Annotated in this window: 110 protein-coding genes and 2 tRNA genes (2 of these 112 running past the window's edge); 66 read left to right on the top strand and 46 right to left on the bottom strand. The window is 38.5% G+C overall.

Annotation, left to right across the window (positions count from 1 at the left end):
- From rsmH to ASG01_RS04695, 16 genes are all read left to right on the top strand, one after another.
- Window positions 1-406, top strand: partial view of a 16S rRNA (cytosine(1402)-N(4))-methyltransferase RsmH gene (gene rsmH, locus ASG01_RS04770; protein WP_055860637.1) — the 3' end only. Its footprint begins 488 nt before the window's first position; only the last 406 of its 894 coding nucleotides appear in the window; its start codon lies off the left edge, out of view; its stop codon occupies window positions 404-406.
- Between the two features lie 101 nt (window positions 407-507).
- Window positions 508-873: an FtsL-like putative cell division protein gene (locus ASG01_RS04765; protein WP_055860634.1), complete on the top strand. Its 366-nt coding sequence runs from the start codon at window positions 508-510 to the stop codon at window positions 871-873.
- Window positions 857-2848 carry a penicillin-binding transpeptidase domain-containing protein gene (locus ASG01_RS04760; protein ID WP_055860631.1) on the top strand — a complete coding sequence of 664 codons (1992 nt, stop codon included), beginning with the start codon at window positions 857-859 and terminating at the stop codon, window positions 2846-2848. Before ASG01_RS04765 ends, ASG01_RS04760 begins: the two co-directional genes overlap by 17 nt.
- Before the next feature lie 18 nt (window positions 2849-2866).
- On the top strand, window positions 2867-4327 hold the full coding sequence (locus ASG01_RS04755; RefSeq protein ID WP_055860628.1) for a UDP-N-acetylmuramoyl-L-alanyl-D-glutamate--2,6-diaminopimelate ligase: 1461 nt from the start codon (window positions 2867-2869) through the stop codon (window positions 4325-4327).
- A gap of 78 nt (window positions 4328-4405) precedes the next feature.
- On the top strand, window positions 4406-5647 hold the full coding sequence (mraY, locus tag ASG01_RS04750) for a phospho-N-acetylmuramoyl-pentapeptide-transferase (protein WP_055860624.1): 1242 nt from the start codon (window positions 4406-4408) through the stop codon (window positions 5645-5647).
- A gap of 55 nt (window positions 5648-5702) precedes the next feature.
- Window positions 5703-7043: a UDP-N-acetylmuramoyl-L-alanine--D-glutamate ligase gene (gene murD, locus ASG01_RS04745; RefSeq protein ID WP_082498287.1), complete on the top strand. Its 1341-nt coding sequence runs from the start codon at window positions 5703-5705 to the stop codon at window positions 7041-7043.
- Window positions 7044-7061: 18 nt separating this feature from the next.
- Window positions 7062-8300, top strand: a complete 1239-nt coding sequence (locus tag ASG01_RS04740) for an FtsW/RodA/SpoVE family cell cycle protein (RefSeq protein WP_055860618.1) — start codon at window positions 7062-7064, stop codon at window positions 8298-8300.
- Window positions 8301-8306: 6 nt separating this feature from the next.
- Entirely contained in the window at window positions 8307-8537 is a 231-nt protein-coding gene (locus ASG01_RS04735; protein WP_055860616.1) for a hypothetical protein, read from the top strand.
- 10 nt (window positions 8538-8547) lie between these two features.
- On the top strand, window positions 8548-9651 hold the full coding sequence (murG, locus tag ASG01_RS04730) for an undecaprenyldiphospho-muramoylpentapeptide beta-N-acetylglucosaminyltransferase (protein WP_055862193.1): 1104 nt from the start codon (window positions 8548-8550) through the stop codon (window positions 9649-9651).
- Window positions 9652-9749: 98 nt separating this feature from the next.
- Window positions 9750-11108, top strand: coding sequence for a UDP-N-acetylmuramate--L-alanine ligase (murC, locus tag ASG01_RS04725; protein WP_055860613.1), 1359 nt, complete (start codon window positions 9750-9752; stop codon window positions 11106-11108).
- Between the two features lie 68 nt (window positions 11109-11176).
- Window positions 11177-12118, top strand: coding sequence for a cell division protein FtsQ/DivIB (locus tag ASG01_RS04720; protein WP_055860610.1), 942 nt, complete (start codon window positions 11177-11179; stop codon window positions 12116-12118).
- A gap of 65 nt (window positions 12119-12183) precedes the next feature.
- The gene (gene ftsA / locus ASG01_RS04715; RefSeq protein WP_055860608.1) at window positions 12184-13563 is read left to right on the top strand and encodes a cell division protein FtsA; all 1380 of its coding nucleotides are present in this window, start codon (window positions 12184-12186) and stop codon (window positions 13561-13563) included.
- A gap of 66 nt (window positions 13564-13629) precedes the next feature.
- Window positions 13630-15522: a cell division protein FtsZ gene (gene ftsZ, locus ASG01_RS04710; protein WP_055860602.1), complete on the top strand. Its 1893-nt coding sequence runs from the start codon at window positions 13630-13632 to the stop codon at window positions 15520-15522.
- A 15-nt stretch (window positions 15523-15537) separates the two neighbouring features.
- Window positions 15538-15984, top strand: a complete 447-nt coding sequence (locus ASG01_RS04705) for a GatB/YqeY domain-containing protein (protein WP_055860599.1) — start codon at window positions 15538-15540, stop codon at window positions 15982-15984.
- Window positions 15985-16387: 403 nt separating this feature from the next.
- Entirely contained in the window at window positions 16388-16801 is a 414-nt protein-coding gene (locus ASG01_RS04700) for a BrxA/BrxB family bacilliredoxin (protein WP_055860596.1), read from the top strand.
- 101 nt (window positions 16802-16902) lie between these two features.
- Complete coding sequence (locus ASG01_RS04695) at window positions 16903-18420, top strand: GH3 auxin-responsive promoter family protein (RefSeq protein ID WP_055860593.1); 1518 nt, start codon at window positions 16903-16905, stop codon at window positions 18418-18420.
- 28 nt (window positions 18421-18448) lie between these two features.
- Here the strand turns inward: ASG01_RS04695 and ASG01_RS04690 are convergent, their stop codons facing one another.
- The 18 genes from ASG01_RS04690 to ASG01_RS04605 all read right to left on the bottom strand — a co-directional run bounded on the left by ASG01_RS04690 (window position 18449) and on the right by ASG01_RS04605 (window position 38104).
- Window positions 18449-18823 carry a hypothetical protein gene (locus ASG01_RS04690; RefSeq protein WP_055860590.1) on the bottom strand — a complete coding sequence of 125 codons (375 nt, stop codon included), beginning with the start codon at window positions 18821-18823 and terminating at the stop codon, window positions 18449-18451.
- Window positions 18824-18854: 31 nt separating this feature from the next.
- A complete protein-coding gene (locus tag ASG01_RS04685; protein WP_055860587.1) occupies window positions 18855-19178 on the bottom strand; it encodes a hypothetical protein in 324 nt (107 codons plus the stop codon).
- A gap of 4 nt (window positions 19179-19182) precedes the next feature.
- On the bottom strand, window positions 19183-20169 hold the full coding sequence (locus ASG01_RS04680; RefSeq protein WP_055860584.1) for an endonuclease/exonuclease/phosphatase family protein: 987 nt from the start codon (window positions 20167-20169) through the stop codon (window positions 19183-19185).
- A gap of 59 nt (window positions 20170-20228) precedes the next feature.
- Window positions 20229-21221, bottom strand: a complete 993-nt coding sequence (locus ASG01_RS04675; protein WP_055860581.1) for an endonuclease/exonuclease/phosphatase family protein — start codon at window positions 21219-21221, stop codon at window positions 20229-20231.
- Window positions 21222-21227: 6 nt separating this feature from the next.
- A complete protein-coding gene (locus ASG01_RS04670) occupies window positions 21228-21977 on the bottom strand; it encodes a rhomboid family intramembrane serine protease (RefSeq protein ID WP_055860578.1) in 750 nt (249 codons plus the stop codon).
- Window positions 21978-21982: 5 nt separating this feature from the next.
- Window positions 21983-23761: a DNA mismatch repair endonuclease MutL gene (gene mutL, locus ASG01_RS04665; protein ID WP_055860575.1), complete on the bottom strand. Its 1779-nt coding sequence runs from the start codon at window positions 23759-23761 to the stop codon at window positions 21983-21985.
- Window positions 23762-23902: 141 nt separating this feature from the next.
- On the bottom strand, window positions 23903-24766 hold the full coding sequence (locus tag ASG01_RS04660; protein WP_082498286.1) for a YoaK family protein: 864 nt from the start codon (window positions 24764-24766) through the stop codon (window positions 23903-23905).
- A gap of 28 nt (window positions 24767-24794) precedes the next feature.
- Window positions 24795-25289: a hypothetical protein gene (locus ASG01_RS04655; protein ID WP_055860572.1), complete on the bottom strand. Its 495-nt coding sequence runs from the start codon at window positions 25287-25289 to the stop codon at window positions 24795-24797.
- Between the two features lie 131 nt (window positions 25290-25420).
- Window positions 25421-26827 (bottom strand): sensor histidine kinase, encoded by a 1407-nt coding sequence (locus tag ASG01_RS04650; protein ID WP_055860569.1) that lies wholly within the window; start codon window positions 26825-26827, stop codon window positions 25421-25423.
- Entirely contained in the window at window positions 26828-27535 is a 708-nt protein-coding gene (locus ASG01_RS04645) for a response regulator transcription factor (RefSeq protein WP_055860566.1), read from the bottom strand.
- A 59-nt stretch (window positions 27536-27594) separates the two neighbouring features.
- On the bottom strand, window positions 27595-27951 hold the full coding sequence (locus tag ASG01_RS04640) for a DUF1508 domain-containing protein (RefSeq protein WP_055860564.1): 357 nt from the start codon (window positions 27949-27951) through the stop codon (window positions 27595-27597).
- A gap of 285 nt (window positions 27952-28236) precedes the next feature.
- Window positions 28237-28797, bottom strand: a complete 561-nt coding sequence (gene msrA / locus ASG01_RS04635) for a peptide-methionine (S)-S-oxide reductase MsrA (RefSeq protein ID WP_082498285.1) — start codon at window positions 28795-28797, stop codon at window positions 28237-28239.
- A gap of 77 nt (window positions 28798-28874) precedes the next feature.
- Complete coding sequence (locus tag ASG01_RS04630) at window positions 28875-29846, bottom strand: ROK family protein (protein WP_055860556.1); 972 nt, start codon at window positions 29844-29846, stop codon at window positions 28875-28877.
- Between the two features lie 73 nt (window positions 29847-29919).
- Complete coding sequence (locus tag ASG01_RS04625; RefSeq protein WP_410492801.1) at window positions 29920-31149, bottom strand: PepSY-associated TM helix domain-containing protein; 1230 nt, start codon at window positions 31147-31149, stop codon at window positions 29920-29922.
- 45 nt (window positions 31150-31194) lie between these two features.
- Window positions 31195-33405 (bottom strand): TonB-dependent siderophore receptor, encoded by a 2211-nt coding sequence (locus tag ASG01_RS04620; RefSeq protein ID WP_055860550.1) that lies wholly within the window; start codon window positions 33403-33405, stop codon window positions 31195-31197.
- 138 nt (window positions 33406-33543) lie between these two features.
- On the bottom strand, window positions 33544-36618 hold the full coding sequence (gene secA, locus ASG01_RS04615) for a preprotein translocase subunit SecA (protein WP_055860547.1): 3075 nt from the start codon (window positions 36616-36618) through the stop codon (window positions 33544-33546).
- Between the two features lie 115 nt (window positions 36619-36733).
- Window positions 36734-36955 carry a DUF2795 domain-containing protein gene (locus ASG01_RS04610; RefSeq protein WP_034709134.1) on the bottom strand — a complete coding sequence of 74 codons (222 nt, stop codon included), beginning with the start codon at window positions 36953-36955 and terminating at the stop codon, window positions 36734-36736.
- A gap of 126 nt (window positions 36956-37081) precedes the next feature.
- Window positions 37082-38104 carry a GDP-mannose 4,6-dehydratase gene (locus tag ASG01_RS04605; RefSeq protein ID WP_055860544.1) on the bottom strand — a complete coding sequence of 341 codons (1023 nt, stop codon included), beginning with the start codon at window positions 38102-38104 and terminating at the stop codon, window positions 37082-37084.
- A gap of 89 nt (window positions 38105-38193) precedes the next feature.
- Between ASG01_RS04605 and ASG01_RS04600 the strand changes: the two genes are divergently transcribed.
- Genes ASG01_RS04600 through ASG01_RS04590 form a run of 3 tightly spaced genes read left to right on the top strand, consistent with a single transcriptional unit; the run spans window position 38194 to window position 43378 of the window.
- Window positions 38194-38988 (top strand): DUF2797 domain-containing protein, encoded by a 795-nt coding sequence (locus tag ASG01_RS04600; RefSeq protein WP_055860541.1) that lies wholly within the window; start codon window positions 38194-38196, stop codon window positions 38986-38988.
- A 1-nt stretch (window position 38989) separates the two neighbouring features.
- Entirely contained in the window at window positions 38990-40834 is a 1845-nt protein-coding gene (locus ASG01_RS04595; protein ID WP_131725318.1) for a WG repeat-containing protein, read from the top strand.
- 12 nt (window positions 40835-40846) lie between these two features.
- Window positions 40847-43378: a hypothetical protein gene (locus tag ASG01_RS04590; RefSeq protein ID WP_055860534.1), complete on the top strand. Its 2532-nt coding sequence runs from the start codon at window positions 40847-40849 to the stop codon at window positions 43376-43378.
- Window positions 43379-43433: 55 nt separating this feature from the next.
- On the opposite strand, the gene ASG01_RS04585 is transcribed toward ASG01_RS04590, so the two are convergent.
- Window positions 43434-43784: a hypothetical protein gene (locus tag ASG01_RS04585; RefSeq protein WP_055860531.1), complete on the bottom strand. Its 351-nt coding sequence runs from the start codon at window positions 43782-43784 to the stop codon at window positions 43434-43436.
- 166 nt (window positions 43785-43950) lie between these two features.
- On the opposite strand from ASG01_RS04585, the gene ASG01_RS04580 reads away from it, so the two are divergent.
- From ASG01_RS04580 to ASG01_RS15665, 3 genes are all read left to right on the top strand, one after another.
- Complete coding sequence (locus tag ASG01_RS04580; RefSeq protein ID WP_055860528.1) at window positions 43951-44142, top strand: hypothetical protein; 192 nt, start codon at window positions 43951-43953, stop codon at window positions 44140-44142.
- Between the two features lie 116 nt (window positions 44143-44258).
- Window positions 44259-45305, top strand: coding sequence for a PA0069 family radical SAM protein (locus ASG01_RS04575; protein ID WP_117613385.1), 1047 nt, complete (start codon window positions 44259-44261; stop codon window positions 45303-45305).
- Between the two features lie 27 nt (window positions 45306-45332).
- Window positions 45333-46136: a GLPGLI family protein gene (locus ASG01_RS15665; RefSeq protein WP_082498284.1), complete on the top strand. Its 804-nt coding sequence runs from the start codon at window positions 45333-45335 to the stop codon at window positions 46134-46136.
- Between the two features lie 44 nt (window positions 46137-46180).
- Here the strand turns inward: ASG01_RS15665 and ASG01_RS04565 are convergent, their stop codons facing one another.
- The 3 genes from ASG01_RS04565 to ASG01_RS04555 all read right to left on the bottom strand — a co-directional run bounded on the left by ASG01_RS04565 (window position 46181) and on the right by ASG01_RS04555 (window position 48323).
- On the bottom strand, window positions 46181-47131 hold the full coding sequence (locus tag ASG01_RS04565; protein ID WP_055860522.1) for an isopenicillin N synthase family dioxygenase: 951 nt from the start codon (window positions 47129-47131) through the stop codon (window positions 46181-46183).
- Window positions 47132-47180: 49 nt separating this feature from the next.
- Window positions 47181-47684 (bottom strand): hypothetical protein, encoded by a 504-nt coding sequence (locus ASG01_RS04560; RefSeq protein ID WP_055860520.1) that lies wholly within the window; start codon window positions 47682-47684, stop codon window positions 47181-47183.
- 177 nt (window positions 47685-47861) lie between these two features.
- Window positions 47862-48323, bottom strand: a complete 462-nt coding sequence (locus ASG01_RS04555) for a hypothetical protein (RefSeq protein ID WP_055860517.1) — start codon at window positions 48321-48323, stop codon at window positions 47862-47864.
- Between the two features lie 667 nt (window positions 48324-48990).
- Here ASG01_RS04555 and menD point away from each other — a divergent pair.
- Window positions 48991-50664: a 2-succinyl-5-enolpyruvyl-6-hydroxy-3-cyclohexene-1-carboxylic-acid synthase gene (menD, locus tag ASG01_RS04545; protein ID WP_055860511.1), complete on the top strand. Its 1674-nt coding sequence runs from the start codon at window positions 48991-48993 to the stop codon at window positions 50662-50664.
- On the opposite strand, the gene ASG01_RS04540 is transcribed toward menD, so the two are convergent.
- Window positions 50659-51285, bottom strand: a complete 627-nt coding sequence (locus tag ASG01_RS04540; RefSeq protein ID WP_055860508.1) for an aminotransferase class IV — start codon at window positions 51283-51285, stop codon at window positions 50659-50661. The two genes, menD and ASG01_RS04540, sit on opposite strands and share 6 nt — an antisense overlap.
- On the bottom strand, window positions 51269-52246 hold the full coding sequence (locus ASG01_RS04535; RefSeq protein ID WP_055860505.1) for an aminodeoxychorismate synthase component I: 978 nt from the start codon (window positions 52244-52246) through the stop codon (window positions 51269-51271). The genes ASG01_RS04540 and ASG01_RS04535 overlap by 17 nt, the downstream gene beginning before the upstream one ends.
- A 47-nt stretch (window positions 52247-52293) precedes the next feature.
- Between ASG01_RS04535 and ASG01_RS04530 the strand changes: the two genes are divergently transcribed.
- From ASG01_RS04530 to ASG01_RS04520, 3 genes are all read left to right on the top strand, one after another.
- Window positions 52294-53070, top strand: coding sequence for a hypothetical protein (locus ASG01_RS04530; RefSeq protein WP_055860502.1), 777 nt, complete (start codon window positions 52294-52296; stop codon window positions 53068-53070).
- A 109-nt stretch (window positions 53071-53179) separates the two neighbouring features.
- Complete coding sequence (locus ASG01_RS04525; protein WP_055860499.1) at window positions 53180-54271, top strand: AI-2E family transporter; 1092 nt, start codon at window positions 53180-53182, stop codon at window positions 54269-54271.
- Window positions 54272-54286: 15 nt separating this feature from the next.
- Window positions 54287-54505, top strand: coding sequence for a DUF3820 family protein (locus tag ASG01_RS04520; RefSeq protein ID WP_055862186.1), 219 nt, complete (start codon window positions 54287-54289; stop codon window positions 54503-54505).
- A gap of 59 nt (window positions 54506-54564) precedes the next feature.
- Here ASG01_RS04520 and uvrB read toward each other — a convergent pair whose 3' ends face one another.
- Complete coding sequence (gene uvrB, locus ASG01_RS04515; protein ID WP_055860496.1) at window positions 54565-56556, bottom strand: excinuclease ABC subunit UvrB; 1992 nt, start codon at window positions 56554-56556, stop codon at window positions 54565-54567.
- Between the two features lie 144 nt (window positions 56557-56700).
- Between uvrB and ASG01_RS04510 the strand changes: the two genes are divergently transcribed.
- Entirely contained in the window at window positions 56701-57900 is a 1200-nt protein-coding gene (locus ASG01_RS04510) for a PQQ-dependent sugar dehydrogenase (protein WP_055860493.1), read from the top strand.
- 178 nt (window positions 57901-58078) lie between these two features.
- Window positions 58079-59323 (top strand): pyridoxal-dependent decarboxylase, encoded by a 1245-nt coding sequence (locus tag ASG01_RS04505; protein WP_055860490.1) that lies wholly within the window; start codon window positions 58079-58081, stop codon window positions 59321-59323.
- A 9-nt stretch (window positions 59324-59332) separates the two neighbouring features.
- Here the strand turns inward: ASG01_RS04505 and ASG01_RS04500 are convergent, their stop codons facing one another.
- The 3 genes from ASG01_RS04500 to ASG01_RS04490 all read right to left on the bottom strand — a co-directional run bounded on the left by ASG01_RS04500 (window position 59333) and on the right by ASG01_RS04490 (window position 61699).
- Entirely contained in the window at window positions 59333-59947 is a 615-nt protein-coding gene (locus ASG01_RS04500) for a DUF502 domain-containing protein (protein WP_055862184.1), read from the bottom strand.
- A gap of 4 nt (window positions 59948-59951) precedes the next feature.
- The gene (locus ASG01_RS04495) at window positions 59952-60533 is read right to left on the bottom strand and encodes a tRNA-(ms[2]io[6]A)-hydroxylase (protein ID WP_055860487.1); all 582 of its coding nucleotides are present in this window, start codon (window positions 60531-60533) and stop codon (window positions 59952-59954) included.
- Window positions 60534-60610: 77 nt separating this feature from the next.
- Complete coding sequence (locus tag ASG01_RS04490) at window positions 60611-61699, bottom strand: acyltransferase family protein (protein ID WP_055860484.1); 1089 nt, start codon at window positions 61697-61699, stop codon at window positions 60611-60613.
- 63 nt (window positions 61700-61762) lie between these two features.
- Between ASG01_RS04490 and ASG01_RS04485 the strand changes: the two genes are divergently transcribed.
- The 3 genes from ASG01_RS04485 to rpmA are packed head-to-tail and all read left to right on the top strand — an operon-like array spanning window position 61763 to window position 62794.
- A complete protein-coding gene (locus ASG01_RS04485; protein ID WP_055860481.1) occupies window positions 61763-62074 on the top strand; it encodes a hypothetical protein in 312 nt (103 codons plus the stop codon).
- Between the two features lie 59 nt (window positions 62075-62133).
- Window positions 62134-62508 (top strand): 50S ribosomal protein L21, encoded by a 375-nt coding sequence (gene rplU / locus ASG01_RS04480; RefSeq protein ID WP_055860478.1) that lies wholly within the window; start codon window positions 62134-62136, stop codon window positions 62506-62508.
- A 28-nt stretch (window positions 62509-62536) separates the two neighbouring features.
- The gene (gene rpmA / locus ASG01_RS04475; RefSeq protein WP_055860475.1) at window positions 62537-62794 is read left to right on the top strand and encodes a 50S ribosomal protein L27; all 258 of its coding nucleotides are present in this window, start codon (window positions 62537-62539) and stop codon (window positions 62792-62794) included.
- Window positions 62795-62955: 161 nt separating this feature from the next.
- Here the strand turns inward: rpmA and ASG01_RS04470 are convergent, their stop codons facing one another.
- The 5 genes from ASG01_RS04470 to ASG01_RS04450 all read right to left on the bottom strand — a co-directional run bounded on the left by ASG01_RS04470 (window position 62956) and on the right by ASG01_RS04450 (window position 67978).
- The gene (locus ASG01_RS04470; protein WP_238584502.1) at window positions 62956-65484 is read right to left on the bottom strand and encodes a DUF5686 family protein; all 2529 of its coding nucleotides are present in this window, start codon (window positions 65482-65484) and stop codon (window positions 62956-62958) included.
- 206 nt (window positions 65485-65690) lie between these two features.
- A tRNA-Asn gene (locus tag ASG01_RS04465) sits at window positions 65691-65764 on the bottom strand.
- Window positions 65765-65932: 168 nt separating this feature from the next.
- Window positions 65933-66009: transfer RNA gene (locus ASG01_RS04460), tRNA-Asn, on the bottom strand.
- An 80-nt stretch (window positions 66010-66089) separates the two neighbouring features.
- Window positions 66090-67436, bottom strand: a complete 1347-nt coding sequence (gene rseP / locus ASG01_RS04455) for an RIP metalloprotease RseP (RefSeq protein WP_055860469.1) — start codon at window positions 67434-67436, stop codon at window positions 66090-66092.
- Between the two features lie 104 nt (window positions 67437-67540).
- Window positions 67541-67978 (bottom strand): DUF6646 family protein, encoded by a 438-nt coding sequence (locus ASG01_RS04450; RefSeq protein WP_055860465.1) that lies wholly within the window; start codon window positions 67976-67978, stop codon window positions 67541-67543.
- Window positions 67979-68075: 97 nt separating this feature from the next.
- Here ASG01_RS04450 and ASG01_RS04445 point away from each other — a divergent pair, with 97 nt between their 5' ends.
- Window positions 68076-68828, top strand: coding sequence for a nitrilase-related carbon-nitrogen hydrolase (locus ASG01_RS04445; RefSeq protein WP_055860462.1), 753 nt, complete (start codon window positions 68076-68078; stop codon window positions 68826-68828).
- Window positions 68829-68838: 10 nt separating this feature from the next.
- Here ASG01_RS04445 and ASG01_RS04440 read toward each other — a convergent pair whose 3' ends face one another.
- The 4 genes from ASG01_RS04440 to ASG01_RS04425 all read right to left on the bottom strand — a co-directional run bounded on the left by ASG01_RS04440 (window position 68839) and on the right by ASG01_RS04425 (window position 72089).
- A complete protein-coding gene (locus ASG01_RS04440; protein WP_055860458.1) occupies window positions 68839-69138 on the bottom strand; it encodes a thioredoxin family protein in 300 nt (99 codons plus the stop codon).
- Between the two features lie 11 nt (window positions 69139-69149).
- Window positions 69150-69509, bottom strand: coding sequence for a rhodanese-like domain-containing protein (locus ASG01_RS04435; RefSeq protein ID WP_055860455.1), 360 nt, complete (start codon window positions 69507-69509; stop codon window positions 69150-69152).
- Window position 69510: 1 nt separating this feature from the next.
- On the bottom strand, window positions 69511-70920 hold the full coding sequence (locus tag ASG01_RS04430; protein WP_055862178.1) for an MBL fold metallo-hydrolase: 1410 nt from the start codon (window positions 70918-70920) through the stop codon (window positions 69511-69513).
- Between the two features lie 113 nt (window positions 70921-71033).
- Window positions 71034-72089 carry a hypothetical protein gene (locus ASG01_RS04425; RefSeq protein ID WP_055860452.1) on the bottom strand — a complete coding sequence of 352 codons (1056 nt, stop codon included), beginning with the start codon at window positions 72087-72089 and terminating at the stop codon, window positions 71034-71036.
- 159 nt (window positions 72090-72248) lie between these two features.
- Here ASG01_RS04425 and ASG01_RS04420 point away from each other — a divergent pair, with 159 nt between their 5' ends.
- The 10 genes from ASG01_RS04420 (at window position 72249) to ASG01_RS04375 (ending at window position 84200) form a co-directional block, all read left to right on the top strand.
- Entirely contained in the window at window positions 72249-73778 is a 1530-nt protein-coding gene (locus ASG01_RS04420) for a helicase HerA-like domain-containing protein (protein WP_055860449.1), read from the top strand.
- 79 nt (window positions 73779-73857) lie between these two features.
- Entirely contained in the window at window positions 73858-75081 is a 1224-nt protein-coding gene (locus ASG01_RS04415) for a PolC-type DNA polymerase III (protein WP_055860447.1), read from the top strand.
- A gap of 225 nt (window positions 75082-75306) precedes the next feature.
- A complete protein-coding gene (lysA, locus tag ASG01_RS04410; protein WP_055862176.1) occupies window positions 75307-76506 on the top strand; it encodes a diaminopimelate decarboxylase in 1200 nt (399 codons plus the stop codon).
- Between the two features lie 92 nt (window positions 76507-76598).
- On the top strand, window positions 76599-77324 hold the full coding sequence (locus tag ASG01_RS04405; protein ID WP_055860445.1) for an energy transducer TonB: 726 nt from the start codon (window positions 76599-76601) through the stop codon (window positions 77322-77324).
- A gap of 128 nt (window positions 77325-77452) precedes the next feature.
- Window positions 77453-78889, top strand: a complete 1437-nt coding sequence (miaB, locus tag ASG01_RS04400; protein WP_055860442.1) for a tRNA (N6-isopentenyl adenosine(37)-C2)-methylthiotransferase MiaB — start codon at window positions 77453-77455, stop codon at window positions 78887-78889.
- A gap of 38 nt (window positions 78890-78927) precedes the next feature.
- On the top strand, window positions 78928-79332 hold the full coding sequence (locus ASG01_RS04395) for a hypothetical protein (RefSeq protein WP_055860437.1): 405 nt from the start codon (window positions 78928-78930) through the stop codon (window positions 79330-79332).
- A gap of 54 nt (window positions 79333-79386) precedes the next feature.
- Window positions 79387-80676 (top strand): sigma-54 interaction domain-containing protein, encoded by a 1290-nt coding sequence (locus ASG01_RS04390; RefSeq protein WP_055860434.1) that lies wholly within the window; start codon window positions 79387-79389, stop codon window positions 80674-80676.
- 4 nt (window positions 80677-80680) lie between these two features.
- Window positions 80681-81385, top strand: coding sequence for a hypothetical protein (locus tag ASG01_RS04385; protein WP_055860432.1), 705 nt, complete (start codon window positions 80681-80683; stop codon window positions 81383-81385).
- Window positions 81386-81391: 6 nt separating this feature from the next.
- Entirely contained in the window at window positions 81392-81913 is a 522-nt protein-coding gene (locus ASG01_RS04380; protein ID WP_055860429.1) for an LptE family protein, read from the top strand.
- Window position 81914: 1 nt separating this feature from the next.
- Window positions 81915-84200, top strand: a complete 2286-nt coding sequence (locus ASG01_RS04375) for a hypothetical protein (protein ID WP_055860426.1) — start codon at window positions 81915-81917, stop codon at window positions 84198-84200.
- Window positions 84201-84223: 23 nt separating this feature from the next.
- Here the strand turns inward: ASG01_RS04375 and rnpA are convergent, their stop codons facing one another.
- The 3 genes from rnpA to ASG01_RS04360 are packed head-to-tail and all read right to left on the bottom strand — an operon-like array spanning window position 84224 to window position 85962.
- On the bottom strand, window positions 84224-84616 hold the full coding sequence (rnpA, locus tag ASG01_RS04370) for a ribonuclease P protein component (protein ID WP_055860423.1): 393 nt from the start codon (window positions 84614-84616) through the stop codon (window positions 84224-84226).
- On the bottom strand, window positions 84603-85340 hold the full coding sequence (locus tag ASG01_RS04365) for a ThiF family adenylyltransferase (protein WP_055860420.1): 738 nt from the start codon (window positions 85338-85340) through the stop codon (window positions 84603-84605). The genes rnpA and ASG01_RS04365 overlap by 14 nt, the downstream gene beginning before the upstream one ends.
- Complete coding sequence (locus ASG01_RS04360) at window positions 85333-85962, bottom strand: TatD family hydrolase (protein ID WP_055860417.1); 630 nt, start codon at window positions 85960-85962, stop codon at window positions 85333-85335. Before ASG01_RS04360 ends, ASG01_RS04365 begins: the two co-directional genes overlap by 8 nt.
- 90 nt (window positions 85963-86052) lie before the next feature.
- On the opposite strand from ASG01_RS04360, the gene ASG01_RS04355 reads away from it, so the two are divergent.
- The 11 genes from ASG01_RS04355 (at window position 86053) to ASG01_RS04305 (ending at window position 97020) form a co-directional block, all read left to right on the top strand.
- A complete protein-coding gene (locus tag ASG01_RS04355) occupies window positions 86053-86682 on the top strand; it encodes a TetR/AcrR family transcriptional regulator (protein WP_055860414.1) in 630 nt (209 codons plus the stop codon).
- Window positions 86683-86784: 102 nt separating this feature from the next.
- Entirely contained in the window at window positions 86785-87780 is a 996-nt protein-coding gene (locus ASG01_RS04350; RefSeq protein ID WP_055860411.1) for an outer membrane protein assembly factor BamD, read from the top strand.
- 42 nt (window positions 87781-87822) lie between these two features.
- Entirely contained in the window at window positions 87823-88146 is a 324-nt protein-coding gene (locus ASG01_RS04345; protein WP_055860408.1) for a DNA-directed RNA polymerase subunit omega, read from the top strand.
- Window positions 88147-88263: 117 nt separating this feature from the next.
- Window positions 88264-89463 carry a bifunctional phosphopantothenoylcysteine decarboxylase/phosphopantothenate--cysteine ligase CoaBC gene (coaBC, locus tag ASG01_RS04340; protein ID WP_055860405.1) on the top strand — a complete coding sequence of 400 codons (1200 nt, stop codon included), beginning with the start codon at window positions 88264-88266 and terminating at the stop codon, window positions 89461-89463.
- A 36-nt stretch (window positions 89464-89499) separates the two neighbouring features.
- Window positions 89500-90402: a DUF4835 family protein gene (locus tag ASG01_RS04335; protein WP_055860402.1), complete on the top strand. Its 903-nt coding sequence runs from the start codon at window positions 89500-89502 to the stop codon at window positions 90400-90402.
- A gap of 56 nt (window positions 90403-90458) precedes the next feature.
- Entirely contained in the window at window positions 90459-92108 is a 1650-nt protein-coding gene (locus ASG01_RS04330) for a DNA repair protein RecN (RefSeq protein ID WP_055860399.1), read from the top strand.
- A 134-nt stretch (window positions 92109-92242) separates the two neighbouring features.
- Window positions 92243-93706, top strand: coding sequence for a DUF5687 family protein (locus tag ASG01_RS04325; RefSeq protein WP_055860396.1), 1464 nt, complete (start codon window positions 92243-92245; stop codon window positions 93704-93706).
- A 24-nt stretch (window positions 93707-93730) separates the two neighbouring features.
- Complete coding sequence (locus tag ASG01_RS04320) at window positions 93731-94456, top strand: ABC transporter ATP-binding protein (RefSeq protein WP_055860393.1); 726 nt, start codon at window positions 93731-93733, stop codon at window positions 94454-94456.
- 33 nt (window positions 94457-94489) lie between these two features.
- Window positions 94490-95248 carry a type III pantothenate kinase gene (locus ASG01_RS04315; RefSeq protein WP_055860389.1) on the top strand — a complete coding sequence of 253 codons (759 nt, stop codon included), beginning with the start codon at window positions 94490-94492 and terminating at the stop codon, window positions 95246-95248.
- A gap of 43 nt (window positions 95249-95291) precedes the next feature.
- The gene (locus tag ASG01_RS04310; RefSeq protein ID WP_055860387.1) at window positions 95292-95882 is read left to right on the top strand and encodes a hypothetical protein; all 591 of its coding nucleotides are present in this window, start codon (window positions 95292-95294) and stop codon (window positions 95880-95882) included.
- Window positions 95872-97020: a hypothetical protein gene (locus ASG01_RS04305; protein ID WP_055860384.1), complete on the top strand. Its 1149-nt coding sequence runs from the start codon at window positions 95872-95874 to the stop codon at window positions 97018-97020. Before ASG01_RS04310 ends, ASG01_RS04305 begins: the two co-directional genes overlap by 11 nt.
- A 1-nt stretch (window position 97021) precedes the next feature.
- On the opposite strand, the gene ASG01_RS04300 is transcribed toward ASG01_RS04305, so the two are convergent.
- The 6 genes from ASG01_RS04300 to ASG01_RS04275 form a co-directional block, all read right to left on the bottom strand.
- Window positions 97022-97453: a nucleoside deaminase gene (locus ASG01_RS04300; RefSeq protein WP_055860382.1), complete on the bottom strand. Its 432-nt coding sequence runs from the start codon at window positions 97451-97453 to the stop codon at window positions 97022-97024.
- Between the two features lie 49 nt (window positions 97454-97502).
- On the bottom strand, window positions 97503-98054 hold the full coding sequence (locus ASG01_RS04295; RefSeq protein WP_055860379.1) for a DUF3575 domain-containing protein: 552 nt from the start codon (window positions 98052-98054) through the stop codon (window positions 97503-97505).
- Between the two features lie 57 nt (window positions 98055-98111).
- Window positions 98112-98741, bottom strand: coding sequence for an energy transducer TonB (locus tag ASG01_RS04290; protein WP_238584501.1), 630 nt, complete (start codon window positions 98739-98741; stop codon window positions 98112-98114).
- A 51-nt stretch (window positions 98742-98792) separates the two neighbouring features.
- Complete coding sequence (locus ASG01_RS04285; RefSeq protein WP_055860376.1) at window positions 98793-99713, bottom strand: helix-turn-helix transcriptional regulator; 921 nt, start codon at window positions 99711-99713, stop codon at window positions 98793-98795.
- Between the two features lie 172 nt (window positions 99714-99885).
- A complete protein-coding gene (locus ASG01_RS04280) occupies window positions 99886-100923 on the bottom strand; it encodes a patatin-like phospholipase family protein (RefSeq protein ID WP_055860374.1) in 1038 nt (345 codons plus the stop codon).
- Between the two features lie 189 nt (window positions 100924-101112).
- The gene (locus tag ASG01_RS04275; protein ID WP_055860371.1) at window positions 101113-101880 is read right to left on the bottom strand and encodes a helix-turn-helix domain-containing protein; all 768 of its coding nucleotides are present in this window, start codon (window positions 101878-101880) and stop codon (window positions 101113-101115) included.
- Window positions 101881-101941: 61 nt separating this feature from the next.
- On the opposite strand from ASG01_RS04275, the gene dinB reads away from it, so the two are divergent.
- From dinB to ASG01_RS04210, 13 genes are all read left to right on the top strand, one after another.
- On the top strand, window positions 101942-103090 hold the full coding sequence (gene dinB, locus ASG01_RS04270) for a DNA polymerase IV (RefSeq protein ID WP_117613383.1): 1149 nt from the start codon (window positions 101942-101944) through the stop codon (window positions 103088-103090).
- An 18-nt stretch (window positions 103091-103108) separates the two neighbouring features.
- Entirely contained in the window at window positions 103109-106177 is a 3069-nt protein-coding gene (locus ASG01_RS04265; RefSeq protein ID WP_055860365.1) for a DNA polymerase III subunit alpha, read from the top strand.
- A 47-nt stretch (window positions 106178-106224) separates the two neighbouring features.
- Window positions 106225-107058 (top strand): hypothetical protein, encoded by an 834-nt coding sequence (locus tag ASG01_RS04260; RefSeq protein ID WP_131725317.1) that lies wholly within the window; start codon window positions 106225-106227, stop codon window positions 107056-107058.
- Between the two features lie 114 nt (window positions 107059-107172).
- Complete coding sequence (gene pgi, locus ASG01_RS04255; RefSeq protein WP_055860359.1) at window positions 107173-108813, top strand: glucose-6-phosphate isomerase; 1641 nt, start codon at window positions 107173-107175, stop codon at window positions 108811-108813.
- 36 nt (window positions 108814-108849) lie between these two features.
- Entirely contained in the window at window positions 108850-109068 is a 219-nt protein-coding gene (locus ASG01_RS04250) for a hypothetical protein (RefSeq protein WP_055860356.1), read from the top strand.
- Window positions 109058-109261, top strand: a complete 204-nt coding sequence (locus ASG01_RS04245) for a type II toxin-antitoxin system RelE/ParE family toxin (protein WP_055860354.1) — start codon at window positions 109058-109060, stop codon at window positions 109259-109261. The genes ASG01_RS04250 and ASG01_RS04245 overlap by 11 nt, the downstream gene beginning before the upstream one ends.
- Before the next feature lie 112 nt (window positions 109262-109373).
- Window positions 109374-110258, top strand: a complete 885-nt coding sequence (locus tag ASG01_RS04240; protein ID WP_055860350.1) for a bifunctional 5,10-methylenetetrahydrofolate dehydrogenase/5,10-methenyltetrahydrofolate cyclohydrolase — start codon at window positions 109374-109376, stop codon at window positions 110256-110258.
- Window positions 110259-110264: 6 nt separating this feature from the next.
- Window positions 110265-110894, top strand: coding sequence for a 7-carboxy-7-deazaguanine synthase QueE (locus ASG01_RS04235; protein WP_055860347.1), 630 nt, complete (start codon window positions 110265-110267; stop codon window positions 110892-110894).
- Between the two features lie 36 nt (window positions 110895-110930).
- Window positions 110931-112295, top strand: a complete 1365-nt coding sequence (locus ASG01_RS04230) for an exopolysaccharide biosynthesis polyprenyl glycosylphosphotransferase (RefSeq protein WP_055860344.1) — start codon at window positions 110931-110933, stop codon at window positions 112293-112295.
- A gap of 36 nt (window positions 112296-112331) precedes the next feature.
- Entirely contained in the window at window positions 112332-113084 is a 753-nt protein-coding gene (locus ASG01_RS04225; RefSeq protein WP_055860342.1) for an MlaE family ABC transporter permease, read from the top strand.
- Complete coding sequence (locus ASG01_RS04220) at window positions 113084-113899, top strand: ABC transporter ATP-binding protein (protein ID WP_055860340.1); 816 nt, start codon at window positions 113084-113086, stop codon at window positions 113897-113899. Before ASG01_RS04225 ends, ASG01_RS04220 begins: the two co-directional genes overlap by 1 nt.
- On the top strand, window positions 113883-114521 hold the full coding sequence (locus ASG01_RS04215; protein ID WP_055860337.1) for an outer membrane beta-barrel protein: 639 nt from the start codon (window positions 113883-113885) through the stop codon (window positions 114519-114521). Before ASG01_RS04220 ends, ASG01_RS04215 begins: the two co-directional genes overlap by 17 nt.
- A 161-nt stretch (window positions 114522-114682) precedes the next feature.
- A protein-coding gene (locus ASG01_RS04210) for a hypothetical protein (protein WP_055860334.1) crosses the window boundary here: on the top strand, window positions 114683-115343 show its 5' end (the start). It continues 869 nt past the right edge of the window; the window shows 661 of its 1530 coding nt (coding positions 1-661); it begins with the start codon at window positions 114683-114685; the stop codon falls past the right edge of the window.

Genomic DNA, 115343 nt, shown 5'->3' with positions numbered 1-115343 from the left:
TCACAGGAAAATAAAAGTCATCCGCACGACTGAAGATCTTAAAAAACTGTTTGCTTTTTTACCGCCAAATAAGGTGAATAAATTTTATGCGCAGCTTTTTCAGGCGATCCGTATTGAGGTGAATCAGGAACTTGAAGTTTTAAAGGAAATGCTCGTGCAGGCTTACAATGTTTTAAAACCTGGCGGCAGACTCGTGGTGATTTCTTATCATTCTCTGGAAGACCGTTTGGTAAAACGTTTCCTGAAAAACGGAATGTTTGAAGGCGAACCCGAGCGCGACGTCTATGGAAATTACGCGAAAACATTTGAACTCGTAAAAAGCAAAGCCACCATTCCCGATGATGAAGAAATTGAAGGAAATTCCCGAGCGAGAAGTGCTAAAATGAGAACAGGAATAAAATTGTAAAGGTGAATGAGTGAATTGTGAATAATCAATCTTTAAAATATTGAAAAATTCACAATGGAAAGCAAAGTAAATATACTGCTTAGCAAATTGACAATAAAAACGTGGCAAAAAGAACGGCATATAAACCTCAGAAGAAACTCACTTTTATAGATATTATAAAAGGAAATTTTCTGAACCGTGATGAAGTGAAACTTTATTACAAATACTTTCTGCTGCTTTTTGTTTTGATGATGGGAATTATCTACAGCAACCATCTTGTCAATAAAAAAATAAAAATTGTAAATGCTTTAAAGGAAGAAACCGAAGAGTACAAATCACGGAACGCCTACGCACAAAGTAAACTTATAAAAGTAAAAATGGAATCTCAGCTGGGAAAAGAAATGCTGAAAGATTCCCTGATGACCCTCGAAAGTCATCCACACAAACTCCTGATAAAACTCGACCGCGACGATGCAAAATCAAAATGACTACGACAACAAACGGAAAAAAACACTGCGCTGGGGCTACCTTTTCGCGGTTATGGCTCTGTGCGTATTCGGGATGTTTCTCGTGAGAATCGTGGTGCTGCAGAATACCAATGTGCAGGAAATCAAGGATGATTACATCAACAACAATTACCGAACAGCGACTTTAAAAGCGGCGCGCGGAAATCTTTTCGCTTCCGATGGGTCGATTCTTGCAACGACGGTGATGCGCTACGACATTTTTATCGATTTTAAAACGATGAAAGACAGCGTTTATACCAATAATATCGGCGCTTTGACAGATTCTTTAAGTCAGATGTTTGGAAAATCGAGAGCAGAATTCAGAAAAAGATTAGACGAACAGCGGAAAAAGAAAAACCAGTATTTTTCTTTGGTAAAAGGCTTAGATTTTGACCAGTACGACAGAATCCGCAAATTTCCAATCTTTAAAAAAGGAAAAAACAAAGGTGGTTTCATTGTAGATAGAAATTATAAACGTGAACTGGCAACTTCTGAAATTGGCGCCGGAACCATCGGGATAGACAACGGCGTAGCAAAATCTGGTCTTGAAGGTGCTTTTTCTAAATTTTTAAAGGGTTCAGATGGGAAAAGACTCGAGCAGCGAATCAATTCTTCGCAGTGGAAACCGATCGACTACTGGAAAGTGCAGGAACCAACTGATGGTCAGGATGTTTACACGACTTTGGATCTGCGTATTCAGGATATCGCGCATTCAGCTTTAGAAAAACAGCTTATTAATTTTGAGGCAAAACACGGCACTGTAATCGTAATGGAAGTTGCGACCGGAAAAGTTCGCGCTTTGGTAAATCTTCGCGAAATTGAGCCTGGAGTATATGAAGATGCATACAATTATGCTTTAAAAGATAATATTGAGCCGGGTTCGACTTTTAAAACAATCTCTCTGCTGGCCGCTATGGACGACGGTTTTATTGATGAAAACACAACGGTAAATGTAGGAAATGGAAACTGGGTGTATGCAAAACAGAGAATTTCTGATGGTCACGGCGGCGGAACATATGACATCAGTGATGTTTTGGCAAAATCAAGCAACGTAGGAACGGCAAAACTGATCACAAAATATTATGCGGATAAGCCGGAGATTTTTCTTGATCATTTAAGAAGATGGAAACTTTTTGACAAAATGCAGATAGAGTTGCCGGGAATTGCCAAACCAAAAATTCTTACGCCAAAAAATAAACGTTGGAATGCAGCGACCTTAGCGTCAATTGCTTACGGATATTCTTCAAACATAAACCTGTTGCAGCTGACCACTTTTTATAATGGAGTGGCGAACAAAGGGAAAATGTTGAAACCGATTTTCATTGATAAAATCATGAAAGACGGGCAGACTGTTTTTGAAGCGAAGGAAGAAATTCTGGTAAAAAAAATGGCATCTGATAAAGCTATTCAAATGATGACGAGTGCGCTGACTAAAGCAGTGGAAAAAGGGACGGCGAAAAGTATTTTCACTCCCAATTTAAGAATGGCAGGAAAGACAGGAACCGCGAGATTTGAATACTGGCTGCCTGGTCCGATGAAATACAGAGCGTCGTTTGCAGGATTTTATCCGGCAGACAATCCCAAATATACTTGCTATGTGATGATTTCTGAGCCGAATACCTCTAAAGGATTTTATGGAGGAACCGTTTCTGCGCCGGTTTTTAAAGAAATCGCCGGAAAAACATTCCTGAAAACACCACAGAACATAGAAAAAGAAATGTTGGTTGACCGCAAAGTTGATTTAAATAAAATGGTGGAGCCGAATGTAAAAGTTCGTGTACAAAACAAACAGATGCCAAGCGTTGTCGGGCTTATCGGTAAAAATGTGATTCCACAACTGGAGAATCTTGGATACCGTGTCGACTACAAAGGTGTTGGAAAAATAAAGGAGCAGTTTCCGTTGGAAGGGACGGCGATCAGTAAAAATCAGAGAATTTATCTCTCTCTTCAAAATTAAAAAGCACGTTTTAGCATGATGCAACTGGCTGAGTTATTAAAAGGAATTTCGGTGATAGAGATTCAGGGCGACGATCGCCGTGAGGTTTCTTCGTTGGTTTTCGACAGCAGAAAAGTTACCGAAAAGTCACTTTACATCGCCGTTATAGGAACGGTGACAGACGGTCATTCTTATATTGATTCTTCAGTTGACAAAGGTGCAGCGGTAATTGTTTGCGAAATTTTTCCTGAAAATCTAAGTGCTGATGTCACTTATGTAAAAGTAAAAGAATCGTCAAAAGTAGTTGGGAAACTGGCTTCTAATTTTTACGGAAATCCTTCAGAAAAATTAAAACTTATCGGCGTTACCGGAACCAACGGAAAAACGTCTGTTACGACATTGCTTTTTGATGTTTTTAAAAATTTAGGCTACAGATCGGCACTGCTTTCAACGGTAGAAATCAGAATCGGCGATAAAATAATTCCGGCCACGCACACGACTCCAGATATTATTACCATTAATGAAATTTTAGCGAAAGCTGTAGAAGAAGGTTGTGATTTTGCCTTTATGGAAGTGAGTTCGCACGGAATTTCTCAAAACAGAATTGAAGGTTTACATTTTAAAATTGCCGGTTTTACAAACCTTACGCATGATCATCTGGATTATCATAAAACGTTTGATGAATATTTAAAAGCGAAAAAAAGATTTTTTGACGAACTGCATTCAGACGCGATTGCCATCACCAATGTTGATGATAAAAACGGAACTGTGATGCTGCAGAATACCAAAGCGGAAAAGAAAACCTACGCTTTGAAGACGATGGCAGAGTATCACGGGAGACTTCTGGAAGTGGATTTCAACGGAATGCTTCTCAATTTTAACGGCAAAGAATTCTGGACGACGCTTACCGGAAAATTCAATGTCTATAATTTGCTTTTGGTTTTCGGCATTGCTTCCGAATTAGGTTTTGAGCAGGAAGAAATTCTTCAGGCGATCAGCATTTTAAAACGAGTTTCAGGAAGATTTGAAACCATCAAATCTGACGGCGGCATTTTCTTTATCGTTGATTATGCGCACACGCCGGACGCTTTGGAAAATGTTTTAGACAGCATCAACGATATCCGGACAAAAAACGAAAGATTAATTACCGTTTTCGGTTGTGGCGGCGACCGAGATCATGCAAAAAGACCCGAAATGGGAAAAATTGCGAGCAGAAAATCGACATTGGCAATTATTACATCAGATAATCCCCGCACGGAAGATCCGGCAGCTATTATTAAAGAAATTGAATCGGGTATAGAACCGCAGAATTTCAGCAAATATACCTCGATTCCGGACCGGAGAGAAGCGATAAAAATGGCGATCAAATTTGCTGAGCCGAAAGATATTATTCTCGTTGCCGGAAAAGGCCACGAAAATTATCAGGACATCAATGGTGTAAAACATCATTTTGATGATAAAGAAGTGATTGATGAGCTTTGGAAGTTGATGAGTAAGTAAAATTAAATGAAACAATTTCGAAATGTAGAAACTGTTAATCTCTGAATATCGAAATTCATTAATCTTTAAAAAAATAGAATGCTATATTATCTATACGAATATTTAACGAGTCACGGCATCCACATTCCCGGTTTGGGAATGCTGCGCTACATTTCGTTTCGTGCAGGAATGGCGGTTTTGCTATCGCTTACCATCGCGTTGATTTTTGGTAAAAATATCATCAATTATCTGCGGTCGAAGCAAATGGGCGAGTTGGTACGCGACCTTGGTCTTGACGGGCAAAAGCAGAAGGAAGGAACACCTACAATGGGTGGTTTGATTATCATTTTTGCTACGCTTATTCCGGTTTTGCTGTTTACGAAAATCACGAATGTCTATATCGTTTTATTGATTGTTTCAGTGATTTGGATGGGCGCTATCGGATTTATTGATGATTATCTGAAGAAAATTAAGAAGAATAAAGACGGTCTCAGCGGAAAATTTAAGATCGTCGGTCAGGTTGGTTTAGGATTGATTGTTGGCGTGACAATGTATTTTCATCCCGAAATTACAGTGAAAAGAAAGTACGCCGATGCAAAAGTGGTCAACCGCAACAATGTGGAGCAAAACTTCATGCCCGAAGAAAAAATCACCGTTTCCACCGTACCGTTTGCTAAAAATAATGAGTTCGACTACAGCGGAATTTTATTCTGGATGAGCGACGAAGATGCGCACGAATGGGCTTGGGTTGTTTTTATTCCGATTGTGATTTTTATTATTACAGCAGTTTCCAATGGTGCCAATATCACTGACGGAATCGACGGTCTCGCTCCCGGTACCAGCACGATTATTCTTCTGGCGCTCGCTTTTTTCGCGTACGTTTCAGGGAATATCATTTTCGCCGATTATCTCAACATTATGTTCCTGCCGAATATGGGAGAAACGACAATTTTTGTCGTCGCGATTGTAGGAGCAGTCATCGGGTTTTTCTGGTATAATACATATCCCGCGCAGGTTTTTATGGGCGATACGGGAAGTTTAATGCTGGGCGGCGTGATCGGTGTTTTGGCGATTATTTTAAGAAAAGAACTGATGATTCCTGTGCTTTGCGGAATATTTCTGATTGAAAACCTTTCGGTAATGCTTCAGGTAATTGTTTTTAAATACAGAAAAAGAAAATTTGGTTTGGAGTACGCGCAGAACAATAGACTGTTCAAAATGTCGCCGCTTCATCACCATTATCAGAAAGAAGGATTTCACGAAAGTAAAATCGTTAACAGAATGATAATCATTGGAGTTATGCTTGCGATTGTTTGCCTGATTACTTTGAAAATGAGATAAATACGCGGTAAGTGAGAATTATAAAGCTTACAGCGAAATGCATAAAGCAAATTGTATGAAAATAGTTGTACTCGGAGGAGGTGAAAGTGGTTGCGGAGCAGCTTATCTGGCTAAAAAACAAGGTCTGGAGGTTTTTCTTTCAGACAAAAGCGCGATTAAGGATCACTATAAAAACTTTCTTACCGAAAATGCTATCGAATTTGAAGAAGGTCAGCACGATGAAAATCGGATTTTAAATGCCGACTGGATCATCAAGAGCCCTGGGATTCCGAAAAAAGCAGATCTTATTCAAAAAATTCAGAATAAAAATATCAGGGTTTCTTCGGAGATAGAATTTGCATCTGAATTTACCGATGCGAAAATTATCGCGATTACCGGAAGCAACGGAAAAACGACAACGACTTCGCTCATCTATCACATCCTGAAAAATGACGGAATGAATGTCGGTTTGGGAGGAAACATCGGCTACAGTTTTGCAAAGCAGGTTGCCGACGAGAATTTTGAGTTTTATGTTTTGGAAGTGAGCTCGTTTCAGCTGGATGATATTCAGAATTTCAGACCGTACATTTCGCTTCTGCTGAATCTTTCGCAAGATCACCTCGATCAGTACAATTACGATTATGAAGAGTATGCGATGGCGAAATTCAGAATCACCGAAAACCAGGAGAATGATAATTTTTTCATCTATAATAAAGACGATGAAATGAGTAAAAATATTCTCGAAAAATTTGAGGTAAAGGCTAAAATGATTCCTTTTTCTACCAAAGAGAAACTTACAGAAGGCGGATTCATAAATGATGATCAGATTATGGTAAAACTGCAGGAAGAATTTTCTATGAAAATTGAAGAGCTTTCTCTTATTGGAAATCATAATGTGGCAAATAGTTTAGCGGCTTCTATTGCCGGTAAAATATTGGAAATTAGTAATGAAAGTATCAGAAATTCTCTGATGACTTTTCAGGCTGTAGAACACAGGTTAGAATTTGTAACTGAAATAAACGGCGTAAAATATATCAACGACAGCAAAGCGACCAATGTAAATGCCGCGTATTATGCTTTAGAAAGCATGAAAAACCCGACAATCTGGATCGTTGGTGGTGTTGATAAAGGGAATGATTATACCGAAATTGAAGATTTGGTTAAAAGAAAAGTAAAAGCGATTGTCTGTCTCGGCCTTGATAATCAGAAAATAATCGATTTTTTTAAAGATAAAAAAGAATACATCTACAGCACTTCGAGCATGGAAGAAGCGGTGAAAACGGCAAAATCTCTGGCTACGAAAAATGATGCAGTTCTGCTGTCGCCTTGCTGCGCAAGTTTTGATCTTTTCAAAAATTATGAAGACCGCGGAAAACAGTTTAAAGAGCAGGTTTTAAAGAAAAAAGTGATCAGCTAAAAGCGATTTAAAAAAGTAATGAGCGAACAGTATACAGAGAATAAATTTGAGTTTCTGAAGGGCGATAAAGTCCTTTGGATGGTCATTCTTGTGATCTCGATTTTCTCAATTTTCCCGGTATATTCTGCGAGTTCAAATCTGGAATATATCGTCAACAACGGAACGACAACCGGCCACGTGATTAAACATATGTTTTTTGTGGTTTTAGGTCTTGCAATCATGCGTGTCGTAGGAACGGTAAAGTACGAGTATATGGGGAAACTCAGCAGTATCATGCTGATGCTTACGGTTATTTTGTTGGTTTTGACGATGTTTACCGGTCAAACGATCGATGGAGCGAGTGCTTCAAGATGGCTTAAAATTCCGGGAACGCCGATCTCTTTTCAGCCTTCGTCTTTCGCGTTTCTCATGTTGATTATTTATCTCTGCAGATATTTAACAAAGAAAATAGCGCGCGAGAGAACGGTTTGGGAAAATGTAGGTTTTATTTTCGGGCCGATATTGCTGGTTTTTGTTTTGGTGGCAAAAGACAACGGGTCTACCGCTTTGATGATTTTAATGGTTTCTGTGATTGTTCTTATTATCGGGCAACTTCACTGGAAGTACATTGCCGGTTTTATTTCCACATCAGTTGTGGCAATTATTCTCTTTCTTTTGGTGGCTTTAAATACAAACATGATAGGCGGAAACCGTGTTCATACATGGATGAGCCGTATCGAAACATTTACCTCAAGCAAAGCAAAATCTGCAGATGTAGATGATGAAAGTGTAAAAGCCAAAAATTACCAGGTAATGCAGGCGAAAGCCGCAATCGTTCATGGTGGAATTACCGGAATGGGACCTGGAAAATCTGCTTTAAAACAAATGCTACCGCAGTCGGCTTCTGATTTTATTTTTGCGGTGATTGTGGAAGAATACGGTTTAATCGGTGCCGGATTTCTTATCAGCATGTATTTAATAATGATTGTCAGGATTGTGATGATCGCCAGTAAAATGCCTGCATTTTTTGGGTCATTACTCGTACTGAGTCTGGGCGTGATGATTTTTACGCAGTTGGCAGTAAATATTGCCGTTGCGATAAATCTGATTCCCGTGACCGGACAGCCTTTACCTTTAATCAGTTACGGAGGAACTTCAATGCTTGTGACCTATATTCAGCTGGGGATTATTTTAAATATCAGCTCCAGAATTCAGATTTATGATGAAGAAGGTTTAGGCAAAAAACAAAGCCTTGCAGAAATTAACGATATCGCATAAAATTATATGGAAACACAAAAAATTATTTTTAAAGATGAAAAATCTTCAGAAAACGTGATGACTTTCGAAAACGCGGAAGAAATCAGCAATTTTCTGGAAACATTTAAACTCGAAAACGGCGAAGTAATCGAGCTTGGCGACGCGATGTACACCGTGAAAAATGTTTCGAAAAACGAAAATGAAACTTCTGTGGAAGTGGAATATATGGATTTGATTGAAAATAAGCCTACAGCTTAAAACAGTAATGATGAACAAAAAACTAAAAGTATTGCTAAGTGGTGGCGGCACGGGAGGACACATTTTCCCGGCGATTGCCATTGCAGACGAGATCAGAAAGAGATTTCCGGATACTGAGTTTTTGTTCATCGGTGCCAACGGAAAAATGGAAATGGAAAAAGTTCCGCAGGCTGGCTACAGAATCGAAGGAATTGATATTGCAGGAATCGACAGAGGAAATATTCTTTCGAATCTGGGATTGCCTTTTAAGATTTTAAAAAGTTTATCTAAATCAAAGAGAATCATCAGAAATTTCGCTCCGGATTTTGCGGTCGGGACTGGTGGTTTTGCAAGCGGACCGGCCTTATATGAAGCAAGTAAAGCAGGAATTCCAATTTTCATCCAGGAGCAGAATGCACATGCAGGAGTGACGAATAAAATTTTAAGTAAAAAAGCAAAGGCCGTTTTTACAGCCTATCCGAAAGTGGAAGGTTTTCCGGCTGAAAAAATAAAGTTCTTGGGAAATCCGATTCGTGAGAATATCATTTCAGGAATGCAGGAAATCTCTCAGGCAAAAGAGAAATTAGGTTTGGATCAAAATAAGCTGACCATTCTTTCTGTTGGTGGTTCTTTAGGTTCAAAAACATTAAACAACGGCTGGAAAGAGAATTTAGATCAATTAAAAGACAAAGGGCATCAGTTAATCTGGCAAACCGGAAAACTGGATTACAGTGAGTTAAGCAATGAACTTCAAATCTCAAATCTCAAATCTCAAATCCAGTTGAAGGAATTCATCAAAGATATGGAAACTGCTTATTCAGCAGCGGATGTCATTGTTTCCAGAGCGGGTGCAATTGCCATTTCAGAGTTGGCTGTTGCGCAGAAGCCGGTTTTGTTGGTTCCGTTTCCGTTTGCAGCGGAAGATCATCAGACTAAAAATGCGATGACTTTGGTTGAAAAAAACGCAGCCAGAATGGTAAAAGATTCTGAAATGCAGGATAAATTCTGGAGTACATTATCAGAAATCTGTGAAAGTGAAAGTGTAAGAAAAGAAATGTCTGACAATCTGAAATATTTTGCCAAACCCAATGCGGCGAAGGAGATTGTGGATGAGATATTTAAGATAATAATTTAAGAAATGGACATCGACAGGCTCAGCCTGACACTGCAAATTAAAAGCAGTTAGTACATAATATTAATAAGATTGCTATAAAAGAAGAGAGGATAATTATAATGAACAATTTAGAAACATATCAAAATTTTTACTTCGTCGGAATCGGAGGTATCGGAATGAGTGCTTTAGCGCGTTATTTCCACGCTTCGGGCAAGAATGTTTTGGGCTATGATAAAACGAATACCAAATTAACGACTGCTTTGATGAGCGAAGGAATTGATATTGTTTTTGAAGATGTTATTGATGATAAAATTACTTCGCTTCAGAAAGAAAATACATTGGTTATCTACACTCCGGCAATCAAAAAGCTGGGGATTTTAGATTATTTTAATGAAAATCAGTTTGAAGTAAAAAAGCGTGCAAAAGTTTTAGGCTTAATTACCGAAAACACAGACTGCATTGCAGTTGCAGGGACTCATGGGAAGACTACAACCTCTACTTTGGTTTCACATTTGTGCAAAGAAGCAAATTTGCCTTTCTCCTGTTTTTTAGGTGGAATTTCTGAGAATTTTAAATCAAATTTTCTGTTTAACGGAACAAAATATTCTGTGGTGGAAGCGGATGAATATGACAGAAGTTTTCTTACACTTTCACCAGATTGGGCGGTGATTACTTCAACAGATGCAGATCATTTGGATATTTATGGAGATAAAAACACCATTGAAGAAGGCTTTAGACAATTTGCAGCATTAGTTCCTGAAGATCAGCAACTTTTTGTGAGAAAAGGAATTGAAATCGGAAGAGCGCATAAGACATACGCTGTTAACGAAAAAGCTGATTATTACTCGGACAATCTTCGTATGGATTATGATAAAATCTATTTCGATTTTCATACGCCAACAGAAACTGTAAAAGATTTTGTCTGGGATGTTCCGGGAATTCACAATGTTGAAAATGCAACGGTTTCACTGGCTATTCTTCATAATTTGGGAGTTGATTTTGAAACCTTAAAAAAAGCAATTGCCAATTTTAAAGGGATCAAAAGAAGATATACAAAACACATTTATCCTGGCGGTAAAATATATATTGACGATTACGCGCATCATCCAACAGAGATTAATGCTGTCGTAGGTTCAATTAAAACGTTTTATCCCGATAGAAAACTGTTGGTGGTTTTTCAGCCACATTTATTCAGCAGAACGAGAGATTTTGCGGATGGATTTGCTGAAAGTTTAAGTAATTCTGAAGAGTTGATTTTGCTTGATATTTATCCTGCCAGAGAGCTTCAGGAGAATTTTGAAGGAATAACTTCAGATTGGTTATTAGAAAAAGTGACTTTAAATAAAAAAGAAATTTCAGGTTTGTCAGAAGCCTTTAATAAAATAAAAGAAAAAGAATTTGACATTTTGTTAACGGTTGGAGCAGGAAATATAGATACGCTGTATGACCCGATTTGTGAATGGTTAGGAAACAATTAAAAATAAATAAATTTAAAACAGTTTTAAATGTCTGAAATCTGACGTCTAAAATCTGTCATCTTAAAATAATGAAAAACAAATACAGAATATTAAAAATTGTCTTCACAGTGATCATTCTTGGTTTCCTGCTGAGTTTCTCTTTGAAGAAATTCAGTGGTCAGAAGATTGCCGACAGCAAAATTTCTGTAAAAATGAATGAAAAAACGCCGGTGTATTTTATCGACGAAAAAGATATTAGAACGATTGTAAACACAGAAAATCCGTCGAGAAAAGTGGGCGATCTGAATATTCCGGAGCTTGAAAAAAAGATCAACGCACTTCCTGCGGTCGACAGCGCGAATGTTTATTTGAATCTGAATGGTAATCTGAATCTCGATATCAAACAGCGTGTTCCGGTTTTCAGGCTGAATAAAGAAGGAAGAGATTTTTATGTGGACGAAAAAGGAACAGAATTTCCGATTTCTAAAACCTATTCTCACCCGTGTATGTTGGTCACGGGAAATGTTCCGGCCTCAGATTATGAAAAACTCGCGGAGCTTGTTGAGAAAATTGATAAAGACGATTTCAGTAAAAAATATTTTATCGGCATCTCAAAATACCGCGGCAGTTATCATTTGCTTACCAGCGAAGGAAATTATAAAGTGGAAATCGGTGATTTGGAAAATATCGATGTGAAAGTAAAAGGTTTTAAAACTTTTGTTGAAAAATATCTTGTATATCAGGATCCGCAAAAATACAGCATGATTTCGGTGAAGTATCAAAATCAGATAGTGACGACGCTGAACCCAAATTTTGAAGAGAATGACAGCATTCTTGCTGCCGGAAATAAGGAGATTGCAAAAATATCAGTTCAAAACGCAGTCAGGAAAAGTGAATCTTTGGTTAAACCTGCTAAAGTTTCACCTAAAAAAGTCGTCAGAAAAGAAAAAACGGTTGCAGCGGCGAAAAAACCTGCAAAAAAAGTGGAAAAGAAACCTGAGAAGAAGAAGGCAAAAGTGAAGATCGAATAAATGATCTGGAAAAATGAAGAAGGGAAAATTTAAATTAATTAAGTAAAAAATCAAATCGGTATAAAATGGAAAATCAAGAGTATTCAGTAGGTCTCGATATTGGTACGACGAAAATCGTCGCCATTGTGGGCCGCAGGAATGCACACGGAAAAATCGAGGTTCTCGGCGTGGGAAAAGCCAAAAGTCTCGGTGTGCATAAAGGTATTGTGAATAACATTTCGCAGACAATCAATTCGATAAAAGCAGCGATTTCTGAAGCACAGTTGAGTGCAGGCGTTCCCATTCATAAAGTCACGGTGGGTATCGCTGGCAAGCACATCCGCTCGCTGCAGCATTCAGATTACATCATGCGGGAACATCCGGATAAATTTATTACCGAAGACGATATTGATGCATTAAAAGATCAGGTAAAGAAACTGGTGATGCTTCCTGGCGAAGAAATCATTCACGTCTTACCGCAAGAATATAAAGTTGATTCTGAAGGAGAAATTCAGGAGCCTGTTGGCATGCACGGAAAGCGTCTTGAGGCAAATTTTCACGTGGTTGTCGGGCAGATGGGAAGTATCAGAAACATTGCCAGATGCGTGCGGGAAGCCGGTCTCGAAATGGAAGCGCTGACGCTTGAGCCTTTGGCATCTTCCGAAGCTGTTTTAACCAAAGAAGAAAAAGAAGCTGGAGTTGCAATTGTTGATATCGGTGGTGGAACGACGGATATTGCGATTTTCAAAGATAATATCATCCGTCATACCTGCGTGATTCCTTACGGTGGTGGGATTATTACGGAAGATATTAAGGAAGGCTGTTCGATTATTGAAAAACATGCAGATCAGCTTAAAGTAAAATTTGGATCGGCTGTTCCTGAGCTTGAAAAAGACAGTACTTTTGTGACGATTCCGGGATTGCACGGCAGACCCGACAAAGAAATTTCGCTTAAGACATTGGCTCAAATTATCAATGCGCGCGTTGAGGAGATTTTAGAAATGGTTAATACTGAGCTAAAAGCGTACGGCGCATTTGAGCAGAAGAAAAAATTGATCGCAGGAATTGTACTCACTGGCGGTGGTTCTAATCTGAAACACCTTCGTCAGCTCGCCAATTATACCACAGGATTTGATAGCCGTATTGGTTTCGCAAATGAGTATATTGCAAACGATAAAAATCAGTATCTTAAAGGTCCGGAATATGCAACTTCGATCGGTTTGCTGATGGAAAGTTTGAAAATCCGAGACAGAAAACCCGTTTCTCAGCTTGAGGAAACTATTGAGATTGATGAAAAGCCTGTTGCAGCAGTTTCGCCGGAAGCGGCTCGGGAAGAAGCCGAGCTGGCGGCAAAACTTCCGGTAATGGAAGAAGAAACGGAAACCAAACAGCAGAAAAAAGTAAGGCTTACATTCGGGCAGTCTCTGATGGAAAAGGTGAAAAAATTCTTTGAAGAAGTAGAATAATAATAATTGATGTGCGATAAGTGATGTAAAAATCATTAAGCTACATCGACCATAAAAAATAAAAGCATGCAAAACACAGATACACACGGATTTTCGTTTGACCTGCCAAAAGGAAATTCATCCATTATTAAAGTAATTGGAGTCGGCGGCGGCGGAAACAACGCGCTGAAGCACATGTACGAAAAAGGAATTCACGGGGTAGATTTCGTGATCTGCAATACCGATGCGCAGACGCTGGATAATAATCCGGTTTCTAATAAAGTACAGCTTGGCGTAACTATTACCGAAGGTTTAGGCGCTGGTGCAGATCCTGAAGTGGGAGAAAAAGCCGCTATCGAAAGCATTGAGGAAATCAAAGCTGCGATGGGGCAGAATACCAAAATGGTGTTCATCACTGCTGGAATGGGCGGTGGAACCGGAACTGGAGCCGCGCCGGTAATTGCTAAAGTAGCGAAAGATATGGGGATTCTGACTGTGGGAATCGTCACCGTACCTTTTAGTTTTGAAGGAAAAAGAAGATTGGATCAGGCAGAATTGGGTCTTGAGAAACTGAGAAATAATGTCGATTCATTGATCGTTATTAATAATGATAAACTGAGACAGCAGTTCGGAAATCTCGGTTTTAAGCAAGGATTTTCAAAAGCAGATGAGGTTTTAACGAATGCTGCAAAAGGTATGGCAGAAGTTATTACCGGTTATTTTGACGTGAATATTGACTTCCGCGATGCGAAATCTGTTCTTCAGAATTCGGGAACAGCATTGATGTCTACCGGAATGGCTTCAGGTGAAAATAAAGCAGAGGAAGCGGTGAGAAAAGCGCTTGATTCTCCACTGTTAAATGATAATAAAATTACCGGAGCACGAAACGTCTTATTGCTCATCAGAAGTGGTGTGGAAGAAGCGACGATGGACGAAATCGGAATCATCATGGATTACATTCAGAAAGAAGCAGGTCACACTGCAGATATTATTTTTGGAGTGGGTGCAGATGAAGAATTGGGCGATGCAGTGAGCGTTTTGGTGATTGCTACGGGTTTTTCAAATGATAATAAAAAGTTTTCCGGGCCGACTGAGAAAATCAGAATTGGTTTGAATGACCGTTTAGATTCTTCTAAAAATTCTCCTTTTAAAACTAAAGAAGAAAGAGAAATCACGCCGGAGCATAATTACGATTTTGGAAGCAAAAATCTTTTCAGACTTGATGATGATGAGCAGGATTCAACACAGTTCCGTGCTTCATCAGATGAAAAAAAAATGACTTTAGAAGATAATACTTCTCAAAACGGTTTTTTAGAATCTGAAAATGAACACTATAGCGACAATGCGCGCTGGAACGATGATGAGGATAACGATCATCAGAATTTTTTGGTGGATGATGAAGCAAATGATCTCGAAACAGAATCTTTCTCTTTTGATTTCGAAAGAAAAAAAGAAAACACACCTGACAATAATGCGGAAGTTTCATTCAAAAATGAACCTTCTTCAGACTTCAGTTTCTTTATTAAAGAAAATAAAACAGACGGAGCGGACGGAAATCTTCCAAAAGCAGCGCTAGATCAGTTCACGGCTGATGTCGCAAATCTGACTGAGGAAACCGACAAAAAAGTGGAGTATTTCTTCGAGCCGGTGAAACAGCAGGTTGTTGAAGAAGCATCAGCATATGATACTTCGGTAGACACTCAGATTCCTGTGGGGACGCAGACCGAATTCACTTTCGTTAATAAAACTGCCGATCAGGAACGTGTTTCTGAACGACGAAATAAACTGAAAGAATTCAACTCGAGATACCAGAATTTTGATCAGGCCAATGAGTTTGAAACGGTGCCTGCCTTCAAGAGAAAAAACATCAACATCGACGGAAGTAACGCGTCAGATCAGAATATTCACAGTTATTTGTCTGAAGATAACGGTGAAATGAGAGTCCGTGAAAACCGGTTTTTAAATAAAGATGTAGATTAACTCAAATTAGAAACTATGAGTTTAGAAGAAATAATCAGCGAAGCGGTAAAAACAGCGATGCGTGCAAAAGATAAAACGGCTTTAGACGCGCTGCGTGCCGTAAAAGCTCAGATTTTATTATTAAAAACAGAAGCTCGTGGCGCAGAAGTTTCGCCGGAGCAGGAGATTGCTATTCTTCAGCGAATGATCAAGCAGAGAAAAGATTCTTCTGAGCAGTTTTCTGCACAGGGAAGAAATGATCTCGCTGAGGTGGAAGATGCGCAGGTGAAAGTGATTGAAAAATTTCTTCCGCAGCAGCTGACGGATGAAGAATTGGAAGCTGAGATGAAAACCATCATTGATGAAACCGGAGCACAATCTATGAAAGATCTTGGAAAAGTGATGGGAATTGCTTCTAAGAATCTTGCCGGAAAATCTGACGGGAAAAGCATTTCAGCCATGGCTAAAAAGCTTCTTTCATAGTTTTAAAGTCTTTTATTTTTAGGATATAGTACCATTACATATCGATTTGATTAGAAAAGCCCGAAACATTGTTTCGGGCTTTTCGTTGAAAAAATAATTTTTAAATAATTGCTTCCTGTCTTCATGGTTTTAAAAAGCAACTCTCTAAAAATTAGGAGGGGAAATCCTGTAAACAGGATCAATTAATAAATTTTTATCATACTTCATTATTAGAATCGATTCAAATATATGAAAAATTTTAACAACAATTAACAAAAATTGCATAACATATCTGATAGTTTATAATGGTTCTAAAAATTAAAATATGATTTTAATGCCTTAGCTCTTCATTTCCTAATAGTTATTTTGAATTGAATTTTGTTTTTAATATTTGTAAATTTGTATCTAATTTAAAATTCAACATATGTATCCACAAGATTTGGTAATGCCGATGAAGGCAGAGCTTACAGATAAAGGTTTTCAGGATTTGGCGACACCATCAGCAGTGACAGAAGCTTTGGCAAAACCGGGAACCACACTTTTAGTGATAAACTCAGTATGCGGATGTGCAGCAGGAGCGGCAAGACCAGGCGTTGTATATTCTCTTACAGGAGACAAAAAACCGGATAATTTAACGACTGTTTTTGCAGGTTTTGATACTGAAGCAGTCTCTGAAGCCAGAAAACATTTGGCTCCTTTTCCTCCAAGTTCACCTTGTGTAGCGCTCTTCAAAGATGGCGAATTGGTTCACATGCTGGAAAGACATCACATTGAAGGAAATCCTGCAGGTGCGATTGCGGCCAATCTTCAGGCGGCGTATGATGAGTACTGTGCTTAAAACCCGATAAAATTTTTTAGATATAAAACCATTGCAAACTTTGTGATGGTTTTTTATTTAAATCATTTTCTGGAGATTGAAATAGTGTTATATTTGTTACAATGGCAACAAAAGTACTTTTCAACACGGTCGTCAATTGGTTTATTCGTCAGCGGATTGATCAGATTCAGAATTTTATGGATCGACCATTGGAAACGCAGAAAGGAATTCTGTTCTCTCAGCTTTTTAATGCCGAAGATACCGAGTACGGTAAAAAATACGGTTTTAACTCGATTTCAAGCTATCAGGATTTTAAAAATAAAGTGCCTGTTGTGACGTATGAAGAGTTTGAGCCATACATTGAACGAGCAAGACAGGGTTATAAGGATGTAAGCTGGCCGGGAACAATCCGTCACTTCGCAAAATCTTCAGGAACCACAAATGCAAAAAGCAAGTTTATTCCAATTTCTGCTGAAAGTCTTCAGGACTGCCATTTAAAGGCAGGAAAAGACATGGTTTCTATCTATGCCAACAATCATCCAGAAAATCAGCTTTTCACCAATAAAAATTTACGTCTGGGCGGAAGTTCCGAACTATATGCAGATTTCAATACAAAATTTGGAGATCTTTCTGCCATCATTATTGATAATCTTCCTTTTTGGGTTGAAATTACCACGACACCGAGCAAGAAAGTTTCGCTGATGTCTGAGTGGGAAAGTAAGTTAAATGCCATCGTTTCTGAGGTTAAAAATGAAGATGTAGGAAGTATCCTGGGAGTTCCAAGCTGGATGATGGTTCTTCTGCAGCGTGTTTTAAGAGAAACAGATGTTAAGAATATTTCAGAACTCTGGCCAAATCTGGAAGTTTTCTTTCACGGTGGAATTAGTTTTAAACCTTACCGAGATCAATACCGAAGTCTGATAGGAAAAAATATCAATTATTACGAAATCTATAACGCATCTGAAGGATTTTTCGGAATTCAAGACCGATCAAACAGCGATGAGATGCTGCTGATGCTTGATTACGGGATTTTTTACGAATTTATTCCGATGGAAGAATTTCACAAAGAAAACCGAAAAGTAGTTTGCCTGGAAGATGTTGAGATCGGGAAAAATTACGCGATGGTGATTTCTACCAACGGTGGATTGTGGCGGTATCTCATCGGCGACACGGTAATGTTTACTTCTGTAGATCCTTTCAGAATCAAAATCACGGGACGAACGAAACATTATATCAATGCTTTTGGTGAAGAACTGATGATTACCAATGTAGAATCTGCTTTGTCTAAAGCCTGCGAGCTCACCAATGCTGCGGTGAAAGATTTCACTGGCGCTCCTGTTTTTATGCAGGAAAATGAAAGTGGCGCCCATGAATGGATTTTTGAATTTTCGCAAAACCCGGAATCATTGGATGCTTTTATTGACGTTTTTGATGATCATTTAAAAGCCATTAATTCGGATTATGAAGCCAAGAGATATAATAATATTACGCTGAAACGACCGCTTGTTCACGTTGCACGTCCAAATCTTTTCTATTGCTGGCTGGAGTCTAAAGGAAAGTTAGGAGGACAGAATAAAGTCCCGCGACTCAGTAACGACCGCGAATATATCGATCCGCTTTTGCAGCTAAACAAAATATAAAAACCGCAATTTTTCTGCGGTTTTCTTTTTATTTTTTCAGATCTTCTTTTAATTTTCTGGCGCCTTCTTCCACTTTTGCTGCGCCTTTTGCGGTCGCTTCTTTTATATCCTGCCCGATTTCTTTCGTGCCTTGTTTGATGTCTTTTCCGGCTTCTTTCATATCTGATGAAACTTCTTTGCTGGCCGTAGTCACTTTGTTTCCTGCTGCATCAAGTTTTGTATTGATCGATTCTTTAGTACGGTCGATTCCTACAGTGTCTGTTCCAGTTTTGCTCGTCGTTGTGGTCACTGTAGTCGACGTTACACCTGTTTCATCTTGTGTTGTTTCAGTTTTTGTCGTTGATTTTGTACAGGACAAAACCATTGTTGAGACAGCCAAAGCTGCAAAAATTTGTTTTTTCATTGTGATATTTTTAAAATTTGTTTTAATAAAATTATTGCGAAGATTTTTCGGCTTCTGCTGTTTTTTTCTTTTTATCGTCTTCCGCTTTTTTCTCCTTCAATAGTGCTTCCTCAATCTTTTTTGTTTCCTTTTCTATCCGTAAAGCTTCTCTTACAGAATCCTGGTATTTCTGCGAAGACATTCTGATTTCCCTAGCAACATCTACAGAAACCGCTCCTGGCGAGAAAGAATCTATTGCAGTCGTGTCGTACTGCAGTTTAAGTTCATTCACTTCAGTCGCGGCTGCTGATTTACGCTTCGAGCATGAGATCAAGTTTAAAGCCAAAAATGCTGTCAAGCAAATGCTGTTTTTCATAAAACTAATTTAGCTCAAATTCTGCAATTACCGGAAAATGATCAGATAATTTTACCTCACGGTGTACTTTATAATTAACTGCTTTTAATTGTGATGACGTAAAAATATAATCCAGCCGCAGCGGGATTTTATAATCGTGAAAGCTTGTCGCGCTGCCATTCCCGGCAGTGAGAAATGCATCTTTGAGATCTTTGCTTAAATGATAATATTCCCAGGAATTGGGTGCCGCATTGAAATCGCCCGCCATAATCACAGGATATGGCGAATTTTCCACTGCCCTGCGGATTTTTTCCACCTGCACCTGATGAATCCTGAAAGTTGGAACCAAGCGGTCAAAAATGCCAAAAAAGGTCTGGCTTTTGTCTTTTGCTTCAAGATTATCTTTTACTTTCAGCATCGATTTATTCAGCCTAAACGGTTCAAGATATACATTGACAATCCGGATGATTTTCCCATGAATCTGCACATCTGCGTAAAACGAATTGCCGTTGCAGTAATCATTCATCAGCTCCTGCTGTCGTAAAATTTTATGTTTGGTTTTAAGAATTACCGACGGATATTTTACCAGATCCCGGCGCACTTCATGATTCGTATCTTTTTCCTGCACGAAAATAAAATCAGCGTCCTGACTGCGGATATAATCCCGTATTTTCGGCCAGCCTTTGCTTCCGTATTTTACGTTATATGAAAGAACTTTGATCTGAAGTTTATTCTTCTGTGGCTGATTTTCGGCAAAGGATAACCGAACCCAACGTTTTGCAGGCATATAAAACAGTATAGCAGAAACTATCGCAAGCCACGCAATTTTTCTTTTTTTTAAAATTAAAATCAGCGTCAATATAATGTGGATGCAAAGCAGATACGGAAAGACAATCGAAAGGAAATTAAAATAGGGAAAGCTCTGCAGCGAAATGTAGGCGTTGAGCAGCGTACAGACGAGTAAAACGAAAATGGAAAAATGTATAAATAGGAAAATGTGCGCGCGCCTCATGTATATCACTATAATGCCGGTCTACAACAAAACCTCTGCCACATACCCTTCATCGAATGTTAATCAATCTTAAAAGTCGCCACTACAGGAAAATGATCTGAAAGTTTCTGCGAACGGTCAACTTTATATGATAGAGCTTTGATCGATGGTGAAGTGAAAATATAATCAATCCTTATAGGGAATTTGTATTCGTGGAAACTTGTTGCGCTGCCATTTCCAGCTTCCATAAAAGCATCTTTCAAACCGTTTCCGAGATGGTAATATTCGTATGAATTTGGCGCCGAATTAAAATCTCCTGCAACAATTACAGGATACGGTGATTCATCAATAGCATTCCTGATTATATTTACCTGTTCCTGATGTGCTTTAAATGTCGGAATGAGTCTTTTTACGATATTTTTTACCTTTTGTTCATCTTCTTTTGAATTGCCGTTGAGCTTTACCATTTGCTTTTCAAATTTGAAAGGCTGCAGATAAAGATTGATAATTCTGTAGGTTTTATCACGAATCTGAAGATCTGTATAATCGGCATATGCATTAAAATCTTCGCTGTACAAGCCTTCAAATAGTTCTTTGTGGGCAACCACTTCGTAACGGGAATAAAGAGAAACCACGTATATTTTGCTGTTTCTTTTTAAGTCGGAAAAATCATATACGATATCGCCGTCTTCCTGCAGAAAAACCAAATCGGGATGCTGTTCATTTACAAATTTTTCAATTTTATCTGCTCCAAATTTGCCGCCCTTTGTGTTTAAGGTAACAATCTTCAGATTCGCAATCTCCTTTTTTTCGAGTGAAAAATTAATCCATCTTCTTACCGGATTTATAAATAGTAAACCCAATAAAATAAAGAAAACCGCCCGCTTTTTTTTCAGGAAGATCCACACAAGTGTAAGCAGAGAATATAAAATAATGATGACCGGAAACCCCAGCGAAAGCAGATTAAACCACGCAAATCGTCTTGGCGGCACATACGCATTCAACAAAACACCGAGCAACATCAACAAAAGCAGAAGATGCAGTATGAGAAAAAAAAATCTAAAGATCTTCACGGATAATTAATTGAAACGGTAAAGATGTTTTCGCCAGATCATCGCCAGAATAAAACCGACAATTGCGCCTCCAACATGCGCCAGGTGAGCGACATTTCCACCGCTTCCTGTTATTCCCAGATAAATAGAACCAACAATAATGATAGGAAGTAAGATTTTCACCTTTACCGGAACCGGAATAAACATAATACCGATCTTAGATTCAGGATAGAGAGTGGCAAAAGCAGCAATAACGCCGAAAATAGCTCCGGAAGCACCAACCATAGTACCAGCTTTTAAAACAAATAATTTACCAACATTATCTGCCATTTCCTGAGTTGTGATCTTATTCGGAGAGATAATATACTGATCAGAATTTCTCATATACTGAACCACATCTAATCCCAAATTTTCAAATAGAGTATATAACTGCTGATATTCAAAATAATTCCAGAGATTAAAAAGTGTGTATGCGCCTAGTCCGCAGACGAAATAGAGAATTAAAAATTTCTTTTCTCCTAATGAATGCTCCAATATGGGTCCAAAACTATATAGAGTAAACATATTAAACAGAATATGAGCAATCCCAATCCCATTTCCCAATTCAGCATGCATAAACATATGAGTTATAATCTGGAAAGATTTAAAGTATGGTGATAAAGGAAAATATCCTGAAAGTAAAGAGTAGAGATCTTTGAAAATAAAATTTGAAATAATATAAACCACCACATTAATGATAATTAAATTTCGGGTGATTGGTGGGATAGAGTTGAACATGCTTGCTAAAATTTATTTTTAAAATCGTTGAAAGGAACTTCATAAAAACACCTTTTTCCGTTCGGCAGATATTCAGGGAAGCCTAAAGCGGTAAACTCCTTGATGAGCTGCTCGGCATCGTTTTTATAAATAAAATCAAAACGCGATTTGCTCTGCAGTTTATTCCATTGGTTTTGGTAAAAATGCATAAAATCGTCTTCCGTTTTGTATTCTAAAATATCAAAAAGATTCTCAAGAAAATTCATCACCTGCGTTTCTTTCAGACCTTCAGGCACAGCATCGATGCGAAGTACATTCCCATGTGCAATTTTCATGTCAAAGCCAAGCTCAGGCAGAAATTTCTTGATCGAACGGTATTTGTTGCGCTCAATTTCATTCATATGATACTCCAGCGAAAAAAGAAGGGCATGACTGAGATTCTGTTTCTGTGCCGATTTATCTTTTTCAGAAACCAGCAGTCGGTGCATTCGTCCCAAATCGAGCATCAAGGTGCGGTCTCCTTTGTTAAAAAGCCAGTAGCCGTTTGGCAGCCGCATCAGATCTTCGTCGAAATCTTCATCTTCAAACAGATTAATTTTCGAAGGCGCTGCCGATATATTTTGGTGATACATCTCTGCGAGATTCTGAATTTCCGCTTTTCCTGGAGATTTCTCTTCCAAAAAAGGATTGTAATCGCGGTCGACAGAAACTTCCGGCATTTTGAAACTCTGTTCGCCATTGCTCCGGCTCGGAAAACTTTTCTGCATCATCTCATCGAGCTGCGGATCGCGTTCAAAATCGAGGCTTGGTGCAACATTATAAATTCCGAGTGAGCGTTTGATGGTCGATCTGATGAGCGCAAAAATAAGGTGCTCATCTTCAAATTTTACCTCCGTTTTTTGCGGATGAATATTAACGTCGATTTTCTCCGGATCAAGTTCAAGAAAAAGGAAAAAAGAAGGTGTATAACCGGGCAGAAGCAATCCTTCGAAAGCATCCTGCACCGCTTTATTAAAATAATTACTTTTAAAAAACCGGCCGTTTACAAAAATAAACTGTTCGCCACGCGTTTTCTTCGCTCCTTCGGGTTTTGCCACAAAGCCATGAAGTTGGCACCAGAGAATATCCTCACGAATCGGGATCAGCAGCGGCTGCAGTTTTCGGCCGAAAATATCAACAATGCGCTGCATCTGTGTGCCTTTTCTCAGTCTGAAAATAGGTTCGTCATCATGAAACATGGTAAACTCGGTATTCTCATGAGCCAATGCCACGCGCTGAAATTCGTCGATCACATGACGGAATTCTACATTATTGTTTTTTAGAAATTTTCGGCGTGCCGGAACGTTGTAAAAAAGATTTTTAACAGAAAAACTTGAGCCTTCGGAGGTCTGTACAGGTTCCTGAAAATGAAAAGTTCCGCCTTCAATATATATATTTGTGCCGAGATGAGCATCGTGAAGTTTCGTTTTAAGCTCCACCTGAGCTACAGCCGCGATGGAAGCCAAAGCCTCACCGCGAAAACCTTTAGTGGAAATTTTAAAAATATCTTCAGTACCGCGAATTTTAGAAGTGGCATGTCGCTCAAAAGCCATTCGTGCATCGGTTTCAGACATTCCTTTGCCGTCATCCACAACCTGAATCAGATTTTTGCCGGCATCGCGCACGATGAGTTCAATCTTGGTGGCGCCAGCATCAATCGCGTTTTCCAGCAGTTCTTTTACAATCGAAGCCGGCCGCTGTACCACTTCGCCTGCGGCAATCTGGTTGGCAACATGATCGGGTAAAAGCTGAATGATGTCTGACATATCTTCTTATAAACATACAAAAATAGGCAAAGCAAACAAGAATTGAGGTAAACGGCTGAGTACTTTTAAAATAAAACTCCCGGCGCAGAAGCGACTCGGGAGCTGACTAAAAACTAAATATAAAGAATTTACAAAAAAGTGTCAGATCATTTTTTCGTCCAGTACAAGTTTAGAGTTTCCGTTTCTTTTCTGAGTCGCAGAAATTGTCGGCACTTCTGGTATACCGTGAATTTTGTCATATAAATAAGCCATCATATTCGGCTTTTTATAAATTTTTGCGTATCGGTAATTGGTTTTAAAATGCCTGATATTGATCTTATAAAAATCATAGCCGATAACAACGAGAAGACAGAGACTGATGATGTAAAATACCCTGAACTCGAGCGAATAATAAACCAAACCTGAGAAAACAGCTCCCAAAACATATGCAAACATAATGCTTGAAAGAAGTTTCGCCCGTGCAATGAGTTCAGGGTTTTTTCTGTATTTTTTGTGGGTAAACATCGACATCAGAATGCCCAGATCGGTTGTCGTACCTGTAAGATGTGTCGTTTTAACCAGGAAATTAGATATACTCGCCGTAAGACCGTTCTGCAAACCGGTCGCAAAAAGCATTACCGCTACCAAAACCTGCGCTTCCTCCATGGTTTTCTGGTAAAAATACTGTCCGTACAAACCAACGCTTAAGAGGCAGAGAATTTCTAAAACCAAAGGCACGGCGTGTGCAAAATATTTACTTTTTTTATTTAAATTGATCACAGATGCATTTGCCGTAAAACTTCCGAGGAAGAAAAGCGCAATCCAACAACCGACCACAGCTACCTGAGACCAGTTGCCTTTGCTTATTTCTGCTGCAAAAACAGCATAGTGACCTGTGACGTTTGACGTAAAAGACAGGAAAATCAGCAGCGACGCAATATTAATCGTGCCCGCTGTGAAAGCCGTAAGCGTTCCGAGTTTGATGTTGTCTCCCAATGTGCGGCTGTTACTGTAATTCCTTAGCATGATTTCTGATTTTTAATGATGAGAGATTTCAAACTTCTACAAAGACTTCAGCGATTTTGCCTTTTTCAGGTAAAAATGCCGGCGATGTAATGATTATTTCTTCTTTTTTAATATTTTGTGCCTTTTTAATGAAAGGCACGAGATCAAATCTGCCATTTTTATTTTTTCCGTTAAGCGATGTGGCGTAGTACACTTCATCTACATTTTCAGCTTTCAGATAGTTTTCAAAAACACGCGTAAAACTTCCTGAAAAAATATCGCAGCGGATTTTATGAATGAGATGTGGATATTTATTACGGATGATGCTGCAGGCTTCAGTAAATTCTTTATTGCAGATTTTATCCATTATATGCGCTTTGTTCCCAAAAAGAAGATCGCGAATCGAGTCGCCCATATCGTAGCCGGAAACCAGCAGAATTTCGTATTGAGAATTATCCTGCTGCTCATTTTTTTCCTTTAAAACCTTTTTCAGAATATTCAAAGATTCCAGCGAAAAGTCTGTGGCAATTAAAATAGTCTTCATATCTCTTGATTTTGTGTTGTTATCTTTTTTGATACTACAAAACTATAATCACAAGATTAGAGACCTTTTAAAATGAAATTAAAATGTAATGAGAGAGATTAAAATGAGATTAGAATTTCCAAAAAAGTATTCTAAGATTTAATTCTGTTTTCCTGAGCGTAAATTGTCGGGAAACGCATCTGCACTGTCGTGCCTTCATTTTCGCTGGAAGAGACGATCAGTTCACCGTTGTGCATGCGCACAATATTTCTCGCGAGCGGAAGCCCGATGCCATAACCTTCGTAGTTTCTGGTATTTGAGGCACGGAAAAAGGGATCGTAGATTTTGTTCATCTCAGATTCTGGGATGCCAATGCCTTTATCTTTTATGATGATGTAAAGATCGGTGTCGGTCGCGCCAAGCGAAACTTTTACCTGCTGAAAATTTGAGTATTTACAGCCGTTATTGATGATATTCGCTACGGCGAGATGCATCAGCTGCTCATTTCCCTGCACTTTCAGCTTTTTCGGATTATCGGGAAGCATGCTGATGTCGAGATAAATATTGTTACGTGAATCAATTTTTCTGGAAGTTTCTATCACATCCCAAAGAAGCTGATCGACGCGGATTTTATCCATTTTCTGAATCTTACCGTCAAAACCGGTTTGTGCAATCATCAGAAGTGCTTTTATTTTCTTGTCGAGTTTCTCAGCTTCATCTAAAATAATTTCCAAAGTATCTCTGTATTCATCCGCACTGCGGCTTATTGACAGCGCAACATCAGCTTCACCCATAATCGACGTAAGCGGCGTACGAAGTTCATGCGAAACATTTCCGATAAGGTGATTTTGTGTTTCAAAGGAGGTTTCAATCCTCGTCAGCATGGTATTAAAAGTATCCACAAGCTCGTTGAGTTCGCGGTTTCCTGGTTGAGGCTCAAGGCGAAGATGGAGATTTTCACTGCTGATTTCCTTTACTTTTCCGGTGATTTTTAAAATCGGTTTAAATAAAGATTTAGAAAGATAAAATGAAAAAACAGCACTGAAAAAAACTGATAAAATAATACATGTAACCAGTGTCCGTTCCAAAAAACCGAGATAATCTACGACATAACGGTTTTTTGCTGATGCGATGGCAATGTATTCCTTACCGCCGGTTTTGAATGCCTGACCAATGTAGTAATACTCTTCATCATTAAAATTCTCTTCGCCTTTCTTCAGCACATTTTTAAAGAAAGAAACCGGCAGTTTTATTTTTTGTGAAATTTCTTTAAAATTCTGATTTGCAGGAACAGCAAAAACATAATCTCTTTCCATCGGAAGTTCTTCGCCGTTGAGACCGTTCAGTATATAATTTTCCGGAAGATCCAGAATTTCTTTGCTTTTCTCAATCTGTACAATCGTCGTTGTCCGGATTTTTAATAATTCATAAAACCGCTGATGAGAAAAATTGACAATGGAAAAATAAACCAACGCACCAAAAATCAGAATCACCGTGGTAAAGACCACCATGAGAAGCACCATCGTTTTGGTCTGATTCGTTATGACGTTTTTGATCATTTATTGTGGATTTTTCAGCACATAACCCATTCCGATCACCGTGTGGAGAAGCTTCTTATCTTCCTGTGTGTCCACTTTTTTCCGGAGATAATTAACGTAAACATCCACGACATTAGTTCCAAGATCGTAATTGACACCCCAAACCGCATCGAGAATTTCTGCACGGGAAACGACACGTTCAGGATTATTTAAAAAGTACATGAGGAGTTTGTATTCGGTAGACGTGAGCGAAACTTCTTCGCCTCCTCGCCGCACTGTTTTGGTATAATCGTTGACCGAAAGATCTGCAAAGCGAATGACGTCGTGATCGTCGTTCTGCTCTGGGCTAGTTTCTTTTTCTGCCGTATTGCTCCTTCTCAGCAGAGATTTTATCCTAGCGACAAGCTCAATAAATTTAAAAGGTTTTACCAGATAATCGTCGCCACCACTTTCAAGTCCCAAAACGATATTTTCGGATGTTCCAAGTGCTGTGAGAAACAAAATAGGGACGTTTTTGTTGGTTTTTCTGATTTCTTTACATACATCAAGACCGTTCATCTCCGGGAGCATAATGTCGAGAATTACAAGATCGAAGTCATTTTGCTGCACAAGCGAAATCCCGGTAAGACCGTCAAAAGCCACCGAAATTTCATATCCTTTTTCCTGAAGGCCTTTTTTAATGAAAGAAACAACGCTGGTTTCGTCTTCGATCAGAACAATTTTATTCATAAAAACATCCACTTTCACAAAAATAGGAAAAAGAAAGCAAACGTTTTTTGATTGTGTATCTATACTGTAAGATCGATAATTTCTGCTATGGGTGCGACAGATTGTACAAGGTGAATGCCTTCATTGAGGTATTCTTCGGTGCTGTACTGCTGACTACGGCACAGATCGCCGCTTTTTGCCGTTTTTAAAATAAAGAAATTGCGTTGGCTTTCAGAAATTTTTTTCTCAAAATTCATTTCAGACTCTGCATTTTTCCTTACGATATCGATGCAGTGAAGGCATTCTGTTTTTTCGGGAAAACCTGAGCTCATCAGGATCAGTTCGCCTTCGGGCGTTTTAAGATTAAACTGAAATTCTCGGGTTGCCCGTTGGGTAATGATGAATTTTCCGTTTTTCGGAAGAATTTTTTTAGACATGGTTTATTTTTTTTCAAAAGTGTGTTTTCCTGTGTTTGAAATTCTAAGTGGCAGATTAAAATCAGCTCATTACATTATTAAAAACAGAGTGGTAAAGATAAAAATTTTCAGGTATTCACAGATATTTAAGAAAATATTTAACAGAATTAATAAAAAATTAAATTAAATTAATTTTATTCATAATTAAGTGAAGAGACAATACCCATTGAAGGGAGGCTTTCATTACTTTCTAAATCTCACGCAAAAGACAAACCCTAAACATCTGTTTAGGGTTTATTTTAAAAACTATATTTTAGCATGATCCAGCATGCCGAGTTCCTCATAGTGCTTTTTAAATTTCTGAATTTTCGGTCCGACTACAGCGCTGCAGTATGGCTGATTTGGATTGACATTATAATATCCCTGATGATATTGTTCTGCCGGCCAGAATTTTTCAAACTGAGTCAGTTCAGTTACATATTTACCAGACCATCTTCCTGATTCTTCAGATTTTTTTATGGCTGCTTCAGCATCTGCTTTTTCAGCATCATCTTTATAAAAAATCACCGATCGGTACTGCGTCCCGACGTCATTTCCCTGTCTGTTCAGTTGGGTAGGATCGTGCAGAAAGAAAAAGACATCCATCAATTGCTCATAACTGATAATTTTTGGATCGTAAGTGATCTGAACGACTTCTGCGTGACCGGTATTTCCATTGCAGACTTCTTCGTATGTAGGATTGTCTTTATGTCCGCCAGAATATCCTGAGATGGCAGATTCGACCCCATTCAGCATATTAAAACAGCTTTCTACGCACCAAAAACAACCACCACCGAATGTGATTTGTGCTAAATTATTATTGTCCATTTTATTGATTGTTATTTTACAGACATATTTACACAAAAAGTACACCGCGAGACGATAGGCTGAAAAAAAAGTCTGATTTACTTATTTTCCCAGACCAATGCACTCGCTCCCAAAATGGCAGCATCGGCTTCATCGAGCTCACTGAATACCAATTTTACCTTATTTCTGAAAATAGGAAGAAGGTTTCTTTCCATGTGAAGTTTGGCAGGTTTAAAAATAAAATCGCCCGCTTTGATAACACCACCGAAAAGCAAAATCGCTTCCGGTGACGAAAACATAACGAAATTGGCCAGAGCGGCACCCAAAATCTGCCCGGTATATCGGAAAACTTCAATGGCAACAGCATCACCCTTTTCAGCGCATTCGTACACGGTTTTGCTGTCAATTTTATCTTCAGGATAGGTATTCAGCATAGAATCCGGAAACTCGGCGCGCATTTTTTTTGCGGTAATGGTGATTCCTGTTGCTGATGCATAGGCTTCTAAACTTCCTTCAGAGCCCGTGCTCCAGTGTTTTCTTCCGCCGGGCTTTACAATAGTGTGACCAAGTTCGCCGGCAAAACCGTCGTGTCCGTAGATGATACTTCCGGATGAAACGATACCGCTTCCAACGCCTGTTCCCAAAGTGATCATAATGAAATCTCTCATCCCGCGTGCAGCGCCGTAAAGCATTTCACCAAGTGCCGCTGCATTGGCATCGTTCGTCATTTTACATGGGAAACCAAACTTTTCGGTGACCAGTTTTGCAAATGGAATTACGCCTTTAAATGGAAGATTGGGAGCCTGCTCAATGGTTCCTGTATAATAGTTTGCGTTGGGTGCGCCGATACCGATTCCCTGAATTTTATCTTCCACGCCCTGCTCCTTCATCATCGGCCCGATCTGCTCATGAAGCGCATCAATCAAGGCTTCCGGTGTATTATAATCTTCTGTAGAAATCGTTCCTTTAGCCAAAATCTGACCTCTGTGATTTACAATACCGAATTTTGTGTTTGTGCCTCCGATATCGATTCCTAAAGCCACCTGTTTTGACAAATCTATTATTGACATTCGTGTTTAAAATTTTAGAGTCAATAAAATTAATAAAAAGATTAGACTAAAAAAGGTTTATTAATCTGAAATATCATGCCTGCGCAGGCTTCTTCTTTTTATTTCGGCCATACCAGATCATGAAACCGGTCACCGGAAGTGAGGCAAGCATCATACTGACGATAAAGGCGATGATTTTTGTAGGCAGACCAAGAATGGATCCTACATGTACATCGTAATTTGCAGCAACTGCTTTCTCGCCCAGATTTTTGTCTGCATGATCGTGTGTATGAAGAAGTTCACCAGAGTTTTCATCAAAAATCAAACTGCTGCTTTTATGATAAGAATAGGAGAGATGCTTCACATACACCTCAAAATTTGGGTGCTCGTGATCATCAAGATGCGGATGTCCGAGGTCGACTGAAAAACCATACGACCCAGGATATTTCGCCTGAACTGTACTGATAACTTTATCTAAAGTGCTCTCATTTCTCGCTTCAACCGGAGCTTTGGTAGTGATTTTTGAAAAATCCGGGAAAGCAGTTTCGCCACCCGAAAACGCGAAATAAATCATGCCCTGTACAATAAAGAACGCATAAAAAAGCCCGGTAATCGCGAAAATCAATCCGAAAACTGAAGAATAAAAGCCGAGAATGCTGTGAAGATCATAGTTTTTTCTTTTCCAGCTGGTGATGTTTTTCCATTTAAATGACAACCGCTGCTTGCGCGCCGCTTTATTTTTTGGCCACCACAGCACGATGCCGGAAATCATCATTATTAAGAAAATAATCACAGGAATTCCCACTACATATTTCCCCCAATCCTGTTTTAGAAGAAAACTCCAGTGGATGGATTTTACGATACTGAAAAAACCGTTTTTCTCGTCATAAACGCCCAAAACTTTTCCAGTATACGGATTTACGTAGGCTGATTTGTAAATCGGAAATTCATCAAAATAATTCCATGTATCCTTCGTATCGTGTTCGTACCAATAAAAGATATACGACATTTTTTTGTCGATCGGCACGTTTACCCAATGAATTTTATAGGGCTCGGGAACCTGTTTTTCTACCGCTTTTTCTAAAACGCGAATGGGCAAAACATTTTTTGACTGAATGTTTTCTTCCTGATGAAACATCACTTCTTTCCGGCTGAAATTTTCAATTTCATCTTTAAAAACGAACAGAGTTCCTGTTATAGAAATGATGAAGATAAGCAGCCCTACGCCCATCCCAAGCCAGAGGTGAAGCTTCCCGGTCCATTTTTTAAACGGACTTATTTTCTTTTTATGATGATGTTTTTTTCGCATACATACAAAAGCCATCCCTGAAAATTTTATCAGGAACGGCGCATTATTTAATGATTAAATCTAAAATTTGTAGGTAACCGTTCCCAGCGCATTGATGAGTTTTTGAGGATTGGCTGTAGAATATCCGATCCAGTAATGCTCATTGGTAAAATTGTCAACCTTCACACCGATTCTGAATTTTTTAGCATCATAAAATGCGTTCGCATTCAGGACAAAAAATTTAGGCAGGGTGAATGTTGTAACAGAACCTGTAGCCTTATCAAGGTTGTTTAAAATCTTATTTTCGCCGGCATAATTTCCGCCAATACCAAAACCTAAACCTTTGAGACTGCCATCCAGAAACTGATAGCTCGCATTAAAGTTTCCAAGCCAACGGGAACCCGCTGTGGAGGGTCTGAGACCAGATGTCAAATCGGTTGTATCATTGTAGGCAAGGCCTCCGATCAGAGAAAATCCTTTCACGAGATACGCATTTACTTCAAGCTCAAATCCTTTGCTGTGAGTTTCTCCGCTTGCGTTTTGTATGGGCTTATTAAAATCCGGAGTCGGCACACCTGCAATATCAGTTGTGACATAGCCGGTTTGTACAAGATAGTTTCTGGCTTTGATATCGTAATAACTTACGGTAGCATTTATCTTTCCATTAATAATATTTGTTTTGAAACCACCCTCAAACTGATTGGCTCTTTCAGGCTCTGACAGTGCGAGATTGGCATCATTATCAACAAAATAAAATCCGTTGCTTTTAAAACTGTTCTGGTAATTGCCGAATACAGAAAATTTGTCTTTTACGATTTCATAGACCAAACCAGCTTTCGGTGAAAATGCCGACTGATTGTAAGCATCGGTAGGTTTTGTACCGATTTTGCCCGCCTGTGCATCATTATTTTCATAACGGAGACCAACAACCAAATTTAATCCTGCAACTGGCGTAAACACGTTGGATATATAGCCGCTGTAAGTATTAAGATCTGCATTGATATCATACGACCCGATATTTGAAGGATTGCCGTAAAGATCGCCCATAACGGTTCCGTTAAAACCGGAATAGTCGCCTCCAACTGCAGGAACGGGATTAAAACCACCATCTACATTCAGGTAAATGAAACGCGATCTGTCTTTCGTTTTTAAATAATCAAAACCGGCAACAGTTCTGTTTCTCATGCCATTCTCGAACGTATAATCAAAGTTAAAATTCTGCTGAATCTGAAACCAGTTTTTTTTACTGTCTCGTGTACCCTGATCAAATCTTGAAACAGTTAATGAATTGGCAGCATCTAAACCGGCAGAGAAATACGGACCGAAACCGTCTGAATAACTGTGCGAGTTATTGATATTGGTAGACGATTTTATCTGGTTGTTTATTTTGTAATTTATCTGACCGAATACATTGTTTACTCTTGCGGTAGTGTAAAGATCGTCGCCTAAATAAGACTGTTTATAATCAAGACCTTTATTTTCAAGATCTTTCATGTTGTCGATTCCACCGAGAACGTCTGGCGAGAGGTAAAAAAACAGCTGTTCGCCTACCGCTCTGGTATTGAACATTTCGTATTCTACATTAAACTGCAGTCTGTCAGAAGCATTATACGTTAATGAAGGTGTAAATGCAAAAAATGAATTTTTTTGATCTGTCTTTTGAAAACTTCCTTCATTGGTATATGCGGTATTGACTCTTAAGAGCAGTTTTTTATCTTTTGTAAGCGGAGTATTAAGATCTGCCTGAGCTCTGTAGGTATTGTAGCTACCGCCCATTAAAGATACATTTCCTCCAAAAACTTCATTCGGTTTTTTTGTAACCCTGTTGATAAGTCCGCCATAAGACGCTACATTACTTCCATAAAGCGTACCTGAAGGACCTTTCAATACTTCAAGTTTTTCTAAGTTGATGGCATCAATACTTGTAGTGACAGGAGACACCAAACCATTTCTCATGGAGCTGCTTGCCACAAAACCACGTAAAACGACAAATGCACCACCATCACCGGCTCTGCTGGTGGCATTCCACATTTTCTGTAAACCGGTAACATTTCTGTACGCATCATCAACTGTGAAAATGTTCTGGTTTTCTAGAATCGTTCTGCTTACAGACGAAAGTACCTGCGGATCTTCAATTGCTTTTAACGGCATTTTATTAGAATACTCACTGTCTTTTTTAGAGATCGTATTAATGATGACTTCTTCAATATTCTTCATTTTTGCAGAATCTTGCTCCTGCGCCAACGCAGAGAAAGAAAACAAAAGACCTGCAGCAACTACATATTTTTTCATTGGAATAATTTTGTGCAAATATATTGTTTTTAATTATTCTAAATAAAATACTGAAATGATAATTGTCATTTTGTTAATATGAGACAATAAAAAACCACCTCTGGAAAGAGGTGGTTTATAAGTTTATAAAAAATTTTGCTATGCAGGAATTTCTCCTCTGAAAAGGAAAGATATAATTTCCTTATTCATTTTGTCTACCATTTCACTGAAAAGGTGAAAAGATTCCTGTTTGTAGATCACCAATGGATCTTTCTGCTCATAAACGGCACCCTGAGAAGATCTTCTCAAATCATCCATTTCACGTAGATGAAGTTTCCAGTTTTCATCGATAATAGAAAGCGTGATATTCTTTTCAAAATCATTGATGAGGTTTTCACACTTCGTTTCAAAAGCTTCTTTAAGATCAGTAACAATCGTTAAAGTTTTGATTCCGTCTGTGAAAGGTACCTGAATCATTTTAAACATCGAACCTTGGTTTTGGTAAACATTTTCGATAATCGGGAAAGATTTTTCTTTAAGCAGATTCAGCTTCATATCGTAATCAGCCTGCGCAGCTTTGAAAAGAAGATCTGTAAGTTCAGGAACCTGTTTGTTTTTAAAATCATTTTCAGAAACCGGAGATTCCATCGTGAAGTTTTTAATCACTTCAAACTCAAAATCTTTGAAATTTCCGTTGGCTTTTCCTTTCGCTACGATTGAGTTAGCCACATCGAAAATCATGTTGGCGATATCGTATTTGAGGTGATCTCCAAACAATGCGTTCTTTCTTCTTTTGTAGATTACATCACGCTGCTTATTCATTACATCATCGTACTCAAGAAGTCTTTTTCTTGTTCCGAAGTTGTTTTCTTCCACTTTTTTCTGTGCTCTTTCGATCGATTTTGAGATCATGGAATGCTGAATGACTTCACCTTCCTTATGACCCATTCTGTCCATCATCTTAGCAATTCTTTCAGATCCGAATAGACGCATCAAGTTGTCTTCCAAAGAAACGTAGAATTGTGAGCTTCCAGGATCTCCCTGACGTCCCGCTCTACCTCTCAACTGTCTGTCAACACGTCTTGAATCGTGTCTTTCTGTTCCGATGATTGCTAAACCTCCGGCTTCTTTCACATCTTTTGAAAGCTTGATATCGGTACCACGACCTGCCATGTTAGTTGCAATCGTTACTACTCCGGGCTGACCTGCTCCGGCAACGATTTCTGCTTCTTTTTTGTGAAGTTTCGCATTCAAAACCTGGTGCTGAATCTTTCTTAGCTGAAGCGCTTTCGACAGTAACTGAGAAATTTCTACCGAAGTTGTTCCCACCAAAACAGGTCTTCCCTGCGCGGTAAGATTTTCAATCTCTTCAATTACAGCGTTATATTTTTCACGGTTGGTTTTGTACACCAGATCCTGCTTGTCATCTCTCTGAATCGGTCTGTTGGTAGGGATTACCACAACATCCAGTTTATAAATCTGCCAAAGTTCGCCTGCTTCCGTTTCTGCCGTACCAGTCATCCCCGCAAGTTTGTTGTACATACGGAAATAGTTCTGAAGCGTTACCGTCGCAAAAGTCTGCGTTGCAGCTTCGATTTTTACACTTTCTTTAGCTTCAATCGCCTGGTGAAGACCGTCAGAATAACGTCTTCCTTCCATGATACGACCGGTTTGCTCGTCGACGATTTTAACTTCACCGTCTATTACTACATATTCATCATCTTTTTCGAAAAGCGTGTAGGCTTTCAAAAGCTGACTCATTGTATGAACACGCTCAGATTTTTCAGCAAAATCGGAGAACAGTTTTTCTTTAGCTTCAAATTCTTCCTCTTTAGATAAATTTTTAGCTTCAAGCTCAGCGATTTCAGTTCCAATATCCGGAAGAACGAAGAAATTGTTGTCAGAATTCCCCTGAGACATATATTCTACACCTTTGTCTGTAAGGTCTACCTGATTGTTTTTTTCTTCAATTACGAAATAAAGATCTTTATCTACAATCGGCATATCGCGGTTGTTGTCCTGCATATACTGCGCTTCAACTTTCTGAAGCAACGCGCGGTTTCCGCTTTCCGATAAAAATTTAATTAGCTGTCTGTTTTTTGGCAAACCTCTGTATGCCTGAAGCAATTTGAATCCGCCTTCTTTTGTATTTCCGGCAGCGATTAATTTTTTAGCTTCATTAAAAATCCCAGAAACGGTTTTTTTCTGAACTTCAACAATTCTGTCGATAGAAGGTTTTAAAACATCAAATTCCTGTCTGTCGCCCTGCGGAACCGGACCTGAAATAATCAAAGGCGTTCTCGCATCATCCACTAAAACTGAGTCAACCTCATCTACAATGGCAAAGTTTAATTCTCTCTGCACAAGTTCCGAAGGCGACGCCACCATGTTGTCTCTCAGGTAATCAAAACCAAATTCGTTGTTGGTTCCGTACGTAATATCTGAATTGTATGCTTTTCTTCTTCCGTCTGAGTTGGGCTGGTGATTATCAATACAGTCAATAGACATTCCGTGGAATTGGTACAATGGTCCCATCCACGCTGAGTCACGTTTTGCCAGATAATCATTTACCGTTACCACGTGTACACCTCTTGCAGGAAGTGCATTTAAATAGATAGGAAGAGTTCCCACCAATGTCTTACCTTCACCTGTCGCCATCTCTGCGATTTTTCCGCTGTGAAGAATCACACCACCGATAAACTGCGTGTCATAATGCACCATGTCCCAAACTACAGGTGTTCCTGCAGCGTTCCATGAGCTTTTCCAAACGGCTTCGTTACCCTGGATTTCGATGAAATCTTTTCCGGCATTGGCCAGTTCTCTGTCCCAGTCGGTAGCTGTCACACGAATTTCTCCGTTCTCTGCCCAGCGTCGCGAAGTTTCTTTAATCAAAGCAAAAGCTTCCGGCAAAACCTGAAGAAGAACTTTCTCTTCTATTTCGTAAGATTCTTTTTTTAAAGTTTCGATTTTAGCAAACAGCGCTTCTTTTTCGTCTACGTTACCAGAGTTTTTGATCTGCTCCTGCGTCTGCTCAATCTGCGAAGTGATCGAAGAAGTAGCTTCTTTGATTTTTTCTTTAAACTGCAGTGTTTTACTTCTCAGCTCATCATCAGACAGTTTCTGGATCTCGGGCTCTACAGATTTTATTTTGGTAACAACTTTTTTTACTTCTTTAAGGTCTTGTGCTTTTTTGTCTCCCAAAAATCCTTTTAGAACTTTATTTAAAAAACTCATAAATTTTTTGCTTTATGCCGGCAGCGGAAAGCTGCAGGCGTTTTTAGTAACACGCTGTTCTGCGTAAAATGATATTTAAAAAAAGCTTCAAGCGTTGTGCTTAAAGCCTGTTGCTTTAATATTCGTCTTCGTTCCAGAGATAATCTTCATCCGTAGGATAATCACTCCAGATCTCATCGATAGCATCATACACCTCACCTTCGTCTTCAATTGCCTGAAGATTTTCTACCACTTCCATCGGTGCGCCTGTGCGGATGGCATAGTCGATCAATTCTGCCTTTGTCATCGGCCATGGTGCGTCACTCAGATACGATGCTAATTCTAATGTCCAGTACATATAATATATTTTTTGCAAAAGTATAAAAATAGCTTATATTATAAACTTTTTTACCACTTGATTTTCAATTCTTTTTATGAAATTTCAGCTGCCTTAGCGCTGTAAGCATAATCTCGGTAGCTGGCCTCATTTTCCCAAAAACCATTCCACAAAAATTTTTATGCCATTTTGGAAGTTTGTGGCCGGCTGATACGCCAAAAGGTGTTTTGCTTTAGCAATATCGGCATACGTTTTTGTGACATCGCCGGGCTGCATCGCCATTTTTTTCAGCTTTGCGGTTTTTCCTAAATTCTTTTCTAAAACTGCCAGCATTTCATTTAAAGTAATCACTTCACTTTCTCCCAGATTAATGATCTCGTAAACACGGTCGTGATTTTCAAGATATTCTATTGATTTTAAAATACCTTCAACGGTATCATCAATAAATGTATAATCGCGTGCTGTAGTACCATCGCCGTAAAACGGAATTTCTTCTCCTGCAGCCATGAGTCTGGCAAATTTATGAATAGCCAGATCGGGTCTCTGCCGCGGCCCGTAAACCGTGAAAAAACGCAGATGAATCATATCAATTTTATATAAATGATGATACACATGGCCCAGAACTTCCATACTGCGTTTGGTCGCGGCATAAGGCGAGATAGGCTTATCCACATTATCTTTTTCTGAAAAAGGAACGTAATCTGAATTGCCGTACACACTTGAGGACGATGCGCAAACCACTTTTTTTATTCCAAATTCATTCGCCAGTTCCCAGAGATTCATCGTTCCGCGGATGTTCACTTCTTCATATTCCAACGGTCGCTCAATCGATGGCCGAACGCCCGCAAGCGCCGCCAGATGAATGATGCTGTCAAAAGTATGCTGCTCAAAAATTTGCTTTAAACCTTCTTTGTCGCGGATATCCTGTATATATAAGGTATAGTTTGTTGACTGCGTTTCTTCTGACAGTTTTTTTAAATCTGAAGATTTTTCAGAAAAAGAAAACTCGGGTTTTTGCTGAAGAGATTCCAGTGTGTTGATGATTTTGATGCGGTAATCGTAGAAGTCATCAAAATTGTCAATATTTATGACAGAATGTCCGTGAGATAAAAGTTTTTCTACCAGATGGGAACCGATAAAGCCGCTTCCGCCGGTAACGAGATACGTCATCTGTGTTGCTTATTTCAGACAAAAATATAAATTAAAGCGGTGTAAATAGATAATTGATTAAATTTACTGTAAAATGTAACAAAGATTTTATGCAGTTTCGTGGGCAAATCCTCAAAATGTCGAGCTACAATGCAGAGCCGATTCAATATTATTTAAACCTTTCCGGCGACCTTATTCACATGAACGAGTTGCTCGGGAAAACGCTTTCTATAAAGCACGATGGATACCAATGTGTACACTGCGGCCACGACCGGCAGATTTACAGAATGGGTTTCTGTAAAAGCTGCTTTTTTGAAAGTCCGTATGCCAGCGACACGATCATCCGTCCCGAACTTTCTACGGCGCATCTCGGCATCGGCGAGCGTGATCTCGATGTGGAGATGAAAATTCAGCTGCAGCCACATACGGTTTACCTTGCGTACACCGGCGATGTGAAAGTGGGCGTCACGCGAAATTCTCAGATCCCGACGCGGTGGATTGATCAGGGCGCAACATTTGCTTTGCCTATCGCGCGCACCGAAAACCGCTACGAAGCCGGCATGATCGAAGTCGCGCTGAAAAATCATCTGGCCGATAAAACCAACTGGCGGAAGATGCTTCAGGATGATTTTGAAGATGAAATTGATCTCGCCGATTTTCAGCAGAAGATCAGAGAATATTTTCCGGATGATTTTCAGAAGTTTTATTCGGAAGGTGAAGAGATGTGGAAATTTGATTATCCGTATTCAAAACCCGAAAAGGTAGCTTCTTTTACTTTAGACAAAAACCCGGAATTTACCGGAAGACTTATCGGTATTAAAGGTCAGTATTTAGCTTTTGAGGGAGGGAATTTTATGAATGTGAGAGGGCATGAGGGATATGTGATTGAGCTGGAAATTTCTTAAAATGAAAAACATTTTATTTGTTTTATTAGTACTCATAGTTTCTTGTAATTCAAAATCACAGGAAAAGATTGACTTGTCTAGAAAAAATATATCGCATTTTGAAAAGGATGAAGAAACAGGTTGGATTAGAGTAAATCTTCACCAACCCAATAAATGGGGATTCATAGATAAAGACAGTTTGGTCGTAATTCCTTTTGAATATGATTTTCTAAATCCTTTTGAAAATGGATTGGCATATGCGAAAAATAATGGCAAAGAATTTTTCATCACAAAAAATAATTTAAAATTAGAAGGCGATTTTGAAGCAATCAACATTTTTTCTGAAGGACTTGCTTCTGCTAAAAAAAAGCAAAAGTGGGGATTTATTAATACCCAAGGGCAATTTGTGATTTCTCCTCAGTATGATGAGGTCGATTATTTCCGACCAAGTGGCTTGTGCGCGGTTCAGAAAAATGGCAAATGGGGCTTTATTAATAAAAAAGGTATGGAGGTTATTGCCATTATATATCCCGACGTTAATCAGCAAATGCTCGATACTAATGTAGTTGTAAAGAAAAACGGGAAGTGGGCTGTTTTTGATAATCAAGGAAAGCAACTCTCAGATTTTGTTTATGATAAAATACATCGCACAGATATTACAGATTTTTCTAAAGATTTTTTTAAAAGAGATGCTTCTACCTATTTTGGAAATGGTGCAGCTCTTGTGGAAAGAGACGGCAAATTTGAATTTATAAATTTAAAAGCTCAGGCGTCTTTTCCCAATAATAAATTTGATTCCGCAAGTGTATTCGATACCTTTAAAAATGCAATTGTAAAAAGGAAAGGGAAGTATGGAATGATAAAGACCAATGGAGAATTTAAAATCCCATTAGAATATGATTTTATTCAACCCTGCGATACCAATTACTCTAGTTATTCAGAATATTACAATGCTAGAAAAGGAAATGTTTATCATATTTTAAATAAACAACTCGATGAAGTCGGTCTTTCACATCAGCCTATTTACAGTAGTTATTCTACAGATAAATCATTTTTGATTTTTAAAAATCTTAAAAATAAGTTTGGAAAAATAGATTGGCAAGGAAATGTTCTTATACCATTTGAGTACGACACAATGTCTGAACTGGAAGGAACTTCATTTTTGGAAATTTCAAAAGAAGAAAAATTTGGTATAATTGATGAAAAAGGAAAAATAAAAATCCCCATTCAATACAAAGGAATTTTTCCATTGTATGATAAATTTGACGATGAAGAACTACGTGAAAAGAATTTGTTTATTGCGGACAATAAAATAATCAATATCAATAACAAAGTACTAATTGAGGGATATAATTCGGTAACTCCAATATTCAATAACCACAACTATCTTATTGTTTCGAAAAACAAAAAGTTTGGAATTATTGATATCGACAAAAAAATAATTCTTCCTTTGGAATACGATGAAATTTCAAATTGGACTGAATATGGACCACGACATTCTAAATTCATTGTCAAAAAAGGAAAAACTGGTTTAATCGATCATGAAAACTTTAAAATAACCATTCCACCGATTTTCGATAAGTTTCAATATCTCAATGGTTTAATTTTCGCTAAGAAACAAAACAAAGCCGGAATTATAAATGAAGAAGGAAAAATCTTGTGTGATTTTATTTATGATGAAATTTTCCCAGATCAAAATGATTTCTTTGGCTATAACAAGACCGAACAGAAGATTTATGCAAAAAAAGGGAATTCGTATTTTCTAATAGATAAAAAAGGAAAAATTTTAAAATCAAATCTGACGGAAAAATTTGTTACTGAAAACTCTGAGATAGTAGAACCACCTCCGCCAACAGAACTTCGATAAACAAAATTAAACATGAAAATCACGAAAAAACCGTGGGTGAAAAAGCTGTTGATCGGTCTGGGAATTTTTTTTGGGATCGTGCTTATCGCCAATTTTGCGCTGAATCTCTGGCTTAAAAACCGCCTTCCGGTTTACATTAAAAATAATACCGACTATCTTGTCAGCTACAAAACTTTAGGGGTCGATCTCGGCACCGGAAATGTTTTTGCAACACAGATTTCCGTAAAAACTAAAAATCCTGAGAACGATAAAATTATTGGCTTTCGCGGAACGATTGATACATTGAAAGTTAGCCGTTTCGGGATTTATGATGCGGTTGTAAATAAAGTTATTCATTCAAGCGATATTCTACTGGCGCGGCCAAATCTTCAGATTACTTTAGCAAAACCAAAAGATAAAAAAGCGCCAAAAAAGCGCAATCCTGTTGCTTTTGACAATATAAAAATTATCAATGGTTCGATCCGTATTTTAAAATCTGACCATTCGCCATATTTTGCGGCAGACGATCTCAATTTATCAGTTGACGAGCTTTCTTTACCTGAAGAACCTACAGAAAATGATTTGCCTCTGCTATTCGATTCTTATAGTATTTCCACGCGCAATTTTTATTTTCGGCCTAATGAAGTTTATGCTATCACGGTGAAGAAAATGGCAACTGCAAACGGAAAACTGTCGGCGGAAAATGTTGTGGTAAAACCGCTTGTTTCTTTTGATGATTTTAAAAGAAAGTTTCCAAAGAAGAAACAGCTTTACGCGATGACGCTTCAGAAAATGGTTTTTCAGGATATGATTCTGAAGAAGAATAAGGTGACGCTCACGAATGCTTTTTTTCAAAATCCGCAGCTGGAAATTTCTACCACTGATGCCGTTCCGGATCAACTAAAAAAGCCGTTTAATTTTGAAGTCAATCTGGATAACATAAAAATTGCGAATGCTAAAATCCTCATCAAAAAACCAAACGGCGAAAAATTACTGGACGCGCCTTTGCTGAATGCGAGCATTAATGCTTTTAAAATTGATAAAAATAGTTCGCAGGAAATCATTCCGGTGCAATACAAGGATTTTAACATAAGCGGAAGCAGGCTGCATTTTTTCACACACCAGGATTTTGGAATCGGGAAGTTTAGTCTGACGGAAAAGAAAGGAGAATTCACCGATATTTCATCCGAACCAATTTCGGAAAATTCAGAAAAAACTTCGATGGGACTGAAAGGCGGTAAAATTGCCTTTAATCTGAATACTTTCGAAGTAGTTGATAAGAAAATAAAACTCGATGTACAGAATCTTCTTCTGGAAAATATCAATGGAAATATTATAGCCGGAATTACAAAGCCAAAATCTAAAAAACGTGCTGAAAGCCTTTTATTTCCTGTAAAAATTCATCAGGTTGATCTTAAAAATTCCAGTATTGAATATATTTCAAAAAATCAGCCTCTAAGTTTTTCAAACCTGAATGCGCAGCTGAATAATGCAGAAATCACAGAAAACTCTTCGAAAGACGGAATTGCTTTTTCTGTGAAAAATTACAGTCTGAAAGCTAAAGATTTCGCGTACAAAACGGAGTTTTATCTGATGAAAGGTCAGGCATTAAGTTTTACCGAGAAAAATTTTTCGCTTGCCAATTTTTCAATGAAGCCGCTCGTTTCGCGAAACGCGTTTATCAAAATGATTGACACGGAAAAAGACCTTTATGATATCAGTGTAAAACAAGTTTCGGCGCAGGGAAACTGGGATTTTCTGTCTGAGGAAAAATCGATTTTTGCTTCAAAAATGACTGTTGAAGGTGCCGACGCGAATATTTTCAGAAGTAAAGTTCCAGATGACGATCCGAAGAAAAAACCACTTTATTCTAAAATGCTTCGCGAGATCAAAATTCCAATGCTTATTAATTTGGTTCAGCTGAAAAATTCGGTTTTGGTGTATGAGGAAGATACGCCGAAAAGTGACGGACCTGGTAAACTGACGTTTACAAATTTCAATATGGCGGTAACCAATCTTAATTCGGCAAAAATGAAAAACAAACCGACGCGTGTGGGTATTAAAATTAACTGTATTTTTATGAAAACCTCACCGCTGAATGTGAACTGGGATTTTGACACTGCCGACCGGAGCGACCGTTTTTCAATTGGCGGAAAGCTCAGTAATATTCCTGCGGTAGCACTTAATTCGTTCGTTGTTCCTTACATGAGCGTGACCGCGACAGGAACGATTAATGAAATGCTGTTCAATTTCAAAGGAAATCCAAAAGGTATCGGCGGGCCGTTCAGTATTAAGCATAAAGACTTAAAAATTACGGTTCTGAAAAAAGAAACAAAAGAGAAAAAAGGAATTTTGAGTGCTGTTGCTAATCTGTTTATTAAATCAGATTCAGATAAATTTCCGGAAGCCGTGGTGGTAGAAGATGTGGATCGCGATCCTACGAAATCGTTCTTTAATCTTTTCTGGAAAGGCATTGAAGATGGTCTGAAACGAACGCTGATCGGAATCAAACTTGAGCCGACGAAAACAGTTCCTGTCGAAGCCGCAAAAGTAAAGAAGAAATGAAAAAAACGTCCTGAATATTTATATCAGGACGTTTTTTGTTTTACTTGAATTTATGTTAAAATTCGTCAGTTTCTTTGATCTGTATATCTCGTAGAAACGCATCAAACTCTTCACCGGGATAATTGCTGTCGGCTCCGTACGAATCGATGATCATACCTTTATTGCCATCATTATCTGAAACGATATAAAGAACGGCGCTGTCATCCGGGTTGCTGTCACCTTCAAAGCGGTAACTTTTCACGATCGTAAGTTCTTCCGGACGATAGTTTTTTTCAGAATTTTCGAACTTCATTTCGCAGTTTTCGTTCATGCGGAATTCTTTGGTTATGCCACGTTTTGCCATTGTATTCATCACTTGGCTCAGTGTGCTCATATTGTCTTCGTTATTCAGTTTCGGATTTTCCATAGTACTATTTTTTAAGGTTGCTTTTCAGAGTACAATTTTCAAACCATAGTAATGTTTATGGTACCTGACGGATTATCACCGATTCTTGTATTAACAAAAATTTACAATATTATCGTACTGAAAAGGAACACTATTTGCTTTCGTATGGTACTAAACAGTTTTAAGTATGAAAAAAGAAGTCGGCGTTTTATTGGCAGGAGGGATAGGTCTTTTGGCAGTGTTGGGTTTTTTGGGCGTAAAGAAAATTTTAAGCAAGAAAAGCAGAAAATACAATGATTATTACTCAGATCACCACCGTCATTTTGATAATGATTATTCTGATGACGAGCACGGAGTAGAATATTATGCATTCAAATAACAACTAAAAATATCCTTCAGAGGAAATTCCGGTATCGTACGATTCCGGATTTTTTTTTATGCAAAAACTATTGGCTTAGATTTTGGTTTTTCAAAATTTGAACTTATCTTTATCTCATGATTTCATCTTCAGATTTCAAAAAAGGACAAGGCGCGCAGCAGAACGAGATAAACCGTTTCGACCGTTATACCTTTGAACCTGAGGAAGAAGATATGGAATCTGTTAAAACGACCTTCACCGAAGTTTTTCCTAAGTCTATTGTGAATCATGTAAAAAGCCGCGATTTATCAATGCAGTTTTCAATGAATCCGTACCAGGGCTGTGAGCATGGCTGCAGTTACTGTTTTGCGCGGCCGACGCATGAATATTGGGGATACAGTGCCGGAATTGATTTTGAAAGAAAAATCATGGTCAAGAAAAATGCACCCGAACTTCTGGAGAGTTTCTTTAAGAAAAAAGGTTATCAGCCGCACGCGATTTTACTTTCCGGAAATACCGACTGCTATCAGCCTGCCGAGCGCAAATTTGAGATTACCAGAAAGATGCTGCAGGTTTGTCTCGATTACCGGCATCCCGTGAATGTGCTTACAAAAAACGCGTTGGTCACGCGTGATATGGATATTTTAAAACCATTGGCGGAGCAAAATCTCGTCACCGTTTCGCTCAGTATCCCGACGATGAATGAAGAAGTTCGCCGCAAAATGGAGCCGCGAACGAGTTCTTCGTATAATAAACTTAAAGCGATCGAACTGTTATCAAGCCAGAATATTCCAGTGAATGTGATGGTGGCGCCGGTGATTCCGGGGCTGACGAGTGATGAATCTCTGGGGATTTTAAAATCGGTTTCAGATGCGGGCGCATTGGGTTTTGGTTATACGCTTGTCAGACTTAATGATTCTGTCGAGCCGGTTTTTGTCAAATGGATTGAAGCACATTTTCCGGATCGGGCGCAGAAGGTTTTAAATCTGATCCGCTCAATGCGTGGCGGAAAACTCGGCGAAAAGCAATATTTTAAACGCCAGAAAGGCGAAGGGAATATCGCAGAGATGATTCACAATACATTCAAAATTGGAAAGCTGAAATATTTTAAAGACAAATCGCTACCCGAACTTTCATCCGCAAACTTTACCGGAACACGCGAGCAGCAGCTGAGGTTGTTTTAAATTATAAAAATCAGGTATGTGTAAAACATTATTTTCAAAAATTTTCACGGTATTATTTTCTATCGCAATAAATGCTTTTTTTTCAGCACAAGCTTATCAGATAAAATATACGTTTTCTGGAAAGGATATAAACAGTCTGAGCAGAAATATGTTCTTGATATTTTAAATAATAAATCTGTTTTCCGGGCCGAAAACAGAAGAATTTCAGATTCACTCTTAGCAAGAAATCAATATGGCTTTTCCTATGAGACAGCACCAAACCGACAGCTTTATATCGTCAAAGATCTTAAATCGAACATTTTTACAAAACATTATGTTTCATTAAGCCGCGATCGCTATTTTATAAAAGAAATGCCGGAGCTGAACTGGCAGATTGCTGATGAAACGGCAAAGATTGGAGAATTCCACTGTCAAAAAGCAATGGTAAATTATGGTGGCAGAAACTGGACGGCATGGTTTACAAAAGATATTGCTTTGGCAGAAGGGCCTTATTATTTTTATGGTTTGCCTGGTCTTATTTTGAAAATTTCAGATGTAGATGATAACTTTGTTTTTTCTTTATCTTCATTAAAAAAGTATGAGGGGGATTCTCTCTATCTTCCAAAAGGTGGAAAAGTGATCACCTGGAAGCAATATCAACAGCTGCAACAGCAATTATATGACGATCCAATGTTTGCGATGCGGTCTATGGGAATCAGTAAATTATCTAAAAATGACGGTAGCGGCGGAAGCATTCCTATGAATCAAAGTGAACTTATTGGGAACATTCGAAAGACACTGATAACAAATAATAATCCGATTGAATTGGATCAAAAAGTGGATTTTAAGTAATAAAATTCCAAATAAAAAAACCGAACAATCCGTTCGGTTTTCTTTTATTTTTTAATCAGTCCCAGTTCGATCAGACGCTCGTGGAGAAATTCTCCGGCGGTCGTGTCTTCATATAGTTTTGGGTGGTTTTCATCAACGCAGTTTTCTAAGGCATTGAGCGGCATTTCGCTCACCGGATGCATGAAAAACGGAATTGAATAGCGCGATGTTCCCCAAAGTTCTCTTGGCGGATTTACCACTCGATGAATCGTAGATTTAAGCTTATTATTAGTAAGTCTGGAAAGCATATCACCAACGTTAATCATCAGTTCATCCGGTTCTGCAATCGCATCAATCCATTCTCCTTTATGGTTTTGAACCTGCAGACCTTTCCCCTGCGAGCCCATCAAGAGCGTGATGAGATTGATGTCGCCATGCGCCGCGGCACGCACCGCATCGTCAGGCTCCTGCGTAATCGGCGGATAATGAATAGGTCGGAGAATAGAATTTCCCTCGGCGATTTTATCATCAAAATAAAATTCATCCAGACCAAGATACAGAGCAAGCGCGCGAAGTACGTATTTTCCGGTTTTCTCCAGCATCTGATACGCATCTTTCCCGACGTGGTTGAATCTTGGCAGTTCTTCCACCATCACATTGTCCGGATACTCGTTTTTGTATTTCGACTTATCAGAAACGTACTGACCAAAATGCCAGAATTCTTTCAGATCGCCTTTTTTAAAACCTTTTGCCGTTTCTTTCCCGAAACCTACATAGCCACGCTGTCCGCCGATGCCGGGGATTTCGTATTTCTGTTTGGTCTCGGTGGGAAGTTCAAAAAAGTTTTTCACCTCTGCGTACAGATCGTCTACCAGTTTATCATCCAGGAAATGGCCTTTGAGGGCTACAAAACCAATTTCTTCGTAAGCTTTTCCGATTTCATTTACAAATTTTTGTTTGCGTTTCGGGTCACCCGAAAGGAAATCACGCAGGTCTACACTAGGTATTTTATCCATTTTACAGAAATTTTACGTTAAGGCTAATGTAATAAAAATTGGTGAAAGCTTAGCAAACCATTTCACCTACATAATCGACAGAGTTAGTAACACTGTCTTTCTTTCTTTTAACTTTTATAGTTCCAAAATATTTGTTAAGGTAGGCTCCCTTAATATTCTTTTCAAAATATGTTGTGATTTCTACCTCGTACTCTTTGTTCGTTAATTTAGTTCTGATCAGATCTCGGTTTATATTTCTAACGTCTCTTTCATCATTAGAATCAAATTTCTGCAATGTGTTATCGATTTTCATGATAAATATAGATCTTCCGATTACATGTTTAATTTCATTTCCCTGCATTAAAATAGGGTCAGCATTATTGTCTGATTTTTTATACAATGACATAATACAACCGGAAACGAATTTATTTTTAACAAGTGAATCTTCAAAAGTGTCGATTTTTAGAAATGTCTTTTTTGCGATGATCTCTACCTGCTTTGCATCTTTCTCTTTCTTACAGGAAATTAGTACGACGAAAAAGCTGAGTACAATGAATAAATTCCCTGTTTTCATGATTTTGATTTTATTATTTGGTGAAAAGCTTAATTATTTATCATAATTTATTAACTTAAGATTTTCTCAAATAGGCAAAGTCTCCTGATAGAGGATGATACAAATTACTATAATGATTTTCTTTAAAGATAAGATTAGTACAAATGCGCAAAGTCTCCTTACTTTGCGCAGCGAGTTCTATTTATTTTTATTATCATAATATCGCCAGTCAGTTACATAATCATTACATCCTTTTAAAAATGAAGTATCAAAAGCTAATTTAAATCTATAAATCTTTTTGTATTTAAGTCCTCTAGATAAACTACCGGGAATTATTTTTATTCTATACTCTTTAGAATTTCCTTTTTTTAAATTGAACATTTTGCCAAAACATCCATTGTTATTAAAACAATCTACATCATCCCCAATATAATCTGTGGTAACATAATCATTTTTTACATCATTAAAAACTTGAAGTTCAATTGGTCTGGCCCAAATAGATGAATATATTTGGGGAACTTTTACTTTTTTACCACCGATCTCAGTTACGATAAGTTTTATTATTCCATCGTCTGACAAAACACTATTTTTAAAAGATATTTTGCAACTCTGCTGTGCGGAAAAAAAGCTGACAAAAAAAATTAAAATGATTTTAGACATAATTTCGTTTATTTATAAAAATGGCCTGAGTTTGTATAATCATTATATTGAGCTTGATAAGCGGGAATACAAAAAGGATTGTCTGTCATAAATTTATAAAATGTTTTGGCTTTATTCCAAACCCCCGCTGGCGCGAGCGTCTCGCCCGTTTCTCAATCGATATATTAGGGATTGCTCCACAATCATTTGCTCATAAAAGTAAAAATATCTGACGATTTTTAAGAAAAAATTATTAAGATATGAATGGAAATGATATCCCGCTACCTCAGAGACCGCGTATCTCATCCAAATAAACCCGATAGCCCCGGAAACTGCGGATTTTGCTCCATCCTTAAAAGGAAGAACCCGAATCCTCAGGATTTGAGGCAAACCCAAACAGGTTATTGCCGGATCCTCAGTTTCCGGGGCAAACCAAAACCCGATGGTCTCGAAAACCGCGGGTCCTGCATGATCCCAAAAAGGATGACCCTGGATACTCAGTATCTGAAGTGAAAATCATCAATAACTGATGCGAATATCTTGCGGAGCGAAGTTTTGAAACTTTAAGGAGCAACCGGAAATGATCTTCAAAAAAATTTTGATAATTTATCAGATGTATACACGTCTTCCAGCCAAAACACACACCGATGTCACCTTCCAATTCCGCATTTATGCCTAAATTTGTTGTATGAAAAAATATTCTTCGAAAAGAAGCATTCAGGTGTTGGCGCACCTTCTGCAGCAGTACGGCATTGAAGATATGGTGATTTCTCCTGGCTCGCGCAATGCGCCGCTGGCGATTCATTTTTCTGAAATTGAAGCCTTCAACGCGTACAGCATCGTCGACGAACGCAGTGCTGCTTTTGTCGCGCTCGGGATGGCCAAAAGTACACACAAACCTGTGGTGATCGCATGTACCAGCGGTTCTGCAGCGGCCAATTATTATCCCGCCATCACCGAAGCTTTTTATCAAAATATCCCGATGCTCGTGCTTACCGCCGACCGGCCGACCGATTTTGTCGATCTTTTCGACGGACAGACGATTCGCCAGAAAGAACTGTACCGACAGCATTCGTACGGCGATTTTGAACTCGTGGAAGATTCTAAAGAAGATGCCGAAGACATCAATTTTGATACGATAAAAAAAGCCATCGAACTCTGCTTCGAAAAACAGGGTCCGGTTCATATCAATATTCCGCTGGAAGAACCTTTGTACGAGCTGGTTTCTGAGCTTCCGACGTTTGCTGAGGTGGAAAAAACCATCCGACGCAAAGATTTTGAGATGCCCAGAAATCTCATCGCCGACTGGAATACCTCACAGCGCATTATGATACTCGTCGGTACGCGCGATTACAGTGCCGAGCTTGAAAATCAGCTGAGTCAGCTGGTGAAAAACCATACAGTGGTCGTTTTGAGTGAAGCTAATTCAAACCTGCATCACGAGAAGTTTTTTAAACATATCGACCGTTATATTTTTGCTTTCTCTGAGGAAGATTACATGACCTACGCACCAGATCTGCTCATCACAATCGGGCAGAATGTGGTTTCGAAAAAAGTAAAACAGTTCCTGAGAAAAGCGCATCCGAAACAGCACTGGCACATCGATGAGGTTTGGCAGCCGGATACCTATTTTGTACTTACAGAAAAACTGGAAGTAAAGCCGGAAATATTTTTCTCAAAACTTCTGCAATTCGCCACTTTGGAGCCAAAACCTTATTATAATCTCTGGGACGTACTTCGCGATAAAAAAGACGCGAAACATGAAGCATTTCTCAATACCGCAGATTATTCAGATTTTTACTTTTTTAATGTAATATCACACAGCATTCCAGAGAAATACAATATTCATTTCAGCAACAGTTCGGCGATTCGATACGCACAGCTTTTTGATTTCGGGAAAAGAAAAATCTACTGCAACCGCGGCACCAGCGGAATCGACGGCTGTACCTCAACGGCAATGGGATTTGCCATGAAAAGTGAAGATCCGACTCTGCTCATCACCGGCGATCTCAGCTTTTTCTACGACATCAACGGACTGTGGAATCAGTACATTCCGCCGTTTACACGTATTATTATTTTTAATAACGGGGAAGGAAATATTTTTAAAATCATTCCCGGGCCCGGAAACGCCAACTCAAATACCGTTGACGAATTTATTGCGACCAAACATCAGAAAAATGCAGAATTTCTGGCGAAACATTTTGGTTTCGGCTATGTGAAAGTGGAAGATGAGCGAACTTTAGACCGCGTACTGGAAAATTTTTTCAATCCGGACTCTATGCCGAAGATTCTTGAAGTAATCACGCAGGGAAAAAGCAACGCTGATATTCAGAAAGCGTATTTTAATTTTTTAAAATCATAAATCGAGATAATCATTATTTTCCGGCAGATTAGTGATTTTTGCAATCGGATAGACAAACATATCATCAAAATCATTCATCGCATTGATGAGTTGAAAATGCGAAAACTCTTTCAGATTCTGAAGGGTAATTTCAGTTTCTTTGATCTTTTTCTTCTTTAAAAGAAACTGTCTCTGCACGCCGTTCAACAGATAGGTTGACGGCGTAAACCATTCTTTGCCGCGCTTGAAGAGCAGATTTGAAAATGAAGTGTCAGTAATATGGTTGTTTTTAACGATGATAATTTCCTCGGCTTTCGCCTTCATTTTCATCTTCTCCAGTTCGCGTCTGTCTTCAAATTTGAAAGAATAATCGTACACATTATTTTCTGTAAGCTGAAAAGAATGAATCTCAGGGATCGCATACGGAATCATCATCGTCCGTATTTTTTTATCAAGATCGTACGTGATTTTCAGTTTAAACAAACCGTCTTCTTCGTGATTCAGCTCTTCAAAAATTTTCTCAAGATCAATCGAACCTTCTTTCCCGAAATGAGAAAAAGTATCGTTCACACGCTTCTGATGATAGTCTGCCAAGAAAATCTTCTGGTCTTCTACTTTTATACTTTCAATAAACTGGGACATAGATTTTGTTTTTCATTTCCATATATTCATCTTCCGGTTTGCTCATGTGCGTGATGCCGCCACCACTTTTGAAATAGAGCTTTTCGCCTTCTTTTTCGATAAAACGAATCATCACACAGCTGTCGAGATTTTCTCCGTCAAAAAATCCGCAAACTCCGGTGTAAAATCCGCGGTCGTAGCCTTCCGCCTTCAAAATTATTTCTAAAGTTTTCGGTTTTGGCGCACCCAAGATTGAACCTGCAGGAAGCAGTTTCTGCAAAATACTTCCTGTTTTTCCTTTAAATTCTTCTTTAATATATCCGCAGATCTCCGAACTCATCGCAAACAGGTTTTTCTGGCGCGTTTTCAGGAAATCAAGATACATTAATTTTTCCACGGAAACATCATCAGCAATCATGCTGAGGTCATTTCTTAGCAGATCGACTACGGTGTAATGTTCGGCTTTTTCCTTGGGGTCGTTTTTCAAAATTTCGGCTGCGTTTTCCACAGAAGCATCAATCGTACCTTTCATGGGATAGGTAAAAACCTTATTACCATTGATTTTAATGAAAGTTTCGGGCGAGAAAAAAACGAATTTTTCAGGATATAAAACTTTGTATATTGCTTCCGACTGATAAAAAAGATCTTCAAGACTCAGGTTTGTTTCAATGTGAGTTTTTCGGGTATAATTCGTCAGGTAAGAATTTCCCCGGCGGATATTTTCCTGTACTGTATCGAAACCATTTTTAAATTCTTCCAGACTTCCAGGATAGGTTTTCCATTGAAGGCCATCTTTTGCGTCTTGTCGTTTTTTTATATTTGAAAATGTCTGAAAATCAATCAACAAACCTTTTTTTGAAATTTCTTTTTCGGTGTAAACCTCAACATTTTCACAAAGAAAATCAGTAATAAAAAAGAACGGAACTTTCTGCGCCGAAAGCTCATCCATCCTTATAAAATTCTCATCTTTTCCCGAAAACATTCCACAAAAGTAAGTATTGATGATTACTTTTGTACAAAATTTTTACAATGCAGCAGAATTATCCGCAGAAATCGGGAATCGACGTTATCCTAAGAAATGCTTTTCAGTACTGGAGCAAAACTTTACTGTATCAGGTGCTTTTTTCGCTGGTTTATTTTGCCTTTGTAGCGAGCGTTGCCTATTTTTTCTCTGTTAAATACGGGATTTTCGATCAGATTCTCGGTGCAGTTGTAGAGTATAATAAATCTGGACAAACCTACGCGGAATATCAGCAGAATGTAGCGAAGATTGTAGCTACAGAAGAATTCAGCACGTTTTATTTCGCAGTTATGGCGGCCGTTTGTTTTCTTTTCCCTTTAAATATGGGCTTTTACGAAATTTACAGAAAGCTTGATTCAAAAGAAACCATTATGGTGGGTGATCTTTTTGCAGGTTATCGCGGAATCAATTTCTTCAGATTTATATCGTATTTTGTCTTCTGGCTTTTCCTTTATCTTTTTACCGCGCGTACGCTGATTATCCCGATTTTCTGGGTGTTTACGACTATTTTAGTTGCACCAATTTTATATTTCAGCAAATTCACTTTTCTCAATGCAGTTATTTTAAATTTTAAACTCTTGAAAGTCTATTTCCTCGAAATATTTGTCTGCGTCATTGTAGCTTTTGTATTTAAATTTGCGGGTTTAATGCTGTTTTTAGTCGGCGGATTGCTCACTTTCCCATTCTGGAATGCGATGATTTATTCTTTATTTAAAGAAATTTTCAAAACGCCGGAAATGCAAAGTCTGTTGGCAGAAGATTTTTTAGATTCTGAGAAATCTTAAAACGTTTATTTACTTTTTTGATAAAAACTAATTCTCTTCTTTCATTTATTTCTTAAGTATTGGTATTTTTATTGTAACACATGTTTTCAACCAATTAAAACACCAAACCATGTCATTCAAAGAGCAGCAGATAAGCGGAGTTAAAATTAAACAGGTTGCCCTTCTGGCGATCATAATTATCTTCACTCTTCTCATCGGGTACAATCTCGCGATGTTTATTCCGTCACTTTTGGGAGCGATTATGTTCTATGTGATTTGCCGGAAATACAATTTCTATCTGCAGGAAGAACGTGGCTGGAAACCTTGGTTGTCGGCAACAGTTCTTATTCTTGCAAGTCTTTTAGTGATCACTTTGCCGCTTTATTTCATCGGAGATTTGCTGATTGAAAAGTTAGGAAATGCTCAGGCATATATGCAGAAATTCAATGTTTTTATTGATAAAATTCATGATTTTGTTTTCGCTAAAACCAAGATTGATATTCTCAGCAAAGAGAACATGACCAAACTGAAAGAGGCAGCAGGTAAGTTTTCTACGATTGCTTTAAACGGAACTTTTAATACACTTACGGTCATCGCTTCGATGTATTTTATTCTGTATTTTATGTTGGAAAAGCCACGTTTATTCGAACGTATTTTAGCTTCGTCAGCACCTTTAAAAAAAGCTAATGTTTCTTTAATTGGCGAAAAAATGCGAAAACTGATTATGGCAAATGCGATTGGTTTGCCTGTTGTTGCCGTCGGACAGGGAATTGTGGCCTTGGTCGGTTATTTTATTTTCGGGGCGCCAAGTCCGATATTGCTTTTTGCATTGACGGCCGTTGCATCGATGATTCCAATTGTGGGAGCCGCGATTGTTTACGCACCAATCTGTATTTTTATGATTGCTGAAGGACAAACTGGGGCCGGAATTGGTCTTGCGGCATACTGTGTCATCGTTGTTGGTGTTACCGACAATCTTTTGAGATTTACACTATTGAAAAAATTGGAAGACATTCACCCTTTAAATACCGTTTTCGGAATTATTATGGGTTTAAATATCTTCGGTTTTATGGGTTTAATTTTCGGGCCGATTCTCGTGTCTTTTACTTTGTTAATGATTCAGGTCTACAGGAACGAGTTTTCAACCGATGAAGTGGAACTTATTCTTCCCGAAAAAGACCGCCGAGAGGAACTGGAAAATAAAATTGATTTAACGATTTAAAAGATGGAATACGGCATTGACCCGAAAATTCTGCAGGAAATCTGCACCGTAAAAATGCCTTTTGGTAAATATAAAGACTGTATTCTCGCAGATTTGCCTGTCAGTTATCTGGAATGGTTTCAGCGTCAGGGAATGCCTAAGAACCGTTTGGGAATGCAGCTTTCGACGGTTTATGAAATTAAGCTGAATGGTCTGACAGATCTTTTGCGACCGATCCGACAAGGTTTGAAATGATTTAAAATTTTATTTAAATGAATGTTTAGGGGCGGCACCTTCGGTGCCGCCCCTAAACATTAGCCTTTCAAAGCAACTATTTCATCCCGCAGTTTTGCGGCTTTAATAAAATCAAGATTCTTCGCGGCATTCTCCATATCTTTCTGCTTCTGAGAAATCAGTTTTTCGATGTCTTCAGTCTTGTATGAAGCCTTTGTCTCGGCGACTTTCTGCGTAATTTCCTTTTGCGTATAACGCTCATCCGGAAAATCTTTACTTCTACCTACCAGATTTTCAGAAATCTTTTTATTCAGTGACATTGGAACCTGTCCGTGTGCCTCGTTATATTCCATTTGTTTCTGTCGGCGGTAATTGGTCTCATCAATCGTCGACTGCATCGATTTGGTCATCTTGTCGGCATACATAATTGCGCGCCCGTTAAGATTTCTTGCGGCTCGCCCAACCGTCTGTATCATTGAGCGTCGGCTTCGCAACATTCCTTCTTTATCGGCATCCAAAAGCGCAACAAGCGAAACTTCAGGCAAATCTAAACCTTCACGCAGAAGATTGACGCCAATTAAAACATCAAACAATCCAAGACGCAAATCCTGCATGATTTGAATTCTTTCCAGGGTTTCAACATCTGAGTGAATATATCGCGAGCGGATTCCAAACTTTGTAAAATATTTCGTCAGTTCTTCTGCCATTTTCTTTGTTAAAGTAGTCACCAAAACACGTTCGTCAATTTCCGCTCTTTTCCGGATTTCTTCCATTAAATCATCAATCTGATTTACAGTGGGCCGGATTTCAATAATCGGATCCAAAAGTCCGGTCGGCCGGATAATCTGTTCGATAAATTCTCCGCCGGTTTTTTCAAGCTCGTAATCTGCAGGTGTAGCCGAAACATAAATGACCTGATTTTGTATCGCTTCAAACTCTTCAAATTTCAGCGGACGGTTGTCCATCGCAGCCGGAAGCCGGAAACCGTATTCCACCAAAGCTTCTTTTCTGCTGCGGTCGCCGCCATACATTGCATGAACCTGTGGTACCGTAACATGACTTTCGTCAATCACCATCAGATAATCTTTCGGGAAATAATCGAGCAGGCAAAAGGGTCGCGAGCCAGGAAGCCGCCCATCCAGATAACGCGAATAATTTTCAATTCCGGAGCAGTAACCGAGTTCTTTAATCATTTCTAAATCAAGTTCGGTGCGCTCTTCAAGACGTTTGGCTTCCAGAGGTTTTTCAATCGAGCTGAAAAAATCAACCTGCTTCACCAGGTCATCCTGAATATTTCGAATTGCACCATTTAAAGTTTCCTTTGAGGTCACAAAAAGATTTGCAGGATAGATTTGAATATTCTCAAAATTCCCCGTCACATTCCCTGAAACCGGATCAAAACTCTGAATTTTTTCAATTTCATCACCAAAAAACTGTATTCTGATTCCGTTATCCGCATACGCAGGGAAAATATCCACGACATCGCCTTTCACGCGAAAAGTTCCACGCTGAAATTCGCCCATTGTCCGCGAATACAAGGCATTAACCAAAGAATGAAGCAGCGAAGTGCGCGTCGTTTTTTCACCAATCGCAAGCGTCACCAACGATTTATGAAATTCAGAAGGGTTTCCTACACCGTAAATACACGAAACAGAAGCCACAATCAAAACATCGCGTCGCCCGGAAAGCAGACTCGCAATCGCAGAAAGACGCAGTTTTTCTACTTCTTCGTTGATGCTCAAATCTTTTTCAATATACGTCCCAGAGCTTGCGATGTAGGCTTCCGGTTGATAATAATCGTAGTAACTCACAAAATATTCTACCGCGTTTTCAGGAAAAAATTCTTTAAATTCCATGAAAAGCTGCGCTGCCAAAGTCTTGTTATGCGCCAAAACCAGCGTCGGTCGCTGCACATTGTGCACCACATTCGCGACAGTAAAAGTTTTCCCCGAGCCGGTAACTCCCAGAAGGGTTTGGTATTTTTCGCCGATATCCACGCCTTCTGTAAGTTTTTTGATGGCTGTTGGCTGGTCGCCGGTGGGTTTATAATCAGATTGAAGTGTAAATTTCATACATCAAATTTATGAATAAATTAAAAGGAATGAAAATCTGTATCATCTATTGAATCAATGTTTTCATCATATTTTTTTTAGAACCAAATTTTTATGGCATTATTTTTTCCGCACATTAAATCACCACTTTTTTAAAAAAATATTATGAAAAAACTTCTTTTACCTTTATTGTCGGTCGTTGCATTCCAAATGGTCTCGTGCCAGGGAAAGGGAAAACCCAGCGAACCTTCTGCGCGCGAAGAAAAACCCAACACAAATTACAAACCTGCTTTTGCCGGACAAACCCGCATTACGCCCGTGAAAACTTCTACGCCATATTCCGTGGAAATTCTCAATACTTCATTGGGAAAACCTTGGGGAATAATTAATTTGCCTGACGGTCGCTTTTTAATTACCGAAAAATCCGGTTTTGTACATCTTGTCTCTAAAGACGGAAAGCAGGCAACAAAAATTACAGGTTTCCCGAAAGTTGATTCGAAAGGGCAGGGCGGATTGCTCGATTTGGCTTTAGATCCGGATTTCAGCACCAACAATATGATCTATTATTCTTTTTCCGAACCAGTGGAAGGCGGAAATCACACCGCGGTCGGGAAAGCAAAACTTTCTTCAGATATGAAATCTGTTTTAAATCCAACAGTAATTTTCCGTGCTACACCGACGTATGATGGCGACAAACATTACGGAAGCCGTTTGGTTTTTGACAAAGACGGAAATTTGTTTGTCAGTACCGGCGAAAGATCTGATAAAGAAACGCGGGTTTATGCGCAGAAGACAGATAATTATTTAGGTAAAATTTTAAAAATTACCAAAGACGGAAAACCCGCTGCCGGAAATCCATTTATTGGAAAAGCGGGTTACAAACCTGAAATTTACGCATTCGGAATTCGCAGTCCGCAAGGTTTGGCGATGGACGAAAAAGGTCAGCTTTGGGATATCGAAATGGGACCACGCGGTGGCGACGAAATCAATCTCATCAAACCCGGAAAAAATTACGGTTGGGGCGATGTAACGTATGGCATCGAGTACAACGGTGATAAAATAAATAACGGAACGACGCAGAAAGAAGGAACAGAACAACCTGTCTATTATTGGGATCCTGTAGTTTCGCCGAGCGGAGTTGCTTTCTACACGGGAAATATCGACGAGTGGAAAAATAATCTCTTCATCGGCTGTCTTAGCGCAGAACATATTAACCGAATTGTTTTAAAAGATAATAAAGTCGTCGGCGAAGAACGGTTGCTTTTAGACCAGAAGGAGCGGTTCCGTGATGTTTTGAATGGCATGGACGGAAATCTTTACGGAATTACCGACAGCGGAAAACTCTATAAAATATCTAAAAAGTAATTTGAAAAACCCTTTCGCAGTTTTGTGAAAGGGTTTTTTCTTTTAATTAAAATCAGACACTATTCAAATAAATGCTGATGTTTAAAAATTTCCGGTCAGCTAAAATTTTTGTAATTTTGATGACAAATTCGCCGGTTTTCTAAGGCAGTTTTGATTTTTAACTTTAAACTACAAAAAAATGCATTGGCCACAGCTTTCACCAGAATCGATTAGAGAAAAAGTTTTTAGTGCATTAGACCAGAATTTAAATTATTCAAAAGAATCGATCCTAGGTTTGCCTGGAACTTTTCTGGATCAGGGTCAGTTTCACTATTCACCTTTTTTGAAAGAAGCGGCGTTTCTATCAGTTTTGGTAAATAATCCTAACCATATCGGTTGCCATACGTACAGCAAAGGCGAACGGTATTTTTCGGGAACTCAAAAGCTGGAAATTGATGTTTTAAGAATTTGCGCAGAAGAAATTTTCAGTGCAAAACCAGATTCATACGACGGTTATGTTGCGACTGGAGGCACAGAAGCTAATATCGAAGCGCAGTGGATTTACCGGAATTTTTTCATGCAAAAACATAATGCAAAGCCTTCTGAAGTCGCTGTGGTGTTTTCCGAAGACGCGCATTATTCTGTTTACAAAGGCTCAAACTTATTAGGAATAGAATCGATTGCCATAAAAGTTGATTTTGAAACACGAAAAGTTTTGCTTGATGATCTTGAAGAAAAGCTTACACAGGCAAAAACGTCGGGAATTAAATATCTGATCGTACACCTTTCGCTTGGCACGACAATTTTTGGAAGCGTTGATGATTCTGCATCGTTTTTAAGTGTGGTAAAAAACCATTTTAAACATTATTTTGTACATGTGGATGCGGCTTTTGGCGGTTTCATCTATCCGTTTGCCTCTTCTAGCAGAGATCTTTCTTTCGAAAATCCTGAAATCAGTTCGGTAACAATCGATGCCCATAAAATGCTTCAGGCACCTTACGGCACCGGCATTTTCCTTTGCAGAAAAGGTTTAATCGAGTTTGCACAAACAGAGGAAGCTTCATACGTTCACGGTTCAGATTTTACACTTTGCGGAAGCCGATCGGGAGCGAATGCGATTTCTATCTGGATGATTCTGATGACGTACGGATCGGAAGGATGGATAAAAACGATTAAAAATCTTACAGATCTTACCGATCATCTTTGCGAAAATTTGGATGATTTAGGCGTAAAATATTTCAGAAATCCAAGTATGAATATTGTTGCGATTAATGCTGAAGATGTTTCTGAAGCTTTAATTAAAAAATATCATTTGGTGGCAGATAATTATCACGATCCAAAATGGTGGAAAATAGTGACCATGGCGCACGTGACAGAAAAACTGATCAACAGTTTCCTGCGTGATTTGAAAATCGAGAGAGAAGCAAAATTTTCGCTGAAATAAAGTCTGTATTTATTTTGCAGCAAAGGCATTTTCGTCAGAATGGAAACCTGCAACGCCACCACTTACTGCAAATTTCATAGCTGAAGCGGCCGTCATTCCGATTACGGGTTTGATGTTTTTCTCTTCAGTTACAATCACCCAGCCGGAAATCGCGTAAGAATGCGGAAGATAAACCGCTACATAATTGTGTTTTTCGACGTCGGCCATTTCTTTTTGGGTAAGAAAACCAATTCTCCAGATCTCAGGATTTTCGTTGGTTTTAACCCAAACCGGATCGCTAAATTTCTTTTTGTCGCCCACAAACGAAGACATGACATCTTTCGTTGGAGAATAGATATGTTTGATGCCGGGCGTTCTTTCCAAAAGTCTGTCCACAGCTTCCACAAAAAATCTTCCGACCACAAATTTGTTTCCCAGATAACCCAGAACTGCTGTAGCAAGAATCATCGAAATAAAAACCAACCCGGGAATAACTTTAGCAACCGACGGAATAATACCGTCGACGGAAGTAATGACAAAATAAATCACGTAAATCGTCAGTCCGATCGGCCCTATAATAATCAGTCCCTGAAAAAAATTCTTCAGGAAAATATTCGTGAGGGTTTCAAAAGTGGGTTTTTTCACAAGATTATCCGTGTATGCTTTGTTTATTTCCGTAAGATTTAATGATTTTGGCTTCATATTCCAGCCATTTTTCCCAGCGCGCATTCACCTTTTCAGGATCGCCAAGCTGTCTCGCAAAACCGATAAAAGTGGTGTAATGATTGGCTTCAGATATCATAAGTTCGCGGTAAAACTCTTTTAATTCTTCGTCTTTAATGTTTTCTGTTAAAACTTTAAAACGTTCGCAACTTCTTGCTTCGATCATCGCGGCAAAAAGCATTTTGTCAACAATTAAATCATCGCGGTTTCCGCCTTTCTGAATGAAATTTACGAGTTCGTTTACGTAATCATCTTTTCTGGTCCGTCCAAAAGTATAACCTCTGGCTTTTATAATCTCATGAACCTGTCTGAAATGCTCGAGTTCTTCCTGCGCAATTATGAGAAGTTCGGTCACGATCTCCGGATATTCGGGTAGCATCGTAATCAAACCGATGGCGTTGGTAGCCGCTTTCTGCTCGCACCACGCGTGATCGGTAAGAATTTCCTGAAGATTTTCTTCCGCGATATTGGCCCATCTGGGATCTGTAGGAAGTTTCAGTTTAAACATAAAGACAGTAGTTTCAGCAAATTTAAAATATTTTAGGTAAAATTGATTGAATTGTTTTACAATCGTTTTAAATGTAATCAGGCAGCGGTTTTTCGTCTTAAAAATTCTAAAACTCTCCAGCCAAAAGCATCAAAACGTTTTAGAAGTATTGCAATGGAAAAAGCGAGAATCACGTTTATAACGTATATCAAAATCATTAAAAGCCACCACGGCATCAGCTCTTTTGCCGGCACTACGATAAAATAAACAAGCGACGAACTCAATCCCTGACCGAAATAGAAGAAAATCGCGTTTTTTCCGATGTACGTGACAAAACTTTCTTTGCTGATTTTTAAACGGTTGTAAAGAATGAAAAGTGTGGTAAGTGAAAATAAACTCCAGATAATATAAGGCGTCTGCGGCGGAAATTTCTGCTTGTTGATTTTAAAGAAAATCTCGTTTCCGTAAAACCAAAACATCCAGAAAAGCGCGGCAGCCACGATTGTATAAAGCAAAGGAATTATTTTCGCCGGAATTTTCTTTCCTTTTAAACGGTTTCCAACCAGAAAAACGGTCATATAAAAGGCAACATAACCGACTTGTCCGCTTGGATAATATTCCGGAAAAATGTTGAAAATTAAAGTTAAAACTACGCAGACCGCGATAAACCAGTTGACGTGTCTCGGAAAGAATTTTAAAATTAAAACACCGAAAACGGTGAGAATAAAATAGACTTTCAGATACCAGAAACTTCCCATTACCACCGGAAACGTATCGGCATTGCTATACTGATGCAGATACCAGTTGCCGAGATTTTGCCATTGCGGATAGACAGAAATGCTGGTTGCGGCATATTTTGTCCCGAACGTTGCATAAAATTGCTGCAGCCATTCGGGTGAGAAAAATGTGAGGCCAAAAACTTTAAAAAAATAATCGAGAAAAAAGAGCAGCGTTACGAAGATCATGTATGTAATCTGCAGTTTGAGCAATCTGTAAAGCGTTTTTTCGATATTTGAGCCTGATGTAATTCCGCTTAGCGCGTAGAAAAGAGCAACATCAAAGACGAGGGAAAACACACGAATTTCCGGTAAAATGTAAAACTGCCCAGACCAGAATGCCGTGTGGATGAAAATAATTGAAAGTGTGGCAATGCCTTTGGCAAAATCGATGTAGAGATCTCTTTGCATATTGTAATAATTTGAATCCTATTTAAGCTAAATTTAACAAAGTAAAACAATATTACTTTAAATATGAAAACACTCTATATTTTTTCATACCTGATGCTTATCGTTTCTGCTGTATATTTATTTGATTGGTACGTTTTCTGGAACAAAAATGAAAGTATCGCCACTACAGATTATTTAGTATTTCAGCAGATGTACAGCAGGAGATTTCCGGGTTTGATTAATGATATCATCAGCAATCACTTCATTATATTAATTTGGAGTGCTTTGCTTATTTTTTCCGGCATTCTATTTATTAAAATTAGAAAAACATATTCTGTAATTCTGGCAATTTTAAGTTTTGTTATGGCCGGTCAGTTTTTATTTTCGATAATGTAATTGATTTCTAGATATTTTTCTTACATTTGCACCTCGAATTAACTAAAAATTTATAGACAATGTTTGCAATTGTAGAAATAGCAGGGCTTCAATACAAAGTTGAGCAAGACCAGAAGTTGTTTGTGAACCGTTTGAAAGGAGATAAAGGAGGAAAAGTATCTTTCGATAAAATCTTACTTACTGTAAACGGAGCAATCACGGTAGGCGCCCCAGCTGTAAGCGGTATCACTGTAGAAGCAGAGATCCTAAACCACGTAAAGGCTGATAAAGTAATCGTCTTCAAAAAGAAAAGAAGAAAGGGTTACGAAGTGAAAAACGGTCACAGACAATCTCTTACGCAAATTCAGATCACTGGTATTACCGGATTTGATTCAGCTAAGAAAGAAACCAAAGCGAAAAAAGCTCCTAAAACTGAGGATGCCAGCGCAGAATAATTTTTTAACCAAAAAACCTTAAAATAAAATGGCACACAAGAAAGGAGTTGGTAGTTCCAAAAACGGTAGAGAATCTCACTCTAAAAGACTAGGCGTGAAAATTTTCGGTGGACAGGACGCTATTGCCGGTAACATCATTATCAGACAAAGAGGTACGCAACACCACCCAGGTGATAACGTGGGAATGGGTAAAGACCACACTTTGCACGCTCTTGTTGACGGTAAAGTAGTTTTCAGAAAGAAAGCAAACAACAGATCTTACGTATCTATTGAGCCAAACGCATAATTATAAAGCGTTTTATAAAAATTAAATCCTCAGCATTTTTGTTGAGGATTTTTTATGCTTAAATTTTCGGAATGATTCTATTTCATTGGGCGGCGGGCGAAGCCCGCCGCCCAATGAAATAGAATCATAAAAGCTCCGTAAAAAAGTAGTTATAAACAATCTTAAAAACTAAACTGGAAACCCACTTTTATCCCAAATTTTTCCGCGTTGGGATTTTGAAGATAATTACCGCGCCAGTTAAAATCAACCCTGAGGATTCTTACATTTCCAAAACCGATATTCTCGATCCCAAAACCGTATTCGTAGTAAATCTGCTGATCTGGCGCAGAGTAACGCATATTTTCAACATTGATATTCCGCGAAGCAGCACTCAAAGTACCATAAGCACCGCGAATAAATGCTACTTCACGAAGTTTCAGTTTTTTAATTAAAGGAAGAAAAGAAAGAATTTTTCCATTAAAATGATGCTCAAGATGTGCGGTGGCATAAGTATCAGCAACGAATTCATAATAATTCAGCAAAGCAAAAGTATTTCGGACAATCCCATACGATTGGTTTCCTGGAATCACATTCTGTAGAGACAATGGGACAGTATTAAAGTTTTTTCCGGCTTCAAAATTTAAAAATGATTTGCCCCAGCTTCCTATAAGAATTGGTTTGTAGAACATAAACTGCAGCTTATTGTAATTAAAATCTGCATTAAAAAGCCCTTCAATTCCTCTCGTGTATTTTAAAACAATAGTTGGCGAATTGGTTCGGTTCTCGTAACGGTCAACACCGGTTTGCGAAAAAACAGCGCCTGGTTTTGCTATTAAACTAACTGTAACGTGAGAATCATTTGTAGTTTTTCTGAGATTACCATTCTGATAATACATCAGATTAAAACCTTCAGGGTTGGCAGATTTAATGCTTTGCAAGGTTCCGTCAACTCTTACCTGAAAGTTTTTCCAAGGCTCGATAGAAGTAAAAAGATTGGTTTGATTTACCGAACTTAAAGATGCATTTTCGCCCCGTGCAAAAACAGTTGAAGAAGCAAATGAGCGCGACATAATTCCGTCGTCAGTCGTCAGCTGTACACCAAGCTGCAGGATATCCCGACGTGTGCCCGCACCAATCGTAAAGCGGTTTACTTTATTAAACATATATTTTCCTTCCACACCATACTTAAACTGCTGGTCTTTGAAACCGTATGCTGTGTAAAACTGAATACGCCACGGATCATTTTGTGTGAAATAAGTTCGTGCACCCAGACGAATTCGGTCGCCTTCTACTTCATTTTTCCCGTAAATCGAGAATATCGGACCTAAATCGACGCCCTTTGTAATGTTGTAATACTGCGAATCTATTGTTTCGTAGATTTTCACTAATCTGTTAAACTTTGGTGTTTCCTGCAACCGGTCGAGCATTTCATACACACCTTTTTCTGTTTTAGATAGAGAATCCGGACGCGCCTGATTCCAGTATGCATCGTCTTTACTGGTAAATTCTTCGCTAAGTTCTTCTTCTTTCCGCGTAAAAATTTTATCGTCTAAAGGCTTGTTAAATTCATAATCAGAATAATCTACCGAACGCCTGGCGAGTACGCCTTTCGCTGTTTTTTTCTTTGAAAAAGGTGTGATTTCAATTTCGGTAACAACTTTTTTAGGCAGAAAGGTCTGCTCATCAGGATTGTCATATTCGAGTTCCGTAGAAATTGAATTGATGAAATTCACATTTATCTTATTGGTCGATTTCAATGTTGCGCCCAAAACTGCGTAAGAATCGGTATCGATATAAAGATATCCCTGAAATGCCAAAACATCGCTTCTGCGCGGCATATAACGTATTCTGTAAGCGCGTTCACCACGAACATTTATCGTGTCAACCAGATTGTAGTCATAGGTGCTGAATCCGTCGGTTGCTACCGGACCGGGAAATCCAATATCAAAATAATTAAGCGTGTTGTCGTAAATATTAATTTCGCGGTAAAGATTTTTTGCAGTGACAGCAAGCATTCGGTTGTCTTTAAAACCTGAAGTTTTCTGTGCAACAAGAAGTTTTTTTGATCTTTTTGAAGGTTTGTTTTCGCCAAAGTTATCATAAACGGCCTCATTCAGGAAAACCGGCAAAGCCATGGTTCCTCGTGCGGTAGAATCGGCATAGTCAAAAATAAAATCGAGTTTATTGAAGATTTTCCGCTTCATAAATGCGCTGTCGATATTGTTGGCGTCAAACTGTATTTTCTCGTATTCTTTGTAGCTGTACGTGTCAAATTTTTCCAGGCCGTTATTTCGCTTGCGTTTCCAGACTTCCTGCATGATACGATACGCTGGATTTTCTTTTTTGTTTTTATATTTCGTTTTCCCCGACTGAATCACAACTTCCTGAATTGCACCAACTTTTTCACCGGAAAGTCTGATGGTAAGATTTGAAAATTCTGTCGGAGAAATGTTTACATATTCTGCAGCGTAATTTTTCTTCTGAAAACGGAGTTTGTAGATAATTGTGTCTGATGTTACAGAAAAATTTGACGAGGAAGTGGTAAGTGTTGGTGTCTGTTTTTCATTTACAAAAATATCAACGCCAGAAATTCCTTTGGTGGTTTTGTCATCAATTATTTTTCCGGATGCCGTATTTTGGGCATAAAAATTTCCTGCAAGCGAGAGAAAAATATATGTGAAAAAGCAGGCAATATTTTTAGTTGACATCATGTAAAGCTTCGAGCATTTAGCGCTAACAAAAACTGTGCTGTTAATCACAGCAGATCATGTTATTTGCAGGTAAATATAACGAAATTATTATTGCACTTAGTATTTGGAAAACCCGTACAAAATCATTGTTTTAGAAAAGTTCCTCACTAAAGATTTTTGCTGAAATAACTGAATAAAAAAAGACCTACATTTCTGTAAGTCTTTAGCTCCTCCTGCTGGGCTCGAACCAGCGACCCTCTGATTAACAGTCAGATGCTCTAACCAACTGAGCTAAGGAGGAATGTTCCTCGTTTAGAGTTGTGCAAATATAAAACCTTATGCCATAAAAAACAAATTTTTTCTCCCTAAAATCGCTCTGCAAAGGCTATACGGTTATTTTTCAGGAAATTAAATTTATCAAATCCTCACTTTTCTGCATAAAAAAAGACCTACATTTCTGTAAGTCTTTTGGCTCCTCCTGCTGGGCTCGAACCAGCGACCCTCTGATTAACAGTCAGATGCTCTAACCAACTGAGCTAAGGAGGAATGTCCTTATTTTTAAGTGGTGCAAATATAGGACGGATAATTAAACCACGCAAGAACTTTTTTAAAGTTTTTGTAAAATCTTAAAAGTAATTGGAAACAATCTTAAAGATATCGTTTCCAAAAATAAGCACCATTAAACCTAAAAGGAATATAACGCCCACCATCTGTGCATTTTCAAGAATTTTTTGAGGAACGGGTTTGCCAACGATCATTTCATACAAGGTGAAAATAACATGTCCGCCGTCTAAGCCCGGTATAGGAATTAAATTTAAGAAAGCTAACCACACAGAGAACATCGCGGTGAAGCTCCAAAACTGTGTCCAATTGATCGAAAGATCGCCTTCTTTGCTTTTCTGCACTGGCATATTATTAATGATAGCCAACGGTCCGCCCACTTTTTTATAACCCTGAACTTTTCTGTTAAAAATTAATTTAAACTGCTTCACCTGATACGTCAAGCTTTCAATACTTCTTGTGAAACCACGCCCGATTGACTGGCCAAATGAGAAATGCTCAGTTTCAACATATTTATTTAAATATTTGTAAGAAGCCAAGCCAAGCGTTCCTTCGGGAGAAACTGTAAGGGTTAAAGGCTGTAAACTTCCGTTCCGGTTAACCTCGACGTCGATATTTTTTCCTGGATTGGTTTTTACCGCTTCCTGAAACTCGTCATAATACGTGATTTTTTTACCGTTGACAGATTCCACTTTGTCACCGACTTTCAAGCCTGCAGCAATAGTTTTAGGATTGTAGATAGAATCTACGATCGCAGGAAATCTCGGTGTAAGAAATGCCTTCGGATTTGGATCCTTAAAAGCCAGTGCTTTACCGTCATCGCTCGTCGGAAAAGTCACCTCTTTTCCGTTTCTTAAAACGGTCACTTGATCGCTCAAAAGAATATCAAGAGAAAGTTTATCAAGATTATTCTGCGTTTTTCCGTCTACTTTTAAAATTTTATCACCATCCTGAAAACCCATTGCTTTCGCAACACTGGTATAATTCATTGGCGCATCTACTTTCGTCGTATTAAAAGTCGTTTCACCGTTGAAAAATGAAAGACATCCGTAGATAATCCAAGCCAGGAAAAAGTTTACAGTAACGCCACCCATCATGATGATCAGACGCTGCCAAGCCGGTTTTGCTCTGAATTCCCAAGGCTGTGCAGGCTGCTTAAGCTGCTCGGTATCCATACTTTCGTCTACCATTCCGGCGATTTTTACATAACCTCCGAAAGGAAGCCAGCCAATGCCGTACTCTGTTTCGCCTATTTTTTTCTTTACAACAGAAAACCATGGATCGAAGAAAAGATAAAATTTTTCTACTTTGGTTTTGAACCATTTTGCCGGCAAAAAGTGGCCAAGCTCATGTAAAATCACCAGAATAGATATGCTTAAAATGAATTGAAAGATCTTTAGTGCTAATTCCATTAATTGTTTTTAGATTTAATTTGCAAAGGTAACGATTATCAATACGATGCCAAATAAAAAAGCTTCCCAAGATGAGAAGCTATGTCATATAAACGTACTGTTTGTCAGAAATTAAGCGATACACCCAGACTGCCATTGTTGCCGATTTCTGCAAAAACGCCGAGTCTTTCAGTGAAAAAATAACGTGCTCCGATGTGCGCGCCAAGTCCGAAATCTCGGCCGACGACACCGATATCCAAACCTGGATAAATGTCGAGTTTGCTCGGAAGGTCAAGAGTAGAATTCAGATGAAAATTTACTCTTCCGAAAGCGAAAATACGGTTGTCTCGGTCATTATCTTTAAAACGGTCAAAATACGCATTAAAACCTGCTCCGACGGAAATCAGCGAGCCCAAACCGTAGTCGTAAGTGGCTGCAATTCCGGTTCCGTAACCCCACGCGGCAACTCCAAAATTCACTTTCTGATCACCGCTTCCTGTGTACGCCTGCGCGCTTACCGCGGTTCCGATGAAAAATATCACCAACAAAAAAACTTTCTTCATAGATATTTATTTTAAACAAAGTAACGCAGAATCGTAGCAAAATCAAAACGGATTCTTGTTTAAAAACCGTATTTTTATGAAATCAATACAGAAGTTTATGAAAATTGCGGGTCTGAATTTTAATATTATCTGGAAAGATAAAGCGCAGAATTTTAAAGAAATTGAAGAACATTTGAAGGATGAAAAAGCCGATCTTTTTTTGCTTCCGGAAATGTTTTCTACCGGATTTTGCATGGATGCAGAAGAAATCGTTGACAGGAATGAGGAGTCTTTAAACTTTTTAAAAAGGATGTCTCAGGCAAAAAATGCAGCTTTCTGTGGAAGTTCATCTGTAGAAGAAAACGGGAAATTCTATAACCGGATGTTTTTTGTAAAACCCGACGGCTCGTATGATTTTTACGATAAAAGGCACTTGTTTTCTTTTTCGGGAGAAGATAAAATTTATACGAAAGGAAGCGAAAGAAAAATTGTAGAATATAAAGGCTTTCGTTTTCTGCTACAGGTCTGCTATGATCTGCGTTTTCCGGTTTTTTCAAGAAATAATAATGATTACGATGCAGTTTTATACGTTGCCAACTGGCCTGAAAAGCGTGTTGAAGCCTGGTCTCATCTTTTAAAAGCCCGTGCGATTGAGAATTTATCGTACGTTTTCGGCGTCAACCGAATGGGTAACGACGGAAATGATCTGAATTATCCGGAAAGCAGCGCGTGTTTTTTTGCAGACGGAAAAGAGATTTCAGACAAAAAAGGTAACATCATCAGTGCAGAAATTGATCTTGAAGAACTGACAGATTTCCGCGATCATTTTCAGTTTTTGAATGACCGCGATCAATTTGAGATAAAGATTTAACTGAAAAATTTTAAATAAAACTTTCTAAAAGTTGCGTCAAACGATTGACATCATGCACGCCGCTTTCTTTATATAAAAGTTCTCCTTTTTTGAATACGGCAAGTGTCGGAACGCCTCGTACACCGTACTGAGAAGCGATCGCGGGATATTGATCGACATCAATTTTTACGATTCTTGCGCCTTCACCTACTTTTTCTTTCACAGTTGTCAGCACCGATGACTGCACTTTGCACGGTTGACACCATGTGGCAAAAAAATCAATTAAAACCGGTCTTTCCGAGTCGATGAGTTCCTGAAATTTCTGTGACATCTTTCTGTATTTTAATTTTTAAGATTCTGAATGGCCTGAACGTTTTTCAGCGTGCTTCCGTCATAAACTTCCACGCCATATTTTTCTAATATTTTGTAGGCTTCGTCCGCCTGAATTCCTTTGTTGCAAAACACCACAACTTTCTTACCTTTCAGCTCGCTGCTTCTATTTTCCAGTTCAGCAAGCGGAATATTTACTGCGTTTTTTGCAGATTCTTTTTGAAACTGTTCGCGAACGCGCACATCGAGCAAAACTACATTTTCACTTTGTACAGCCTGCGTCACTGTCATTTTTTCCTTTTTTAAATCTTTCTTTGCAGCGCAGGAGAATAGTGTTAAAACTGAAAATAGAGAAAAAATAAAAAGTTTCATTTTAAAGCATTTTAGACTGACACATAAAATCTGAAACCGGGATTTTTTCCGTTTTTTTAATGCCGTTAAAACCACCTTCGATTTCGGTGAAATTTCTGATTCCGTGTTTGTTGAGTATGCTTGCTGCAATCATGCTGCGGTATCCGCCGGCGCAGTGAATGAAAAAATGTTCATCATTATCAATCGTTGAAACCCATTCGCTAATCGAATCAAGAGGCCTGCTGTATGCATCATTTATATGTTCGGCGGAATATTCTCCAATTTTTCTGACGTCGATTATTTTTGCATTCTCATCGTATTCGGAAGCAAATTCTTCCGGTGAAATTCTTTTTACTTCATCTGTTTCTTTTCCTGAATTTTTCCAGGTATCAAAACCGCCTTCGAGATAACCTAAAACATTGTCAAATCCTACGCGGCTTAGTCTGGTAATCACTTCTTCTTCGGTTTCGGGATCACTTACCAACAAAATCGGATGTTTTACATCAACAATCATGCTTCCTACCCATGGCGCAAAATCTCCTTTCAATCCAATATTTACAGCATTCGGAACAAAACCTTTATGAAAATCTGCGGGACTTCTAGTATCTAAAATCAATGCGCCCGTTTCTTCAGCAAAACTTTCAAAATCTTCTGCAGAAATTGGCTTTAAACCCTTAGTCATCACATCATCCAGACTTTCGTAACCGTTTTTATTAAGCAGTACATTCATCCCAAAATATTTTGGAGGAGCAGAAAGCCCATCCAAAACTTCGCGGATAAAAGATTGTTTATCAGGCTGATTGAGTGCGTAATTGGTTTTCTTCTGATTGCCGAGAATATCAACCGTTTCTTTCTGCATATTTTTTCCGCAGGCTGAACCTGCGCCATGTGCCGGATAGACCGTGATGCTGTCGTCCAAAGGCAAAATTTTACTGTGAAGACTTTCATAGAGAATTCCCGCAAGATCTTCCTGAGTCATTTCTGTAGCTGCCTGCGCTAAATCCGGTCTGCCGACATCGCCAAGAAATAAAGTATCGCCGGTGAAAATCGCCGTTTCAACACCGTTTTCATCGATCAAAAGATAAGTAGTGCTTTCCATCGTGTGGCCTGGCGTGTGCAATGCTTTTATTTTTGCATTTCCAATCTCAAAAATCTGTTCGTCTTTGGCAATACTCGCTTCAAATTCCGGTTGAGCAGTTGGGCCATACACAATCGGAGCGCCTGTTTTTTTGCTTAAATCTAAATGTCCTGATACAAAATCTGCGTGAAAATGAGTCTCGAAAATATATTTTAGCGTGACCTGATCTTTTTCCAGACGGTCGAGATATGGTTTTACTTCGCGTAGTGGATCGATAATTGCCGCCTCATTCCCAGATACGATATAGTATGCGCCCTGCGCCAGACAGCCAGTATATATTTGCTCGACTTTCATCATTCTTTTAACTCCGTTTTACAGTTCAATAATTTACAAAAATCGTGTTTTATTTTTTAAAATTAAGGATAATATAAAATGACTTTTGATAGAGTATGTCTATAAATTTTCATTTACTCAAATCTATAGAAAATTTTATATAGTATCTCGTTGGTATCTTCAGATATGTTTTTGTCGATTTTAAACTGAATATAACTGGTTTTCTGCGCGTCACCTTCCGGATAGTCAATAACTGATTCGTATTTTTCGTAAATGTGATCTTTGAGGCGGTTGTTGTCGGCAATTCTGCTCATTTCATTAAAGTACTTTTCAGTATCTGGGGTCATTTTCCAGTCGCTTTTATGAAGTTTGTAGAATTCAAGCATTTTTTCAATAGAATAAATTTCAGAATTAATATTCATATCAGTAAAACCGGTAGAAAATTCTCTCGTATCTAGATTGTTCTTCATCCACTCGATTTTAGATTGTGCCGCAACAACAGCTGCCTTTACCATCATAGAATCTCTCTGAGCAGGCTTGTATATGATAATATCCGGAGAACCATCGTTTACCGGTAATGGTTTTACAGCAGCAATCGCAAGCACATCAAAATATTTTTCTATCTTCTTTTTTAATTCCTGCAGCTGCTCAGCCGTCATGTCATCACTGGTCACTCGGATTTTAAAACGCCATCCGCCGCATTCATAAATAGCAAGCATAGACTGTTTGTCTGTATATTTTACTCCTTTAAAAAAATCCGGCTCGCCTAAAGAATTTTTGAAAACCGAATAAACAGAATTGACGGTAAATTGATCATCAGAAAGTTTTGAAAACAAAGGTTTCATTTCAATACCTGTCGAAGAATTCTGGTTTAAAGCATGTTGATAAGAAAGGAATTCGTCTCTCAAAAGATGATTGTCGACTTCATTGAACGGATAAACGTAGAGTGAAATCACAGTTTTACTTTTTTTTGAAGTCTGCTGAATGTAGCTGATGCCGATATTCTTATTTTGAGAATCGTAAGAGCGCACCGTTTCCCGGGTAAATCCTGTCCAGAATTTTGGGAACACGGTTTTCGTATACTGATGCGTGTAATCTCCGGAAATTTTCAGATCCGAAGATTTTTGTTTTTGCGAAAAGGCTATAAATGAAATAAAAAAAAACAGAAAAGGTAAAAGTTTTTGATACATATTTTATTTTTTAGCCAGAAAGTTACAATTAAGTATTGATTTTGTAGAATGTGTGCCTAATTATTTTTAATTAATCACAAGTAAATAATTGTATTTAAAAAGGAAGAGATGCTCAAATGTTTTCCAAAAAAATTTATCTTTAAATAAATTAAAAATGCGATGGCAGACAAAACACAGTTTATTGATGAATTAAGCAAAAAATATACAGCGAAAGGCGAAAGTATAATTTTGGGGAAAGGGATGCTCGGTGGTGAAGTGGTGACTGAAGTGAATGTTGCTATTCCGTTGAAAACCATAAACCGCCACGGTCTTATCGCCGGCGCGACCGGAACAGGAAAAACGAAGACTCTACAGATTTTTGCCGAGCAGCTTTCTCATCAGGGAATCCCGTCTTTGGTGCTTGATATCAAAGGTGATTTCTCGGGAATTGCCGAAGCAGGAAAGATGAATCCGGTTATTGAAGAGCGTTATGCGAAAACGCAGCTTCCGTACAATCCGCAGGCTTTCCCGGTAGAATTGATGTCTATTTCCGGTGAGAAAGGGGTAAAACTTCGCGCGACTGTGACTGAGTTTGGTCCGATGCTTTTAAGCAAAATTCTTGAACTGAATGATACGCAGCAAAGCATCATGTCAATCGTTTTTAAATATTGCGATGACAAAGGTTTGCCTTTAATTGATTTGAACGATTTAAAGAAAGTTCTGCAGTATGTAACAGATAATCCTCAGGGAAAAGCGGAATTATCTGCGAATTACGGCTCCATCGCATCTGCTTCATTGGGAACAATTTTAAGATCAATTGTTGCATTAGAGCAACAGGGAGCCACAGATTTTTTTGGAGAGTTAAGCTTTGATGTTCATGACTTACTGGAAACGAGAGATGGAAAAGGTGTTGTCAATATATTACGGGTTGCTGATATTCAGAATAAACCGCAGCTGTTTTCAACATTTATGCTTTCGCTTTTTGCCGAAATTTATATGACATTCCCTGAAGAAGGCGACAGCGGCAAACCAAAACTGGTTATGTTTATCGATGAAGCGCATTTAATCTTCGATGAATCTTCAAAAGCATTGGTTTCGCAGATTGAAACGATGGTAAAACTGATCCGCTCAAAGGGTGTCGGCATTTATTTTATTACCCAGATTCCTGGCGATGTTCCTGAAAATATACTTTCACAGTTGGGTTTAAAAATCCAGCATGCGTTGCGGGGTTTTACGGCAAAAGATAAAAAAGAAATCTCCAAAGCAGTAGAAAATTATCCGACAACACAATTTTATGATGCTTCAGAATTAATTCAAAACTTGGGAATCGGTGAAGCTTTTATCACGGCTCTAGATGAAAAGGGAATTCCGACGCCGCTTGTTCACACCTATTTAATTTCTCCGGAATCGCGAATGGATGTTTTAAATGATGCTGAAGTTGCTGATCTCACTTCAAGATCTGCGCTGGTGGCAAAGTATGAGCAGAAAGTTGACCGCGAATCTGCCTACGAGATTTTAGTGAAAAGAATGGAACTCGCCGTTGAAAATACGGTGGCGGAACAGAAAACAAAACCTGTTAAAGAAGAACCCGGAATGTTTGAACAGGTCATGAAAAGCAGTGCCGGACGTACTTTTGCAAACACGATTATGCGAGAAGGCGCAAAGGCTCTATTAGGAATGTTGGGCCTCGGTGGAAGACGCAGGAAATAGTTTCCGCATAATTTTATTATTTTAGCAGGTTGGTTCGGGCACGGTTTTGATAATTTTCTGTGCGGGAAAAAGATTTTAAATGTATTCGATTATAGATATAGAAAGCAACGGTGCGGGTTACCGGAAAGAAAGTATTATAGATATTGCGATTTATCGTTTTGACGGTCATAAGATTATTGATCAGTTTATTTCGCTGGTGAATCCGGAAAGTGACATCACACCTTTTGTGCAGAAACTTACCAATATCAACCCAAAAATGGTGAAGACTGCGCCGAAATTTCATGAACTGGCCAAAAGAATCGTTGAGATTACAGCAAATACAACCTTGGTCGGGCATAATATTGATTTTGATTACAGAATGCTCCGCCAGTCATTCAGCCGGCTTGGTTATGATTTTAAAATCAATACGTTAGATACAATTCCTTTAGCAAAAAAACTGATCCCGGAAGAGACTAGCTACTCTTTGCAGAAACTGGTAAAATCATTAGGAATTCCGCTGACCAATGCGCACCGTGCAGACGGCGATGCACGAGCGACTCTAGAATTATTTAAGCTCCTGATTTCTAAAGATACATCGAATGATATTATCCAGCAGCTGCACGAAGAAACCAACGCAAAATCATACATTAATAAAATAAAAGCGCTGACACAGGATTTGCCTGGTGAGCGTGGATTTATCTATTTGCAGGATGCCAACGGTGTAATTATTCATTCTGCGTACGCGCCGGATATTAATAAATGTGCGAAGAAAATTTTCAATTCAAAATCTCAGAAGCTGGAAACTTTGCAGCAACTGACTGAGCAGATACGATTTGAACTGACAGGAAGTGAGCTTATTGCCAAACTGATTCAGAATTCTAAAGGGATCAGAAGAAGAGAAACGCTGCCATTTGGTTTGTATCACAGAAACGGAAGATATATTGCTGAGAAAAACACGATTAATAAAACTGAAAAACCGCTGGTAAAATTCCGGTCGTTTACCCAGGGATCGAAGGCGGTGAAGTTTATTTCAGGTGTTGAAGAATATCAGAATATTGATGTTTTTAAAGCTAAAATAGATTTAAGAAAACGCACCGAACTCTGGCTGGGCGCAGGAAGATGGCTTGGCGAAAAACTTTTCATCATCTTCGAAAACGGGAAAATTGTTTCTTTTGGCTTTTACGAACTCTTTACGCAGATTCAGACATTAAGCAAGCTGAATAAACTGAAAATCGATCTCGCAGTTCCGACTTCAGATTTAGTCAATGATCTGCAGCTCGCACTTTTGCGCGGTGATTTTGAAACGATGCCGCTTCCGAAATAAAATTTCGGCTCAAAAAACTTTAGAAATGATTATCTGAAAATAAATCCTATTTTTGCACCAGAAAATTAAAGCAATGCAAAATTTTAAACAAAATAAAACCGGTAAAAAGGGAGCTGTAAAGTTCTCAAAGGTTTGGAATACGTAAAAGATTTGCCTTGCATAAAAATATTATTGCGGCAGGATCTTTACGAAGACTCTGCCTTTTTTTATGTAAAATTCAAAAATATGAAATCAAAAGAATTGCTGCAAATTGCCACAGAATTTGGCACTCCGGCTTACGTCTACGACGCAGAATCGATTAAAAATCAATACGAAAAGCTCACATCTTCGTTCTCCAAACGCACGAAGTTTTTCTACGCGGCAAAAGCTCTTACGAATATCAATATTTTAAAATACCTGAAAAATCTGGGTGCTTCGCTGGATTGTGTTTCGATAAATGAAGTGAAACTCGGCTTACGAGCAGGTTTTACCAAAGAGAAAATTCTTTTCACACCAAACTGTGTAGATCTTTCTGAAATTGAAGAAGCCATGCAACTTGGCGTACACATCAACATCGACAATATCTCGATTCTGGAACAGTTTGGGAATAAATACGGGCATTCGTACCCGATTTTTGTAAGGATTAATCCGCACATCTACGCCGGTGGAAATCATAAAATATCAACGGGACATATCGATTCAAAATTCGGAATTTCTATTCACCAGATGCGACACATCGAACGCGTGATGAAATCGACAAACCTTAATGTTGAAGGTCTTCATATGCACACGGGAAGCGAAATAAAAGATCCTGATGTTTTTCTGCAGGCGATGGATATTATGCTCGAACTATCTGAGCATTTCCCGAATCTGAAATATCTTGACATGGGAAGCGGTTTCAAAATTCCTTTCCAGGATGATGATATGGAAACCGATGTGAAAGATTTAGGCAAAAAAGTGGAAAAAGCGTTGGCAAATTTCTCTGCCGAAACCGGAAGAAAATTTGAACTGTGGTTTGAGCCCGGGAAGTTTTTGGTCGGAAAAAGCGGTCATCTTCTCGTGAAAGCCAATGTAATTAAACAGACTACAGCAACGGTTTTTGTAGGCGTGAATTCAGGATTTAATCATTTGATCCGCCCGATGTTTTATGAATCGTATCATAAAATTGAAAATATTTCGAATCCTTCCGGCGCAGAAAGAATTTACACCGTCGTCGGAAATATCTGCGAGACAGACACTTTTGCATGGGACAGAAAGCTGAATGAAGTGCGTGAAGGCGATATTTTGGTTTTTCACACGGCCGGTGCCTATGGTTTTGAAATGAGCAGCAATTTTAATTCGAGATTAAAACCTGCAGAAATTCTCTGGCTCGACGGCAAAGCGCATCTCATCAGAAAGCGTGATGAGTTTGAAGATCTTCTCCGCAACCAGATCGAGGTTTTGTAAGACTTAAATTAATAAAACTTCACACCGTTGTGTGAGGTTTTTTCTTTTTTAGAGTGCTGTTAATTTTATATTTGCAGCTGAAAATAATAAAGATGATTAAAAAAACTCTTGGCGCCATTTTACTTTTTGCAGCAGCTTTTTCTCAAGCGCAAATTCTAGATCAGTATCATAGAAATAATGATTTTTATTACGGTGGTGAAGCGCAATTCTTCAAAGATTTTCACAAGATTGCTATAGAGAAAAACATTCAGCCTTGTGAAAATAAAAACGAGATCTACATGGTAAAACTCATTATAGATGAAAAAGGTGAGATCAAATATGTGAGAGACGATGATAATATTAATGCCTCACAAAGCAACAAGTGTGCTTATGACATGGGTTTGAAGGTTTTAAAGTATATGAATAAATTCAAACCACTTATGATAAACGGAGAAAAAGTACAGTCGATGGCGTCTTTTTATCTGATTCCGGATGCGCTTCTGGAAAATTTTAACGAAAATTTTATTCTGATCGAGAAAGTGCCTGCTTACAAAGGTTTGCCAGGTGGTGGAATCATGCAGTTCCGGAAAGATATTGTTTCAAAAATATACATCAACGATTTTAAATGGAATAAAGATTTTCGTCTTGAGGTTATATTTACGGTAAATACAGACGGTATAATTCAAAATGTAAACCTTGAAGAATCAAGCGGAGTTCCAGAATTTGATAGAAGAATCATCTCTGCCGTTCAGAATTTAAAAAAGAAGTGGACGCCGGCAACGATTAATAATATTCCGGTGCGTTATCGTTTTCGCTTGCCTTTAAAATTTGGTGTATAAAAAGATAGCTGCCATTCTGTCATGATATTTTGTATCTTTGCAAATTCAATAGGTAAGATTTTGATGTTTAAATTGTACCGCAATTAGGCTGTCAGACATCAGATCTCGAATCTCTAATTAAAAATACTGTGCAGGAAAAATATATAGACGAAACCAAGCAGGGTGAAGCTTTTGCCATTGCGGAAAAAGACGGAAACTCCAAGAAACTTTTTCTGGAGAGCTACGGCTGCCAGATGAATTTTTCTGATTCTGAAATCGTGGCTTCTATTCTCAACGAACAAGGTTACAATACTACATTAAAGATTGAAGAAGCCGATCTTATTTTGCTTAATACGTGTTCGATACGTGAAAAAGCAGAGCAGACCGTAAGAATGCGTCTGGCTCAGTTTAAAAATCTTAAGAAAGAAAAACCACATATGACGGTTGGCGTTCTTGGCTGTATGGCCGAACGTCTCAAAACTAAATTTCTTGAAGAAGAACAGCTGGTTGATCTTGTTGTAGGCCCGGATGCTTACCGTGATTTACCTAATTTACTAAAGGAAACCGACGACGGCAGAGATGCGATTAACGTAATTCTTTCGAAAGAAGAAACATACGCAGACATCAATCCAGTGCGTTTGGGCGGAAACGGCGTGACTGCTTTTGTGACGATTACGCGTGGTTGCGATAATATGTGCACGTTCTGCGTGGTTCCTTTTACGAGAGGACGAGAGAGAAGCCGCGATCCGCATTCTATTTTGGACGAATGCCGAAATCTTGCAGAAAGCGGATATAAAGAAATTACACTTTTGGGTCAGAATGTCGATTCTTATCTATGGTACGGCGGCGGACCGAAAAAAGATTTTACTAAAGCTTCAGAAATGCAGCAGGCAACAGCAGTAGGTTTTTCTCAATTGCTTGATTTGGTGGCGAAAGCTGTTCCGGAAATGAGAATACGTTTTTCTACTTCTAATCCTCAGGATATGAGTCTCGATGTTTTCCACATGATGGCGAAGCATGATAATATCTGCAATTACGTGCATCTACCAGTGCAGAGCGGCAGCAATAAAATGCTGAAGGCGATGAACCGACAGCACACGCGCGAAGAATATTTAGATTTAATAAAAAAAGCCAAAGAAATCGTTCCAGGAATTGCATTCTCGCAGGATATGATTGTTGGTTTCTGCAATGAAACAGAAGAGGATCATCAGGATACTTTAAGTCTGATGAAAGAGGTAGAATATGACTACGGTTACATGTTTGCCTATTCTGAAAGACCAGGAACGCCAGCCCACAAGAAGATGGAAGACAATATTCCGGCAGATGTGAAGCAGAGACGTTTGGCTGAAGTAATTGCTTTGCAGGGTGAACTTTCGCGAAACCGAATGAGATCATACGTAGGAAAAACGCATGAGGTTTTGATTGAAGGTATTTCTAAAAAGAACAAAAACCAATGGAAGGGCAGAAATTCTCAAAATGCCGTTTGTGTCTTCAATATGCTTGAAGGACAGAAAATGGGTGACATTGTGAACGTTTTTGTATTTGATAACACGCAGGGTACGCTTTTGGGGGAAACTGTTTCTTAAATTTTCAGTTTAATTTCTTTTGTAAACGACAGATTCGCATGACTGCAGTTTCAGATTTTCAGAAATATTGCTACGGAGTTTTGCTTGTATTAATGTACAGCAACACATTGGCGTGCGTTCCTGAGAAAATTTCTGATGAATGCAGAAGCTACAGTTGCTATCGGTCGAAAGAAGAAAACCAAACGAAAAATGCGGAAGTTTTTAAAGAGAAAATAAAAGCAAACCGTTTTTCTTCTGCTGCTTTTAAAAATAATTTCGCCAGAAAATTCTGTTTGGGAAAATCAGACTCGCAGGTTTCAGATTTCCGGTGGCAGTCTCTTTATCAAAATTTTATTGCTAAATATTCACAGAAACTTATTTCAGATGAGTTTGCAGATTTTCATATTTCAGAACAGAAAAACAGGCCAAAGAATAAAGATGATTTAGAAGAAAGATTTGTGTAGCAGCATTTTGCACGTATTACATCAATCTTTTTTAAACTCTAAAACTATCAGAAAATGGCAGATTTACAATCTATAAAAGCGCGCTTTGGGATCATCGGAAATTTCCCGGCGCTCAACCGCGCTTTAGAAAAATCAATACAGGTTGCACCTACAGATATTTCTGTTCTCGTAATCGGAGAAAGTGGTGTGGGGAAAGAATTTATCCCAAAAATTATTCATTCAGAATCGAGGAGAAAACACCAGCCGTATATCGTTGTCAACTGTGGCGCGATCCCGGAAGGAACAATTGATTCTGAACTTTTCGGTCACGAAAAAGGCGCTTTTACCGGCGCAACTACCACCAGAAAAGGATATTTTGAAGTCGCTGACGGCGGAACAATTTTCCTTGATGAAGTTGGCGAACTGCCTTTGCAGACGCAGGTAAGATTACTTCGTGTTTTGGAAAGCGGCGAATTTATGAAGGTTGGTTCTTCACAGGTTCAAAAAACAAACGTCCGCATCGTCGCAGCTACGAATGTGAATATGATGAAGGCGATACATGACAACCGTTTCCGCGAAGATCTTTTTTACAGGCTTAATACCGTGCAGATCGATATGCCGGCTTTGCGCGAAAGAAAAGGCGATGTGCACTTGCTTTTCAGAAAATTTGCTGTCGATTTTGCCGAAAAATACCGCATGCCGGAACTCGTTTTAGACAGTGACGCAGTGAACTATATCGAGAATTATTCGTTCCCAGGAAATGTGCGGCAGCTGAGAAATCTGGTCGAGCAAATGACTGTAGTGGAAACTGAACGCATTGTTACCGTAGCAAAACTTACCGAATATATCCCAATGGATGCGCATTTGCCGATGGTCATAAACCAGCCCGGAACGCCGAAGCAGAGTGATTTTGGTAACGAAAGAGAGATTATGTACAAAATTCTCTTCGACATGCGCAGCGATATTAATGATTTAAAATCTTTAACTTCGGAACTGATAAAAAACCGTGGCACAGGTGATCTCAGCAATCAGGAGAAAAATCTTATCAACAGAATTTATACTCCGGAATCGCAGCAAAATGCAAATGCAGGTTCGCTGCTTTATTTTGAGAATAAAAATCAGGCTGGAATGCAAAATCCTACGATCATGTCGAATCATGATGATCAGTTTGAAGATTTTGAAGACATAGAAATTGAGGAAAATCTTCCGGAATCTCTTTCGCTTCAGAATAATGAAAAAGATTTGATTATTAAAGCTTTAGAAAAACACAAAGGCCGCCGGAACAAAGCTGCCGACGAGCTGGGAATTTCTCAGCGTACACTTTACAGAAAAATAAAACAGTATAACCTCGAAGAACAAAACTAAAACTATGATCCTAAACCTGAAAATCAAGCCGGTAAATTTCAAATTCAGCAACTACATGTCGCAGGCTTTCGAACTGATGAAAAAAGATTTCGGAAACATTTTCGTAGCCTTTCTTTTGGTAATCGTGATGTCTATTATTCCTTTTTGCGGAATATTGGCGGTAGGAAATTTTTATAAATATCTTGATAGATTCAAAAGAGGCGAGCAGGCAAATCCTGGCGATATTTTCAATTTTGATGATTTTATGCCGTATTTTATCTTGCAGTTGATATTGCTGGCGGTTATTGCCGTGCTTTACATTCCGATGTTTTTTATCTTTCCGCTTATTGCCATGGCGCAGTATAGCGATACGATTGGTTTCGGAAGCGTGTTTTTCATGATTATTTATTTCATGTTCTTCTTTTTTGCAGTAATTTTTATCAGCACAAAAGCGTTTTACATGCCTGCATTAATTTCGCTGAAAGGCGTTACAGATTTTCAGACCGCGTGGAAAGCATCGGGAATGATGACAAAAGGAAATCTTTTAAATATTTTTCTTTTTGTACTTGTAACTTCTCTTGTAGCAAATGTAGGGATTATTGCTTGCGGTATCGGGCTTTTTGTAACGCTGCCATTTTATTACACCGCGCAGTTTTTTGCGTATGATGATGCGATGATGCAAATCTCGCACGACGAAATTTCCGATCTCGGAATTAAAGAAAAATTTTAATTTATAATGAAGCTGATCAAATTTTTAATACTCGCTGTTTCGCTGGGAATGCTGAACTCCTGCTACAGTTTTTCTGGCTCCTCGCTGAAAGACGAGAAAACCATTCAGATCAACGAGTTTCCGAATAATGCGCCGTTGGTAAATCCAGCACTTTCGCAGCAGTTTTCAACAGATATTCAGAACCGTTTTCTGCAGCGTACAACCTTAAAAGGAACTAAAGAAAACCCGGATATTCTGGTGGAAGGCGAAATTACCGATTATCAGATTTCTCCGACGACGATCAGCTCCAATACACAGACGACAGCCAATGGCGGAACGATACAGCAATCGCAAAATAAACTTACAATCACGGTGAAAGTACATTATGAAAACAAAGTGCGGCCGGAAGCGAGTTTTGACCGTACCTATTCTGATGAAGCTGCTTTTAACAATACGCTTTCGCAAAGCGACATCGAGGGTTCTCAGGTAAAACTTGTGACAGAGAGAATCATCAATAAAATTTTTAATGATATTGTAGCAAACTGGTAAGATGATGAATGCAAGAGTTTTAGAATTATTAAAAAATCCGAAAAATATACAGTCAGAAGATCTATCACTTCTGAAAGAGGAAATTAATTCTTTCCCTTATCTGCAGAACATCCGCGCTTTGCACCTTATTGGTGTGCATCTTTATGAGCCCGAAAATTATCAGAAAGAACTTTCGACCACGGCGGCTTACACGACGGATAAAAAGATTCTCTATCAGCTAATTAACGGAAAAATTGAGGCTAAAAAACCTGTAGAGGAAATTCAGCAAGAAAAATTTTTAAAACCACAACAACAAGCTGAAAATCAAAATATTCAGCCGGAAATAGTTGTTGCGGAACCGGAACAGATAGAAGAAAAGCCTGAAAAGCATGATTATGAAGCAGCAGCAGTTGGTTTAATTCCTCCGAAACCTGAAATCAAACATGTATTTGTTGAAGGCGAGCGCAACCGGATTTTATTTCCAGGTGAAGAAAACTTTCTTGAAGAAGAACACAACGATATTATTGATCTGGAATCGACGCTGGAAAGTGGCGTAATCGTCACGCAGAAAATGCCGAAAGCGATTGTCGAGGAGAATATTCAGCTGGAAAATTCTGAAAAGAAAAATGATGAAGATGCCAAACATCTGCAAGATTCTGCTCCGAAGGAAACGGCTTCTGAAAAAGAATATTCTGCTGATATTGATAATGGAATTGTAGCTGAGGAACCTGCAAAATCGGAATCTCAGCCTAAATTAAATTCTGCAGATTTAAACCGGAACAGAATTCTTTTCAAAGGCGAAGAAAATTTTCTGAATGAACCGAATCATGAAGTGATCGACCGCGAATCTACTTTGGAAAGCGGCGTGATTGTCACTACCAATACACCGAAAGCGATAGTTGAGGAGAATATTCAGATCGAAAATTCAGAGAAAGATGTAAGCGAAAATGTGAGTTCTTTTGAGGAAAAAGCTGAAGAAATTTCTGTTAATAATGGTTCAGGTATATTTAATGAAATTATTGAAGACGCAGAAGAAAGTAATATTTCAGATAAAAATGAATCTGTAAATTCTGACTTCAAAGAACCGGTTCAGTTAAATGCAGAGACGATTATTGATGAAGAAAAAATAGAATCTACACCGGAAGAAGAGAAAATTTTGGATGAAAGCGAACTGAGTTTTCATGCAACACCGGACTTTTTACCGGAAATTCAGGTTCAGGCAAATGAAGAAACTACGCCGCAATCACAACCGCAAAAATCTTCCACAAACAAACACGAAGAGGAAATGCGCCGTCTGATCGCGCAGGTTGAGGAGCGAATGAAGCTGAAAAAGGCTGAACAAAAAGCTGAAAAGAAGGAAAAAACTGTTGAGAAACCAGCAGAAACTGAAGATCAGGATCACAGCCAGACAAGTTTTTCCGAATCTCACGATTTTGAAGTGCAAAAACCCGAATCAAAAGTTGTCGAAGAAATTAAAGGAAATCCTTCCGAAAAAACTGAAAATATTCAAGCTGAGAAAGAAGTTTTAGAAGAAACACAGAAGCCGGAAGTTTCAGAAGAAACCTCAGATTCCGGATGGAAACCGATGTCTTTTGAAACCTCTTTGCCGGACTCACTTTTAAATCAGAATAAAAAAGTTGGAGAAAAACCGGAAACCGCAATAAGTGAAAATGTGGTAAAAGAAGAAATTGAAGCTGTTGAAAAACCGTTAGAAGAAACAAAAACTGTCGAAATCGTTCCTGAACAAAAAGAAGAGAAAAAGGCGGAAGAAACATCTGAAGAAAATTTACCGGAAGAAAAGATGGATGAAAAAGCTGCAACAGAAAATGTGCAGCCAGGCGTGATGAATGTTTCGTTTTTCGGATCTGATATTTCTAAATTTGATGGAAAACCTAAGGCTGAGAAAACCGAAAAAGAAATTGAAATTCCGTCGCCAAAAGCTGAAGTGAAAACCGATGCGAGCAACGTTCCCGGATTTATAAATACGTGGCAAAGCTGGCTGAAGATCGACCGAAGCGAGGAAATCATCAAAGAAAAAGCAATACAGAAAACGAAAGTAATTGAGTCTTTTATTGAAAATAATCCGAAAATTTCTCAGCTCAAAGATGAGGTAACTTTCACTGTAAAAGAGAAAAATGATGACATTTCTCATCTGATGACCGAGACCTTAGCCAATCTTTATATCGAACAGAAACTGTATACGAAAGCGGTAAAGTCATTCCATATTTTAGCGGAAAAACATCCTGACAAGAAATCATATTTCGAAGATAAAATTCAGGAAATTAAAGATTTACGAAATAAAAATTAATACAAAAAGAAAATCCGCGACATTTACTGTTGCGGATTTTTTTCTTTCTTTTTTTGAGCCTGACAAAGCTGCAGAAACTGCGCTTCAACTTCCCGAAATGACTCAGGCATTTTTTTCGAAGCCCAGAAAAGCATTGCGATATTTTTTTCGCCAAAAGATTGCCTGTACAAATCTTTATTCAATCGGTAACATTCTCGGAGAAGTCTTTTGATACGGTTTCTGTCAACGGCTTTTTTAAAGTTTTTTTTCGAAACCGAAACGCCTAATTCGTTGTTCTTCAATTCTATATCGGCAGGTTCTTTAAGTGTGATAATGCGGATGTTTTCTGCGCTTTTCCACTTTCCTTTTTCAAATAAAACGGAAATATGGTTTTTCATTTTGAGTTTTTCAGCCTTCGGATATTTAAAATTCGTCATCCGATTTTTTTATAATATGTTTGATGACTTCAGATGCAGCATACAGACCAAAAATTGCCGGGATATAGCTGATAGTACCATAAAATGAACGCTTAAAATTGCTTCCGTCTGTCATTTTAAGGCTTTCTTCATCCTGAATTTCACTTGAGAAAACACAGCGGATTCCTTTGTCAATTTTTTCTTTTTTCAGTCTTTTCCTCACCTGTCTCGCAAGATGATCTTCCTGAGTTTTGCTGATATCCCGCACCAAAACTTTTGCCGGATCGAGTTTTCCACCTGCACCCATCGCGCTTACGATTTTTATTTTTCTGCGTTTGGCAGCGATAATCAAAGCTACTTTTGGCGAAACGCTGTCGATGCAGTCAAGAATATAGTCGAATTTTGTTTCGTCTAAAATCTCCGTCATTCGTTCCGGGCTTAAGAATTCATTGAGTGGCGTGAGTTTCAGTTCCGGATTTATATCCAGTAAACGCTCAGAAACCAAATCCACTTTATGTTTCCCGACGGTCGAATGAAGTGCCGGAAGCTGTCGGTTAATATTTGTAATATCTACCGTGTCACCATCTACAATCGTCATCGTGCCAACGCCTGCGCGCGCAAGAAATTCCGCGGCAAAAGAACCGACGCCGCCAAGACCCACAATGAGAACTTTTGCATTCTGCAATGCTCTTATGCCTTCGTTTTTTATGAGAAGTTCGGTACGTTCCAACCAAAATTTATCCATACTGTATCGTGTGTAGATTTTCTGAAATTTGACTTAAAAGTTTTTCCATGGGGATATTTTTCAATTCGGCCGTTTTCACATAAAGATCTGTAATGTCAAAATCTTTACCGTCGGTTTCCAGGAACATTTTCTCCAGCGGTGTGTTTTTTAAAGTCTCCTGCAAAGATAGATTATACAGCGCTGCTTTGCCAAAACTCAGGTAAAAATTGTGCGCCAAAAGATCATCCGCAACCTTGCGGTTTTTGTTGAAACCATGAATGATCATTGGTCGGTCTGCAAACTTTTTCATGGTGATCACTTCGTAGAATTTTTTCACGCAGTGCACAATAATTGGTTTTTTTAAGTCGTTTGATAAGTTGATCTGTCTTTTAAAAATGTCATTCTGAAGATTTAAACTTACCGAAATGTTTTGGTCTAAACCACATTCGCCAATAGCAAAACAGTTTTTATGTGATGCGACTGAATCAAGCCAATCAAAGTGCTGATCAAGATTTTCTTCCGAAATATCTTTAGGATGAATGCCTGCAGAAAAAGTTGTTTCCGGCAGATTTTCTAGCAGCGGAAGATTGTAAATCCCGAAAGAAAGGTCTGGATGATGGTGATGAAAATCGAAGAAAGACATGTTCAAATTTAACATTAATAATTTCTTTTATCAAACTAAACAAGCGTTTACGTTTAGCTGAAAGTTTTAATTTTGTAAAAAATATTCTGAATGAAGAAAAAGTTTAATGAAAAGCAGATTCACATCCTGAATGTCGCCGAAGAACTGATCGCCCAAAAGGGCTACGAAGGAACATCGGTGCGCGATATTTGTACCAAAGCGGAGATTAATGTTGCCATGATTTCGTACTATTTTGGCAGCAAAGAAAATATGATGACACAGCTTTATCAGTATCGAGTTTTGCGGACGCGAGAAAATTTTTCTGAATTTGCAGACACCATCAAAGACGGCAAACCCGAGATGCAGATCAAAGAAATGATTAAATATATTGTGACGCAGCTTTTCAGATACGATTATTTTCACGGTTTTGTTACCCAGGAACTGCGTTACACCGACAGTTTGAAGGAAGAACTTTTTGATTTTTACCAGATGTTTGCCAGAAAACTGGAAGATGTGATTAAAAAAGGTGTTACGTCTGGAGTTTTCACGTATGCGCCGCCGCCGGAAGATATTCTGACGACAATTTTGGGTTCAACGCTTTTTGTGATCAGAAATAAAAATTTCTACAAACTCTACGTTCCACATAAAGATGAAGATTCGTATGGGAAAGCCGCTGAAAAGAAAGTGCGCATTAATATTATGATGAGCGTTTTTGCGGTTTTAGGCTACGCTTCGGAGTAAATTTTCGTTAAATAATCATAAAAAAAAATCTATTCTCAAAAAAGTTATATTTTTGCAAATTGATAAACCGGCGAAACTTCCGGTAACTGTTTAGTTTTTAGTATGAAGAAATATATATTAGGCCTTTTTTCCGTTGCGGTGATCACGGCTTGTACAAGCCAGCAAGATAAAGCGATGAAGAGTGCGGATAAAAACTTTATCCTGAAGGCGGCGAACGAAAATTTTGCCAAAAAGAAGTGGAAAAATGCTTTGGTGCTTTATGAGAGAGTATTAAATCTAGTTGCTGGTACGGATGATCTGCCCAATGTTGGATTTAATACTGCATATGCCAATTACTATGACAAAAATTATAAGTTGGCAGGACACCAATTTAAAAATTTTTCGATAAGTTTTTCAAAGGATCCGAGAGCAGAGGAAGCTGCTTATATGGGTGCACTTTGCTACTATGAAGGATCTATGGACTATAATCTGGATCAAACAAGTACCACTTTAGCGATTAACGAACTTCAAGATTTTATTACCAATTATCCGAATTCTGAGCGTTCAAAAAACATCAATACTTTGATTGACGAGCTTTCTTACAAGCTTGAAATTAAAGCTTTCGAAAACGCGAAGCAGTATTTCAAAATGGCCAATTACAAATCTACAGAAGTAGCTTTTGAAAACGTTTTGGAAGATTTCCCAAGTACAAAACTCCGCCCGAAAATCTACGATTACATCATGCAGGCAAGATATCAGTTGGCTTTAAACTCAGTATATGATCTTAAAGACGAGCGTATTGAGCGTGCCAGTGCTTTTGCAAAACAGGTACAGAAAGAACTTCCTGATAGCGAATATGCGAAAGATGCCGAAAATATTCTGGCAAGACTTGCAAAAGAAAAACAGGATTTTGCAGTTACCAAAAAACAGAATGAAGCGAGACTTGCAGTATTGAGCGCGAAGCAGAAAAGGGAAGCTGAGCGTATCGCAGAGCGAGATAAAACGGTAGAAAAAATAAAAAACCAAGACGACAGCGAGAAGCAGGCTTTGCAGGCTGCGAGAGACAGCGCGACACTTGTGACGCCTCCGCCGGCGGCGACTTTCAAAATCCAAAGATAATTTGTAAATTTGCCATCTTATAATTAAAATAAAATTCTGAAAATGAGCGTAAAAGATACAGCAGCAGAAGTAAACACCATTACTTACGATAAAGATAAAATTGAAAAAAAAGTAGGTTCTATCTATGAAGCTATTGTTATCATGGGCAAAAGAGCAGAGCAGATAAACGCCGAGATCCGCACTGAGCTTCACAATAAGCTGGATGAATTTGCGGTGCACAATTCTACTTTGGAAGAAGTATTTGAGAACAGAGAGCAGATCGAAATCTCTAAACATTACGAAAAAATGGCAAAACCTACATCTATTGCGATCCAGGAATGGTTGGATGATGATATCTACTTCAGAAAAACTGAAGAGAGAAAATAATATCGTTTTCTAAAAAATAAAAAAGGTCGCAGAGAATTTTCTTTGTGACCTTTTCTGTTTTCTGATTTTAATGTTCCTAAAATTAAGTATTTTAGTGACTTCAAAAATAAAGTGTACATGAGTCTTTCCGGGAAAAATATTCTCATTGCCGTTTCCGGTGGCATTGCAGCATACAAAATACATTTCCTCATCCGCGATTTTGTGAAGAAAGGTGCCAGCGTTCAGGTGATCATGTCTCCCGATGCTGAGCATTTTGTAACCAAACTCAGCCTTTCGACCTTATCTAAAAACCCTGTTTACAGCGAATTTTACAGCGACAACGGCACGTGGAACAGTCATGTGGAAATGGCACTTTGGGCAGATGTAATGATTTTTGCTCCCTGTACGTCAAATACTTTGGCTAAAATGGTGCACGGCATCTGCGACAACCTGATGATTGCGACGTATATGTCTGCGAAATGTCCGGTTTTCATCGCGCCGGCTATGGATTTGGATATGTATCAGCATCCTTCAACAAAGCTTAACCTTGAGTTGGCAGAAGATTTCGGTCACATCGTGATTCCTGCCGAAAATGGCGAATTGGCGAGCGGTCTGGTTGGCCAGGGAAGAATGGCCGAGCCAGAAACGATTTCAAATACCATTGCAGATTTTTTTACGGATAATAAAAAATCTTTACATGGAAAAAAAATTTTAATCACAGCTGGGCCAACGTATGAGGCGATCGATCCTGTACGGTTTATCGGAAATCATTCTTCCGGTAAAATGGGTTTTTATTTAGCTGAAAAAGCCGCGAAACGTGGTGCAGAAGTTACTTTGATTTCTGGGCCGAGCAGTCTTAATACCAAGCATGAAAATATTCAGCTTCACCGCGTGACTTCGGCAAAAGAAATGTACAGCAAAGTTTTTGAGTTTTATGAAAATGCAGATATCGCGATTGCCAGCGCAGCCGTTGCAGACTATGCACCGAAAGAAATTGCTTCGGAAAAAATCAAGAAAAATGATGAAACGCTGACTATCGAATTAATAAAAAATCCGGATATTCTGAAAACCATGGGCGAAAAGAAAACGCATCAGTTTTTGGTAGGGTTTGCTCTGGAAACTCAGAATGAAGAAGAAAATGCGCTTGCAAAACTTCACAAGAAGAATCTTGATATGATTGTGCTGAATTCTCTGCGCGATGAAGGCGCCGGTTTTCAGAAAGATACTAACCACATCAGAATTTTTACTGAAAATGACCGTTTTGAATTTGATTTAAAATCAAAAGAAGAAGTCGCAGATGATATTTTAAACCAGATCGAAACGCTTATTTTAAAATAAAAAAGACGTTTTCACGTTCTCAATCTTTTAGATCTAATGAATAAAAAACTTATATTATTTTTGCTGCTTTTCGTTTTTCAGAGCGGTTTTTCACAGGAGATTCTGGCTACTGTACAGGTGAATTCTCAGCAGATACAGGGAAGTAATCAACAGGCATACAAAGCTTTGGAGAAAAGTCTCCGCGATTTTATCAACAATACAAGCTGGACGGGTAAAAAGCTTCAGAATTTTGAAAAGATAAAATCCAACTTCGCCATCGTTCTCAGTGAGCGGAACGGTAATAATTTTAAAGCAACACTCGTCGTACAGGCTGTGCGACCTGTGTACAGTTCTTCATACGAATCGCCGCTTCTGAATATTCAGGATCAGCGTTTTAATTTTGAATATGTCGAAAATGAGAATCTTATTTTTAACGAAAGGCAGTTCAGCGGAAAAAACCTGATCGATGTGATCAGTTTTTACGTCTATCTGATTCTCGGTTACGATGCAGACAGCTTTCAATCGCTTGGCGGAACGCAGTTTTTCTCTAAAGCACAGCAGATTGCCCAGAATTCTCAAAACAGAAATTATACAGGCTGGAATCAGATTAACGAGCCAAGAAGCCGCACAATTTTGATCGCTGAAATTCTCAACCCAAATATGACGACGCTTCGCTCAACGATTTATTCCTATCACCGCGGCGGTCTCGACAGTATGTTTAATCAGGATCAGACACAGGCCAAAAAGATTATTTTTGATGCGCTGATGCAGCTGAAAACGTATGAAAATAGCTTTCAGCAAAATTATTTCTTTAATCTTTTTATCGCCAGTAAGAGCGATGAGATTTTTAATATTTTCAACAGCGGAAACAACGGCGGCATCAACCTTAGTGATCTGAAACAGCTGATGATCGTTTTTGCACCGAAAGACATCGATAACAAGTGGAATAAATGGCGCTAAAAGGCACGATTCCTGAATTGTAAAATTTATATTTGCAATACAAAACCGGTCTTTTTATGCTTTCCAGAATTTACATCAAAAACTTTGCGCTCATCGATGCGCTCGACGTTTCGCTTCACAACGGTCTGCAGGTAATTACCGGCGAAACCGGAGCCGGAAAATCGATTATTCTCGGGGCTTTACGGCTTATTCTGGGTGAGCGCGCCGATCTGAAATCGATTGCCAAAGCTGAAGAAAAAAGCGTTGTGGAAACTGAATTTCAGCTGGATAATCAGTTTAAAAAATTCTTTATAGAAAATGATTTAGACTATGAACATCAGACAATTATCCGACGCGAAATTCTGCCTTCCGGAAAGTCGCGTGCATTTATTAATGATGTACCGGTAACGCTTGACGTGCTTCGTACACTTTCTTCCCAGCTGATCGACATTCATTCGCAGTTTGAAACCTCCAATCTTTTCACACCGGAATATCAGTTTAAAATCATCGACGGTTTGTCTGAAAATAAGGTGTTGATTGAAGAATATCAGCAGAATTTTGCAGAATTTCAAAGTTTTAAAACTTTACTTAAAAAACTTCAGACTCAACTTTCAGAGAGTACAAAAGAAGGCGATTACAAACAGTTTTTGCTGAATGAGCTGGAAGAACTTTCTCTGGATGATATCGATTATGAAGAACTCCAGAATCAGCTTTCGGTGCAGGAAAATGCCGGAATGATTTCTGAAAATCTTGCGCAGATTCTGTCGCGTTTTCATGAGGAAGAAATAGGGATTCTTTCTTTTTTTAATGAAGCAAAAAATAAACTTTCAAAAATCGCAGAGGTCTCGCAGGCTTTTTCTGAACTTGATCAACGTTTAGAAGAAAGTTTCGTGGAAATTAAAGACATCATCGCCGAGCTTGAAGATGAAAGTGAAAATATAGAAATTGATCCTGAGCATCTTCAAAAGCTTTCGCAACTAGACAGCCGACTGAATATGATGTTTCTGAAGCATAATGTTCAGAATCTACAGGGTTTAAAGGAAATTCGTGACCAGATCGCGGGAGAACAGCAGGGAAGCGCCGAACTCGAACAGCAGATCGCACATACAGAATCTCAGATTCAGAAAAAAGAAAAATCACTGCAGACTTTGGCAGAAAAACTTTCTAAAAACCGCAAAAAAAATATTCCCGTTTTCGTAAAAAAAGCAGAAGATTTATTAAAAAAACTAGGGCTTGAAAAAGCAAAAGTTGATATTGATCTTCAGTTGGCGAATGAATATAATCTTTTCGGTAAAGAAAATATCCAGCTTCTGTTTCAGGCAAATTCCGGTTTTCCTTTAAGACCTATTCAGACTGCCATTTCTGGTGGTGAAAGATCGCGTGTAATGCTCGCCGTGAAGAAAATTATTGCTGAAAGCGACATGCTTCCGACTTTGATTTTAGATGAAATTGATACGGGAGTTTCTGGTAAAGTAGCTGAAGAAATAGGAAATTTGATGCGCGAGATGTCTGCTGATATGCAGCTGATCGTAATTTCTCATCTTGCGCAGGTTGCTGCAAAAGGAAACAACAATTATAAAGTTGTAAAGGAGGACGTGAATGGAAAAACCCAGTCTAAAATTATTGTTCTTTCTGATCAGGAAAAATTAAATGAAATCGCGCAATTGCTGTCTGGCAGCAGGATTACAGAGGCTGCGTTGGCACAGGCTAAAGAATTGATTGGGTGATTTTCTTTCTTACAAGGTCATTATCCAAAAATATTCTGAAACTGCTTTGGCGGGCAATTCACGAAAGAATCACTATTTCAAGACAAAAATGTAACAAATTTTTAATTATGTTTACCAATACAAAAAAGTAAACTATGTTTAAAAGGTTTTTGACTCTGGAGTGGAAGAGTTTTTTTCGCGGATCTTCTGTAGGAATTAATCTTGCGATGAAGATTTTAAGAATTGTAGGAATTTGCTTCTTTATTTTCTGGCTCGCCATGATGTCTTTCGTTGCTTATTTTTATGTGCAGGAAGAGATGAAGCTCGATCCACTTACCGTCATTTCACGTTTTCTGATCATAGGATGGGTAGTAGATCTTTACTTTAAATACATGCTTCAGCAGATTCCGACGCAGAATATAAAACCGTTTCTTACTTTAAATATTCCTAAGAAAGTTGTCGTAAATTATACTTTAATTAAAACATTCCTCACGCCTTTAAGTTGGTTTAATTCAATATTTCTGATATCATTTTGTGGGATTTTAGCATTTAACGGTTATGGTTTCCTAAATATTTTTGCTTGGTTTATCGGAGTTTCATCACTTTTTTATCTGAATAATTTTATCAATGTTTTATTTAATGACAAAGAAAATATTGCCGTTGGTGTAGGAATTTTGACTGCTGCATTTGCTGCCTTGAATTATTACGAAATTATCCCTGTTTTATCATATTCAGAAAGTATTTTTTACAGCTTTTACGACGCACCTTATTTTGTGATAATTCCTGTTCTTCTGTTTGCAGCACTTTGGAAGATTACCTATAGCTATATACGGAAAGGCTTTTATCTCGACGAAGGTCTTGAAGCGAAAAAAGAAATCGGGAAAACTGAAAATATTGCTTTCCTCAATAAATACGGCGAGATAGGAACTTTTATCAATAATGATATCAAAATGCTGAAGCGCAATAAAGTGACGAAAGGCGTGCTGATGGGAAGTTTCATGTTTCTGTTTTACGGTCTCATCATGTTTGTAAGCGATGTTTACAAAGGGCCTGCAGGGATGATGTTTATGGGACTTTTCGTTACGGGAGGTTTCCAGTTTACCTTTGGGCAGCGCGTTCCCGCTTTCGACAGTGCATATTATCCTTTAATGATGACCCAAAATGTGCCTTACAGAGAATATCTGAAAGCAAAATGGTGGCTGATGAATATCGTCACGGCCATCTCAATTGTCATCGCCTTATTTTATGCGTATTTTGGTTGGGAGGTTTATTTTGCCTTTTTCGCTGCCGGGTTGTATAATATCGGTGTCAATTCTCAGTTTACATTATTATCCGGTGCTTACAATAAAAATCTGATTGATCTCAATTCAAAAGAGAAAAGAGTCGGGCAAAAAAATACTTTTACTTTCAAAGTTATTCTTTTAATGATACCCAAAATGCTTCTGCCAATGGCGGTGTATTACGTGATGAATTATTTTTTCGGGCTTTCGGCAGCGGTAATTTCTGTAGGATTCATGGGACTTATCGGCTTTCTTTTACGTGAAAAAATCTTCGATCTTATCATTATAAAGTATAAAACAGAGAAATACTCTACGCTGGAAGCTTTCAAAAAAGACTAAATCTATCTTTATTAAAACAAACCTATGATCACAATAAAAAACTTAAAGAAAACCTACGGCAACGCAACCGTTTTAAATATTGAACATCTGGAAATCCCAAGTGGAGAAACCTTTGGTCTTGTAGGGAATAACGGCGCCGGAAAAACCACGCTTTTCAGCCTGATGCTTGATTTGATACAGCCAACAACAGGTTCTGTAAGCATCGACGGCATTATTGTAAACGAATCTGAACAGTGGAAAAATAAAGTGGCAGCTTTTATCGACGAAACTTTTCTGATCGGTTATCTCACGCCGGAAGAATACTTTTATTTCATCGGCGAACTTCGCGGACAAAATAAAGCGTCTGTAGATGAATTTTTAAAGCAGTTTTATGATCTGTTTAATGGTGAAATTATCAACTCCGGGAAGTATGTGCGTGATCTTTCAAAAGGAAATCAGAAAAAAGTAGGAATTGTAGGTGCACTTGTCGGAAATCCTGAAATTATTATTCTGGATGAGCCATTCGCAAACCTTGATCCTTCTACTCAGATTAAACTGAAAAATTTAATTAAAGAACTTTCAAAGCAGAACGGCGTTACATTTTTGATTTCGAGTCACGATCTGGCGCATACCACTGAAGTCTGCAACAGAATTGTCGTAGTCAACAAAGGCGTTCAGGTGCAGGATATCAAAACCAGCCCGGAAACTTTGAAACAGTTGGAAGATTATTTTGCAGAGCAAATCAACATTCCGCAGACATCACCGATTTAAATCATACGAAAAATTTCGTTTAAAATTTTAAGAATGAATTCTATCGTCATCAATGTAGGAAACAGCAATATCCGCTTCGGGCTTTTCAATAATGATAACTGCGACGTTTCATGGGTGATCAATACCAAACCGTACCGCACCGCAGACGAGATTTTTGTACAGATGTCGATGCTGTATCAGACGTATAAAATTAATCCTGAAGAGATCAGTCAGATTATTGTAGGCTCTGTGGTTCCGCAACTTACGAAGGTCATCAGTTCGGCGATCAGGAAAATTCACGGTATACAGCCTGTAATTGTTGACCGAAATACGGCTTCCGGAGTTTTGGCGAAATCGAAACAGATGGGCACTGATATTTATGCAAATCTTGTCGCGGCGCATCATTTATATCCAAACCGAAAAAAAATTATTCTTGATTTTGGAACAGCACTTACCGCAAGTTGCGTCGCAGAAGATGGCGAAACTTTAGGTGTTATTATCGCGCCGGGAATCATCACGTCTCTCAATTCTCTCATCAGTCAGACGGCTCAGCTTCCGGAAATTGAGCTGGTAAAGCCGAAATCTGTTTTAGGTTTAGATACGGTCACCTGCATGCAAAGCGGAATGGTTTATGGCTTTCTCGGAATGGTGGAAGGCTTTATTGACCGCATAAATGATGAAGTGGAAGACGACTGTTTTGTGATCGCAACGGGCGGCGTTTCACATGTTTACAAACCGCTCACCGAGAAAATACACGTTGCCGACCGGCTGCATACATTGAAGGGACTTTATTTTTTGGGAAAGGAAGTTTGATTTAACTTTATGGAAAGATTTTTATCAATATTAAAAATTATCCATGAAAAAAAATTATCTCTTTCTCTGCATATTTGCGTCTGTTGCGGTCTTGTCGCAGACGAAATTAATCTCATTTAAAAGTCACAGCGGAAATTCTGATCATTTCAAATCGAGTGTTTACAACGATGTTTTCAATGTAAACGAATCAAATTTCGGTGTTGCACCAACGGAAATTATTAAAAACGCAAAACTCGATTCTGTGATTATCATAAATGATCACGAAACTATTTTGGTGACAAGCGCCGTGTGTATTGACCGCAGAAAACCTGAAGGCGAAAACGAAAGTGTCTGGCAACCTGGCCGGAAAACCGTTTACAATCATCAGCTGTTCTCAAAGAAGAATGTCGACAGCGTAAAAAATGTATTAAAAAGAGATTATCATTTTAAAAATAATATCGACGATGTTGTTTTTGTTGAATATGATTCTTCCACAAAAAAATATCAGAAAATCAAATCAAAATCTGGTAATAAAGAAGTTTCAAAACCTGAAAAAGATAAGACGCCCAAAGCACTGCTGTTTGGTATTTTGATGATTTCAGGATTATCCGGTTTTGCAACGTGGAAAAGAAACAGGAAAGGCAATGAAAAGTAAATTTTTGCTGTTTGCAGGAATCTTTTTTATTCTCATTATCTTATTTGTCCCGCTCGATTTCTTTGGAAACCTTCAGTTTGTCGTAACGCAATTCCTTTTTGAAGGTTTGACGAAAATGTTCCTCTCTATTTATGATCGGGAAAACGTAAGAATTGATTTTTCATCAGACAGCATTTCTCTCTTTTTATTGATGATGATTTGTATGCTTTTGTCCGCCATTTTTACCTTGATGATCCGGGATAAAAACAAGAAGATTCTGCATTTTCTAAAAGAAATAGTAGCGCTTTATCTCGCGTTTGTTCTTATTAAATATGGTTTCGACAAGATTTTTAAAGCTCAGTTTTATCTTCCGGAACCCAATATTTTGTACACGAGATTTGGGAATTTAGATAAAGATATTCTTTACTGGAGCACGATGGGAACGTCTACAGTGTTCTCCGTATTTTTGGGAATAACTGAAACTCTTACAGGATTTTTGCTGATATGTAAAAGAACGCGCACTGTCGGTTTGCTTTTTTCTGTGGGAATTTTTACCCATGTTTTAGCCGTGAATCTTGGTTTTGATATTTCCGTAAAACTTTTTTCTTTCGTATTGCTGCTGATGACGGTTTTTTTACTTCAGAACGAATGGCAACTGCTGTATGATTTTTTTATTCTGAAAAAGCGTACAAAACTGGAGACAGAAAACCTTTCCCGAACAGAGAAACATCCCTTTTTTGTTGCTTTAAAAACATTATTTACAGGACTCTGTATTTTGGCAGTTTTCCGTCCTTACCTGAACGTTTCCAATTTTAATGATGATACTTTCCGCAGACCTTTTCTTCATGGCGCTTTTAAAAGCTTAGATAAAAACTCAGCTGTAAAATATGTTTTTTTTCACCGCGATTCTTATATCATCTTAATGGATGAAAACGACCGGTTCTCTGATTTTCATTATACAGCTGACAGCTCAGGAAAATCATTAATTCTTGAGGATTATAATGGCGTAAAAAAGAATGTCTATTTCTTTTATCAAAAGAAAGACAGTCTTTTAACTCTGAATTTTGATGGAAATATACTGAAAACAAAACAGCAAAACTGGAAAAAGATGAATGCCTTGAAACCTGCTTTTCATCTTTTCATAGAAGATGTAAAATAATTTACCTTTTAGATTTAAAAAAATCTTTTACAATCTGCGAACAGTCGTTTTCGAGAATTCCTGTAGCGATTTCAGTTTTCGGGTGAAGCGAAAGATTTTTATTGATAAAACCGCGCTGTTCATCTCTCGCGCCAATGACGACTTTTGAAATCTGCGACCACGCCAAAGCGCCGGCACACATCACACAAGGTTCCAGCGTCACATACAAAGTGCAGTTCTGGAGATATTTTCCGCCCAGAAAATTGGCAGCCGACGTAATCGCCTGCATTTCTGCATGTGCGGTGACGTCGTTTAAAGTTTCAGTCAGATTATGAGATCTGGCGATCACGCGGTTATTTGAAACTACGATACAACCAACCGGAACTTCATCTTTTTCCAAGGCTTCGGCAGCTTCCTGAAGCGCCATTTTCATAAAATATTCGTCGGTAAACATAAGAAAAGCTTAGTGCAAAACTAAGCTTTAAAATGATTATTACATGTATTTAAAAACGATATCCGACGCCGCCCATGAATTTTCCTGTGAGATCAGTTGATGCACCGTAGCTTTGCTCGCTGCTCATAAAACGTCTTCCAATTCCGACACTTGCTTCAAGAACCAGACGGTCTTTTATGGCCCATTTTCCTCCAAAACCAAAACCAATACCAACTGTAGTAGTTTTTTTATCTCCAACATATCGGTTTACTGTATTGTTGAATACAGGATCGTAGTAAGTTTCGTAGCGATCGATAGGATTATTTGTAATTGGGATAAAACCTTCCAGGAAAAATCCTGAGGCAAACTTTCTTCCTAGATAATATCTGAAATAAGGACTAAACTGCTGAACATGATCGTAGTTATTGAGCGTAATGAGAGCATTAATTCCAACACCCATGTCTTTGTTTAAAAGTCTTTCGTAACTGATATTGATAGACGGTACCGCAATCAAAAGCACCGGATCAATCATAATGTCATTGCGGCGTTCTTTTTCAGTTTCCTGCGCAGTGATGTTTAAAGCAAGAAACGAAAAACAGATTCCCAAAATAATTTTTTTCATCGGTTAATTTTTGGCAAAGATAAAAATATATTCTACTTGTGGGATTTAAAGTGGGATTTATTTAGAAAATGAAAGCGGAAGCCTGAATCGTGTACGGATGGTTTCACCATTACTCACCGCTGGCAAAAATTTCTGTGATAGAGAATAGACCGCAATCTCCGCCTGACGGTTAAAAATAAAATTGTCTCCACTCGCATTGACATCACTGATGCTTCCGTCGCGTTCTACCGTAAAAACAATCGAGGTTTTCACCTGATCTGTACCGGATTTAACTCCGTCATTATAAAAAATATCCTCAATTTCTTTCCGTAAAACATTAATTCCTCCTGGATATTCCGCCGGTTTTTCAGATTTCGCGATTTTATCACCGTCTGAGACGTTTAAACTGGTCAAACCATTTTTTGTTTTGATTTTATTTAAATCTTCAAGATTTTTTACTTTTAAAAGAGCACCGACGAAAGCCGTGTTTTCAATGCTGTCCATTTTGCTCATAAACAGAAGAAAATCCTGACGAATCATTTTTTTTGAATCGGTGTTTTTTTCAGCATCAAATTTTTTCTTAAATTCTTTCCCGAGCATACTCCGGTGCTGATTGTAATAGTTTTTGATCTGCCTGAATTCTTCCGTCTGCTGCGCAAAACAGAAATTAGAAATGATAATAAGCAGAAAAAGTGCGACTTTTTTCAAAGGAAAATGTTTAAAGTAAATGTACTTAAAATTCTGATACGTAACGTGTTTTCAGTTTTTAAGGTAATGATCCAGCGATTCCTGCAGATGATTGCGGATATTCTGTACCAGAATTTCCGGCTCAAGAACGACAGCTTCTTTCCCAAAAGATAAAATTTCCTGCATAAAATCGTACGTCGGATGAAGAAAATATTCAAAAAAGATGTCATTCACGGTCTCTTTTATTTCTTTTTGCGACTGGTGGAGCGGAAAACTCCGAATATATTCACCCTGATGAATGCTACATTTAAGCACGATTTTCTCAGGAATCTGCTCACTGAGATTCATTACGCCAAAAGCATTTTTAAAATGTTCGCGGAAATTATATTTATATTTTTCCCTGAATTTTTTGTCGCTTACATTCAGATAATTGATGCGGTCGAGTCCGAAAGATTTCAGCGATTTGTCTTTGGTATCCACCGAAATAAGATACCAGCGGTCTTTGGATTCTTTCAATGCCAAAGGGTGTACTTTCCGTGATGTCATCAGTTTGTTTTTGTAGTTATAATGCTCAAAACTGACAATTCTCCGGTTTCTGATGGCAAAAAAAAGATCATAAAAATGCTCTACACCCGTCGGTTTCCGGCTTTCAAAAAAGATGAGATCTGCAAAATCCGGATGTACATTAAGCGCGTTACTCACCTGAAAAGATTCCAGCAGCTTCTGGTTGTATTCATCGACTTCCATCATCGGCCGGCTTTCAATATAATAGCGGTTGTCACCTTTCTTTTTGTTGTGAATCGACAGGTTGAAAAGGTTTGCAATCTCACGCACATCGCGCTGCAACGTACGGATAGAATAGCTGCTGATGCCGGCATCCTGAAACTCAAACGAACTCAGCAGATAATCTTCCAGCTGCGAATAGGTTGCGGGCGCAGTTTCCAGTTTTTTGATGATGAGTGCGTAGCGTGTTAAGTAAAAATCCTTTTTCATGACCGGTCTTTTGTAAAACAAATATAAAAGGTAAATGCGACAAACGGTGTCGTGTTTTATTTTGTATTGTTAAAAAATCTTCATTAAAACAAAATTGTACTTTAATGAAGATTTGAATCAAACAGGATTATAATCAAAACACACTATAAAACTATTATATAAGCTTATTTAATTATATTTTATTCTGAATGAGTTTCTGTACAATTTCGTTTAATGATTCTTTGTGATCATCAATATAGCTCAGTCCGGCCTGTATCAAATTATTAATATTTGCTGCCGATACATTATCCATCGCCGGTGCCGCATTTTTTAATGACGGATTCAGGCGGTAATAATTTTTCTGATTTTTCTCGCAAACTGTGTCATACATTTGCCGAAGCTGATAATCTACCGTTTCTGCATTAGAAGAAAGCAAAATATCAATGATTGGATTGATCCAGCCTATTTTTCCGGCTTTTTGAAGTTTTTTAAATGAGTAAGGTTTTGCTTCGATTCCTGTGCCGAGCGAAACAATAATCATGTCGTTAAAATCGGGATAATTTTGTTTCTGATCATTTTTTAAAACCTCTGCAAACGGAATTTTTCTTGCCTCAGCATACGCGCAAAGTGCCGGATTATTGGCAAACATTCCGCCATCAATTAAACTGAATACCTGTCCGTACATTGATTTTATCTGCACCGGACTAAAATAGGTAGGCGCCGCAGACGTTGCCCTGCAAATATCGCGTACGTAAAAATTGTCGGTATTGCGCTGTGCTTTCCACGAGTTGAAAAGTTTTGCCCGCCGGTTTTCGATGTCGTAGCTGGTAATCAAACAAGGTTTTATAAATTCTTTCAGTTCTAAATTCCCAAAAAAATCGCTGAGGTTTTTTTCTAAATGACACTGCGATATTTTCTCATTAAACAACCCATACGGATTGACCAGTCTTTCCCAAAAAGATACCTGAAAAATACCTTCGCCTTTCTCGGCGTACAGTTCTAGGCCTTTCTGTATAGAATGTTTTGCTTTTCTGTTTTCGTCGGGGCACAAAATAATCGATGCGATAAGCGCGCCCGTGCTGCTGCCGGCAACCAGATCAAAATAATCGCCCAATCTTGCTTTTGGATGATCGTGCTGCTGCAGTTGCTCTTCTATGTAGCGCAATATGATACAAGTGATAATACCTCTTATTCCGCCACCATCTAGTGATAAAATGGTTGTCTTTTTCATTTCTGATTCTGTTATCTGATAATCAAAAGTAGTACGCTGAAACGTCAAAACGTGACGTGTAATAGACTGATAAGATTATTTTTAGCTAAAAACTTCAGAATGAGCGCTCACGGAAGAGTGAAGAAGGTTGTGATGGTTTTTAAATATTTAAAAAAAAGAAGTAAAATTTTTATTTCTGAAAAAATGGAATTATTCCGAAATTTTCCTGTTCAGATCCCGAATATCTTTCCGGATTTCCAGGAACATATCTTTCACATTATACTCCAGGGCATCATGCTCAAAATCTTCCGGGAAAATTCCGGAGGCGTACTGCCAGATTTCAACAATTTCAGATAAAGAAATGTCGTAAGGCTGATAAAAAGAATTGTCTGCCGCTACCATAATCGAGTTTTCATTTTTAGACTTAAATCTTTTATATGAAATACCGTTGTTCAGCGTCACAAAAACATAGCTTTTGCCAGGTTTCAGATCATTAATGGTTTCAATATATTTCCCGATTACGTAAGAACCGTCTTTGAAAGGCGGCATAGAATCGCCCTGCGCTGGAAAAGCGCGGTACTTTCCGTTGGTGAGAAAAGGCAGAGAAATCCGTTGCAGGTTTTCAATATATTCCGGGTCGCTGTAGCCAGACAAATATCCCATTGAAGCTTTCTGCGGAATAATCTCGATGCTGTTGTTCCCGATTTTATCGACGACGACAGGAAGCACAATGCGGTTATCTGCAAGATTCATCATATCATTTAAAGGATATTTCCTAATATCGACCGTAAGTAACAGATCGATGCTGATGTTAAAATATTTTGAGATTCTTATTAAAACATCGTACGGAGGTTCTGAACGGCCATCTTCATAAGAAACATAGCGCGAACGAGTGATCATTAAAGAATCTGCCAATTCCTGTTGAGTGGTTTCTCGCTTACCTCTCAAAACCTTGATGTTATCTGAAAAAATAGACATTGTTATAATTTATAACAACAAATGTACAATTTTTGTTTAAAAATCAAACTAGCTTTGTGACGTGAATCATGCGATTGTACATATGGATCTTGATGCCTTTTTCGTTTCCTGCGAAAGACAGCAAAACCGTGAGCTTAAAGGAATTCCTTTAATTATCGGCGGTGGCGACCGTGGCGTCGTCGCATCCTGCTCGTATGAAGCAAGAAAATTTGGTGTGCGTTCTGCGATGCCGATTCGCATGGCGCTCAGACTTTGTCCGGATGCAAGAATCATTAAAGGAGACTATGAACTGTACTCTAAACTTTCGCATACCGTCACAGAAATCATTCAGGAAAGAGTTCCGGTGATGGAAAAAGCCAGCATCGACGAGTTTTATCTGGATCTTTCCGGGATGGATAAATTTTTTGGCTGTTACCAATGGACGCAGGAAATTGCTGCTGCGGTAAATAAAGAAGCCGGACTTCCCATCAGTTTTGCGCTTTCCACCAATAAAACTGTAGCAAAAATAGGAACGGGAGAAGCAAAACCTGCAGGAAAAATTAGAATTGAAGAATCTGAAATCCGTCCTTTTCTCAATCCGCTTTCAGTAAAAAAAATACCGATGGTGGGCGAAAAAACCTTTCAGCTGCTCTCCAGAATCGGCATTCGTACGATTCACACATTATCTGAAATGCCCGTTTTAGTACTTCAGCAAATGATTGGCGCCAATGGGAAAGAACTTTGGAAAAAAGCCAACGGCATCGATGAAAACCCCGTCGTTCCTTATTCTGAAAGAAAGTCGATTTCCACAGAAAAAACGTTCAGCACCGATACAATGGATCTGTTGGAGCTGAAAAGACTGATTTCTGGGATGGCAGAAAAGTTAGCCTATCAGTTAAGACAGGAAAAATGGCTGACTTCCACAGTTGTTATTAAAATACGCTATGCCAATTTTGATACCGAAACCAAACAGCATAAAGTCGCCTACACTTCTGCCGACCACACCTTGTCGAGAATTGCTTTGGAGCTATTCAATAAAATTTATACCCGAAGAATGCGTCTGAGACTTGTGGGATTGCGATTTACAGATTTGGTACACGGCAGTCATCAGATGAATCTTTTTGAAGATACTGAAGAGCAGATGAATCTCTATCAAACAATGGATTACCTTAAAAACCGCTTCGGAGCAGATGCTGTAGGCAGAGCTTCAGGATTTGATTTCGGAAAATAATTTTAAAATTTTACTTAAATGTTTCTCAACTGTCATACTTTTCACAGTCTTCGTTACGGTACTTTATCGGTTCAAAATCTGGTAGAGCAGGCCGCCGCGCTCGGCATTAAAGAATTGGTTTTAACGGACATCAATACGGTTACTGCGATTTATGATTTTAAAAAAGAATGTGAAAAAGCTGGAATAAAACCGATTGTAGGAATTGAGGTAAGGAAAGAAAATAAATTACGATATATCGCTATCGCCAAAGAATTCAGCGGAATTGGTGAAGTTAATAAAATGCTCACCGCTCACAATTGCGATGGCGTTGAACTTTCTGAAACGGCCCCCGAATTTAAGCAGGTTTTTGTCATTTATCCTTTAAGCAACTTGCCCGAAAATTTAAAAGAAAATGAGTTTATAGGCATTCGCGAAGAAGAATTAAACGTTCTGATTCGCCCGGAATTTAAAAAACTGATTCCAAAAATGGTGGTTTTACATCCGGTAACTTTCAGCACCAAAAAAGAATATAATCTGCACAGGATTTTAAGAGCCATCGATAACAATACTATTCTTTCAAAACTCAGTGAAGATGATGTCTGCCGAAAATCTGAATATTTTAAACAAGAAAAAGAACTCATCAATTCTTTTGCACAACATCAGGAAATCATTAAAAACACAAAAAAAATTCTTAGCGATTGTAATTTTGAATTTACCTATAAAGAACGCGGAAGCACTGAAAATAAGAATAAAAAATATTTCAAAAAATCTCATGAAGAAGATATGCTGCTTCTCACACAACTGGCTTTTGAAGGGTTGGAAAAAAGATATGGCGAAGATGAAATTGCGAAGCAGCGCGTCGAAAAAGAGCTGAAAGTTATTGCTGAACTAAAGTTTTCGGCATACTTTCTCATCACGTGGGATATCGTGCGGTACAGTAACGAGATGGGCTTTATGCACGTGGGAAGAGGAAGTGGCGCCAACTCTATTGTAAGTTATTGTCTGGGAATTACAGACATCTGCCCCATAGAACTGGATCTTTATTTTGAAAGATTTTTAAATCTCAACCGTACTTCGCCACCGGATTTTGACATCGACTGGAGCTGGCAAAACAGAGATACGATCATCCAGTATATTTTGACGAAATACGGAAAAGATCATGTGGCTTTTTGCGGAACCAATGTTGAATTTAAGTACAAATCGATCTTTCGCGAAGTGGGAAAGGCCTTTGGATTGCCTAAAGAAGAACTGGATGATTTGGCAGGAAAACCGATGCATTCGCACGACCGAAACTCAATTGTAAAAAAAGTACAAGAATATGGGAAACTGATGGAGAAATTTCCCAATCAGCGGAGCATGCACGCCTGCGGAATTTTGATTTCTGAAGAACCAATTACCAATTATACTTCTTTGGAAATGCCGCCTAAAGGTTTCCCGATCGTACAGTTTGATATGAATGTAGCAGAAGATATCGGCCTCGAAAAATTTGATATTCTTTCGCAGAGAGGTTTGGGAACCATTAATGACACGGTAGAATTAATAAAAAAAACCAGAGGAATTGATGTTGATATCCGTGATACTTCTATTTCTAAAGATGAAGCGGTTTGCAATGAATATCTGGCGGTAGGAAAAACCATCGGCTGTTTTTACATCGAATCTCCGGCAATGCGTGGGCTTTTGCGAAGATTAAAATGCAGCGACTACCGAACTTTGGTTGCTGCATCGTCGATCATCCGGCCCGGCGTAGCCCAAAGTGGAATGATGCGTGAATATATTTTCCGGCACAACCATCCCGATCAGTTTGAATATTTCCACCCTGTTTTTGAGAAAAATTTAAAAGAAACCTACGGCATCATGGTCTATCAGGAAGATGTAATTAAAATTGCACAGTATTTTGGCGGACTTTCTCACGCAGACGGAGATATTCTGCGGCGTGCTATGAGCGGAAAAGAAAGATCTATTGAAAAACTGAATGAAGTAAAAACCAATTTTTTTAAATCCTGCATGGAAGATCAGGGGCATTCCGAACAAATGACAACAGAAGCTTTCAGGCAGATAAAATCTTTCGCAGGCTATTCTTTCTGCAAGGCGCATTCGGCATCTTATGCGGTAGAAAGTTACCAAAGTTTGTATTTGAAAGTGTATTATCCGCTGGAATTTATGGTTTCTGTGATTAATAATCAAGGCGGATTTTACCGTACAGAAGTTTACATCCACGAAGCAAAAATGTCCGGCGGAATTATTGAGAATCCCTGTGTGAACGCTTCAGAATATCAGACATCGCTTCACGGCAAAAAAATCTATCTAGGTTTTATGGTTTTGCAAAGTTTTGAAATCAAAATCGCGGAAGAAATTATCGCTGAGCGTCACCGGAATGGTTATTTTATTTCTCTTGAAGATTTTATCCGGAGAATTCCTATCGGTTTGGAAGGTGTACAAACACTGATTTTTATCGGTGCTTTTCGTTTTACCGGAAAAGGAAAAAATGAACTTTTGGTGGAAGCCAGACTGCTGTTGGTAAATTTTAAACCTGAAAACCGCGGACTTACTTTAATTGAAGAGCCTGTGCAGGAATATGCGCTGCCAACTCTGAAACGCGAGCGTTTTGAAGATGCCTTTGATGAACTCGAAATTATCGGCTTTCCGGTTTCCTGCAGTCCGTTTGATTTATTGAAAACCAAATACCGCGGTTCAGTTTTTGTGAAAGATCTTCTAAAACATCATAAAAAACAGGTGAAAATGCTGGCTTATCTTATTTCCAGAAAACACGTTCCCACGAAAAAAGGCACAATGTTTTTCGGAACCTGGATCGATGTGAATGGCGATTACTTTGATACGGCACATTTCCCCGACAGTTTAAAACGATACGATTTCCAGGGCGGCGGATGCTATCTTTTGCTCGGAACCGTTGAAATTGACTATCATTTTCCAACAATTACCATTCATAAAATGGCAAAACTCCCGATGATTCCCGATCCGCGTTACGTTTACGATCAGGAAAAACATTACAGTGTGCACCAGAAAATGCGCGAAGACGTGAGCATGACTTCCCGGAAACCTTACCCGCAAGCCCAGGAAATTAATCTGCCAAGGCATAAGATGTATTGAGAGAATTCTCTACACCGTTTCTTTATCTTTAAGCCAAAACTTACGCGATGAAAATAAAATTTGCTGTGACTTTGTGCTTTTTGGGCAGTATGTATTTCACTCAGAAAATCAAAGTGCTGGATGCCGAGACTCAAAAACCGGTTCCGTATGCGAAACTGATTTTGAAAAATCAGAATTATAAAAACACGGAAGAAAATGGTGACGCGGTACTTGAAGATTCTGAGAAAATCTCAGAAATTCAGTCTTTTGGATATGAGAATCTGAGCGTAGAAAATGATCAGACTATTTATTATTTAAAGCCTGTTTACAAAGAAATTGCTGAAGTGCAGGTCAGCCGTCCGAAATTTGATAAAACGATTATTATAGGTGAATTAAAGAAAAAAACTTCCTACGGCGCTATAAAAACATGGATGGTGGGAAAGATAATTGTTCATAAAAGTGAACTGCCTCAAAAGCTTTTTCTAAGTAAAGTCAGATTTCCAAGTTTTAATTACAATAAAAATGATGTTACAATCAATGTAAATATTTTCGAAAATAAGAACGGATTGCCCGGAGAGCTCATTACAAGTAAGGCGGTTATTTGCAAAAAGGGTAGAAGAATTACCGAATGGACACTTGATCGGCCGATTTCTTTTCCGTTAGAAGGTATTATTGTATGTTTTGAATGGATTATTAATGACCAAAATCAATATGATACCGAAATGAGATATTCTGATGGACGTGTAAAAAAGATAAAAGGCATTTATCCGACTTTAGGTGGTAGCGGATCTTCAGAAAATAAAGATATGGTGACTGGAGTATTGATGGACGGTGAATGGAAATTTAAAACGTATTACAACAGCAGAAGTTCACTTTCAGTACAGCTAGAGCTCACCGACTGATTTTTCGCGGACATTAATCTACATCCCCACAAAATCCGTAAATTTGTAGCGTATTTTTTCTGCAGAACATTTCTGCCGGAAAATCAACCTAATTATTAAACCAAATCACACAATATGCTTTCAAAAATAAATCCTACGCACACCCAAAGCTGGCAGGCACTCGACGAGCAGTTTGCATCTCAGGATTTTGATCTCCGAAGTCTTTTTGAGGAAAACCCGAACCGTTTTCAGGAATTTTCTGTGAAGGGTGAAAATTTTATTTTTGATTATTCTAAAAATTTAATTGATGCCGATACCAGAGAACTGCTTCTGAATCTTGCCGAAGAATGTGAGCTGAAAGATGCGATTTCTAAAATGTTTTCGGGGGATAAAATCAACGAAACTGAAGGCAGAGCCGTTTTGCATACTGCCTTAAGAGATTTTTCGGATAAAGAAATTCTGGTTGACGGTGAAAATATCAAGCCTCATATCAAAAGGGTTTTAGATCACATGAAAACTTTTTCTGAAAGCATTATTTCAGGAAATCACAAAGGTTTTAGCGGAAAAGAAATTACCGATGTGGTGAATATCGGCATCGGAGGTTCAGATTTGGGACCTGTGATGGTGGTTTCGGCGCTGAAACATTTTAAAACAAGATTAAACGCGCATTTTGTTTCTAATGTAGACGGAAATCATTTGGCTGAAACCGTAAAAAATCTTAATCCGGAAACGACTTTATTTATCATCGCTTCTAAAACGTTTACTACCCAAGAGACGATGACGAATGCGCATTCGGCAAAAGACTGGTTTTTGAAAGCCGGAAAAGAAGAAGATGTTGCCAAACATTTTGTCGCTTTATCGACTAACGTTCAAGCGGTTAAAGACTTCGGAATTGCAGAGGAAAATATTTTTGAATTCTGGGATTGGGTAGGCGGAAGATATTCTCTGTGGAGCGCCATCGGTTTAAGTATTGTACTTGCCGTTGGTTATGACAATTTTGAACAGCTTTTAAAAGGAGCAAATCATACCGACCAGCATTTTCAAAATACAGATTTTGATAAAAATATCCCTGTTCTGATGGGATTAATAGGAATTTGGTACCGTAATTTTTTTGCGGCATCAACGCACGCAATTCTTCCTTACTCGCAGTATCTGGACCGTTTTCCGGCGTATTTTCAGCAGGGAGATATGGAAAGTAACGGAAAATGTGTCGACCGAAACGGGAATTTTGTGGATTATGAAACCGGGCCCATTATCTGGGGCGAGCCGGGGACAAACGGTCAGCACGCATTTTATCAGCTGATTCATCAGGGAACGGAGCTGATTCCTGCAGATTTTATTGCATTTGCAAAAAGCCCGAATAAAGTTTCTAATCATCAGGATATTTTGCTGGCCAACTTTTTTGCACAGACAGAAGCTTTAGCTTTTGGTAAAACAGAAGAAGAAGCGGCTGAAGAGTTAAAAAAATCAGAAAAGTCTCAGGAAGAGATCAATTTTCTGACAAATTATAAAGTCTTCCAGGGAAATACGCCCACAAATTCATTTTTAATCGATGAATTAACACCGTTTTCATTAGGTCAGTTGATTGCGATGTACGAACATAAAATCTTTGTACAAGGTGTGATCTGGAATATTTTCAGTTTTGATCAGTTTGGGGTTGAATTGGGAAAAGTTTTAGCACAGAAAATTTTACCTGAACTGGAAAAAGATAGTGAAGTAAGCTCCCACGACAGTTCGACAAATGGATTGATTAATTATTATAAAGCGAATAAATAGAGGAAGAGATTTCATTAATTGATTAAAAGTATAGTTATGAGTTCCATCACTGTACATTTTAAAGACAAAGAAGAAGGAACTTTAATTCAAAATTTATTGCAAAAAATGAAAATCAGTTTTGAGAGAGATGACGATGATTCTGAGTTGACTGAGGAAATGAAAAAAGTGATTGATGATGCATTAAAACAAGACAGGTCACAATCTGTAGATGCATTCGAATTATTAAAGAGAATTTCAGAAAAGTATGGCATTTAAAATTCTTGTTTCTCCTGTTGCAACCAATAATATTGATGATGCCATTAAATATTATAGAATGCAATCTCAGTCAGCAGCGAAAAGTTTTAGAAAGAAACTGTTTGATGCTTATAAATCTTTACAGGTAAACCCTTTTTTTGCTATCAAATATAAAAATTTAAGAGCAATTCCTTTAAAAAATTGTCCTATTTAATTCTTTTTGATATTGATGAAAAAGAGCAAATTGTAAACATCCTCTCGTTTTTTGTACGCATCAGAACCAGAAAAATATCCTTAAAATCTAATTATAAAAAGTAAAAGTAAAAATGGCAGAAATTCTTGACGGATTAAAAGTTTCCAGAGAAATAAAAGCAGAAATCAAGGTTGAGGTCGATAAAATAATCGAAAGCAAGCGCAGAGCACCGCATTTGGTGGCAATTCTTGTTGGAAACAACGGCGCGAGCAAGGCTTATGTAAACGCGAAAGTAAAAGACTGCGAAGAAGTGGGCTTTCAGTCGAGCTTAATAAAATTCTCAAGCACCGTTTCTGAATCTGAATTATTAGAAAAAATTGACGAATTAAATAAGTCAAAAGCAGTAGACGGTTTTATCGTTCAGTTGCCGTTGCCGGATCAGATTGATCAGGAGAAAATCATTAATGCCATCGATCCGAGAAAAGATGTGGACGGTTTCCATCCTACCAATTTCGGGAAAATGGCTTTGGAAATGGATACGTTTCTTCCGGCAACTCCATTCGGAATTTTAACTTTACTGGAAAGATATAATATCGAAACCAAAGGTAAAGACTGCGTGATTATCGGAAGAAGTAAAATCGTGGGAAGACCGATGAGCATTCTGATGGGAAGAAAAGATTTCCCGGGGAACTCAACTGTTACTTTAACGCATTCTTACACGAAAGATATTGAAGAATACACGAGAAAAGCAGACATTGTAATTACTGCACTTGGCGATCCACACTTTTTGAAAGGTGAAATGATCAAAGACGGAGCCGTAATCGTGGATGTAGGAATTACAAGAGTCGATGACGATTCACCAAAAGGATATTATCTGGCCGGCGACGTCGATTTTGACAGCTGTGCAGAAAAAGCAAGCTGGATTACGCCAGTTCCGGGTGGTGTAGGACCAATGACCAGAGCGATGCTGATGAAAAACACCATCATTGCTTACAAAACTTCAGTCTACAACGACTAATTTAAAATGGATTTAGTAGAAGATATTTTATTAAAAGAAGGTAAAATGCTCCCGGTGATGGAGCATTTTTACACTCTTCAGGGCGAGGGCGCTCATACAGGAAAGGCTGCCTATTTTATAAGACTTGGTGGCTGTGATGTCGGCTGTCACTGGTGCGATGTGAAAGAGAGTTGGGATCCCAATCTCCATCCGCTGATGAATGCCGAAGCGATTGCAGAAATGGCTGCAAGTCACTGCAAAACTATTGTGCTTACAGGTGGCGAACCTTTGATGTGGAATCTCAACGTGCTTACTTCAAGATTAAAAGAATTGGGCTGCACCATCCACATAGAAACTTCCGGTGCATATCCGATGAGCGGACATATTGACTGGATTACGCTTTCACCTAAGAAAACCGGATTGCCGCAGGAAGAGATTTATGCTAAAGCGCATGAGCTTAAAATGATTGTTTTTAATAACAATGATTTTAAATTCGCTGAAGAGCAGGCAAATAAAGTTTCGGAAAACTGTACACTGTATCTCCAAAGCGAGTGGAGCAAAAGAGACGAAATGTATCCTAAAATTACCGATTTTATTTTGGCAAATCCACGTTGGAGAGTTTCGGTACAGACGCACAAATATCTGAATATTCCGTAATTTTTTCTAAATTAGCTTCTTTTCGCAAAAAAATTCATGCAAAAAATACGTTATTCTCGATACCTGAAATCCATTATCGTCATTATCGACATGATGGTGATTGTATCGGTTTTCCTGCTGTTTTTTGCCAGTAATTTTAAAGATTTTTACAGCAAAACATTCTGGCAGGAAATACTTTTCCCGCTGTTGCTGCTTATTTCCTTTTGGATTCTTCTCAGCGGACGCACGAAAATATACAATATCCCGAGGAATCTTACCTTCACGATGTTCGTAGAAAGGTTGATTATTCATTTTATGCTTTTCGTGATCGGTTTGCTGCTCATCAGAAAAGTGAGCAACAGTCAATTTTTCGGTTCAGAACTTACGCTGCTTACAATGTATCTCACAGCAGGTGTGATTTCGGTGAAATCTGCGGTTTATTTTATTATTAAATATCTGCGGTCGCGCGGAGTGAATAACAGAAACGTCATGTTTTTCTGCGGCAATAATTCTATGGAAGTTTTAAAGAAAATTATCGAAGAGAGAACAGATTTTGGTTACCGGATTTTCGATTTTCCTATGGTCGATTTTGATTTAAATTCTCTTCAGGATTTTTGGAAAAGAAACGGTATTCACACCGTTTTTATGCCCAGTGAGCATCAGTTTAAAGATCAGGAAGAGCAGATTTTCAGGCTGGCCGAGGACTACAAAGTGCACGTTTCTCTCGTTCCCGATATCACCAACAGCGATTTTCTGATGTTTGATCTCAGTTATCTGGAAACGCAACCCATTCTGAATCAGACCAAATATCCTCTCGATTATTACTCAAACTTTCTATTTAAGAGACTTTTCGACCTCTTTTTTTCGGTATTAGTTTTGTTAGTCATCTGTACATGGCTTTTCCCGATTATTGCATTTTTCATTAAACGAAGTTCGCCCGGACCGGTTTTTTTCAGACAAAAAAGATATGGCTATCACGATGACGTTTTCAGCTGTTTGAAATTCCGGACAATGGTGATCAACGAAGAATCGGCAAGCAAAACGACGTCAGAAAATGATGCTAGAATTACGCGTGTCGGACGGTTTCTCCGTAAGACCAGCCTTGATGAATTGCCACAGTTTATCAATGTTTTGAAAGGTGAAATGTCGGTTGTCGGTCCGCGACCGCACATGTTGGCAGTAGACGATTATTTTAAATCGAAAATCGGGCGTTACAGTCTACGAAGCATGGTTAATCCAGGAATTACTGGTTTGGCCCAAGTGAGCGGGCTTCGCGGTGACAGCGGTGATGTAGAAATCGAGATGGGAAAGAGAATTCTGGCAGATACATTTTATGTGAAAAACTGGAGTTTTGTGATGGATCTTGTGATTGTTTTTAAGACTGTTTTGCTGGTCTTGAAGGGCGATAAAAAGGCAAATTAAATAAAGCTTTAACAAAAATTAGTCTAATTTAGCAGGATGGTAAAAAAGTTTTTTACAGCGATAGGAGAATATATTATTCTTCTTGGTAAATCCCTTCAGAAGCCGCAGAAAATGCGTGTTTTCTGGAAGATTCTGATGCGTGAGATCAATGATCTTGGTGTCAATTCTTTTGGTTTGGTTATTTTCACTTCCATATTTGTGGGTGCTGTAGTTGCCATACAAATGTTTAATAATTTTGATGCTTCGTCGTTTCCCATACCTACTTCTTTCGTGGGATATGCAACCAAAGCGGTATTGGTTCTAGAGTTTTCCCCCACCATTATCAGTTTGATTCTTGCAGGGAAAGTAGGTTCTTATATCGCCTCAAGTATCGGTACAATGCGGGTTTCAGAACAGATTGATGCACTGGATATTATGGGTGTAAACTCGCCAAACTTTCTTATTTTTCCCAAAATAATCGCTTGTCTGATCTTTAATCCGCTGCTCATTGCTATCAGTATCGTATTCGGTATCTTGGGTGGATATATCGCCGGAATTGTTACCGGAAACTGGACGGAATCTGATTATATCACCGGAATTCAAATGTATATGCCTAATCTGTTTATTTATTATGCATTTACAAAAACCATAGTTTTTGCATTTATCATTGCTACAGTTCCTTCCTATTTTGGTTATAACGTAAAAGGTGGCTCACTTGAAGTGGGTAGAGCCAGCACACAGGCTGTAGTTTGGACGATGGTTTTCATTATTCTTTCAGAATTATTAGTAACTCAAATAGTTTTAAGCTGATGATTGAGGTAAAAAATTTAAAGAAAAGCTTCGAAAATGTTGAAGTTCTGAAAGGCATTACCACGACTTTTGATGAAGGGAAAACCAATCTGATCATCGGTCAGAGTGGTTCCGGTAAAACGGTTTTTCTGAAAAGTCTTTTGAATGTTTATCAGCCGACATCTGGAGAAATTCTGTTTGACGGCCGCAATATCAATGTGATGAACCGTGAGGAAAAACAACAGCTGAGGTCTGAAATAGGCACGTTATTTCAAGGAAGTGCGCTTTTTGACTCGCTTACTGTGGAAGAAAATATTATGTTTCCATTGGATATGTTTACCAACCTTACTTTCAGAGAAAAAAAACGACGTGTTTTTGAAGTAATCGGCCGTGTACATTTAGATAAAGCCAATAAAAAATATCCTGCAGAGATTTCTGGTGGAATGCAGAAACGTGTAGCTATTGCCCGTGCGATTGTGAATCATCCGAAGTATCTTTTCTGTGATGAGCCAAACTCAGGTCTCGATCCTTACACATCAAATGTAATTGATGATCTGTTGCTGGAAATTACAAAAGAATACAACACAACAACGATTATTAACACCCACGATATGAATTCAGTAATGACGATTGGTGAAAAAATCGTTTATCTGCGACTCGGTCTGAAAGAATGGGAAGGAGACAAAGATATTCTCATCACGGCAGGAAACAAAAACCTGATCGATTTTGTGTATTCTTCAGAGCTTTTCAAAGAACTTCGGGATTATCTTCTCGAAAATAACAAGACTATTGATAATACCATAACTAAACTTGAAGACAATGAAAAAGATTCTTAGTATCGCATTCGCGGCATTTTCAATATTTGCATCTGCGCAGATTTCACTTGCAGGTAAAGCCAATGTGCTGATCCCAACAAGTTCAGCCACCTGGAAAAATCTTAAAACTGCCGCAACAACAGCCGTTGAGCAAAACGGTAAAAATATTACAGGTTTCAATGTAGGTCTTTCGGCGAAGATCGATTTGCCGACTTCGTTATTTGTAATGCCCGAAATTTATTACACCAACTTCAGCAATGAAGTAACGGTTGCAAACGAAGCCAATGCGCAGGCAGTAACTTTGAAAGCTAAAAACAGCCGTGTAGATATTCCGGTGCTTGTGGGTACGACGCTTTTGGGTGACTATCTGAGCGCATATGTCGGGCCTGTAGGAAGTTTTAATCTGACAAAAGACGAGACTTTCGGAAGTTTTGTACAGCAGGTAAACGCAAAAAGTTTCACTGTCGGTTACCAGATTGGTGCGCAGAGTGAGATTTCAAAATTCATTCTTACCGCAAGATATGAAGGCGCCTTTTCTAAGGATCAGCGTAAATTTATTAACAGCGTAGCAGGGTCAAACCAGCAGATTGAGTACGATAACAGGTCGAGCATTTTTATTCTCGGTGTCGGATACAAGTTTTAAAACTTAAAATTTCACATATCAGCTCCTTCAGAGATTTTCTTTGAAGGAGTTTTTGTTTAATTATTGCATTTCACTCTTTTTTAAAATTATTTTAAGACAGCAGGAAACAATTTTAAACTTATTTAAATATTTATTTACATTTGGGGCAAATTAATATTTGAATGAAAAAAGTTTTATTTGTTGTTTTTGGGCTGCTTTCTTCGGCAACTTTCGCTCAGACACAAGATTTGTCAGCACTTGCCAGCGGTCAGTTTGCAGGTATGAATGCTATTTTTGATACGAAAGAGAATCTCTACGGATATGTTTCGATGTATTCTTACGGTAAGACCAGCAAAACCAGTCAGAAATTCGGATACGTTATTTTAGATAAAAATCTAAATCCGGTTGCCAATAATGAGTTTGAAAGTGATATCAGCGTGGGCTCTTATGTGGGTTTTATGAATTTCAGAAATCAGATTATTCTGAAGCCGGTAAATATTAATTACATGTTGGTTTTAAGTAAAACGCTTACCGCTTCGCCTCCGTCTATGGTGATCAATATCAAAGACAATACGGTAAAACCAAAAGTATATTACGACTATAAAAACGGAACATTCAGCGAGATTACCGAACAAAAAAACTGGAAAGAACAGCGAAACGATAGCCGCCAGGAGAAGAAGGATCTCGGCTACGACTATGTTGCGTACGTTAGTGAAATCAAAGAAGGCGGCTACCTGGCGACCGAGCATCATGATTATGGCAGATATGTGAACAACAATAGCATCATTCGTTTTGATGATAATAAAAAGGAACTTTGGCGCTACAAATACAATACAAACGGAA

Origin of the sequence: Chryseobacterium sp. Leaf180 (assembly GCF_001424585.1) — a bacterium.
Lineage (GTDB): Bacteria > Bacteroidota > Bacteroidia > Flavobacteriales > Weeksellaceae > Chryseobacterium.
Note: the sequence above shows the minus strand (reverse complement) of the source record. Positions and strands in the feature narration are given on the sequence as shown.

Coding starts and splice junctions, on each gene's coding strand:
- ASG01_RS04760 (WP_055860631.1), top strand. CDS start 857: ATGCAAAATCAAAATGACTACGACAACAAACGGAAAAAAACACTGCGC.
- ASG01_RS04755 (WP_055860628.1), top strand. CDS start 2,867: ATGCAACTGGCTGAGTTATTAAAAGGAATTTCGGTGATAGAGATTCAG.
- mraY (WP_055860624.1), top strand. CDS start 4,406: ATGCTATATTATCTATACGAATATTTAACGAGTCACGGCATCCACATT.
- murD (WP_082498287.1), top strand. CDS start 5,703: ATGAAAATAGTTGTACTCGGAGGAGGTGAAAGTGGTTGCGGAGCAGCT.
- ASG01_RS04740 (WP_055860618.1), top strand. CDS start 7,062: ATGAGCGAACAGTATACAGAGAATAAATTTGAGTTTCTGAAGGGCGAT.
- ASG01_RS04735 (WP_055860616.1), top strand. CDS start 8,307: ATGGAAACACAAAAAATTATTTTTAAAGATGAAAAATCTTCAGAAAAC.
- murG (WP_055862193.1), top strand. CDS start 8,548: ATGAACAAAAAACTAAAAGTATTGCTAAGTGGTGGCGGCACGGGAGGA.
- murC (WP_055860613.1), top strand. CDS start 9,750: ATGAACAATTTAGAAACATATCAAAATTTTTACTTCGTCGGAATCGGA.
- ASG01_RS04720 (WP_055860610.1), top strand. CDS start 11,177: ATGAAAAACAAATACAGAATATTAAAAATTGTCTTCACAGTGATCATT.
- ftsA (WP_055860608.1), top strand. CDS start 12,184: ATGGAAAATCAAGAGTATTCAGTAGGTCTCGATATTGGTACGACGAAA.
- ftsZ (WP_055860602.1), top strand. CDS start 13,630: ATGCAAAACACAGATACACACGGATTTTCGTTTGACCTGCCAAAAGGA.
- ASG01_RS04705 (WP_055860599.1), top strand. CDS start 15,538: ATGAGTTTAGAAGAAATAATCAGCGAAGCGGTAAAAACAGCGATGCGT.
- ASG01_RS04700 (WP_055860596.1), top strand. CDS start 16,388: ATGTATCCACAAGATTTGGTAATGCCGATGAAGGCAGAGCTTACAGAT.
- ASG01_RS04695 (WP_055860593.1), top strand. CDS start 16,903: ATGGCAACAAAAGTACTTTTCAACACGGTCGTCAATTGGTTTATTCGT.
- ASG01_RS04690 (WP_055860590.1), bottom strand. CDS start 18,823: ATGAAAAAACAAATTTTTGCAGCTTTGGCTGTCTCAACAATGGTTTTG.
- ASG01_RS04685 (WP_055860587.1), bottom strand. CDS start 19,178: ATGAAAAACAGCATTTGCTTGACAGCATTTTTGGCTTTAAACTTGATC.
- ASG01_RS04680 (WP_055860584.1), bottom strand. CDS start 20,169: ATGAGGCGCGCGCACATTTTCCTATTTATACATTTTTCCATTTTCGTT.
- ASG01_RS04670 (WP_055860578.1), bottom strand. CDS start 21,977: ATGTTCAACTCTATCCCACCAATCACCCGAAATTTAATTATCATTAAT.
- mutL (WP_055860575.1), bottom strand. CDS start 23,761: ATGTCAGACATCATTCAGCTTTTACCCGATCATGTTGCCAACCAGATT.
- ASG01_RS04660 (WP_082498286.1), bottom strand. CDS start 24,766: ATGCTAAGGAATTACAGTAACAGCCGCACATTGGGAGACAACATCAAA.
- ASG01_RS04655 (WP_055860572.1), bottom strand. CDS start 25,289: ATGAAGACTATTTTAATTGCCACAGACTTTTCGCTGGAATCTTTGAAT.
- ASG01_RS04650 (WP_055860569.1), bottom strand. CDS start 26,827: ATGATCAAAAACGTCATAACGAATCAGACCAAAACGATGGTGCTTCTC.
- ASG01_RS04645 (WP_055860566.1), bottom strand. CDS start 27,535: ATGAATAAAATTGTTCTGATCGAAGACGAAACCAGCGTTGTTTCTTTC.
- ASG01_RS04640 (WP_055860564.1), bottom strand. CDS start 27,951: ATGTCTAAAAAAATTCTTCCGAAAAACGGAAAATTCATCATTACCCAA.
- msrA (WP_082498285.1), bottom strand. CDS start 28,797: ATGGACAATAATAATTTAGCACAAATCACATTCGGTGGTGGTTGTTTT.
- ASG01_RS04630 (WP_055860556.1), bottom strand. CDS start 29,846: ATGTCAATAATAGATTTGTCAAAACAGGTGGCTTTAGGAATCGATATC.
- ASG01_RS04625 (WP_410492801.1), bottom strand. CDS start 31,149: ATGGCTTTTGTATGTATGCGAAAAAAACATCATCATAAAAAGAAAATA.
- ASG01_RS04620 (WP_055860550.1), bottom strand. CDS start 33,405: ATGAAAAAATATGTAGTTGCTGCAGGTCTTTTGTTTTCTTTCTCTGCG.
- secA (WP_055860547.1), bottom strand. CDS start 36,618: ATGAGTTTTTTAAATAAAGTTCTAAAAGGATTTTTGGGAGACAAAAAA.
- ASG01_RS04610 (WP_034709134.1), bottom strand. CDS start 36,955: ATGTACTGGACATTAGAATTAGCATCGTATCTGAGTGACGCACCATGG.
- ASG01_RS04605 (WP_055860544.1), bottom strand. CDS start 38,104: ATGACGTATCTCGTTACCGGCGGAAGCGGCTTTATCGGTTCCCATCTG.
- ASG01_RS04600 (WP_055860541.1), top strand. CDS start 38,194: ATGCAGTTTCGTGGGCAAATCCTCAAAATGTCGAGCTACAATGCAGAG.
- ASG01_RS04595 (WP_131725318.1), top strand. CDS start 38,990: ATGAAAAACATTTTATTTGTTTTATTAGTACTCATAGTTTCTTGTAAT.
- ASG01_RS04590 (WP_055860534.1), top strand. CDS start 40,847: ATGAAAATCACGAAAAAACCGTGGGTGAAAAAGCTGTTGATCGGTCTG.
- ASG01_RS04585 (WP_055860531.1), bottom strand. CDS start 43,784: ATGGAAAATCCGAAACTGAATAACGAAGACAATATGAGCACACTGAGC.
- ASG01_RS04580 (WP_055860528.1), top strand. CDS start 43,951: ATGAAAAAAGAAGTCGGCGTTTTATTGGCAGGAGGGATAGGTCTTTTG.
- ASG01_RS04575 (WP_117613385.1), top strand. CDS start 44,259: ATGATTTCATCTTCAGATTTCAAAAAAGGACAAGGCGCGCAGCAGAAC.
- ASG01_RS04565 (WP_055860522.1), bottom strand. CDS start 47,131: ATGGATAAAATACCTAGTGTAGACCTGCGTGATTTCCTTTCGGGTGAC.
- ASG01_RS04560 (WP_055860520.1), bottom strand. CDS start 47,684: ATGAAAACAGGGAATTTATTCATTGTACTCAGCTTTTTCGTCGTACTA.
- ASG01_RS04555 (WP_055860517.1), bottom strand. CDS start 48,323: ATGTCTAAAATCATTTTAATTTTTTTTGTCAGCTTTTTTTCCGCACAG.
- menD (WP_055860511.1), top strand. CDS start 48,991: ATGAAAAAATATTCTTCGAAAAGAAGCATTCAGGTGTTGGCGCACCTT.
- ASG01_RS04540 (WP_055860508.1), bottom strand. CDS start 51,285: ATGTCCCAGTTTATTGAAAGTATAAAAGTAGAAGACCAGAAGATTTTC.
- ASG01_RS04535 (WP_055860505.1), bottom strand. CDS start 52,246: ATGTTTTCGGGAAAAGATGAGAATTTTATAAGGATGGATGAGCTTTCG.
- ASG01_RS04530 (WP_055860502.1), top strand. CDS start 52,294: ATGCAGCAGAATTATCCGCAGAAATCGGGAATCGACGTTATCCTAAGA.
- ASG01_RS04525 (WP_055860499.1), top strand. CDS start 53,180: ATGTCATTCAAAGAGCAGCAGATAAGCGGAGTTAAAATTAAACAGGTT.
- uvrB (WP_055860496.1), bottom strand. CDS start 56,556: ATGAAATTTACACTTCAATCTGATTATAAACCCACCGGCGACCAGCCA.
- ASG01_RS04510 (WP_055860493.1), top strand. CDS start 56,701: ATGAAAAAACTTCTTTTACCTTTATTGTCGGTCGTTGCATTCCAAATG.
- ASG01_RS04505 (WP_055860490.1), top strand. CDS start 58,079: ATGCATTGGCCACAGCTTTCACCAGAATCGATTAGAGAAAAAGTTTTT.
- ASG01_RS04495 (WP_055860487.1), bottom strand. CDS start 60,533: ATGTTTAAACTGAAACTTCCTACAGATCCCAGATGGGCCAATATCGCG.
- ASG01_RS04490 (WP_055860484.1), bottom strand. CDS start 61,699: ATGCAAAGAGATCTCTACATCGATTTTGCCAAAGGCATTGCCACACTT.
- ASG01_RS04485 (WP_055860481.1), top strand. CDS start 61,763: ATGAAAACACTCTATATTTTTTCATACCTGATGCTTATCGTTTCTGCT.
- rplU (WP_055860478.1), top strand. CDS start 62,134: ATGTTTGCAATTGTAGAAATAGCAGGGCTTCAATACAAAGTTGAGCAA.
- rpmA (WP_055860475.1), top strand. CDS start 62,537: ATGGCACACAAGAAAGGAGTTGGTAGTTCCAAAAACGGTAGAGAATCT.
- ASG01_RS04470 (WP_238584502.1), bottom strand. CDS start 65,484: ATGATGTCAACTAAAAATATTGCCTGCTTTTTCACATATATTTTTCTC.
- rseP (WP_055860469.1), bottom strand. CDS start 67,436: ATGGAATTAGCACTAAAGATCTTTCAATTCATTTTAAGCATATCTATT.
- ASG01_RS04450 (WP_055860465.1), bottom strand. CDS start 67,978: ATGAAGAAAGTTTTTTTGTTGGTGATATTTTTCATCGGAACCGCGGTA.
- ASG01_RS04445 (WP_055860462.1), top strand. CDS start 68,076: ATGAAAATTGCGGGTCTGAATTTTAATATTATCTGGAAAGATAAAGCG.
- ASG01_RS04440 (WP_055860458.1), bottom strand. CDS start 69,138: ATGTCACAGAAATTTCAGGAACTCATCGACTCGGAAAGACCGGTTTTA.
- ASG01_RS04435 (WP_055860455.1), bottom strand. CDS start 69,509: ATGAAACTTTTTATTTTTTCTCTATTTTCAGTTTTAACACTATTCTCC.
- ASG01_RS04430 (WP_055862178.1), bottom strand. CDS start 70,920: ATGAAAGTCGAGCAAATATATACTGGCTGTCTGGCGCAGGGCGCATAC.
- ASG01_RS04425 (WP_055860452.1), bottom strand. CDS start 72,089: ATGTATCAAAAACTTTTACCTTTTCTGTTTTTTTTTATTTCATTTATA.
- ASG01_RS04420 (WP_055860449.1), top strand. CDS start 72,249: ATGGCAGACAAAACACAGTTTATTGATGAATTAAGCAAAAAATATACA.
- ASG01_RS04415 (WP_055860447.1), top strand. CDS start 73,858: ATGTATTCGATTATAGATATAGAAAGCAACGGTGCGGGTTACCGGAAA.
- lysA (WP_055862176.1), top strand. CDS start 75,307: ATGAAATCAAAAGAATTGCTGCAAATTGCCACAGAATTTGGCACTCCG.
- ASG01_RS04405 (WP_055860445.1), top strand. CDS start 76,599: ATGATTAAAAAAACTCTTGGCGCCATTTTACTTTTTGCAGCAGCTTTT.
- ASG01_RS04395 (WP_055860437.1), top strand. CDS start 78,928: ATGACTGCAGTTTCAGATTTTCAGAAATATTGCTACGGAGTTTTGCTT.
- ASG01_RS04390 (WP_055860434.1), top strand. CDS start 79,387: ATGGCAGATTTACAATCTATAAAAGCGCGCTTTGGGATCATCGGAAAT.
- ASG01_RS04385 (WP_055860432.1), top strand. CDS start 80,681: ATGATCCTAAACCTGAAAATCAAGCCGGTAAATTTCAAATTCAGCAAC.
- ASG01_RS04380 (WP_055860429.1), top strand. CDS start 81,392: ATGAAGCTGATCAAATTTTTAATACTCGCTGTTTCGCTGGGAATGCTG.
- ASG01_RS04375 (WP_055860426.1), top strand. CDS start 81,915: ATGATGAATGCAAGAGTTTTAGAATTATTAAAAAATCCGAAAAATATA.
- rnpA (WP_055860423.1), bottom strand. CDS start 84,616: ATGACGAATTTTAAATATCCGAAGGCTGAAAAACTCAAAATGAAAAAC.
- ASG01_RS04365 (WP_055860420.1), bottom strand. CDS start 85,340: ATGGATAAATTTTGGTTGGAACGTACCGAACTTCTCATAAAAAACGAA.
- ASG01_RS04360 (WP_055860417.1), bottom strand. CDS start 85,962: ATGTCTTTCTTCGATTTTCATCACCATCATCCAGACCTTTCTTTCGGG.
- ASG01_RS04355 (WP_055860414.1), top strand. CDS start 86,053: ATGAAGAAAAAGTTTAATGAAAAGCAGATTCACATCCTGAATGTCGCC.
- ASG01_RS04350 (WP_055860411.1), top strand. CDS start 86,785: ATGAAGAAATATATATTAGGCCTTTTTTCCGTTGCGGTGATCACGGCT.
- ASG01_RS04345 (WP_055860408.1), top strand. CDS start 87,823: ATGAGCGTAAAAGATACAGCAGCAGAAGTAAACACCATTACTTACGAT.
- coaBC (WP_055860405.1), top strand. CDS start 88,264: ATGAGTCTTTCCGGGAAAAATATTCTCATTGCCGTTTCCGGTGGCATT.
- ASG01_RS04335 (WP_055860402.1), top strand. CDS start 89,500: ATGAATAAAAAACTTATATTATTTTTGCTGCTTTTCGTTTTTCAGAGC.
- ASG01_RS04330 (WP_055860399.1), top strand. CDS start 90,459: ATGCTTTCCAGAATTTACATCAAAAACTTTGCGCTCATCGATGCGCTC.
- ASG01_RS04325 (WP_055860396.1), top strand. CDS start 92,243: ATGTTTAAAAGGTTTTTGACTCTGGAGTGGAAGAGTTTTTTTCGCGGA.
- ASG01_RS04320 (WP_055860393.1), top strand. CDS start 93,731: ATGATCACAATAAAAAACTTAAAGAAAACCTACGGCAACGCAACCGTT.
- ASG01_RS04315 (WP_055860389.1), top strand. CDS start 94,490: ATGAATTCTATCGTCATCAATGTAGGAAACAGCAATATCCGCTTCGGG.
- ASG01_RS04310 (WP_055860387.1), top strand. CDS start 95,292: ATGAAAAAAAATTATCTCTTTCTCTGCATATTTGCGTCTGTTGCGGTC.
- ASG01_RS04305 (WP_055860384.1), top strand. CDS start 95,872: ATGAAAAGTAAATTTTTGCTGTTTGCAGGAATCTTTTTTATTCTCATT.
- ASG01_RS04300 (WP_055860382.1), bottom strand. CDS start 97,453: ATGTTTACCGACGAATATTTTATGAAAATGGCGCTTCAGGAAGCTGCC.
- ASG01_RS04295 (WP_055860379.1), bottom strand. CDS start 98,054: ATGAAAAAAATTATTTTGGGAATCTGTTTTTCGTTTCTTGCTTTAAAC.
- ASG01_RS04285 (WP_055860376.1), bottom strand. CDS start 99,713: ATGAAAAAGGATTTTTACTTAACACGCTACGCACTCATCATCAAAAAA.
- ASG01_RS04280 (WP_055860374.1), bottom strand. CDS start 100,923: ATGAAAAAGACAACCATTTTATCACTAGATGGTGGCGGAATAAGAGGT.
- ASG01_RS04275 (WP_055860371.1), bottom strand. CDS start 101,880: ATGTCTATTTTTTCAGATAACATCAAGGTTTTGAGAGGTAAGCGAGAA.
- ASG01_RS04265 (WP_055860365.1), top strand. CDS start 103,109: ATGTTTCTCAACTGTCATACTTTTCACAGTCTTCGTTACGGTACTTTA.
- ASG01_RS04260 (WP_131725317.1), top strand. CDS start 106,225: ATGAAAATAAAATTTGCTGTGACTTTGTGCTTTTTGGGCAGTATGTAT.
- pgi (WP_055860359.1), top strand. CDS start 107,173: ATGCTTTCAAAAATAAATCCTACGCACACCCAAAGCTGGCAGGCACTC.
- ASG01_RS04250 (WP_055860356.1), top strand. CDS start 108,850: ATGAGTTCCATCACTGTACATTTTAAAGACAAAGAAGAAGGAACTTTA.
- ASG01_RS04245 (WP_055860354.1), top strand. CDS start 109,058: ATGGCATTTAAAATTCTTGTTTCTCCTGTTGCAACCAATAATATTGAT.
- ASG01_RS04240 (WP_055860350.1), top strand. CDS start 109,374: ATGGCAGAAATTCTTGACGGATTAAAAGTTTCCAGAGAAATAAAAGCA.
- ASG01_RS04235 (WP_055860347.1), top strand. CDS start 110,265: ATGGATTTAGTAGAAGATATTTTATTAAAAGAAGGTAAAATGCTCCCG.
- ASG01_RS04230 (WP_055860344.1), top strand. CDS start 110,931: ATGCAAAAAATACGTTATTCTCGATACCTGAAATCCATTATCGTCATT.
- ASG01_RS04225 (WP_055860342.1), top strand. CDS start 112,332: ATGGTAAAAAAGTTTTTTACAGCGATAGGAGAATATATTATTCTTCTT.
- ASG01_RS04220 (WP_055860340.1), top strand. CDS start 113,084: ATGATTGAGGTAAAAAATTTAAAGAAAAGCTTCGAAAATGTTGAAGTT.
- ASG01_RS04215 (WP_055860337.1), top strand. CDS start 113,883: ATGAAAAAGATTCTTAGTATCGCATTCGCGGCATTTTCAATATTTGCA.